The 98,898-nt window shown below is 59.2% G+C and carries 108 protein-coding genes (1 of these 108 running past the window's edge); 61 read left to right on the top strand and 47 right to left on the bottom strand.

The window, feature by feature from the left end:
- Positions 1–129: 129 nt before the first annotated feature.
- The 6 genes from GOX21_RS13745 to GOX21_RS13720 all read right to left on the bottom strand — a co-directional run bounded on the left by GOX21_RS13745 (position 130) and on the right by GOX21_RS13720 (position 4,998).
- Positions 130–600: an aminoacyl-tRNA deacylase gene (locus GOX21_RS13745; protein ID WP_170361221.1), complete on the bottom strand. Its 471-nt coding sequence runs from the start codon at positions 598–600 to the stop codon at positions 130–132.
- A 425-nt stretch (positions 601–1,025) separates the two neighbouring features.
- Positions 1,026–1,409 (bottom strand): carboxymuconolactone decarboxylase family protein, encoded by a 384-nt coding sequence (locus tag GOX21_RS13740; protein WP_170377889.1) that lies wholly within the window; start codon positions 1,407–1,409, stop codon positions 1,026–1,028.
- A 17-nt stretch (positions 1,410–1,426) separates the two neighbouring features.
- Complete coding sequence (locus GOX21_RS13735; protein ID WP_170377887.1) at positions 1,427–2,167, bottom strand: sulfotransferase family protein; 741 nt, start codon at positions 2,165–2,167, stop codon at positions 1,427–1,429.
- A gap of 20 nt (positions 2,168–2,187) precedes the next feature.
- Complete coding sequence (locus GOX21_RS13730; protein WP_170377885.1) at positions 2,188–3,006, bottom strand: hypothetical protein; 819 nt, start codon at positions 3,004–3,006, stop codon at positions 2,188–2,190.
- 19 nt (positions 3,007–3,025) lie between these two features.
- The gene (locus GOX21_RS13725; protein ID WP_170350756.1) at positions 3,026–4,114 is read right to left on the bottom strand and encodes an aromatic ring-hydroxylating oxygenase subunit alpha; all 1,089 of its coding nucleotides are present in this window, start codon (positions 4,112–4,114) and stop codon (positions 3,026–3,028) included.
- A complete protein-coding gene (locus tag GOX21_RS13720) occupies positions 4,111–4,998 on the bottom strand; it encodes a MurR/RpiR family transcriptional regulator (RefSeq protein WP_170350755.1) in 888 nt (295 codons plus the stop codon). The genes GOX21_RS13725 and GOX21_RS13720 overlap by 4 nt, the downstream gene beginning before the upstream one ends.
- 68 nt (positions 4,999–5,066) lie before the next feature.
- On the opposite strand from GOX21_RS13720, the gene GOX21_RS13715 reads away from it, so the two are divergent.
- Genes GOX21_RS13715 through GOX21_RS13680 form a run of 8 tightly spaced genes read left to right on the top strand, consistent with a single transcriptional unit; the run spans position 5,067 to position 14,043 of the window.
- Positions 5,067–7,523, top strand: coding sequence for an FAD-dependent oxidoreductase (locus tag GOX21_RS13715; protein ID WP_170377883.1), 2,457 nt, complete (start codon positions 5,067–5,069; stop codon positions 7,521–7,523).
- The gene (locus GOX21_RS13710; protein ID WP_254428551.1) at positions 7,520–8,602 is read left to right on the top strand and encodes an alcohol dehydrogenase family protein; all 1,083 of its coding nucleotides are present in this window, start codon (positions 7,520–7,522) and stop codon (positions 8,600–8,602) included. Before GOX21_RS13715 ends, GOX21_RS13710 begins: the two co-directional genes overlap by 4 nt.
- Positions 8,603–8,604: 2 nt before the next feature.
- Positions 8,605–9,177, top strand: coding sequence for a dimethylsulfonioproprionate lyase family protein (locus GOX21_RS13705; protein ID WP_174818897.1), 573 nt, complete (start codon positions 8,605–8,607; stop codon positions 9,175–9,177).
- On the top strand, positions 9,174–10,280 hold the full coding sequence (locus GOX21_RS13700; protein WP_170377879.1) for a mandelate racemase/muconate lactonizing enzyme family protein: 1,107 nt from the start codon (positions 9,174–9,176) through the stop codon (positions 10,278–10,280). The genes GOX21_RS13705 and GOX21_RS13700 overlap by 4 nt, the downstream gene beginning before the upstream one ends.
- A complete protein-coding gene (locus tag GOX21_RS13695; protein WP_254428550.1) occupies positions 10,277–10,561 on the top strand; it encodes a cupin domain-containing protein in 285 nt (94 codons plus the stop codon). Before GOX21_RS13700 ends, GOX21_RS13695 begins: the two co-directional genes overlap by 4 nt.
- Positions 10,558–11,664 carry a mandelate racemase/muconate lactonizing enzyme family protein gene (locus GOX21_RS13690; protein WP_170377877.1) on the top strand — a complete coding sequence of 369 codons (1,107 nt, stop codon included), beginning with the start codon at positions 10,558–10,560 and terminating at the stop codon, positions 11,662–11,664. Before GOX21_RS13695 ends, GOX21_RS13690 begins: the two co-directional genes overlap by 4 nt.
- On the top strand, positions 11,661–12,764 hold the full coding sequence (locus GOX21_RS13685; protein ID WP_170377875.1) for a mandelate racemase/muconate lactonizing enzyme family protein: 1,104 nt from the start codon (positions 11,661–11,663) through the stop codon (positions 12,762–12,764). The genes GOX21_RS13690 and GOX21_RS13685 overlap by 4 nt, the downstream gene beginning before the upstream one ends.
- A 1-nt stretch (position 12,765) precedes the next feature.
- Positions 12,766–14,043, top strand: a complete 1,278-nt coding sequence (locus GOX21_RS13680) for an aspartate aminotransferase family protein (protein ID WP_170377872.1) — start codon at positions 12,766–12,768, stop codon at positions 14,041–14,043.
- Between the two features lie 222 nt (positions 14,044–14,265).
- On the opposite strand, the gene hemC is transcribed toward GOX21_RS13680, so the two are convergent.
- Entirely contained in the window at positions 14,266–15,225 is a 960-nt protein-coding gene (gene hemC, locus GOX21_RS13675; protein WP_170361241.1) for a hydroxymethylbilane synthase, read from the bottom strand.
- Positions 15,226–15,332: 107 nt separating this feature from the next.
- Here hemC and hemE point away from each other — a divergent pair, with 107 nt between their 5' ends.
- Positions 15,333–16,367, top strand: coding sequence for a uroporphyrinogen decarboxylase (gene hemE / locus GOX21_RS13670; protein ID WP_170377870.1), 1,035 nt, complete (start codon positions 15,333–15,335; stop codon positions 16,365–16,367).
- Between the two features lie 57 nt (positions 16,368–16,424).
- Here hemE and GOX21_RS13665 read toward each other — a convergent pair whose 3' ends face one another.
- Positions 16,425–17,534 carry a CaiB/BaiF CoA transferase family protein gene (locus GOX21_RS13665; RefSeq protein ID WP_170377868.1) on the bottom strand — a complete coding sequence of 370 codons (1,110 nt, stop codon included), beginning with the start codon at positions 17,532–17,534 and terminating at the stop codon, positions 16,425–16,427.
- Positions 17,535–17,705: 171 nt separating this feature from the next.
- Here GOX21_RS13665 and GOX21_RS13660 point away from each other — a divergent pair, with 171 nt between their 5' ends.
- The 6 genes from GOX21_RS13660 (at position 17,706) to uvrC (ending at position 24,402) form a co-directional block, all read left to right on the top strand.
- Positions 17,706–18,635 (top strand): ABC transporter ATP-binding protein, encoded by a 930-nt coding sequence (locus tag GOX21_RS13660; protein WP_170350745.1) that lies wholly within the window; start codon positions 17,706–17,708, stop codon positions 18,633–18,635.
- Positions 18,632–19,393, top strand: a complete 762-nt coding sequence (locus GOX21_RS13655; RefSeq protein ID WP_170377866.1) for an ABC transporter permease — start codon at positions 18,632–18,634, stop codon at positions 19,391–19,393. The genes GOX21_RS13660 and GOX21_RS13655 overlap by 4 nt, the downstream gene beginning before the upstream one ends.
- Before the next feature lie 114 nt (positions 19,394–19,507).
- A complete protein-coding gene (locus GOX21_RS13650) occupies positions 19,508–20,305 on the top strand; it encodes a S49 family peptidase (protein WP_170350743.1) in 798 nt (265 codons plus the stop codon).
- 168 nt (positions 20,306–20,473) lie between these two features.
- Positions 20,474–21,436: a calcium/sodium antiporter gene (locus tag GOX21_RS13645; protein WP_170350742.1), complete on the top strand. Its 963-nt coding sequence runs from the start codon at positions 20,474–20,476 to the stop codon at positions 21,434–21,436.
- A 21-nt stretch (positions 21,437–21,457) separates the two neighbouring features.
- Positions 21,458–22,237 carry an SDR family oxidoreductase gene (locus GOX21_RS13640; RefSeq protein ID WP_170377864.1) on the top strand — a complete coding sequence of 260 codons (780 nt, stop codon included), beginning with the start codon at positions 21,458–21,460 and terminating at the stop codon, positions 22,235–22,237.
- Positions 22,238–22,527: 290 nt separating this feature from the next.
- Positions 22,528–24,402 carry an excinuclease ABC subunit UvrC gene (uvrC, locus tag GOX21_RS13635; protein ID WP_170377916.1) on the top strand — a complete coding sequence of 625 codons (1,875 nt, stop codon included), beginning with the start codon at positions 22,528–22,530 and terminating at the stop codon, positions 24,400–24,402.
- On the opposite strand, the gene GOX21_RS13630 is transcribed toward uvrC, so the two are convergent.
- Positions 24,399–25,283, bottom strand: a complete 885-nt coding sequence (locus tag GOX21_RS13630) for a DMT family transporter (protein WP_170361254.1) — start codon at positions 25,281–25,283, stop codon at positions 24,399–24,401. The two genes, uvrC and GOX21_RS13630, sit on opposite strands and share 4 nt — an antisense overlap.
- Before the next feature lie 181 nt (positions 25,284–25,464).
- Between GOX21_RS13630 and pgsA the strand changes: the two genes are divergently transcribed.
- From pgsA to GOX21_RS13615, 3 genes are read left to right on the top strand one after another with little or no spacing between them, the layout of a single operon-like run.
- Positions 25,465–26,133 (top strand): CDP-diacylglycerol--glycerol-3-phosphate 3-phosphatidyltransferase, encoded by a 669-nt coding sequence (pgsA, locus tag GOX21_RS13625; RefSeq protein ID WP_170350739.1) that lies wholly within the window; start codon positions 25,465–25,467, stop codon positions 26,131–26,133.
- 3 nt (positions 26,134–26,136) lie between these two features.
- A complete protein-coding gene (moaD, locus tag GOX21_RS13620; RefSeq protein WP_170350738.1) occupies positions 26,137–26,382 on the top strand; it encodes a molybdopterin converting factor subunit 1 in 246 nt (81 codons plus the stop codon).
- A gap of 1 nt (position 26,383) precedes the next feature.
- A complete protein-coding gene (locus GOX21_RS13615; protein ID WP_170377862.1) occupies positions 26,384–26,827 on the top strand; it encodes a molybdenum cofactor biosynthesis protein MoaE in 444 nt (147 codons plus the stop codon).
- A gap of 36 nt (positions 26,828–26,863) precedes the next feature.
- On the opposite strand, the gene GOX21_RS13610 is transcribed toward GOX21_RS13615, so the two are convergent.
- The 4 genes from GOX21_RS13610 to ubiA all read right to left on the bottom strand — a co-directional run bounded on the left by GOX21_RS13610 (position 26,864) and on the right by ubiA (position 31,016).
- The gene (locus tag GOX21_RS13610) at positions 26,864–27,682 is read right to left on the bottom strand and encodes an isocitrate lyase/PEP mutase family protein (RefSeq protein ID WP_170377860.1); all 819 of its coding nucleotides are present in this window, start codon (positions 27,680–27,682) and stop codon (positions 26,864–26,866) included.
- A gap of 68 nt (positions 27,683–27,750) precedes the next feature.
- Positions 27,751–28,071 carry a hypothetical protein gene (locus tag GOX21_RS13605; RefSeq protein ID WP_058281823.1) on the bottom strand — a complete coding sequence of 107 codons (321 nt, stop codon included), beginning with the start codon at positions 28,069–28,071 and terminating at the stop codon, positions 27,751–27,753.
- Position 28,072: 1 nt separating this feature from the next.
- The gene (locus GOX21_RS13600; RefSeq protein WP_170377859.1) at positions 28,073–29,989 is read right to left on the bottom strand and encodes an OmpA family protein; all 1,917 of its coding nucleotides are present in this window, start codon (positions 29,987–29,989) and stop codon (positions 28,073–28,075) included.
- Positions 29,990–30,053: 64 nt separating this feature from the next.
- Positions 30,054–31,016 carry a 4-hydroxybenzoate octaprenyltransferase gene (ubiA, locus tag GOX21_RS13595; RefSeq protein ID WP_170350734.1) on the bottom strand — a complete coding sequence of 321 codons (963 nt, stop codon included), beginning with the start codon at positions 31,014–31,016 and terminating at the stop codon, positions 30,054–30,056.
- A 12-nt stretch (positions 31,017–31,028) separates the two neighbouring features.
- On the opposite strand from ubiA, the gene GOX21_RS13590 reads away from it, so the two are divergent.
- From GOX21_RS13590 to GOX21_RS13545, 10 genes are all read left to right on the top strand, one after another.
- Complete coding sequence (locus tag GOX21_RS13590) at positions 31,029–31,754, top strand: 16S rRNA (uracil(1498)-N(3))-methyltransferase (RefSeq protein WP_170377858.1); 726 nt, start codon at positions 31,029–31,031, stop codon at positions 31,752–31,754.
- Positions 31,751–32,599, top strand: a complete 849-nt coding sequence (locus tag GOX21_RS13585; protein WP_170377857.1) for a GNAT family N-acetyltransferase — start codon at positions 31,751–31,753, stop codon at positions 32,597–32,599. The genes GOX21_RS13590 and GOX21_RS13585 overlap by 4 nt, the downstream gene beginning before the upstream one ends.
- Positions 32,596–33,123, top strand: a complete 528-nt coding sequence (locus tag GOX21_RS13580; protein ID WP_170377856.1) for a hypothetical protein — start codon at positions 32,596–32,598, stop codon at positions 33,121–33,123. The genes GOX21_RS13585 and GOX21_RS13580 overlap by 4 nt, the downstream gene beginning before the upstream one ends.
- Positions 33,124–33,187: 64 nt before the next feature.
- A complete protein-coding gene (locus GOX21_RS13575; RefSeq protein ID WP_170377854.1) occupies positions 33,188–34,558 on the top strand; it encodes a glutamate--cysteine ligase in 1,371 nt (456 codons plus the stop codon).
- Between the two features lie 82 nt (positions 34,559–34,640).
- The gene (pheS, locus tag GOX21_RS13570; protein WP_170327268.1) at positions 34,641–35,714 is read left to right on the top strand and encodes a phenylalanine--tRNA ligase subunit alpha; all 1,074 of its coding nucleotides are present in this window, start codon (positions 34,641–34,643) and stop codon (positions 35,712–35,714) included.
- Entirely contained in the window at positions 35,711–36,352 is a 642-nt protein-coding gene (locus tag GOX21_RS13565) for a hypothetical protein (protein ID WP_170377852.1), read from the top strand. The genes pheS and GOX21_RS13565 overlap by 4 nt, the downstream gene beginning before the upstream one ends.
- Before the next feature lie 208 nt (positions 36,353–36,560).
- The gene (locus GOX21_RS13560) at positions 36,561–37,355 is read left to right on the top strand and encodes an alpha/beta hydrolase family esterase (protein ID WP_170377850.1); all 795 of its coding nucleotides are present in this window, start codon (positions 36,561–36,563) and stop codon (positions 37,353–37,355) included.
- A 69-nt stretch (positions 37,356–37,424) separates the two neighbouring features.
- Positions 37,425–37,832 (top strand): cupin domain-containing protein, encoded by a 408-nt coding sequence (locus tag GOX21_RS13555; protein ID WP_170377848.1) that lies wholly within the window; start codon positions 37,425–37,427, stop codon positions 37,830–37,832.
- 88 nt (positions 37,833–37,920) lie between these two features.
- Positions 37,921–40,317: a phenylalanine--tRNA ligase subunit beta gene (pheT, locus tag GOX21_RS13550; RefSeq protein WP_170377846.1), complete on the top strand. Its 2,397-nt coding sequence runs from the start codon at positions 37,921–37,923 to the stop codon at positions 40,315–40,317.
- A gap of 162 nt (positions 40,318–40,479) precedes the next feature.
- Positions 40,480–40,929: a YtoQ family protein gene (locus GOX21_RS13545; protein ID WP_170377844.1), complete on the top strand. Its 450-nt coding sequence runs from the start codon at positions 40,480–40,482 to the stop codon at positions 40,927–40,929.
- Positions 40,930–41,000: 71 nt separating this feature from the next.
- On the opposite strand, the gene GOX21_RS13540 is transcribed toward GOX21_RS13545, so the two are convergent.
- Complete coding sequence (locus GOX21_RS13540) at positions 41,001–41,699, bottom strand: glutathione S-transferase family protein (protein ID WP_170377842.1); 699 nt, start codon at positions 41,697–41,699, stop codon at positions 41,001–41,003.
- A 215-nt stretch (positions 41,700–41,914) separates the two neighbouring features.
- Here GOX21_RS13540 and GOX21_RS13535 point away from each other — a divergent pair, with 215 nt between their 5' ends.
- Positions 41,915–42,721, top strand: a complete 807-nt coding sequence (locus GOX21_RS13535) for a mechanosensitive ion channel family protein (protein WP_170350724.1) — start codon at positions 41,915–41,917, stop codon at positions 42,719–42,721.
- Between the two features lie 167 nt (positions 42,722–42,888).
- Here GOX21_RS13535 and ald read toward each other — a convergent pair whose 3' ends face one another.
- Complete coding sequence (gene ald, locus GOX21_RS13530; RefSeq protein WP_170350723.1) at positions 42,889–44,007, bottom strand: alanine dehydrogenase; 1,119 nt, start codon at positions 44,005–44,007, stop codon at positions 42,889–42,891.
- A 138-nt stretch (positions 44,008–44,145) separates the two neighbouring features.
- On the opposite strand from ald, the gene GOX21_RS13525 reads away from it, so the two are divergent.
- Positions 44,146–44,604 carry an Lrp/AsnC family transcriptional regulator gene (locus GOX21_RS13525; RefSeq protein WP_170350721.1) on the top strand — a complete coding sequence of 153 codons (459 nt, stop codon included), beginning with the start codon at positions 44,146–44,148 and terminating at the stop codon, positions 44,602–44,604.
- Positions 44,605–44,607: 3 nt separating this feature from the next.
- Here GOX21_RS13525 and GOX21_RS21750 read toward each other — a convergent pair whose 3' ends face one another.
- On the bottom strand, positions 44,608–45,447 hold the full coding sequence (locus GOX21_RS21750; RefSeq protein ID WP_217353043.1) for a CPBP family intramembrane glutamic endopeptidase: 840 nt from the start codon (positions 45,445–45,447) through the stop codon (positions 44,608–44,610).
- 291 nt (positions 45,448–45,738) lie between these two features.
- On the opposite strand from GOX21_RS21750, the gene ppk2 reads away from it, so the two are divergent.
- A complete protein-coding gene (gene ppk2, locus GOX21_RS13515; RefSeq protein ID WP_170350719.1) occupies positions 45,739–46,656 on the top strand; it encodes a polyphosphate kinase 2 in 918 nt (305 codons plus the stop codon).
- A 56-nt stretch (positions 46,657–46,712) separates the two neighbouring features.
- On the opposite strand, the gene GOX21_RS13510 is transcribed toward ppk2, so the two are convergent.
- From GOX21_RS13510 to rpsU, 3 genes are all read right to left on the bottom strand, one after another.
- The gene (locus tag GOX21_RS13510) at positions 46,713–47,840 is read right to left on the bottom strand and encodes a CAP domain-containing protein (RefSeq protein WP_170377840.1); all 1,128 of its coding nucleotides are present in this window, start codon (positions 47,838–47,840) and stop codon (positions 46,713–46,715) included.
- 203 nt (positions 47,841–48,043) lie between these two features.
- Positions 48,044–49,141 carry a CAP domain-containing protein gene (locus GOX21_RS13505; RefSeq protein WP_170377838.1) on the bottom strand — a complete coding sequence of 366 codons (1,098 nt, stop codon included), beginning with the start codon at positions 49,139–49,141 and terminating at the stop codon, positions 48,044–48,046.
- Between the two features lie 296 nt (positions 49,142–49,437).
- Positions 49,438–49,644, bottom strand: coding sequence for a 30S ribosomal protein S21 (gene rpsU / locus GOX21_RS13500; protein ID WP_005614280.1), 207 nt, complete (start codon positions 49,642–49,644; stop codon positions 49,438–49,440).
- 111 nt (positions 49,645–49,755) lie between these two features.
- On the opposite strand from rpsU, the gene GOX21_RS13495 reads away from it, so the two are divergent.
- Together GOX21_RS13495 and GOX21_RS13490 are read left to right on the top strand one after the other, a co-directional pair.
- Positions 49,756–50,448, top strand: coding sequence for a COQ9 family protein (locus tag GOX21_RS13495; protein WP_170377836.1), 693 nt, complete (start codon positions 49,756–49,758; stop codon positions 50,446–50,448).
- A gap of 55 nt (positions 50,449–50,503) precedes the next feature.
- Positions 50,504–51,490 (top strand): NAD(P)H-quinone oxidoreductase, encoded by a 987-nt coding sequence (locus GOX21_RS13490; protein ID WP_170377834.1) that lies wholly within the window; start codon positions 50,504–50,506, stop codon positions 51,488–51,490.
- 29 nt (positions 51,491–51,519) lie between these two features.
- Here GOX21_RS13490 and GOX21_RS13485 read toward each other — a convergent pair whose 3' ends face one another.
- A complete protein-coding gene (locus GOX21_RS13485) occupies positions 51,520–52,377 on the bottom strand; it encodes a DUF2189 domain-containing protein (RefSeq protein WP_170377832.1) in 858 nt (285 codons plus the stop codon).
- 191 nt (positions 52,378–52,568) lie between these two features.
- Here GOX21_RS13485 and GOX21_RS13480 point away from each other — a divergent pair, with 191 nt between their 5' ends.
- Positions 52,569–53,552, top strand: a complete 984-nt coding sequence (locus tag GOX21_RS13480) for a quinone oxidoreductase family protein (protein ID WP_170350711.1) — start codon at positions 52,569–52,571, stop codon at positions 53,550–53,552.
- A 108-nt stretch (positions 53,553–53,660) separates the two neighbouring features.
- Here the strand turns inward: GOX21_RS13480 and GOX21_RS13475 are convergent, their stop codons facing one another.
- From GOX21_RS13475 to GOX21_RS13440, 8 genes are all read right to left on the bottom strand, one after another.
- Positions 53,661–54,134, bottom strand: a complete 474-nt coding sequence (locus tag GOX21_RS13475; protein ID WP_170350710.1) for a YHS domain-containing (seleno)protein — start codon at positions 54,132–54,134, stop codon at positions 53,661–53,663.
- Between the two features lie 179 nt (positions 54,135–54,313).
- On the bottom strand, positions 54,314–54,583 hold the full coding sequence (locus GOX21_RS13470) for a hypothetical protein (RefSeq protein ID WP_170377830.1): 270 nt from the start codon (positions 54,581–54,583) through the stop codon (positions 54,314–54,316).
- Positions 54,580–55,185, bottom strand: a complete 606-nt coding sequence (gene plsY / locus GOX21_RS13465; RefSeq protein ID WP_170377828.1) for a glycerol-3-phosphate 1-O-acyltransferase PlsY — start codon at positions 55,183–55,185, stop codon at positions 54,580–54,582. The genes GOX21_RS13470 and plsY overlap by 4 nt, the downstream gene beginning before the upstream one ends.
- The gene (gene pyrC, locus GOX21_RS13460) at positions 55,185–56,465 is read right to left on the bottom strand and encodes a dihydroorotase (RefSeq protein WP_170377826.1); all 1,281 of its coding nucleotides are present in this window, start codon (positions 56,463–56,465) and stop codon (positions 55,185–55,187) included. The genes plsY and pyrC overlap by 1 nt, the downstream gene beginning before the upstream one ends.
- The gene (locus GOX21_RS13455; RefSeq protein WP_367647939.1) at positions 56,462–56,848 is read right to left on the bottom strand and encodes a hypothetical protein; all 387 of its coding nucleotides are present in this window, start codon (positions 56,846–56,848) and stop codon (positions 56,462–56,464) included. Before GOX21_RS13455 ends, pyrC begins: the two co-directional genes overlap by 4 nt.
- Complete coding sequence (locus GOX21_RS13450; protein WP_170377824.1) at positions 56,833–57,351, bottom strand: hypothetical protein; 519 nt, start codon at positions 57,349–57,351, stop codon at positions 56,833–56,835. The genes GOX21_RS13455 and GOX21_RS13450 overlap by 16 nt, the downstream gene beginning before the upstream one ends.
- Positions 57,348–58,283: an aspartate carbamoyltransferase catalytic subunit gene (locus GOX21_RS13445; RefSeq protein WP_170377822.1), complete on the bottom strand. Its 936-nt coding sequence runs from the start codon at positions 58,281–58,283 to the stop codon at positions 57,348–57,350. Before GOX21_RS13445 ends, GOX21_RS13450 begins: the two co-directional genes overlap by 4 nt.
- A gap of 59 nt (positions 58,284–58,342) precedes the next feature.
- Entirely contained in the window at positions 58,343–58,972 is a 630-nt protein-coding gene (locus GOX21_RS13440) for a scavenger receptor class F, member 2 (protein ID WP_254428549.1), read from the bottom strand.
- Between the two features lie 85 nt (positions 58,973–59,057).
- On the opposite strand from GOX21_RS13440, the gene GOX21_RS13435 reads away from it, so the two are divergent.
- The 6 genes from GOX21_RS13435 to GOX21_RS13410 all read left to right on the top strand — a co-directional run bounded on the left by GOX21_RS13435 (position 59,058) and on the right by GOX21_RS13410 (position 66,555).
- A complete protein-coding gene (locus GOX21_RS13435; RefSeq protein WP_170350770.1) occupies positions 59,058–59,822 on the top strand; it encodes a uracil-DNA glycosylase in 765 nt (254 codons plus the stop codon).
- The gene (locus GOX21_RS13430) at positions 59,822–60,421 is read left to right on the top strand and encodes a metallophosphoesterase family protein (protein WP_170377820.1); all 600 of its coding nucleotides are present in this window, start codon (positions 59,822–59,824) and stop codon (positions 60,419–60,421) included. The genes GOX21_RS13435 and GOX21_RS13430 overlap by 1 nt, the downstream gene beginning before the upstream one ends.
- Positions 60,418–61,038: a LysE family translocator gene (locus tag GOX21_RS13425; protein WP_170377818.1), complete on the top strand. Its 621-nt coding sequence runs from the start codon at positions 60,418–60,420 to the stop codon at positions 61,036–61,038. Before GOX21_RS13430 ends, GOX21_RS13425 begins: the two co-directional genes overlap by 4 nt.
- A 6-nt stretch (positions 61,039–61,044) precedes the next feature.
- Positions 61,045–61,587 carry a molybdenum cofactor biosynthesis protein B gene (gene moaB, locus GOX21_RS13420; protein WP_170350700.1) on the top strand — a complete coding sequence of 181 codons (543 nt, stop codon included), beginning with the start codon at positions 61,045–61,047 and terminating at the stop codon, positions 61,585–61,587.
- Between the two features lie 106 nt (positions 61,588–61,693).
- The gene (locus GOX21_RS13415) at positions 61,694–63,148 is read left to right on the top strand and encodes an efflux RND transporter periplasmic adaptor subunit (protein ID WP_170361311.1); all 1,455 of its coding nucleotides are present in this window, start codon (positions 61,694–61,696) and stop codon (positions 63,146–63,148) included.
- A gap of 5 nt (positions 63,149–63,153) precedes the next feature.
- Positions 63,154–66,555, top strand: coding sequence for an efflux RND transporter permease subunit (locus GOX21_RS13410; RefSeq protein WP_170377816.1), 3,402 nt, complete (start codon positions 63,154–63,156; stop codon positions 66,553–66,555).
- Here GOX21_RS13410 and GOX21_RS13405 read toward each other — a convergent pair.
- Entirely contained in the window at positions 66,525–66,971 is a 447-nt protein-coding gene (locus GOX21_RS13405) for an NUDIX hydrolase (protein ID WP_170377814.1), read from the bottom strand. The genes GOX21_RS13410 and GOX21_RS13405 overlap by 31 nt on opposite strands.
- Before the next feature lie 3 nt (positions 66,972–66,974).
- On the bottom strand, positions 66,975–67,787 hold the full coding sequence (locus tag GOX21_RS13400) for a protein-disulfide reductase DsbD domain-containing protein (RefSeq protein ID WP_170377812.1): 813 nt from the start codon (positions 67,785–67,787) through the stop codon (positions 66,975–66,977).
- Between the two features lie 146 nt (positions 67,788–67,933).
- On the opposite strand from GOX21_RS13400, the gene GOX21_RS13395 reads away from it, so the two are divergent.
- A complete protein-coding gene (locus GOX21_RS13395) occupies positions 67,934–68,488 on the top strand; it encodes a YqgE/AlgH family protein (RefSeq protein WP_170350691.1) in 555 nt (184 codons plus the stop codon).
- Here the strand turns inward: GOX21_RS13395 and GOX21_RS13390 are convergent, their stop codons facing one another.
- On the bottom strand, positions 68,489–69,439 hold the full coding sequence (locus tag GOX21_RS13390) for an L-threonylcarbamoyladenylate synthase (protein WP_170377810.1): 951 nt from the start codon (positions 69,437–69,439) through the stop codon (positions 68,489–68,491).
- 137 nt (positions 69,440–69,576) lie between these two features.
- On the opposite strand from GOX21_RS13390, the gene GOX21_RS13385 reads away from it, so the two are divergent.
- From GOX21_RS13385 to GOX21_RS13355, 7 genes are all read left to right on the top strand, one after another.
- A complete protein-coding gene (locus tag GOX21_RS13385) occupies positions 69,577–71,280 on the top strand; it encodes an acyl-CoA dehydrogenase (protein WP_170377808.1) in 1,704 nt (567 codons plus the stop codon).
- On the top strand, positions 71,280–72,326 hold the full coding sequence (locus tag GOX21_RS13380; protein ID WP_170377806.1) for an MBL fold metallo-hydrolase: 1,047 nt from the start codon (positions 71,280–71,282) through the stop codon (positions 72,324–72,326). Before GOX21_RS13385 ends, GOX21_RS13380 begins: the two co-directional genes overlap by 1 nt.
- Positions 72,327–72,330: 4 nt before the next feature.
- Complete coding sequence (locus GOX21_RS13375; protein ID WP_170350687.1) at positions 72,331–72,783, top strand: DUF6173 family protein; 453 nt, start codon at positions 72,331–72,333, stop codon at positions 72,781–72,783.
- Between the two features lie 62 nt (positions 72,784–72,845).
- The gene (locus GOX21_RS21745; protein ID WP_170377804.1) at positions 72,846–74,684 is read left to right on the top strand and encodes a glycerophosphodiester phosphodiesterase; all 1,839 of its coding nucleotides are present in this window, start codon (positions 72,846–72,848) and stop codon (positions 74,682–74,684) included.
- Positions 74,671–75,231 (top strand): hypothetical protein, encoded by a 561-nt coding sequence (locus GOX21_RS13365; protein WP_170377802.1) that lies wholly within the window; start codon positions 74,671–74,673, stop codon positions 75,229–75,231. Before GOX21_RS21745 ends, GOX21_RS13365 begins: the two co-directional genes overlap by 14 nt.
- Positions 75,232–75,299: 68 nt before the next feature.
- Positions 75,300–75,434 carry an aa3-type cytochrome c oxidase subunit IV gene (locus GOX21_RS13360; RefSeq protein WP_058281864.1) on the top strand — a complete coding sequence of 45 codons (135 nt, stop codon included), beginning with the start codon at positions 75,300–75,302 and terminating at the stop codon, positions 75,432–75,434.
- A gap of 18 nt (positions 75,435–75,452) precedes the next feature.
- On the top strand, positions 75,453–76,085 hold the full coding sequence (locus GOX21_RS13355) for a hypothetical protein (RefSeq protein WP_170350684.1): 633 nt from the start codon (positions 75,453–75,455) through the stop codon (positions 76,083–76,085).
- On the opposite strand, the gene GOX21_RS13350 is transcribed toward GOX21_RS13355, so the two are convergent.
- Both GOX21_RS13350 and GOX21_RS13345 read right to left on the bottom strand, forming a co-directional pair.
- Complete coding sequence (locus GOX21_RS13350; RefSeq protein ID WP_170377897.1) at positions 76,074–76,406, bottom strand: AzlD domain-containing protein; 333 nt, start codon at positions 76,404–76,406, stop codon at positions 76,074–76,076. The two genes, GOX21_RS13355 and GOX21_RS13350, sit on opposite strands and share 12 nt — an antisense overlap.
- Complete coding sequence (locus tag GOX21_RS13345) at positions 76,403–77,119, bottom strand: AzlC family ABC transporter permease (RefSeq protein ID WP_170361335.1); 717 nt, start codon at positions 77,117–77,119, stop codon at positions 76,403–76,405. Before GOX21_RS13345 ends, GOX21_RS13350 begins: the two co-directional genes overlap by 4 nt.
- Positions 77,120–77,168: 49 nt before the next feature.
- On the opposite strand from GOX21_RS13345, the gene GOX21_RS13340 reads away from it, so the two are divergent.
- The 5 genes from GOX21_RS13340 to GOX21_RS13320 are packed head-to-tail and all read left to right on the top strand — an operon-like array spanning position 77,169 to position 81,790.
- Positions 77,169–78,056, top strand: coding sequence for a formate dehydrogenase accessory sulfurtransferase FdhD (locus tag GOX21_RS13340; RefSeq protein ID WP_170350768.1), 888 nt, complete (start codon positions 77,169–77,171; stop codon positions 78,054–78,056).
- Positions 78,053–78,589, top strand: a complete 537-nt coding sequence (locus GOX21_RS13335) for a hypothetical protein (RefSeq protein ID WP_170377800.1) — start codon at positions 78,053–78,055, stop codon at positions 78,587–78,589. Before GOX21_RS13340 ends, GOX21_RS13335 begins: the two co-directional genes overlap by 4 nt.
- Complete coding sequence (gene mobA / locus GOX21_RS13330; protein ID WP_170377798.1) at positions 78,586–79,230, top strand: molybdenum cofactor guanylyltransferase MobA; 645 nt, start codon at positions 78,586–78,588, stop codon at positions 79,228–79,230. The genes GOX21_RS13335 and mobA overlap by 4 nt, the downstream gene beginning before the upstream one ends.
- Positions 79,227–79,718 carry a molybdopterin-guanine dinucleotide biosynthesis protein B gene (gene mobB, locus GOX21_RS13325; RefSeq protein ID WP_170350679.1) on the top strand — a complete coding sequence of 164 codons (492 nt, stop codon included), beginning with the start codon at positions 79,227–79,229 and terminating at the stop codon, positions 79,716–79,718. Before mobA ends, mobB begins: the two co-directional genes overlap by 4 nt.
- Positions 79,715–81,790 (top strand): molybdopterin-binding protein, encoded by a 2,076-nt coding sequence (locus tag GOX21_RS13320; protein ID WP_368040024.1) that lies wholly within the window; start codon positions 79,715–79,717, stop codon positions 81,788–81,790. The genes mobB and GOX21_RS13320 overlap by 4 nt, the downstream gene beginning before the upstream one ends.
- On the opposite strand, the gene GOX21_RS13315 is transcribed toward GOX21_RS13320, so the two are convergent.
- From GOX21_RS13315 to GOX21_RS13305, 3 genes are all read right to left on the bottom strand, one after another.
- A complete protein-coding gene (locus GOX21_RS13315) occupies positions 81,787–82,779 on the bottom strand; it encodes a hypothetical protein (RefSeq protein WP_170350677.1) in 993 nt (330 codons plus the stop codon). The genes GOX21_RS13320 and GOX21_RS13315 overlap by 4 nt on opposite strands.
- Positions 82,780–82,793: 14 nt before the next feature.
- Complete coding sequence (gene greA / locus GOX21_RS13310; RefSeq protein WP_058282071.1) at positions 82,794–83,264, bottom strand: transcription elongation factor GreA; 471 nt, start codon at positions 83,262–83,264, stop codon at positions 82,794–82,796.
- Positions 83,265–83,505: 241 nt separating this feature from the next.
- On the bottom strand, positions 83,506–83,886 hold the full coding sequence (locus GOX21_RS13305) for a VOC family protein (RefSeq protein ID WP_170377796.1): 381 nt from the start codon (positions 83,884–83,886) through the stop codon (positions 83,506–83,508).
- A gap of 84 nt (positions 83,887–83,970) precedes the next feature.
- Between GOX21_RS13305 and soxR the strand changes: the two genes are divergently transcribed.
- The 4 genes from soxR (at position 83,971) to GOX21_RS13285 (ending at position 88,827) form a co-directional block, all read left to right on the top strand.
- Complete coding sequence (gene soxR / locus GOX21_RS13300; protein WP_170350673.1) at positions 83,971–84,426, top strand: redox-sensitive transcriptional activator SoxR; 456 nt, start codon at positions 83,971–83,973, stop codon at positions 84,424–84,426.
- 135 nt (positions 84,427–84,561) lie between these two features.
- On the top strand, positions 84,562–86,208 hold the full coding sequence (locus GOX21_RS13295; protein WP_170361346.1) for an electron transfer flavoprotein-ubiquinone oxidoreductase: 1,647 nt from the start codon (positions 84,562–84,564) through the stop codon (positions 86,206–86,208).
- 131 nt (positions 86,209–86,339) lie between these two features.
- Positions 86,340–88,016 (top strand): tetratricopeptide repeat protein, encoded by a 1,677-nt coding sequence (locus GOX21_RS13290; protein ID WP_170361618.1) that lies wholly within the window; start codon positions 86,340–86,342, stop codon positions 88,014–88,016.
- Positions 88,006–88,827, top strand: a complete 822-nt coding sequence (locus GOX21_RS13285) for a 4-(cytidine 5'-diphospho)-2-C-methyl-D-erythritol kinase (RefSeq protein WP_170377794.1) — start codon at positions 88,006–88,008, stop codon at positions 88,825–88,827. The genes GOX21_RS13290 and GOX21_RS13285 overlap by 11 nt, the downstream gene beginning before the upstream one ends.
- Here GOX21_RS13285 and GOX21_RS13280 read toward each other — a convergent pair.
- Positions 88,820–89,818: a polyprenyl synthetase family protein gene (locus GOX21_RS13280; protein WP_170377792.1), complete on the bottom strand. Its 999-nt coding sequence runs from the start codon at positions 89,816–89,818 to the stop codon at positions 88,820–88,822. The genes GOX21_RS13285 and GOX21_RS13280 overlap by 8 nt on opposite strands.
- A gap of 56 nt (positions 89,819–89,874) precedes the next feature.
- Between GOX21_RS13280 and GOX21_RS13275 the strand changes: the two genes are divergently transcribed.
- The 3 genes from GOX21_RS13275 (at position 89,875) to GOX21_RS13265 (ending at position 91,146) form a co-directional block, all read left to right on the top strand.
- Entirely contained in the window at positions 89,875–90,090 is a 216-nt protein-coding gene (locus GOX21_RS13275) for a putative signal transducing protein (protein ID WP_037316655.1), read from the top strand.
- Positions 90,087–90,860: a tRNA1(Val) (adenine(37)-N6)-methyltransferase gene (locus tag GOX21_RS13270; RefSeq protein ID WP_170377791.1), complete on the top strand. Its 774-nt coding sequence runs from the start codon at positions 90,087–90,089 to the stop codon at positions 90,858–90,860. Before GOX21_RS13275 ends, GOX21_RS13270 begins: the two co-directional genes overlap by 4 nt.
- Positions 90,861–90,981: 121 nt before the next feature.
- Entirely contained in the window at positions 90,982–91,146 is a 165-nt protein-coding gene (locus GOX21_RS13265; protein ID WP_170350663.1) for a YdcH family protein, read from the top strand.
- On the opposite strand, the gene yddG is transcribed toward GOX21_RS13265, so the two are convergent.
- From yddG to GOX21_RS13215, 10 genes are all read right to left on the bottom strand, one after another.
- Positions 91,143–92,009: an aromatic amino acid exporter YddG gene (yddG, locus tag GOX21_RS13260; RefSeq protein ID WP_170377789.1), complete on the bottom strand. Its 867-nt coding sequence runs from the start codon at positions 92,007–92,009 to the stop codon at positions 91,143–91,145. The genes GOX21_RS13265 and yddG overlap by 4 nt on opposite strands.
- A 137-nt stretch (positions 92,010–92,146) precedes the next feature.
- On the bottom strand, positions 92,147–92,869 hold the full coding sequence (phbB, locus tag GOX21_RS13255) for an acetoacetyl-CoA reductase (protein WP_170350661.1): 723 nt from the start codon (positions 92,867–92,869) through the stop codon (positions 92,147–92,149).
- Between the two features lie 187 nt (positions 92,870–93,056).
- Positions 93,057–94,232 (bottom strand): acetyl-CoA C-acetyltransferase, encoded by a 1,176-nt coding sequence (locus GOX21_RS13250; protein WP_170350658.1) that lies wholly within the window; start codon positions 94,230–94,232, stop codon positions 93,057–93,059.
- A 183-nt stretch (positions 94,233–94,415) separates the two neighbouring features.
- Positions 94,416–95,249, bottom strand: a complete 834-nt coding sequence (locus tag GOX21_RS13245) for an EAL domain-containing protein (RefSeq protein ID WP_170377787.1) — start codon at positions 95,247–95,249, stop codon at positions 94,416–94,418.
- A 92-nt stretch (positions 95,250–95,341) separates the two neighbouring features.
- Complete coding sequence (locus GOX21_RS13240; protein ID WP_170350656.1) at positions 95,342–95,530, bottom strand: hypothetical protein; 189 nt, start codon at positions 95,528–95,530, stop codon at positions 95,342–95,344.
- A gap of 92 nt (positions 95,531–95,622) precedes the next feature.
- On the bottom strand, positions 95,623–96,594 hold the full coding sequence (locus GOX21_RS13235) for a sterol desaturase family protein (protein ID WP_170377785.1): 972 nt from the start codon (positions 96,592–96,594) through the stop codon (positions 95,623–95,625).
- Complete coding sequence (locus GOX21_RS13230) at positions 96,591–96,977, bottom strand: hypothetical protein (protein WP_170350652.1); 387 nt, start codon at positions 96,975–96,977, stop codon at positions 96,591–96,593. The genes GOX21_RS13235 and GOX21_RS13230 overlap by 4 nt, the downstream gene beginning before the upstream one ends.
- 60 nt (positions 96,978–97,037) lie before the next feature.
- Positions 97,038–97,367, bottom strand: coding sequence for a hypothetical protein (locus GOX21_RS13225; RefSeq protein WP_170350651.1), 330 nt, complete (start codon positions 97,365–97,367; stop codon positions 97,038–97,040).
- Between the two features lie 89 nt (positions 97,368–97,456).
- Positions 97,457–97,819 (bottom strand): hypothetical protein, encoded by a 363-nt coding sequence (locus GOX21_RS13220; protein WP_170377783.1) that lies wholly within the window; start codon positions 97,817–97,819, stop codon positions 97,457–97,459.
- Positions 97,820–97,884: 65 nt separating this feature from the next.
- Positions 97,885–98,451 carry a TlpA disulfide reductase family protein gene (locus tag GOX21_RS13215; RefSeq protein WP_170361358.1) on the bottom strand — a complete coding sequence of 189 codons (567 nt, stop codon included), beginning with the start codon at positions 98,449–98,451 and terminating at the stop codon, positions 97,885–97,887.
- A gap of 21 nt (positions 98,452–98,472) precedes the next feature.
- On the opposite strand from GOX21_RS13215, the gene argH reads away from it, so the two are divergent.
- Positions 98,473–98,898, top strand: the 5' end (the start) of a protein-coding gene (gene argH / locus GOX21_RS13210; protein WP_170377780.1) for an argininosuccinate lyase. 963 nt of this gene lie beyond the right edge of the window; the window shows 426 of its 1,389 coding nt (coding positions 1–426); it begins with the start codon at positions 98,473–98,475; the stop codon falls past the right edge of the window.

The raw sequence follows: 98,898 nt of genomic DNA, 5'->3' as shown, positions 1-98,898 counted from the left end.
GATCAATCGCTTAACACACTCAACCCGTCAGAACCATAAAACATTGGGGTGAGAGCTGAAAATCCTGCTCCCGTAGCTGAGAAAAACCACGCCGGAGCGGGGTAAATCAGCGAAAAAGCACGCCAGAGCTTAATGCATGCAGCAGAAAGCGCCGTGCTTAACGTCTTTCATCATCGTGTCGAAATCCTTCCCGCGCATTTCGATCAAAGTTTGGTGGTCTCCGGCTTCGAACCAAACCCTGTCGAGGCCAGTGAGACTGTTGTCCACAACAGTCGGCAGATCATAGGCATCGCCTACAGGTGGTATCGCGCCAAGGGCGCAATCATCAAACAATTCGCGCATTTCGGATTCAGGAGCTAAACCAAGGCGCCGATCCATCATCGATTGCAGAGCAGTGAGGTCGACCTGATGGTTGCTGGGCAGCACTGCAAGTATGGGCCCCTCTTCCATGTGAATTAAGACGGATTTGGCAAGGTGGTCGCCGGGAACATGTGCCGCTTCTGCACATTCGCTTGCAGTAGCGGCATAGGGATGCGGGACAGTATCAAACGGAAGCCCCTGGGAGTCCAAATGGTGCTTCAGACGAGATGCAATAGTCATGGTGCCCTCCATTTCATAGAAGGCGTCCCGGACGCGAAGCGTGTCACGGTGCGCACCCAGGGCGCAATTTTGTGTATGAGCTCATATTGTGCGCCCAATCAGTCGATCCGGCAAGGGGGGGTGCAGTCGCAATGATCAACCCTGATGTAGGCTGTTCAAGTATTAAAGAAGGTTGGGAGGGCTCTGCTTGCCTTGTTTGTTGCGGTGATGAGGTTGCCATGAATATCTAACACATGGCTCTTGGCGTCCTAATCGTATGAGACGACAACGCGTGTCAAAAAATTCTTGCAGCCTGCCCCTCGCTCTGCCCGACACGCCTTAATCGGTACGAGGAGCGGCGAGATTGTCGATATACTTACAAACTTAGGGTCCGAAGCCTGATACTGAACCAGTCATGCCTGTTTAGATTTGACTAGTTTGAGCATTTATTTGGCTTCAAACACCTTTCGCGCCACACGGAAGCATTCCAGCGCCTGGGGTACACCGCAATAGATGCCGATCACGTGGATGATGGCCCTGATTTCCTCCTTCGAGACGCCATTGTTAATCGCGCCTTTGCAGTGGATTTCCCATTCGTGCATCTTCCCCAGCGCGCCGATCATCGACAGGTTCATCATCGATCGGGTCTTGGCGTCGATCACGCTGTCGCCCCAGCCAAAGCCCCAGCACCAGGCTGTCATGGCCTCCTGAAACGGGCGCGTAAAGTCATCCGCGGACGCCAGGTTCTTTTCTACATATTCGGCCCCGAGCGTGCCTTTGCGTTGTTCCAACCCTTTGAGGAACAGGTCTTCGTCGAAAATGTCTGCCATTTGGGGTCTCCGGTTCTTTAGCGCGTCAGACGATGTTTGTAGAGGTGATCATAATGCGGTTTCATCCGGCGATGCACCTGTTTGACCCGATCAGGCGCCTCTTCGATTGACACATATTTGCGAGGTTGCGGCGCCAACCCGGTCGAGTTCGCGAGATTGGCGTGAAACGACCCGCCATCCCACCAACTATGTGCCGAAGGATCGCCACCGGCTTCCCAGTTCAAGGCGTCTTCGATAAAAGGAATGCCCACTGCGTCACAGAACTTCTCTGTCATTGCACGGGGGTCTTCCAGCAGATCATCGCTGTCAATCACAGGCGGAGGGGTGCCGTTCAGGGCGGTTAGCAAGTCGAATAAGGCACGCTGTTCGGGGAAGCCAACCTCTCCTTCCGCGAAGTCTGGCCAGCGCTTGAACATCGAGGTGATCGTTTTGGCCGGGTCGCGGATCAAGAAGGCATGATTGAAGTGGGACAGGAACTCGGCATCCCACATATGGTTGATGTAGTGCGGAAAGTCCTTGATGAAGACCGGCGCATTTTCGGCTCGGGCCTTGATGTCCTGCCACACTTTCCCAAGCGTCAGGCCGGGCGTTGTGACATCCCCCGGTTTGAACCGGTGCCAAAGTGGGTCTTCTCCCTGATACCACGCCTCGCCGAAGGGTTCGTGCAGGCAATCCAGATCGCCGCGCTGGCGCATCATCCATTCAAAGGCCGTTGAAGTGGATCGGGGCACCGCCCAAAGCGCGAGTATTCTGTGCATGGGTTTCAGCCCTCTTTGATCTACAGGCTTTTCAGAAGCCGACCCAATGGTGTCGCGGGCCGCAAGTCAAGGGATCTGAAGATGCGCCAATAGAGCGCGATGTCGTGGCCGACTACAGGTTTACCCAAGGCGGCCTCCAGATCGTCTACCAAATGCAGGGGGCGTTGTGGCAGACCGTTCGGACCCGTGCGGAAATTGCACATACCGTTGATAAGGATCGCATCGGCATTCGGGGCTTGCTCGGCAACGTATTCGAAGCTTTTGAGCGCCAGATCGCCTTCAAAGACCCAGCGATAACTGTTCACATCATCTTGGCTGGCAAACCATCCCTGATCGTGGAAATTGCCGGCATACAAAACATCGAACCCGGCTTCTTGAAGGAACCCGACTGTGCCTTGCCACCATTCCGGCCAATGATAGGCAGCGTTCAACGCCACCTTCTCCACATTCATTTCGCGCAGCGCTTCGATCATGGCGTATCCTGCCATATGAAACTGCGAGCCGTATTTGTCGGACAGATCCGCGCAATGCTGTCGTACGCCTTCAACGCCCAGCCCGCAGGCATGCACCCAGTTCGACCCGACCTGACCGCACACATCGACGCCGTTTCGGGACATGCAGTGGACAAAATCCTCAAGCATCCCGAAATTCTGTTTTCGCTGATCCAGCCCATGCACATATTCTGGAACATGCAGCATCCAGCCATGTACCCCTACGGTGCCCGGGCTGATGCGCAGGAAATCGGATGGAGCCGCATCGAAGTCGAACGGAGGAGAGGTAAAGCCCACCTGATGCGGAAATAGCTTGTGCTCCGGTCGCCAGTCTTCGGGCATCAGCATGGGTGGATCACCTTGATCATCAGTCCACCGCCTCACGCATCCATTGTTGTAACCGGGCAATCGAGTGTTCCGACATCACACCGCATCTGGGGTCCAGCACCAGTGGACCAGGGCGATAGCCACGGGATTTCAGGCCCCGGTGAACGCTTTCGACCAGATGGATATCTTCTTCGACCGTGGTTTCGCGATCCTGCACGGCCAATTGACGGATCACCGCACTTTCCGACCCGCCTTCGGTATACCAGCCGCGCCAGACGGTGCAGTGATCGGCATCGACCGCGCGCCAGTGGTAAGTATTCAGCACATTGCCCGGGTAGCATTGGAATGAAAACATCGGCCACAGGAACCACGACTGATAATCACCTGCATGAGGCACCGACATGTCGATGGGATAGGTCATCTTGTCGAGGCTCTGGCATTCCGTCGTGTGGCGCAGCACGTAGCCGCCGCTTGGATCGGGTTGAATGTCATAGGTCTCGGGTTTGACCACGCCTTCGGCAAAGGTCGGGTGATTGGTTGGGCAGTGATAGCATTCCGAGTAATTCTCGATACTGACCTTCCAGTTGCAGTTCTCGGGTATCTCGACCCATTCCAGCGGTTCCAGATCGTCGATGTGAGGGACGAAGGCGCGGATTTCTTCGCGCACGCCGGGGTACCATTCATCCATTGGCGCGGCGTCATCGTCGAGATTGACGAAGATGAAGCCGTTGAACACTTCGGTCCGGACAGAGGTCAGGCAGATGGTGCTACGGTCAAAGCCGGGGACGGATTTGATGTTGGGCCCTGCGCGCAGCTGGCCGGACAATTCATATGTCCACGCGTGGTAGGGGCAGACGACGACGCGGGTGTTTCCGGCGCCGGTGACCATCTCGTGCGCTCGATGCTGACAAACGTTGTAAAAGGTGCGGATTTCTCCGTCGCGACCCCGAATGCAGAACAGGTTCTGCCCGGCAATCGTGAAGGCAAAGTAGTCCCCTGTTTCGCGGACTTGCGCCACGTGCCCGGCGAATTGCCATGTTCGGGCCAGAAGGCCCTGCATCTCTTGCGTGAAAATCGCGGGGTCGGTGTAGTATCGCGCATCAAGCGAACGTGTCAGCGGGGCGTTCATTCGGGCTCCTCCGCGTAGAGGCCAAGCTGGTGCCTGCGTTGATGAAACCGTTCCACCCGCTCGACAATCTCATCGCTGGAAACCGCGATCACGAAGGACAGCAGCGTTTCCAACAAAGCGATGGTAGATACGGAGGACGGGAAGAATTGCGGCGTGTCAGCAGCGACGACAAAGCCATGCTGCGCGTTCAGGATTACTGGGCTGGCGGGGCTGTCGGACAGGCCGATGACAGTCAGGCCCTGCTGCCGCGCCAGTTTAATTGCGTCGATCACTTCGGTCCGGTAAGGGTGGCAGGTGATGGCGATCAGCACATCCTGTTCGTCGGCCCAGGCCAGATCGTCGACCGGGGTCGAGCCGGGGCGAGGGATGGCGTGAAATTGCTTCATGCCCGTAGAGGCCAGATAGGTAAAGTTGCGCGCGTTCGCGTTATTGACGCCAACACCCAGCGTGAAGATCTGGCGACAATTCCAGATATCCTCGGCGGCGGCTTTCAGTCGGTCGGCGTCGATTCCGGCAAAGGTGTCTTCGATGTTGCGGATCGCGGCGCCGATCATATCGGCATAAAGGCCGCCCAGCTCACCCGACTTGCCAATGGTTTGCAACCAGCGCGCGCGATCGGGAAACGACACGGTGCCTTGGCGAATCGCGTCGCGAAATGGGGCGCGAAAATCCTCGTAGCCTTCGAAGCCCACCTGCCGAGCCATCCGCACGAAGGTGTTGGGTTTCACATTGGCAGCCTCGGCAATCTCGCGCACGGTCGAAACCCCAACATCCGTGGGGTTTTCCAGCACGTAACGCGCGGCTTTCTGTGCCTCGGGCGTCAGGGCGTCCCACTCTTCGGTGAGGCGGTCGAGAACGATTGATGATACATTTGTGTCATTCATGATTGACGATGGTACATTTGTGGAATTAGCCTGTCGAGCAGAAACGCGACTCGGGAAGAGGAAAAATCATGTCCGAGAAGAATCTGCCGTCACATGCCCGCGTGGTGATCGTGGGCGGAGGTGTCATGGGGGTCGGTCTGGCCTATCATCTGGCGCATGAAGGGTGGGGCGAGGATACTGTCCTGCTGGAAAAGGCTGAACTGACCAGCGGCAGCACCTGGCATGCGGCAGGGCAGATCACACATTCAACATCGAGCTTTGGGCTGGGCAAATGTGTGGACTACAACATCGGTTTGTATTCAGGTGCGCTTGAGGCAGAGACCGGCCAGCCGGTGACATGGCATGGCTGCGGATCGTTCCGACTGGCCTATACTGAGGATGAGATGGACTGGTTGCGCCACACCCTGTCCGTTGGTCGCTCGCTTGGGTTCAATATCGAATTAGTCGGCCCTGAGAAAGTGGCGGTACTGCACCCGTTTTACAATCTCGACGGTGTATTGGGAGCGCTATACACGCCCGACGATGGCCACGTGGACCCGACCAACGTCACCATGGCGATGGCAACTGGCGCGCGTCTAAAGGGTGTGCGCATCTTCCGCAACTGCCGCGCCACCAACATTACGCAGGCTGGGAATGGGGAGTGGGTGATAGAGACCGAACAGGGCACCATAACTTGTGAGCATGTGGTGAACGCTGGCGGCACCTATGCCCGTCAGATGGGCGAATGGTCGGGGCTACAACTGCCCATGACTTCGATGACCCACCATTACTTCGTGACCGAACCGGTGCCGGAGTTCCAGAACCTGGACACCGAACTGCCGGTGATCCGCGACGATCGCAAAGTCTCGGGCTATATCCGGATGGAGCAGCAGCGCGGGCTGATCGGGATTTACGAAAAAGAGAACCCGAACTCGGTCTGGCATGATCATTGCCCCTGGGAATACGAAAACTGGTTGTTCGATGCGGACTACGACCGGGTGATGCCGTGGCTTGAAGAAAGCCTGAACCGGATGCCGATCTTTGCTGAACTGGGCATTCAACGCGACGTACATGGCGCGATTTCGCATCCCCCCGATGGCAACCCGTTGATCGGCCCTGCGCCGGGTGTTCGGAACTATTGGTGTTGTTGCGGAACGCAGATCGGCATCGGCTGGGGGCCAGGTCTGACCCGTGAGCTGGCGCGCTGGATGGTGCATGGGGCGGCGGATATTTCGATGCGCGAATTCGACCCGCGCCGGTTTGGGGCGTATGCCAACAAGGACTGGCAGGTGATCAAGGCTGAGGAAGACTACTGCCTGCGCCATGAAATCCCTTTCCCGCATTTCAATCGCCTGGAAGGCCGCCCGATCAAGCCGTCGCCGCTGTATGAACTGCTGAACTCCAAAGGCGCGGTGCATGAGGAGGTGTATGGTTTTGAGCGCCCCCGCTGGTTCGCACGGGACGGGGTCGAACAGCGCGATCACTATTCCTTCCGCCGCACGCCGGCAGACGACATGGTCGCAGCTGAGGTCAAAGCGGTCCGCGAACGCGTCGGTATCATGGATGTCACCGCTTTCACCAAGGTCGAGGTCTCTGGCCCGGACGCCTATGCCTTGCTGGACCGGTTGACCGCCAACCGGATGCCGCAAAAGGTCGGTTCCATCACACTGACGCATATGCTGAACCGACGCGGGCGGATCGAATTGGAGACGACGATTGTCCGCATGGCAGAGGACCGCTTCTATCTGGTCTGTGCAGCTTTCTTTGAACAACGCCTACTGGATCATCTGGCACACCAGTGTGCTGATGAGGATGTGCAGATCACCGCTCTGTCTGCCGACTGGTCGGCCTTGTCACTGAACGGTCCCCGGTCACGCGACGTACTGTCCCGCTGCACTGATGCGGATTTGAGCAATGCCGGTTTCCGCTGGCTGTCGGCACAGGAGATCACCGTCGCGGGGCACAAGGTCTGGGCCTTCCGCATGTCCTATGCCGGGGAACTCGGCTGGGAGCTGCACATGCCCAACGCCGCCTGCCTCGACGTCTATACCGCGCTCTGGGCCGCTGGCGAACCTCATTGTATCGCCGACTATGGCAGCTTTGCCATGAACGTGATGCGGATGGAGAAGGGCTTCAAAGGTGCGGGTGAGTTGACCAACGAGGTCACTCTGGCCGAGGCTGATGTGCTGCGCTTTGCCCGTACGGACAAGGAGTATCTGGGCAAGGACAAGACCCTGAATTCTGATCTGCCCTGGATCTGCGCCTATCTTGAGATTGAACCCGACGGAGAGATCGACGGTCATGGCGGTGAAGCTGTCATGCTGGATGGCCACGTCGTGGGCTCGGCGGCTTCGGTGGCTTATGGCCATACGGTCAGTAAGATTCTGGCCTTTGCCTATATCAAGCCCGAGGCCGCAACCCCCGGCACAGCGTTGCAGGTCGTGATCCACGGCAAACCCCGCGCGACCCGCGTGTTGGGTGAACCTGCCTATGACCCCGACAGCCTGCTGCCCCGTACCGACGCCATGCTGGAGACTGCACAATGAGCCTGCCCGATACAATGAAAGCTATGGTCACGATGGGCCATGGTGGCCTTGAACAAATGGTGTTGCATGAGGACTGGCCGCGCCCGGAACCCGCCACGGGCGAGGTGCTGATCAAGGTCGCCGCCTGTGGTTTGAACAATACCGACGTGAACACACGCTCGGGTTGGTATTCCAAAACGGTGACGGATGCGACAACGGGTGGCGCGTTTGAAGAAGTGGGCGAAGATGACCCGACATGGGGCGGCGCGCCAATCACGTTCCCGCGCATTCAGGGCGCCGATATCTGCGGTCAGATCGTGGCCGTCGGCGATGGTGTCGACAGCGCCCGCATTGGTGAACGCGTGATCACCGATGGCTGGCTGCGCGATCCGAACGATCCAGGCAACAAGGACAAGACCGGATACTATGGGTCCGAGCGGGACGGCGGATTTGCCGAATACGCCACGACGCTTGCGGTGAATGCAGTGCCGATCAAATCAGACCTCACGGATGCGGAGCTGGCGACGTTTTCCTGCTCGTATTCGACCGCCGAAGGCATGCTGACCCGCGCCAACGTGACCGACAAGGACACCGTGTTGGTGCCCGGCGCCTCGGGTGGCGTTGGTGGGGCACTGGTGCAATTGGCCAAACGGCGCGGCGCGCGTGTGATCGCAATGGCGTCCGAGGCCAAGCATGCAGACGTCGCCGAATTAGGTCCCGACAGGATTTTGCCCCGTGCGCCGGAAAATCTTCGCGCGGCTTTGGGCGCAGAAAAGATTACCGTAGTTGCCGATGTGGTCGGTGGCCCCTATTGGCCGAACCTGATCGACAGTCTGGAACGCGGTGGGCGCTATACTTGTTCGGGTGCGATCGCAGGGCCGATGGTCGAGTTTGATCTGCGAACATTCTACCTGCGCGACTTGACCTTCACAGGTTCGACCGTGATCGACCCGCAAGTCATGCAAAACCTCGTGAAATACATCGAGGCCGGAGAGATCAAGCCTGCGTTGGCGGCTACCTATCCATTGGAAGAATTGCGTGAGGCACAGGCGGCCTTTATCGCCAAACAACACACAGGCAACATCGTGGTGATCCCGTGACAATGGACGACGTTCTAGAGGCCGCCCGGCAGCTGCATCAATCCCACCCTGATCTTTCGGGTTTTGGTGCCTGGCCTGACGATCTTGTGGCGGCAGAATTGGAGCCAAACCAAATCCCGGCAGTAGAGTTGGTTCAGCAAACTGAATTCCCGACCGGCGACGCCACGCAATCCCTGTCCGATGCGATCAGGGCAACCGCACATCTGGCGCAATGGAAGCACACCTATACCGAAGAAGAGGTCGGGGCCGATTTCCTAAACCGCTTCGGCTATTATGAATTGTTCGGGCCAACCGGGCATTTTCACTCGACCCAATTGCGCGGCTACGTCGCCTATTGGGGGGCAGGTTTGAATTATGATTGGCACAGCCATCAAGCAGAAGAGCTGTATTTGATCGTAGGGGGCGGGGCGAGTTTTCGCATCGAAGGGAACGAAACCTATATCGGTCCCAACCAGACACGCCATCACCTCAGTTGGCAAAGCCATGCGATGACCACAATAGATGAGCCGATCCTGACCTTCGTTCTTTGGCGCGGCGAGGGAATGGGCGATTTGCCACGAATGGATGCCGCATGAAGATTACCCGTGTGCGCGTGTTCCAGACCGGTCTGCCTTATGTGGGCGGTGCCTACGTTTGGGGGGCGGGCAACGCGATTGAAACCGCAACTGCGTCAGTCGTCGTCATCGACACAGATGCGGGTCTGCAGGGGTGCGGAGAATTCACGCCTTGTGGTGAGAACTATATGGTTGCGCATTCCGAAGGCGTCGCCGCGCTGGCCCGGTTGGTTGCTCCGTCGCTGTTGGGCGAGGACCCGCGACAGGTGGGGCGCATCGAACAGCTTATGGATCATTTGATTCAGGGACATGGGTACGCAAAGGCTCCGTTTGATGCCGCGTGCTGGGACATCCTGGGGCAGGCTTGTGATCAACCGGTTTGGATGCTGCTGGGCGGAAAGCTGACCGACGGCGCGCCGATGTATCGCGTCGCGCCTCAGAAAGCGGTTGATGAGACGGTCGCCGAAATGAACCGGTACCGCGAGCAGGGGTACCGGCAGTTTCAGATTAAGGTCGGCAGCGACTGGGTCACGGATATTGACCGTATCCGGACGACACTGCCTTTGCTTCAACCTGGTGAAAAGGCGATGGCCGATGCCAATCAGGGCTGGCGCGTTGACAACGCGATCCGGGTGGCGCGCGCAACGCGCAATCTGGATTACATTCTGGAACAGCCCTGCCGCACCTATGAAGAATGCCAGCAGGTACGCCGCGTGGCCGAGCAACCGATGAAGCTGGATGAATGCCTGACTGGTATGCACATGGCGCAGCGCATCGTCGCGGATCGCGGAGCCGAGATCTGCTGTCTCAAAATCTCGAACCTTGGTGGGCTAAGCAAGGCGCGGCGGGTGCGGGACTATCTGGTCGAAAACCGCATTCCGGTGGTCAGCGAAGACACCTGGGGTGGGGAAATAGCCACCTCGGCTGTCGCCCATTTTGCTGCCTCGACCCCGTCCGACTACCTGCAAAACACAACCGACCTGATGAACTACAACACGCGTTCTACCGGAATCGGCGGACCAATGTCGCGGAATGGCAAGCTCTACGCCTCGGATGTACCAGGAATGGGTGTAGTGCCCGATTTCGAAAGCCTCGGTGCGCCTGTTGAGGAGTTTAGATTATGAGACCGCAAGCTGTTGCAACCCAGATGATCGATGACGCGCGTGTGCGGGTGACGCGCTTTGACTTTGCCCCCGACGCTGAAACTGGCTGGCACCGTCACGCGATGGATTACGTCATCATGGCTGTAACCGATTGCCAGATGCGGTTGGAGTTGCCCGATGGAACGGCCAACGAAGTGACGGTTCTCGCTGGAACCGCCTATCGCCGCGACGAAGGGGTGGCACATAACGTTATCAACGCTGGGGATACCCCCATGTCCTTTGTCGAGGTGGAGTTGAAATGAAAATCACCCGCCTTTCGGTCTATCACGTCGATTTGCCGTTAGAGCATCCCTATTGGCTGTCTGGTGGGCGGCTGAAATTCGACGTGCTGGATGCGACGCTGGTTAAGGTGGAAACTGATGCCGGACTGATCGGCTGGGGCGAGGGCACTCCTTGGGGTCACACCTATGTGCCTGCGCATGGGCCGGGCATTCGCGCGGGCATTCAAACCATGGCGCCGTTCATTCTGGGCCTTGATCCGCGACGAGTGCTGGATGTGGAACGGGCAATGGATACCGCGCTGCCCGGACATCTCTATGCCAAAAGCCCGATCGACATGGCGTGCTGGGACATCGCAGGTCAGGCGGCCGGCCTGCCGATTGCTGATCTGATGGGTGGGGGGTCGCGGACGCCGCGTCCTATTGCATCCTCGGTCGGGGCCAAGACTGTGGAAGAAACCCGTAAGGTCATGGAGCGGTATCGCAACCGCGGCTACGTTGCCCATTCGGTAAAGATCGGCGGTGACGTCGAACGTGACATTACTCGTGTGCGCGACGTGGAGAGCATTCGGCGACCGGGTGAGATCGTCCTATATGACGTCAACCGAGGCTGGACCCGGCAACAGGCCCTGCAAGTAATGAGTGCCTGCGAGGATCTGAACGTCATTTTTGAACAGCCCGGTGAGACGCTGGATGATATTGCCGCGATCTCGGGCCGTCATGCCTCACCCGTGTCGGTAGATGAAAGCCTAGTCACCTTGCAGGACGCCGCGCGGATTGCCCGTGACGGGCTGGCCGAGGTGTTCGGGATCAAACTGAATCGCGTCGGCGGTCTGACCAAAGCAGCTCGGATGCGAGATATCGCGCTGGCGCACGGGATCGACATGTTCGTGATGGCCACTGGTGGCTCAGTTCTGGCCGATACCGAGGCACTGCATCTTGCCTCTACCATCCCGGACGACAATTGCCACGCGGTCTGGGCTTGTCAGGATATGATCACAGTTGATATCGCCGCCGGGCGCGGGCCGCGTAACATCGAAGGTCACCTGCACCTTCCGGAAACACCGGGGCTTGGTGTTCATCCCGACGAAGAGGCGCTTGGCGATCCGGTTGGAGTTTATCAATGAGGATCACCAAGATAACGCTCTGGTCCGTCGATCTGACCAGTCACGAGACCTACCACATGGCCGAGGGTAAGACCTGTGCCACAGTTAAAACCCATGTTCTGTGTCTGGAAACGGATACCGGCCTGAAAGGTTGGGGCGAGGTCTGCCCGATCCCCCATTACCTGCCAGCCTTTGCTGATGGCGTGCCGGGGGCAGTGGCGGAAATGGGACCGCAGATCATAGGGGTTTCCCCGTTTGGCGTCGACGCTCCGATGCGTAAACTGGACGGGTTCTTGCAAGGGCACCTTTATGCCAAATCCATTGTCGACATTGCCCTGTGGGACCTGTTTGGTCAGGCCACGGGCCAACCGATCTATGCTTTGCTGGGCGGGCGGACGCGGAAGGACATGCCGCTCTATCATTCGGTCACCTGTATCGCGCCAGACCATATGGCGCGGATCGCCAAAACCGCTTATCAAACCGGCATTCGCCAGTTTCAGGTCAAGCTGGGGGTTGAGGGCGACTGGCAGGCCGATGCGGAACGTCTGATCAAAGTGCGTGAGGCCGTGGGACCGGGCCCTCTGGTCTATGGCGATTGGAACTGTGGCGCGTCGCGGTTGCAAGCCACACGCACGGGGCGGGCCGTTGCGCATCTGGACGTGATGCTGGAGCAGCCGTGTAAAACGCTGGAAGACTGCGCCGCTGTGCGACAGGCCACCGGCTTGCCGATTAAGATTGACGAAAACGCCTTTGATCTGGCCTCGCTCATGCGGGCGCATGAACTGGGGTGCATGGATGCAGTGGCGTTGAAATTGTCCAAATTTGGTGGCATGTCGGCCATGCGCCGCGCGCGGGATCTGACCGTTCATCTGGGGGCAGAAATTTGCGCCGAATGCACCTGGGGGTCGGATATTGTTACGGCCGCATCGTTGCACTTTGCGGCGTCGACTCCGCATGGATCATTGCTGAATACCTGTGACCTGTCGTCCTATGTGGCCCCTCGACTTTGCCAGGATGCACCAAATCGTGAAAACGGCCGGATTGCTCCGCCCGAAGGTTCAGGATTAGGTGTTTCACCTGACCCGGAAGTTCTTGGTTCCCCGATATTGGAGATCGTTTGAGATGCTGAAGATAGGCACACAATCCGAATGGATCGACCGCGCCAATGCAGTTCTACCCGCCGGAGGGTTTGGCAATTTTGATCCTGGCATCATCATTGCCCGCGGCGAAGGCAGCCGTGTCTGGGATGAGGACGGCAATGAATATATCGACTATCTGATCGGGTCGGGGCCCATGCTGTTGGGTCATGGCCACCCCGAGGTGATGGAGGCCGTACTGGAGCAATTGCCCAAAGGCATGACCTTCTTTGCCAACAACGCCAAAGGCATTGAACTGGCCGAGGCGATCATCGATGCGGTGCCTTGTTGCGAACAGGTGCGGTTTGTCGCCTCGGGCGGAGAGGCGGACATGTATGCGATCCGTCTGGCCCGCGCCTATACGGGGCGCAGCAAGATTCTGAAATTCGAAGGCGGCTATCACGGCATGAGCGCCGAGGCGCAGATGAGTCTTGCGCCCAGCCGGCAGGTCAACTTTCCGCAAGCCGTGCCAGACAGTGCCGGTATCCCTGACAGCGTGGCCGAACAGGTGTTGGTTGCCCCTTTTAATGACCTTGAGGCGGTGGCCGCCCTGTTGGACGAAAACAATGACGTCGCTGCGATCATGGTTGAGCCGTTGCAACGGATCGTGCCGCCTGAACCCGGTTACCTGCAGGGCTTGCGCGATCTGTGCGACAAGCACCACGTTCTTCTGATCTTTGACGAGATCGTCACCGGGTTCCGCCTGGCCTATGGCGGCGCGCAAGAAAAATACGGCGTGACGCCCGATATCTGCACTTTGGGCAAAGCTACAGGCGGCGGCTTCCCTCTGGCCGCGCTGGGTGCCAGCGCCGAGATTATGAAGCATTTCAACAAGGCGCAGGTCGGCGAAGAAGGCTGGCTGATGCAGTTGGGCACCTTGTCTGGCAATCCGGTGGCTTCGGTTGCAGGTTTGAAAACCCTCGAGGTTTTGCGGCGCGACGGGGTTTATGACCAGCTGCGCGCAACTGGGGTGGCATTGCAGCAGATGCAGGTCGACGCGCTGACCAAGTCGGGTATTCCGCATCAGGTCGTCGGAGATGAAACGCTGTTCGATATCTATTTCACCGATAGGGCCTGTCGCGATTACCGCAGCGCCAGACATGACGATCCACAACGAAATACCCTCTACAACGATACGTTGCGCGCAAATGGGATCTTCAAATCTCCGGGCAAGCTGTATCCGTCATTGGCCGTGACCGAAGCCGATCTGGAACAGACCCGGGCGGCTGTTGAAAAAGCTGTACAGGCGATCAGTGCAGCCTGAACGATTGATCTGAAATGAAATGGGCCGCTGTCAAAATATGACAGCGGCCCTAACCGATTAGTGATTTGGTGCAGTCTCGCCCCCTCGAATACCACTTAAGCGAATATACTGAAAAAACTTTCGACTTTATCGAGATCGCCCCTTCACCACATCGGTATGACACCTTGATGCCAGATCGGAATGCAATCTACAGTGAAGTAATTCACATTACTCAAATTTTTCTCAACTTCTCCAATCGAAGAAGCCCGGACCTGCTTGTTTCAACAGTGTTTGTGCCATGACGCGGCCCATCTCGGGGCCGTCGGAAATCGTGCCCGTTTGGTCTTCGGCAATCGCCTCGGACCCATCGGGGCGCAGCACTTCGCCGCGCAGGCGCAGTTGTCCGCCTTGCACTTCGGCAAGACCCGCGATGGGGGTTTCGCAGGACCCGTCCAGGGCCGCCAGCAGGGCGCGTTCAGCGGCCAGGCGCTGACCCGTCTCGGTATGGTGGATCGCTTCGAGCATACCCGCTGCACGGGAATCGTCGCTACGACGCTCGATACCGATGGTGCCCTGTGCAATTGCGGGCAGCATGTCCTCGGGGGCGATGGCCGTGGCGGGAACCTCGGCCATGTTCAAGCGGCGGATGCCTGCCATGGCCAGAAAGGTGCAGTCCGCCACGCCGTCGGCCAGCTTCTTCAGGCGGGTCTGCACATTGCCGCGAAACTCGACCACATTCAGATCAGGCCGTCGGTTCAGCAATTGCGCCCTGCGGCGGAGCGATGAGGTGCCGACCACGGCACCCTGCGGCAGATCGTGGATCGAGGTCAGGCTGGGTGAGATGAAGGCGTCGCGCACATCTTCGCGCGGCAAGAACGTGTCCAGCACTAGACCTGTGGGCTGTTCCACCGGCATGTCCTTGGTGGAATGCACTGCGATGTCGATATCGCTGCGCAGCATCGCCTCTTCAATTTCTTTGGTGAACAGGCCCTTGTTGCCGATCTCTTTCAGCGGGCGGTCCGCGTCGATCATGGCGCGGTTGTCGCCGGTGGTCTTGATCACCACGATCTCGAACGCCTCGTCCGGCAAGTCAAATGCAGTGCCCAGCCGTTGCCGGGTTTCGTATGCTTGCGCCAGCGCCAGAGGCGAACCACGGGTGCCAATCTTCAGCGGTGAGTCGGGGGAAGGCAGGGTCAGTGTCATGCGCCAAGCTTTAGTCGCGTCACATTGCCCTGACAATGGGGGGACACCTTGACAAATTGCCGCCGAAGGATGACCCGTTGCGACAAACCAGACGATTGGGGGCAAAGATGGCCGAGACAAAGAAACTGCTGCGGGCACTGGCGGGTGAGGTGCAGGATGTGCCGCCGATCTGGATGATGCGTCAGGCCGGGCGGTATCTGCCCGAGTATCGCGCAACCCGCGCGCAGGCTGGGGATTTTCTGTCGCTATGCTATAACCCTGAACTGGCGGCCGAGGTGACGCTGCAGCCGATCCGCCGCTATGGGTTCGACGCAGCGATCCTGTTTGCCGATATCCTGCTGGTACCGCAGGCGCTGGGCGCGGATTTGTGGTTTGTCACCGGAGAAGGCCCGCGTCTGTCGACCATAACGCAAGCTTCGGAATTCGATGCGCTGAAACCGGTCGAGGATATCCATGAAACGCTGTCGCCGGTTTATGAGACGGTGCGCATCCTGTCGCGCGAATTGCCGTCCGAGACCACTCTGATTGGATTCGCGGGCGCGCCCTGGACCGTTGCGACATATATGATTGCCGGGCGCGGCACCCCGGATCAGGGGCCCGCGCATGCGCTGCGCGAGGAAAACACCGCTCTGTTCGAGGCACTGTTGGAGCGTATTACGCTGGCGACCATCGAATACCTCTCGGCGCAGATCGAGGCCGGGGCTGAAGTGGTCAAGATCTTTGACAGCTGGGCCGGGTCACTGAAAGGGGATGCGTTCCGGAAATATGCGCTTGAGCCTTGTCGTGTGATCACGCAGGCCATCAAGGAACGCCATCCCGGTATCCCGGTGATTGGTTTCCCGCGAGAGGCCGGGGATGGCTATATCGGATTTGCCAAGGCAACGGGTGTAGACTGTGTCGCGTTGGACAATTCGGTTTCGCCTGAATGGGGGGCCAAGCATGTGCAGGTGGATGGCTGTGTTCAGGGCAATCTGGCCTCGTCCCATATGGTGTCCGGAGGGCAGGCTTTGGTGGATGAGACGCGCCGGATTGTCGAAGCGTTCTCAAAAGGACCACATATTTTCAATCTGGGTCACGGGATCACGCCGGATGCTGACCCTGCGAATGTGCAGCTCATGATCGATACAGTTCGCGGGCGGTAACCGGGAAGGGGCCAGCCCCCTTCTTGGACTGTGGCCAATTCATCCCCCGAGGTATTTTTAGCCAGATGAAGAGGCGGATCGGCGAAGAGTTTCGAGCTCCGCCCGAATTTCCACACTGTGTTCGCCACGGGCCGGGCTTGGTTTCGGCGCCCACGCATGGTTGGAAAATCTCGGGGCGGCGGCGGCCTGAAGGTCACCGTCGATACGCAGCCATGTGTTTCGGGCGGAGTTCATTTCATTAGCCTGTGCCTCAGCCGGGCTGAGAACCGGGGCGACACAGGCATCTGTTCCTGCGAACAGGTTTGCCCAGTGGTCGCGCGGCTTTGCGACGAATATGGCGGCAAGACTACGGGTTTGCGCGGGCCAGAGTGACGGGTCGAACTGGGGCTCGAAAATCTTGTCGTCGGACAGGCCCATCTTTTGCACGAAAAGCGCATAGAATTTGGGTTCGAGGCATTGGACCGTCACGAACCCGCCGTCGGCACAGGCGTAGGTGCGGCTCCAATGGGGGCCGTCCAGCAGGCTTTGACCGCGTGCGTCAGACAGGTTGCCGGATTGGTTCAGACTCATAAGCAAGTTCATCATATGTGCCGAGCCATCATAAATGGCGGCGTCGACGATGGTGCCTTGGCCCGTGCTCTGCGCGTTCAGAAGCCCGGCCAGAAGGCCAGCGACCAGATACATCGCTCCTCCGCCTATATCACCGACCAGTGTGGCGGGGGTCTGCGGCGGTTGATCGGGGGGTGATCCGTACCAGAGCGCGCCGGACAGGGCGATATAGTTCAGGTCATGCCCGGCCGTGTCCGACAAGGGGCTGTCCTGACCCCAGCCTGTCATCCGGCCGTAGACCAGCTTGGGGTTCATTTCGTGACAGGGTTCGGGACCAAGGCCGAGTTTCTCCATCACTCCGGGGCGAAACCCTTCGATCAGCGCATCAGCCGAGGCGATCAGCCGTTTGGTAATTTCCAGATCGCTCTCGTCCTTCAGGTCCAGATCAATCGACCGTTTTCCGCGATCCAGAACCGAGCGTTCCGGCATGCCAGGTGTTGCCGCCCGTACCTTGCGGTGGATGGTGATGACGTCTGCGCCCATATCCGCCAGCAGCATGGCGGCAAAGGGGGCAGGGCCGAGCCCCTCGATCTCGATAATCCGAATACCGTTCAGCATTGCGCCCCTCCGTTTCGGCGCAGGGTTTCGACTTGTCCGGTGAATTGCAAGGCCGGAGTTACGTGCAATGGCGCCTTTCCCTACCGCAAAAAAGCGCAGGGCGGTGTGCGGAATTGACCTGTTCTGTGTCGGGCGGGCGAGGTAGGGTCGCCGCCAGAACGAGGAACCTGCATGACAACCATTCTTTCGATCAAGGATCTGCGCAAATCCTACGCCGGAGGGTTTGAGGCGCTGAAGGGCGTCTCGCTGGATATCGAGCAGGGGGAGATCCTGGCGCTGCTGGGCCCGAACGGGGCGGGTAAGACGACGCTGATTTCGACCATTTGCGGCATCACCACACCGACCTCGGGTTCGGTTGCGGTAGGCGGTCACGATATCCTGACCGATTTTCGTGCCGCACGCCGGATGATCGGGTTGGTGCCGCAAGAGATCGCGTTGGAGCCGTTCGAGAAGGTCTGGAACACGGTCCGCCTGTCGCGTGGTCTGTTCGGGTTAGGCCGCAATGATGCGCGGATCGAAGAGATTTTGCGCAAGCTGTCCCTGTGGGACAAACGCAAGAACGCGATCAAAGAACTGTCCGGCGGTATGAAGCGTCGCGTGCTGATCGCCAAGGCACTGTCGCATGAGCCGCGCGTGCTGTTTCTGGATGAACCCACCGCCGGCGTTGATGTCGAACTGCGCAAGGATATGTGGGAGATCGTGGCCGAACTGAAACAGGCCGGCGTCACCATCATCCTGACCACGCATTACATCGAAGAGGCCGAGGCCATTGCTGACCGTATCGGCGTCATCGACAAAGGCGAGCTGTTACTTGTGCAGGACAAACACACGTTGATGGCGCAGATGGGCAAGAAGCAGATCGAGGTGATGCTGACTGAGCCGATCCAGACCATTCCCGACAGTCTGGCGGTGCATAACCTGACGATGAATGGTAACGGTGATGCGCTGATCTATACCTATGACACGCATGCTGATCGTACCGGGATCACCACGTTGTTGAATGATGTGGCGCAGGCGGGGCTGGTGTTGCGTGATGTGCAGACGCGGCAGTCGAGCCTTGAGGAAATCTTTGTCAATCTGGTGTCGGGAGAGCCCGCATGAACTGGTCCGCCATTGCCGCCATCTACCGGTTCGAAATGGCCCGGTTCTTCCGCACCCTGGCACAGAGCTTTCTGTCGCCGGTCCTGTCGACTTCGCTGTATTTCGTGGTCTTTGGCACCGCCATCGGCAGCCGTATTCAAGAGATCGAAGGCGTGTCCTACGGTGCCTTTATCGTGCCGGGGCTGATCATGCTGTCGGTGGTGATGCTGGCGATATCCAATGCGTCTTTCGGCATCTATTTCCCCAAGTTTCTGGGCACGATATATGAACTTCTCTCGGCGCCGGTGAACTTTATCGAGATTGTGATCGGCTATGTCGGGGCAGCCGCGACCAAGGCACTTTTCGTTGGGTTGGTCATTCTGGTTACGGCCTCTTTCTTTGTGGATTTGCGCATCGAACACCCGATTGCGATGGCTGCATTTCTGATCCTGACCTGCCTCAGCTTTTCTCTGTTGGGGTTCATCATCGGTATCTGGGCCAGTAATTTCGAGCAGATGTCGCTGGTGCCGCAGCTTGTCGTGACGCCGCTGATCTTTCTGGGTGGCACGTTCTATTCCATTTCGATGCTGCCGCCGCTTTGGCAGACGGTCACCTTGTTCAACCCGGTGGTCTATCTGATTTCGGGGTTTCGCTGGTCGTTTTATGGGCTGGCGGATGTTCCGATCGGGCTTAGCCTGTTGGCCATTCTGGCCTTTACCGGCCTGTGCCTTGGCATCATCTGGTGGATCTTTAAAACCGGTTGGCGCATTCGTAGCTAAGCCACAGAGAGGCGTTGCATTTTTGCCCTCTGGCTTCAGGAAATGTGTTCACGTCACGTCTATCGGTAAATCGGTCCCTTGTTTACCGGTTGGGGGCACTCTACATCGGCACCCATGAAACTCAGCCTGCCGTTTATTAAAAAGCAACCCTGCGTGGCCGTTGTGCGCCTGTCCGGTGCAATCGGAATGGCCGGTCGTGGATCGATGTCCGACACTGCGCTGGCACCCGTACTTGAGAAAGCCTTTCGCAAGGGCAAACCTGCCGCCGTCGCGCTTGAGGTCAACTCGCCCGGTGGATCGCCGGTGCAAAGCTCTCTGATCGGCGCGCGTATTCGACGGTTATCTGAGGAATTGAATGTTCCTGTCATTGCTTTTGTCGAAGACGTGGCAGCCTCGGGCGGATATTGGCTGGCAGCAGCCGCGGATGAGATTTACGCCGATGACAGTTCGGTTCTGGGGTCGATTGGGGTGATCTCTTCGGGTTTCGGCGCGCATGTCCTTTTGCGAAAACAGGGTATCGAGCGCCGCGTGCATACTGCCGGCAAATCGAAGTCTATGCTGGACCCGTTTGCACCCGAGAAAAAAGAAGACGTCGCTCGGCTGGAAGTGCTGTTGGCTGACATTCACGAAAATTTCATCACCCATGTCAAAACCCGGCGCGGCGGCAAGCTGGATGAAAGTCAGGACCTGTTCACGGGCGAGGTCTGGCTGGCCCGGCGCGCGCAGGAACTGGGGCTGATTGATGGCATCGCGCATCTGAAGCCCAAGTTGCAGGAACGCTTTGGCGAAAAGGTCAAGTTCCGCCGCTATGGGCTGCGCAAACCTCTCTGGTCGCGCTTTGGGGCTTCGCTGGCACAGGATGCCGTTGCCGGCCTTGAGGAGCGTGCAGCCTACGCGCGTTTCGGTTTGTGACGTGATTATCAAGATTGTCACCCTGTTTCTGATCGCCATGGGTGTGCTGGCGATGTTCGGAAAGCTGCGCTTTCCGGGGCAAAAGAGGCTGCAATCGTCCAGGTGTCCGCGCTGCGGGCGGTTCAGGATCGGCAAAGGCCCCTGCGCCTGCGAAAAAGGAGGCCGGACATGACGGCATGGCTGTTATCCGGCCTTGGATTGCTGATCTTGTTGCTGGCGGGTGATGCGCTGGTACGCGGTGCGGTAAACCTGAGCCTGCGCATGGGCGTGCCTGCATTGATCGTTAGCCTGACCATCGTAGCCTTTGGCACATCAGCGCCCGAGCTTTTGATTGCGATCAGCGCGATCAAGGAGAACGCGCCGGGGATTGCGCTGGGCAACGTGGTCGGGTCGAACACGGCGAATATCTTGCTGGTTCTGGGCCTGCCTGCTTTGCTGGCCACGTTGCACACCAGCGAATGCGACAGTCGCAAGAACTATGTTTTCATGCTGCTCGCTTCGGTTCTGTTCATCGGGCTGGCATTCTGTGGCGTGTTCAACATGTTCAGCGGGGCCATTCTGCTGGCTGCGCTGGCTCTTGTTCTGTGGAATGCGTTCCGCGAGGCCTATGCGCATCGCAAGGCCTGTGGTGAGGCTTGTGCCGACGATGATGAGTTGGAAGGTCTGGAAGAGGCTGATCCCAACATGGCCTATTGGAAGGTTTCGGTCTACCTGGTGTTGGGCCTGATCGGTCTGCCCATGGGCGCGCATCTTCTTGTCGACAACGCGACCGTCATTGCGCGCACCTATGGGGTCAGCGAAACGGTGATCGGCCTCACACTGGTTGCCGTGGGAACATCCCTGCCGGAATTGGCCACCACGGTGATGGCGGCGCTGCGGCGTCAGGCGGATGTGGCGCTGGGCAATGTGATCGGGTCAAACATGTTCAACCTGCTGGCCATTGTCGGGATTGCCACGTTGGTTGGCCCTATTCCCGTCGACCCGGAATTCCTTGAATTTGACTTGTGGGTCATGTTGGGCGCGTCGCTGTTGCTGATCCCGTTCGTGTTTTTCAAGCGGGACATCACGCGCGCCTGGGGCATTGTGTTGACTCTGCTCTACGCGGTCTATGTCATCGTTTTGTTGGCGTAACGTGACGAAGAGGGATCATTCATGACCCGAGTCTTAGTGACCGGTGCCGGAATTCGCCTTGGCCGGGCCATGGCGCTGTATCTGGCGAGTCGCGGCTATGATGTAGCTGTACACTATGCCACCTCTGAACAACCCGCGCTGGAGACCGTGGCTGAGGTTCAGACGCTGGGGCGCAAGGCGGTCGCCTTGCAGGCCGATCTGCTGGATGAGGCACAAGTCAGCGCCCTGCTGCCCCGCGCGGCTAAGGCGCTGGGCGGACCGATCACCTGTCTGGTCAACAATGCCTCTATCTTTGAATACGACAATATCCACACGGCCACGCGACAAAGCTGGGACCGTCACATGGACAGCAACCTGCGCGCGCCTTTTGTGTTGACGCAGGCGATGTCTGATCAGGGCCTGACGCCCGACATGGACGACGCCGGTGAACCCGTTGCCACCGGGCTGATCATCAACATGGTCGACATGCGCGTGCGCAAGCTGACCCCCGAGTTCATGTCCTACACCATTGCCAAGATGGGCCTGTGGGCACTGACCCGTACCGCCGCGCAGGCGCTGACCCCTGCGATCCGCGTCAACGCCATCGGGCCGGGCCCCACCATGCAGGGCCATCGCCAGAGCGAAGACCACTTCAAGGCACAGCGCGCCAACACAGTTCTCGAGCGGGGCGCGAACCCGTCGGATATCACCGCCGCGCTGGGCTATTTTTTGGACGCGCATGCGGTGACTGGACAGCTGTTATGCGTGGATGGCGGGCAACATCTGGGCTGGCAGACACCGGATGTTCTGGGCGTAGAATAAGTAATTCTGCCGTAAGTTTTGCACCGCTCGCGTTCCTGTTACCTGCACGTTACAAAAATGTCTTTTTTTTCATACACTTGTCATGTGTAGGAAATAGTTTCATTTAAAAACAACAAGTTAAAATGCTGCCTAATTTTTGTGCAGATCAAGGAATCCTTAATGAAACAAGGGAAATTCGCGATGCCCGGAAACTTATCTCCACAGTTATCCACAGAAACCGTGGATTTGTTTTCTCTTGATCTGAAAGGCACAAGATTGCAGCCATGGTCAGAGAATCATATCTCAGGCCCATGACCATCCAAGACGACCCAACATCGAACGCTCAGCCCACCGGCTATGCCATCATTCAGCGCTATGTAAAAACGCTGGACAGCTCACCCGGTGTGTATCGGATGCTGGATGGTGACAGCCGGGTTTTGTATGTCGGAAAGGCGCGAAACCTGAAGGCGCGGGTGTCGAATTATGCGCGCCCCGGCCATTCTGGACGGATCGAACGGATGATCGCGGCAACCGCCTCGATGATGTTCCTGACCACTCGGACCGAAACCGAGGCACTGCTGCTGGAACAGAACCTGATCAAGCAGCTCAAGCCCAAGTACAACGTGCTGCTGCGGGACGACAAAAGTTTCCCGAATATTCTGGTGGCCAAAGACCACTCCTTTCCGCAGATCAAGAAACATCGTGGGGCAAAGAAAGAAAAGGGCGCCTATTTCGGACCCTTTGCAAATGCAGGGGCGGTGAACCGGACACTGAACCAGCTGCAAAAGGCATTCCTGCTGCGCAATTGTTCGGATTCCATGTTCGATAGCCGCACAAGGCCCTGCCTGTTGTATCAGATCAAGCGATGTTCAGGGCCTTGTGTCGGGTTAATCTCCGAGGAGGATTACCGCGAAAGCGTAAAGGATGCGGAACGCTTCCTGTCGGGCCGGTCGACCAAGGTGCAAGAGGAACTGGCCGAGCAGATGATGGCCGCCTCCGAGGCGATGGAGTTCGAGCGTGCCGCCAGCCTGCGCGACCGCATCCGGGCGCTGACACAGGTGCAGACGTCTCAAGGCATCAACCCGCGCGGTGTGGCCGAAGCGGATGTGATCGGCCTGTATATGGACAGCGGTCAAGCCTGCGTTCAGGTGTTTTTCATCCGGGCCAACCAGAACTGGGGCAACAAGGATTTCTATCCTCGTGTAGGGCCGGACGTGTCCCCGGCCGAGGTGATGGAGGCGTTCCTTGGTCAGTTCTACGACAACAAGGAACCACCCCGGCAGCTGATCCTGTCGGATGCCATCGAAAACGCCGATCTGATGCAAGAAGCGCTGACCGAGAAGGCCGGGCGCAAGGTGGAGATCCTGGTGCCGCAACGCGGCGAAAAGCAGGAACTGGTCGCCGGTGCCCTGCGCAATGCGCGTGAGTCGCTGGCCCGCCGCATGTCGGAAAGCGCTACACAGGCCAAGCTGCTGCGCGGTGTGGCCGAGGCGTTTGATCTTGATACCCCGCCGGGCCGGATCGAAGTGTATGACAACAGCCACATACAAGGCACCAATGCTGTGGGCGGCATGATTGTGGCCGGCCCCGAAGGGTTCATGAAAAACGCCTATCGCAAGTTCAACATTCGCGGCGATGATCTGACCCCCGGCGACGATTTTGGCATGATGAAAGAGGTTCTGAATCGCCGCTTCACCCGCCTGCAAAAAGAGGACCCGGATCGCGAAAAGGGGCTGTGGCCCGATCTGCTGCTGATAGACGGCGGTGCAGGGCAGGTCAGTGCCGTGCATGAGATTATGCAAACCCACGGCGTCGAGGATATCCCGATGGTGGGTGTCGCCAAAGGTGTCGATCGGGATCACGGCAAGGAAGAATTCCATCGCATCGGCCAACGCCCCTTTGCCCTGAAACGCAACGATCCGGTGCTGTACTTCATTCAGCGCTTGCGGGACGAGGCACACAGGTTCGCCATTGGCACCCACCGGGCAAAGCGCGCCAAAGCCGTGGGGGCGACCCCGTTGGACGAAATCCCCGGTGTGGGCGCGGCACGCAAACGCGCTTTGCTGGCCCATTTCGGCAGTGCCAAGGCGGTCAGCCGGGCCAACTTGGCCGATCTCAAGGCGGTGGACGGTATCTCAGCCGGGTTGGCGCAGAAGGTTTATGACTTCTTCCACGACAAGGGCTAGACCTGCCGTCCGCGCCACAGGATATAAAGACCCGAGGCCACGATCAGCCCGCTACCGATCCACATGGTCTGATCCAGCCTTTCGCCAAACATAACTACGCCCAGGCCGACGCCGAACAGCAGGCGGGAATAGCGGAACGGCGTGACGGCCGAAACCTCTCCTGTCCTCATGGCTTTCATCAGCGATGCGTAGGCGGCTGTTCCCATCAGGACGGCTCCGCCAACATGCAGGCTGGTGTGCAGGTCCACGGGTGCCAGTGGCGCACCTTCCCAGAACCGATAGGCCAGCCCGGCGACGATGATGCAGAGAAAGCCGTAAAACCCCAGCACCTCGGTTCCCAGTGTGGCCGGTGCGGCCCGGCTGGCCAGATCACGCCCAGCAAAACCCAGCATCCCCAGCACGGCCAGAATGGACAGGGCCGTGAAACTGTCTCCGGTTGGTTGGATGATCACCACCACGCCGATCAGGCCGATCAGGATGGCGCTCCACCGTCGCCAGCCGACCGTTTCGCCAAAGAACAAGGCCGCTCCGGCGACCACGACCAGCGGCGTGGCCTGTAGGATCACCGTGGCCGCCGACAGAGGTGTCAGTGTGATCGCCAGCACATAGAACAGCCGCCCGAAGATTTCGAATAGCACGCGCACTTTCATCGGTCGCGACAGCACATCCGGGTGAAACAATCGTGTTCCGCGGACGATCGCGACAATCGCAAAGACCACTGTTCCGCCCGCGCCGAACAACAACAGAATCTGCCATATAGGTAACGTGGCCGAGGCCCCCTTGAGCAGCGCGTCCTCTAACGCGAACAGCGCCATGGCCGAGATCATCCAGGCGCTGCCGATCAGATTTGATCGGGGATCGGTTTGAATATGTGTTGTCATTGCTCTGCCACGTAGAAACCGCGCCAATCTGACCGTAAAGGGATCGCGCGCCAAGGGGGTATCTGGCTGAGAGTTCCAGCTTGCGACCCTTTGACCAACCGTGCCGCAACTGCCTGTGATCGGGTCCGTTTTTTGCGGTGCCGTCTTTTATGTCTGCAACCAGCGATGTAATGTCCAAACCATGAAGTGGAACCTGCCCAATATCCTGACCGTGCTACGCCTTATTGCAGCCCCCGGTCTGGCCGTGATGTTTCTGTATTTTACCCGACCCTATGCGGACTGGTTCGCGCTGATCCTGTTTTTAACAGCGGCGATCACCGACTGGTTCGACGGCTATCTGGCCCGCGCGTGGAAACAAGAAACCAAGATCGGGGCCATGTTGGACCCGATTGCCGACAAGGCGATGGTGGTGATCGCGCTGATGATCCTTGTGGGCTATTCAGCCGAACATTGGACGCCGTGGCTGGTGCTGCCCGCCACCGTGATCTTGTTCCGCGAAGTGTTCGTGTCAGGCCTGCGCGAATATCTGGGCGACACGGCCGGAACGCTGAAGGTGACGAAGCTGGCGAAATGGAAAACCACGGCACAGATGGTGGCGATAGCGGTGCTGTTTTCGCAGGGTATCTTTGAGCATAATTTCGTGATGGGCTCTTTCGGGATGAACCCGGAATTGATTGATCAGGCTCTGACCGGGCAGATCGAGGATGTGAACCACCTGCGCTGGCATCTGGAAGGCATGTTCTGGTCGGGTCGCGTTGGGCTGTGGCTGTTGTGGATTGCCGCGACGCTGACATTGATCACCGGCTATGACTACCTACGTAAAGCCATGCCCCATCTGAAGGAGAGCTAAGCGATGGACGTGCTGTATTTCGCCTGGGTGCGCGAACGGATCGGTCTGCCGAAAGAGCGGGTCGAGACCGACGCCGCAACGGTTTCCGATCTGGTTGCCGAACTCAGCGCGCGCGAGGACCGCTATGCCGCAGCTTTCGCAGACCTGTCCGCGCTGCGGGTGGCGCTGGATCAGGAACTGTCGGACTTTGACGCTTCGCTGACCGGCGTGCGCGAAGTGGCGTTTTTCCCGCCCATGACAGGCGGTTAAGATGCGCATTGCGGTTCAGGAAGAAGAGTTCGATCTCGGGGTTGAGGCCAACGTCTTTGCCGCCGGTGACGACGCCAACGGGGCGATTGTGACCTTCACCGGTGTTGTGCGCGATCTGGCCTCGGGCGATCTGGATGTGATGGAGATCGAGCATTACCCCGGCATGACTGAACGGGCCCTTACCAAGATTGCCGAAGAAGCGCAGCAGCGCTGGTCTTTAGGCGATGTGCTGGTGATCCACCGTCACGGACGGCTGGCACCGGGGGACCGGATCATGATGGTCGCCACGGCCGCGCGGCACCGTAAGGATGCGTTTGAGGCGGCGGAGTACCTGATGGATTATCTGAAATCCCGCGCACCGTTCTGGAAGAAGGAAATCACCAATTCCGGCGCGCAATGGGTCGACGCCAAGGACGAAGACGAAGACGCGCTGAACCGCTGGTGACATTGCCAGCCGTGCACAGAATGTGACCGTCCAATCTCAACTCAAAAGCCTGTTAAGTTCTTCGCCGGGGATCGCATCCGCCGAATAGCTGAAGGTGCCTTTTGATTTCACTTCGTCAGCCGCCCGCTTCAATGCGCCAAACGCAGCGCGCGCAAATGACCCGCCGACGCTGATCCGTCGAACGCCTGCGTCGGAAAGTTCGGATACGGAATAGACAGGTCCGCTGAGTCCCATCACCACATTCACCGGTTTGTCGACTTCGCGGCACACGGTTCTGATTGCGTCCAAATCCGGCAGACCGGGGGCGTACAACACGGCAGCGCCTGCTTCGGAAAACAGCTGCAAGCGTTTGATCGTGTCACCCAGGTCCGCGCGGCCCCAAAGGTAATTCTCTGCCCTTGCGGTCAACAGGAAAGGCAAGCCTGCCGCGACTTCTGCAGCAGCCTGAATGCGCTCAACCGATTGGTGCAGATCATAGATCGGGGCATCTGGATTGCCTGTCGCGTCTTCGATCGATCCGCCAACCAAACCGATTTCCGCCGCCATGCGAATGGTCTGGGCGCAGGCCTCAGGCTCATGCCCAAAGCCCGCCTCAAGGTCGGCGGAAACGGGCAGGGGAACCGCTTTGACGATGTCTGAGGCATTGTCCAGCAACTCATCCCTGCTTAGGTCAGCAAAAGAGTCGCGTTTGCCTTTTGTGAACGCATAGCCGGCACTGGTTGTCGCTAAGGCTTCAAAGCCCAAATTGGACAGCAACCGGGCCGAGCCCGCGTCCCAGGGGTTGGGCATGACAAAAGCCTTGGACCCAAAGTGCAGGTCTCTGAACTGTTCGAATTTGACTCTTTGATTTGACATGGATCGCCCTCACGTTTGGGACGACCCTACAGCAATGTAACCGGAATCAGAGCGAAAAATCCGGTTCCTCAATCTGCGTTGTTGATACGTCCACGCAGTTCTTCGGCCTCTTGTCGAGCGGCCCGCAGACCGTCCATGGCGGCGGCCAGTTCAGCCTCGGCCTGGGTCAGTTGATTGGTCAGTTCGGCCTCGCGCTGTTGCAGGTAGGTGATCGCCTGATCGCGGGTTTCCTCGGCCTCGTGCAGCTCTTGGCTCATGCGGTCCAGATCGGCCACGTCACTTTGGCGCACGCGAGACAGGCGATGGGCCAGCCAGTTGGCGAACCAGCCCATGCAAAAGGCCGAGAACAGGATAATGGCGGTGGCGATGATGAATTCGATTCTGTTCAACTTACTGGTCCCCTGCATCCGCGTCTGAGGCGGTATTGTCCGTCTGTTCGCCCTCGATCATTTCCGCCTCGATCGCGTCCAGCCCGGTTTCCGGGTTCTCAATCGGTTCGGGCCGGATAAGGCGGAACTCGATCCGGCGGTTTTCTTCGCGGCCTTCTTCGGTGTCGTTATCGGCAATGGGCTGCGTTTCCCCGTATCCCATGGCAGTGAAACTGGCGGTGGGCACCCGGCGCGCGCGCAGCTCGTTCAGGATCGATTGCGCCCTCGATTGGCTCAGCTGTTGGTTCATCTCTTCCCGGCCCTGACTGTCGGTGTGGCCCTGAATCTCAAGCCTGATGGGGCCGCATTCGCGCAAGATGTCAGCAATCTGGTTCACCGTATCACGCGAGTCGGTGGCAACAGTGGCCGAGCCAGGTTCAAAGGCGATCTTGGTGCCCGCCTGAACCTCGGCGATGCGTTCCTCGCAAACTTCGGGATCAGGCAGTTTGTCGGCGGGTTCGGGGGGTTCCTGATGGGTGATCGACAGGGTGAATTCCTGTGCGTCGCCCAGCTTCTCGGACAACAGACCCGCGATCTGCGCCTTTGTGTCGGGGTCATGGCTGACACCGGACAACTCAAGATCATCCGGCGTCACCGTCAAAGCACCGTTATGCAGTTGGGCCAGCGCCTCAAGCCCGGTCAGAATGCGCACGGGCCAGCCCGTCGGCAACCCTTCGGGCGCAATGCGGGTTGCGGTGTGGACCTGTTCCGACCCAAAGGCGGCGCGGGCATAGCTGTCGACCATGTCGCGCTGGGTTTCGTCGCCCAGCCGTCCGCGTATCTGCACCAACCCCTCGGGGCTGCGTGTGGCGGTGAATTCGGGGGGGCCGGAAACGGCATCGGTTTCCGGGGGCGGTAGGATCGCGTGCAGGGCAAAGACCGGAGGCAGCGCATTTTCAAGCTCGCCCACCACGCGATCAAAGGTCCCGGCATCGGTGCCCTGCGCCGCTGCCAGCGTGATATCCGCATCCGACATCGTAACCGATCCGCCACCCAGATCCGCCAGCGCCTGAATGCTCAGCGTGGCGGCGTCAGACCAACGTGGCGAGGGTACGCCCAATCCGATGGTGCAGGAGTAGGTGGCGCTCAGACCGGCCTCTTTCGCTGCGGCAATAATGGCATCGCGGGCTTTTTCGTCTTGCGCCGAACAGGCGTCGAACTGGCCGCCATTTTCGTCGATCAAAAACCGCAACGTAAAAGGCGTGATCACCGGGCGCGGGGCCGAGATCGCCAGGCCGATCCGCAGGCTGGGCGGCGCGGCACGGGTAAGGCTTTGTTCCAGCCGTTCCTTTTCCTGCTGGCTGTCCGCAATTGCGGTGATCTTGACCAGACCCGGGCTGGCCGAGATCTTGGCGCGGGGTAGGCTGGTCAGCGACTCGACGGCATAGGTGATCGCGGCGTCCCAGCCTTTTGGCTTGGGGTAATCGGCGGTTTCCATCAGGTCTGACACTTGGCTGCCATCGCTCAGATCACGCAGCCGCTCCACCAGTGCCTCGCGGTCCTGACTGGCTGGGATCAGGCCGATCACGGAAATCCCGCTGTCGTTGCGCAAAATCTCAGCGGAAAACCGGGGGGCGGCCAGTTGTGAGGTCGGCGCCACATTCATCTCGTCGATCACACGCGAGGTATCGACCTCGGTCCCGGCTGCGGTCAGGGCGTTAAATCGAGTGGCCTCATCCGTGGCAGTACCCGTTAGCACTACGCGCAACCCGTCGGAATACACCTCGGCCCAATCGTGCCCCTTCAGGTCCAGCGCACGGCGCACGGCAAATTCAGAGGACTCTTCGACCTTGGTCACCGCAAAGCTGGCCGCCAACAGGCAAAGGCCAGCCGACACGAGGAAGATAAAGGCTACGGCAAAGATATAGGGCAAACGCATGTGCGGGTTAACGACTCCTCAGGCGAATGTGCGAACTCTTACCTAGCCCCGCGCCAAGGTGCAATCAGAGCAACAGTGCGACGCAGAGGAAGATCAGCGGAATAAGGCCGGTGTCCCGATTGGCGCGGAACAATTGCAGCAGCTTCGCGTTATCCTCAAGATCCAGCCCGCGCAATTGCCAAGCCATGTGCCAGCCCATCGCCCATGGCCCGGCCAAGGCCACGGCCAAAGACATGATTGAGGCTTGTGCCAGCGCCCCGTCGATAATGGCCAGACCCATCAGGAAAACCGTCGCCACCAGAAAGTACTTCAGCCAGCGCCCTGTATCGGTGCCAAATAGCCGGGCGGTGGATTTGATGCCAATCAACTCATCATCTTCTGCGTCCTGATGGGCATAGATCGTGTCATAGAACAGCGTCCAGGCGATACCTGCCAAGTACAATATGATTGCAGGCGCACTGACCGTGCCCGTATGCGCGGCCCAGGCCAACAGGATGCCCCAGTTGAAGGCAAGCCCCAGAAACACCTGCGGCCACCATGTGAACCGTTTGGCAAAGGGATAGATCGTCACCGGCAGTAGCGACAGCACGCCCATGGCGATGGCGGCCTGGTTGAAGGTCAGCAGAATCCCCAGCGCCATCAGGCATTGTAGGCCCATCCAGATCACCGCCTGCCGCACACTGACTTGACCGGATGGAATCGGGCGCGAGCGTGTGCGCTCCACCTGCCCGTCAAATTCGCGATCGGTGATGTCGTTCCACGTACAGCCTGCTCCGCGCATCAGGAATGCGCCGAGGGCGCAGCCGATGGCGATCCACAGATCCTCCCACCTGGGATTGCCGTCGCTAAGGATCGCCAGCGCCAGACCCCACCAGCACGGAATCAGCAGCAACCACGTACCGATGGGCCGGTCCGCGCGGCTGAGGCGCAGATAGGGGCGGGTGAATTCAGGCGCGTGGGTGTCGACCCAGTTGCCGGATACGGCATCGGCGACCTGGCCGTCTGGTGTTGGGGCGTTGCCTTGCATATGTAAGGCCTCATGAGTGCAAAGATCAGACTGTATGTAGAGCACCCTCTGGGTCAGGGGCAATCCGTTGATTTGACGCGCGAGCAGGCTCATTACCTGTTCGGTGTCATGCGCATGGCTGCGGGCGGCCACGTGGCCCTGTTCAATGGCCGGGACGGAGAGTGGTTGGCCGAGGTTGCCGAAGCGGGAAAGCGCAGTGGCGTTCTGACCTGTGTGGAACAGACCAAGCCGCTGCAAATGCCGCCCGATCTGTGGTTCCTGTTCGCGCCGATCAAAAAGGCGCGCACTGATTTCATCGTTGAAAAGGCGGCGGAAATGGGTGCGGCTCGGATCCTGCCCGTGCAGACCGAGTTCACCAATTCCGAACGTATCCGACAGGACCGCCTGCAAGCCCACGCGGTTGAGGCCGCCGAGCAATGCGGAGGCACCTTCGTGCCCGAGGTCGCCGATCTACAACGGCTTGACCGTGTTCTGGATGCATGGCCCGATGGCCGTCAGCTGATGTTTTGTAACGAGGCCGAAGTTGGGTCGGCGCTGCGCTTGGCGGCACAGGAGAAGGGGCAGCCCTGGGCCATACTGATCGGCCCCGAGGGCGGCTTTTCGGATCGTGAACGCACGCGTCTTGTTGGCTTGCCCTTTGCCCATGTGGTCAGTCTGGGCCCGCGTATCCTGCGCGCCGATACGGCGGCCGTTGCGGCGCTGACCATGTGGCAGCAGGCGCTGGGGGATTGGTCGTGACATGGCAATTAGCGCAAGCCGCTGATGCGCCAAAGATCGACGCATTTCTTTCGCAGCATATTCAGACCTCGATGTTCCCGTTGGCCAATCTGCGGGATCATGGTTTGTGTGGGTCTCACCCGCGTGCGGTGAATTTCTGGGTTCTGGGGAATGAACCACGGGCCGTGTTTGGCATCACCAACGAAGGCATGGTCCTGCCACAATGTCCCGACTGTTCCGGTCAGGAGCTTGCAGACGCGATTGCTCTGATCCGTGGCCGCAAGCTGTTTGGGCTGGCTGCCGAGGCGGTGCAGGCACGCAGGATCATGCGGCTGGCCGGGTGGGAAGGTCGCCCCGCGACGCTGAACAGTGATGAGCCGGGTTTCTCGCTGGATTTGGACCAGCTTGTGCTGCCTAATGCCGAGGGCGCCGAAATTGTGCCCTTGGGCGAAGTCGACAAGGCGGTCACTGAAGGGTGGCGTGAACGTTATCTGATCGAGGCAATGGATTTCGATCCAGAACGCTCGCAGAAACAGGCGGGCGAGGATTATCTGGCGTATACAGCCCGCGATTCTCACCGGGTTCTGCTGATCGACGGACAGCCGGTTGCCATGACCGGATTCAACGCCCGCCTGCCCGAGATTGTACAAATCGGCGGCGTCTATACACCGCCCAACCTTCGCGGCCATGGCTACGCCCGCTTAGCGGTTGCGCTGCATCTGCTTGAGGCGTGCCGAGCCGGAGTGACCCGTGCAGTTCTGTTCGCGGCTTCCGATTCCGCCGCGCGTGCCTATATCGGAATCGGATTTCAACCGGCGGGGCAGTATTCACTGATCCTGTTCACAAACCCCGAGGACACGGCATGAGTTTCATCCGACCCGAAGCCAAACTGACCCTGTGGCGCTGGCGCGAAGTGCTGGTGGCGGGGGCTGTCCTGCTGGTGGGGCTCAGCTGGATCAGCGGCCCCGGTGGGTTGCTGGGATGGCTCGGCTGGGTGCTGGTTCTGGTCTCAGTCGCGCTTGCGGTCATCGGCATTCAGCGTGCCCGCTTCCGCACCGGGGCCGGTGGACCGGGCGTAGTAACCATTGACGAAGGCCAGATCACTTATCTGGGCCCGTTGGACGGCGGCATAGTCGCTGCGCGTGAAATTGAGCGTCTGGCGCTGGACCCGACGTCGTCGCCTGCGCATTGGGTGCTGGAACAACCGGGTCAGCCGGTGCTTCACATTCCTGTGAATGCCGAAGGGGCCGAGGCGCTGTTCGATGTCTTCTCGGCGCTGCCGGGGCTAAAAACCGAACAAATGCTGGCGGAACTAAACAGCGGCGCGCCACATCAGGTGGTGATCTGGGAACGCACGCCCACGCGCCCGGCGCATCTCAGGCTGCATTGACACTGGCGCGGTTTGCCCCCACGACTGACCAAACGACAGACACATCAGGATCGGAGCGCGACTCATGTCCATCCCCCAGTCCGGCGGCGGACCGATCGAACGCCATGAGCAACTGGCTGAATATTTGGAATCGGGCTGCAAGCCCAAACAGGATTGGCGCATCGGGACCGAACATGAAAAGTTCGGCTATTGCAAAGACACGCTGAAGCCGCTGCCCTATGAGGGCGAGCGCTCGATTCTGGCCGTGCTCAAAGGTCTGCGCGACCTGCACGATTGGGAGCCGCTGGAAGAAAACGGCAAGCTGATCGGCCTGCAAAAAGACGGCGCCAATGTCTCGCTCGAACCCGGTGGACAGTTGGAACTGTCGGGTGCGCCTTTGGAAACCATCCATGAGACCTGTGACGAGGTGAACGCGCATCTGCGCGACGTGAAGGATATTGCTGACAAGATCGGCGTCGGCTTCATCGGTCTTGGTGCCGCGCCAACGTGGTCGCACGACGATATGCCGCTGATGCCCAAGGGCCGTTACAAGCTGATGAATGACTACATGGAGAAAGTCGGCACCATGGGTCGGTCGATGATGCGCCGGACTTGCACGGTGCAGGTCAATATCGACTTTGGGTCCGAGGCCGACATGGTGCAGAAACTGCGGGTCGCGCTGGCCTTGCAACCGGTGGCAACGGCGCTGTTCGCCAACTCTCCGTTCTTCGATGGCAAACCCAACGGCCAGAAAAGCTGGCGCAGCTATATCTGGCAGCATCTCGACGATGCGCGTACCGGGATGCTGCCCTTTGTGTTCGAGGACGGGTTCGGGTTCGAACGCTGGGTCCAATACGCGTTGGATGTGCCGATGTATTTCGTCTATCGCGACGGTCAGTATATCGACGCGTTGGGACAGTCCTTCCGCGACTTCCTGCAGGGCAAACTGCCCGCGCTGCCGGGTGAAACGCCGACCCTGTCGGATTGGGCCGATCACTTAACCACGGCCTTCCCCGAGGCGCGGATCAAGAAGTTCATGGAGATGCGCGGCGCTGATGGGGGCCCTTGGCGACGCCTGTGTGCGCTGCCTGCGTTCTGGGTTGGCCTGACCTATGATCAGGGTGCATTGGATGCAGCCTGGGATCTGGTCAAAGGCTGGGACGCGGAAACTCGCGAGGCATTGCGTGTCGAGGCCGCGAAGGACGGGCTGCAGGCACAGGTCGGCAACATCAACATGCACGATCTGGCACGCGAGGTGGTCTCGATTTCCGAGGCCGGTCTGAAATCCCGTGCCTTCCCTGGTGCAGGTGGCCTGGTCCCGGATGAGACGCATTTCCTCAACGCGCTGAAGGACAGCATCGAAACCGGCAAGGTTCCGGCGGATGAGTTGCTGGATCACTACAATGGCGATTGGAATGGCGATCTGACGCGGGTGTTCCCGGAATACAGCTATTGATCCGCGCCGTGCGGCTTGCATTCACCGGGATTGGCCGATAGCAGGTTCTGGACCAAATTCAGGGGCCAGTTCGGAAAGCGTGATGGACGATCTTAAGGCAAAATATCTGGGGCAGATCGCCGAAGCAGGCGACGAAAACGCGCTTGAGGCGATCCGCGTCGCCGCCGTGGGCAAAAAGGGCGAGGTCGCGCTGAAGATGCGCGAGCTGGGTAAAATGACGCCCGAGGAGCGGCAGGTCGCAGGCCCGGCGCTGAACGCCCTGAAGGACGAAATCAACTCGGCCCTGTCCGCCAAGAAATCCGCGCTGGCCGATGCCGCACTGGATGAGCGTCTGCGCACCGAATGGCTGGACGTCACCCTGCCGACCCGCGCGCGCCGTCAGGGCTCGATTCACCCGATCAGCCAGGCGACCGAGGAACTGACCGCGATCTTTGCCGAACTGGGCTTTTCGGTGGCCGAAGGGCCGCGGATCGAAGACGATTGGTACAACTTTGACGCCCTGAACATCCCCGGCCACCACCCCGCGCGGGCCGAGATGGACACGTTCTATATGCACCGCGCCGAGGGCGATAACCGCCCGCCGCACGTGCTGCGCACCCATACCTCGCCAGTGCAGATTCGGTCGATGGAGAAACAGGGCGCGCCGATCCGTGTCATCTGTCCGGGCGGCGTCTACCGCGCCGACTATGACCAGACCCACACGCCGATGTTCCATCAGGTCGAGGGGCTGGCTATCGACAAGGACATCTCGATGGCGAACCTGAAATGGGTTCTGGAAGAATTTGTGAAGGCGTTCTTTGAGGTCGACGATGTCGAACTGCGCTTCCGGGCCTCACACTTCCCCTTCACCGAGCCGTCGGCCGAGGTCGATATCCGCTGTTCCTGGGATAACGGTCAGCTGAAGATCGGCGAGGGCGACGACTGGATGGAGATCCTGGGCTCGGGCATGGTCCACCCCAAGGTGATTGCGGCTGGTGGCATCGACCCCGAAGTTTATCAGGGCTTTGCCTTTGGCATCGGCATCGACCGTCTGGCGATGCTGAAATACGGCATTCCTGACCTGCGCGCGTTCTTTGACAGCGACCTGCGCTGGCTGAGACACTACGGATTTGCGGCGCTGGATATGCCGAACCTGCATGGTGGTTTGTCTCGGTGAGCGAAGTCGAAGTGATTACGGCATGCGAGAATGTGTGCCGTGACTTCTATTGGGTTGGTCCAGTAACTGAATGGCTTAGAAATCTGGCAATCGTGATCGGTGTTGGGGTTGCTTACGTGCAGCTCAATGCATGGAGACGGGAACATGTTTCAAAACGAACGGCAGAGACTGCTGAGCAACTGTTGAGTGTCGCGTTGAACGTCAAACTTGCGATTGCCAGTGTCCGAAGCGTTATGGAGCAAGTACGCGCTGACGCGGATGATACTCGGCAAGAAATAATTGATATGAAGCTCAATCGCCTAGCAAGCTACAAAGAGGATTTTGAACGCTTGCGAGAACTACAAGTTCTTCATGAAGCATATGTCGGTTCCAATGACGTCAAATCGGCTGTCGACGAATTGTTTGACGTACGACAAGAAGTCTACGCTGCGTTGGCTACGCTAAGCGGCTGGAATTTGGCGGCAAACCCTAGGCCTGAGCACGTTGAGCTTTACCAGCAGCTTAATAAAGCGATGTACTCTACGGGAGGGCAGTACGATGAGCTGACTCCTCGCGTGGATGCCGCAATTGAAACACTTAGTCAGATGCTTTTGCCGGAAATCAGGATGGAGAGAAAGCAGTGGAGCAAAGGCCGATAGGCCGCCGCGCCATCGCCAGACCGCCCGCACGGGCTGGCGATTTGTCTCCGCAAGCACTCCGATTGAACGATACACGGACTTGGTAAGTATAAATCGCCCACCACAAACCGAGGATCGCCATCCCGCGGTCTGGCGACAACGCGGCTTGTTACATGCGCCCACGGGGTTGTGACGTGACAGCGGGCGCAGGCTCGCTAGGGTTCGACGGATGATTTACCGACTGCTCTGCTTCTTCCTGCTGACCGCCACTCAAACCTCTGCAATCGAATCCTGTCACGGCGATACCGCCTGCCAGGTCGGTGACCGCTCGTATCATGTGCTGGAACCTGACGGGTGGGATGGCGAAACGCCTCTGCCGGTGTTGCTGCATTTCCACGGCTGGGCGCGGCAGGGGAATGTGGTGGTGAACCATGAGCGCATCGCGGGGGCCACGAAATTGCGCGGCGTGTTGCTGGTGGCGCCGAACGGGTTGGGCAAAAGCTGGGATTTCTGGACCTCGGATACCGGCGACGTGCCTTTTGCCGACCGGGTGCTTGAGGACGTGGCCAAACGCTATCCCATTGACCCGGAGCGCATCTATGTCTCGGGTTATTCCTTTGGTGGTGCGATGGCGTGGCGCTATGTCTGCCAGTCGGGCAATGACACGGCGGCGCTATTAGCCGTTGCGGGCAGCATCCGCCAGACTGAGGAGTGCCCGCAGGCCCCGCGTGAGGTGCGCCATGTGCATGGCCTCAGCGATACGGTGATGGATTTCCCCTATGGCTCGGATGGCGACACCACCTATCCGGTGGCGCTGTGGCGGCAGAAATACGGCTGCCACGACGCGACCCCGCGTGGAGATTGGAGCGTGGTGCCGATCCTGACGCTCAGCCGCATGGAGTGGACCGATTGCGCGCAGGGGCAGGTGGTGTTGGACACGCATCCGGGCGGGCATTTCATCCCCCACGGCTGGATCGGACGGCAGTTGGATGAATTGTTGGGCCGCACCCCAAGCTATCCCTGAACCGTTTGACATCGCCGTGCGTCCCCCTTCCAGTTAGGCGAAACGATCTGACACGGGATTCCTTGCCGCATGAAACTGCTTTTGCCCTTCGCCCTGATCCTTGCCGCCGCACCGGTCTTTGCACGTGACACCTATCCACCGGTTGACTTGCTGCTGCAGACCGAAACTTCGGTCATCGGCGAGGCGCTGGAATATCCCGACGGCACCCCGCAGATCACCATGGCCATCGTCACCATGCAGCCCGGTCAGAAAACCGGCCTGCACCGTCATGACGCTCCGCTGGCGGCCTATATCCTTGAAGGTGAGATCACCGTCGATTACGGCGACGCGGGCAGCCGGACCTATAAGGAAGGTGATGCGCTGGTTGAGGCGTTCCGGTCGCCCCATGCCGGTGAGAATACCGGCGACGGGATCGCGCGGATTTTGGCGGTGTTTGCTGGATCGGACAGCGTTGCCAACACAGTGACCGCGGAGTAGGCGCGGCGGTTCTACGCGCCCTCTTTCCCCTCTGCGCATTATCCGGTAAACGCGGTCTGACCCGAGATTTACTGGCGGAAACCGACCGATGAAATTCACTCTTTCCTGGTTGAAAGACCACCTCGACACCAACGCTTCGGTGGATGAGATTGCTGAGGCGCTGACTGATCTGGGCCTTGAGGTCGAAGAGATCGTGAACCCGGCGGACCGGCTGAAGGACTTTACCCTTGGGTATGTGAAACACGCCGAGAAACACCCCGACGCTGACAAGCTGCGCGTCTGTAAGGTGGACACCGATGAGGGTGAATTGCAGATCATCTGCGGTGCCCCCAACGCGCGTGAAGGGATCACCGTCGTGGTTTGCAAACCAGGTATGTATATCCCCGGTCTGGACCTGACCATCAACGTCGGCAAGATCCGCGGCGTCGAAAGCTTTGGCATGATGGCGTCCGAGCGTGAGCTGGAGTTGTCGGATGAGCATGACGGCATCATCGAGCTGCCTTCGGGCAAGGTCGGTGACAAATTCATCGACTGGCTGGCTGAGAATGAGCCGTCGAAGGTTGATCCGATGATCGAGATCGCGATCACCCCGAACCGCCCCGATGCGCTTGGCGTCGAAGGGATTGCCCGCGATCTGGCCGCGCGTGGCATTGGTAAGTTGAAACAGCGTGACTACACTCCGGTGCCGGGTGATTTCGAAAGCCCAATCAAGGTGACGATTGATGAGGATACGCTGGACGGCGCGCCCCATTTCACCGGACGTCTGATCAAGGGCGTTAAGAACGGACCCAGCCCGCAATGGCTGCAGGATCAGTTGAAGGCCATCGGTCTGCGTCCGATTTCGGCTTTGGTGGACATCACCAACTATATGACCTTTGACCACAATCGCCCGCTGCACGTCTTCGATGCGGACAAGGTGCATGGCAATCTGCGGGTACATCGCGCCAAGGGTGGTGAGAAGCTGGTTGCGCTGGACGAGAAAGAATACACTCTGCAGCCCGGCATGATGGTGATTTCCGACGACAAAGGCCCGGAATCCATTGCCGGTATCATGGGCGGTGAGGAAACCGGCTGTACCGAAGAAACAGTGAATGTCTTCCTGGAAAGCGCGTTCTGGGATCACGTGCAGATCGCCCTGACGGGGCGGGCTTTGAAAATCAATTCGGATGCGCGCTATCGGTTCGAACGTGGGGTAGACCCGGAATACACGCTGGAAGGGTTGGAGCAGGCAACGCAGATGATTTTGGATATCTGCGGTGGCGAAGTGTCCAAGGTCGTGGAAGCGGGCAAAGCGCCGGATCATTCGCGCGCCTTTAAACTGGATGCCGAGCGGGTGCAGTCTCTGGTCGGAATGGAAATCCCCGAAAGCGAACAACGCCAGACCCTGACTCGTCTGGGATTCCGCCTTGAGGGCGAGATGGCGCATGTTCCCAGCTGGCGCCCAGATATCATGGGTGAGGCCGATCTGGTGGAAGAGGTCGCGCGGATTGCATCCCTGACCAAGCTGCAGGGCAAACCGCTGCCACGTATCACCGATGGCATTCCGAAACCGGTGATGACCCCGACACAACGCCGTCAGTCGATGGCGCGCCGCACCTGTGCAGCGCTGGGGTACAATGAGTGTGTTTCCTACACTTTCATCGATCAGGCCTCGGCGGCCTTGTTTGGTGGCGGGGACGAAGCGACGCAGTTGGAAAACCCGATCTCGACCGAGATGAGCCACATGCGCCCCGATCTGCTGCCCGGTCTGCTGCAGGCCGCCGCCCGCAATCAGGCGCGTGGCTACGCGGATGTGGCGTTGTTCGAGGTCGGTCCGGTGTTCCATGATGGCGAACCGGGAGATCAAAAAACGCAGATCACCGGTCTGCTGGTTGGTCGTAATGGTCCCAAGGACGTCCATGGGGCCTCGCGCCCGGTCGACGTATTCGATGCCAAAGCGGATGCCGAGGCGGTGCTGGCCGCCATTGGCGCACCCGCCAAGGTGCAGATCCTGCGTGACGGCGATGCCTGGTGGCATCCGGGGCGTCACGGCAAAATCTGTCTGGGTCCGAAAAAGGTGCTGGGCGTCTTTGGCGAGTTGCACCCTCGTGTGTTGCAAGCGCTGGATATCAAAGGCCCGGCGATGGCCTTTACGATCTGGCCGGACGAGGTGCCTCTGCCCCGTAAATCCGGCGCCACCCGTGCTGCGCTGGAACTGCGTGACCTGCAAGCGGTTGAACGTGACTTTGCCTTTGTAGTTGACGAGGGGGTCGAGGCGCTGACGCTGGTCAACGCCGCGGCCGGTGCTGACAAGACGCTGATCGAGGATGTGCGTGTCTTTGATGAATTCATCGGTGGCAGTCTGGGCGAAGGTAAAAAATCGCTGGCAATCACCGTGCGCCTGCAGCCAACCGACGCGACGCTGAAGGAAAAAGACATCGAAGCGGTGGCCGAGAAGATCATCGCCAAGGTCTCCAAGGCGACGGGCGGTGTGTTGCGCGGATAGGGGCCCTGCCATAAGACTTCAAAAAAAACGCGCTTCCGGGCGCGTTTTTCGTTTCACCTACGGGAATTAGGGCGTGTTTGGGATAAGTGTTTCTGGATTTTCTTGATTGGGCTTCCCGCAAATGCGCCTTAAGTAGGTTCCAAATCAATACCGGAGGTCGACATGGGCTTGAACGTATACCTATCAGGGGAAATTCACACCGATTGGCGTGAGCAAATTATCGACGGCGCACAGGGATTGGACATCACCTTCAACAGCCCCGTCACCGATCACGACGCCAGCGACGATTGCGGTGTGGCTATTTTGGGCGAAGAGCCGAACAAATACTGGCACGACCACAAGGGCGCGATGGTCAACGCGATCCGGACGCGCAAAGGGATCGCGGATGCAGATGTGGTGGTCGTCCGGTTTGGTGAGAAATACAAACAGTGGAACGCTGCCTTTGATGCAGGTTATGCGGCAGCGCTGGGCAAGTCGCTGATCGTCCTACACGGCCCCGATCATCAGCATGCGCTGAAAGAGGTGGACGCCGCAGCCCTAGCCGTGGCCGAACAACCCTCGCAAGTGGTTGAGGTCCTGCGCTATGTGCTGACCGACACGCTGCCAGGCTGAATTGACCCATTGAAATTGGGCTTGCAGCATAGTGTGGCTGCAAGCCCGATCAGGCCCGAGGGTGCGGGCGGTCAGTCCCGTGGCGGTGTCACAAGACCTTTCTGAACGGCAGGGCGTTCCAAAAAACGGTCCAAATAAGCTGTTACATTTGTGTGGTCGTCCCATCCGACCAGTTCTCTGGCACCATAGAAATCTAGTCCGCGCAGCCAGGGCGCGATGGCTATGTCGGCAATCGAATAATCTCCGGCGACCCAGTCCTGCCCTTCAAGCTGCTGGTTCAACACGTTCAGCAGCCGTTTGGCCTCGTTCACATATCGCTCGCGGGGGCGGGGGTCTTCGATCTCGCTACCAGCGAATTTGTGGAAAAAGCCAAGCTGGCCGAACATTGGACCAATGCCGCCCATCTGAAACATCAGCCATTGAGTGACCTGGTGCTTGTCTGCCTGGGTCTGACCAATAAACTTGCCCGATTTTTCGGCCAGATACAGCAGGATGGCACCGCTTTCGAACAAACCAATGGGCTTTCCGTCCGGGCCGTCCGGGTCGATGATTGCGGGGATCTTGTTGTTGGGGTTCAGCGACAGGAACTCGGGGCTTTTGACATCCGCGTCCGACAGGGTGACCTTGTGTGCCTCATACGGCAGGCCGGTTTCTTCCAGCATGATCGAGGCTTTGACCCCATTGGGCGTAGGGAAGGAATACAGCTGAATCCGGTCCGGGAACTGTGCGGGCCAGCGATTCATGATCGGGTGTGGTTTGGTGTCCAGCATTGGGGGGCTCCTGAGTGGATACCCCCAGAACGTAGGGCGCGAGGGGCCATCTTGTAAGCCCCCGAAGCTGTGCGCGACCGGTCAGCCCGTGTTTGCTGGCGAACAACGGGGAAATCCGGTGGAACTAGCACCTAGACCAAAGCGTGTTTTTGCCTCAGACTTTGGCAATTCCCGCGCGAAAGCCGCGGGTTTCTTGTTGTTGAAAGGAGATGGCCGTGGATGAGGTCGTAACACAGGTGGGCGCGTTTGCGCCGCTGATCATGAACGCGGTCAAGGCGCTGATCGTTCTGATCCTTGGCTGGATCGTGGCTGGGGCCGTGGGCGGCCTGGTGCGCCGCCGGATCAACTCGACTCCGCAGATTGATCCGACGTTGGGCAACTTCTCAGCCAGCCTGGTGAAATGGGTCATCCTCGCGATGGTTCTGGTGGCCGTTCTGGGGATTTTCGGGATCGAAGCCACAAGTATCGTTGCCATTCTGGGTGCCGCGTCGCTGGCCATTGGTCTGGCGCTGCAAGGGACGCTCAGCGATCTGGCGGCCGGCGTCATGCTGGTGGTGTTCCGCCCTTACAAGCTGGGTCAATATGTGGATATTGGCGGCACGGCCGGGACAGTGAAAGACCTGAACCTGTTCACCACCGAACTGGTGACGCCGGACAATGTGCAGATCATTGTCCCCAACGGGCAATCCTGGGGGTCGATCATCACCAACTATTCGGCGCATGACACAAGGCGTGTCGATCTGGTGTTTGGTATCGACTATGGCGACAACGCGGACGAAGCGATGAAGATCATTCTGGATGTCGCCAAAGCGGACGAGCGTATTCACAGCGATCCCGAACCTTGGGTGCGCGTGACAAACCTGGGCGACAGCTCGGTCGATCTGACGGCCCGCCTGTGGTGCGCAGCGGCGGATTATTGGGACGTGAAGTTCGAAATCACCAAAGCGGTGAAAGAGGCGTTCGACGCAAAAGGCGTGTCGATCCCGTATCCGCATTCGGTTGAGATTCACAAAGAGGGGTGAACGCTCCCGTCCGGTGATCGGGCCTTGAAATGCCCTCCTCCGGTTGGGCCCGGCGCCGCGCTGATCGCGCGGCGTTTTTTGTACCGCGCGCGGGTCGTTGTCCTTAGCGCGGCAGCAAAAAAAGGCGCCCTCATCCGAGGGCGCCTTTCGATTTCTGTATATCAGCCTTAGGCGTTGACGATGTCCTTGGGCGATACAACGTCCAGACCCAGTGCAACACCAACCGCGTCATAGGTCAGTTTTCCGGCATGCACGTTCAGACCAGCCAACAGGTGCGGGTCATCCTGGCAAGCCTTTTTCCAGCCTTTGTCGGCCAGCGACAGCATGAACGGCATGGTCGCGTTGCCCAATGCGATGGTCGACGTGCGCGCAACGGCACCCGGCATGTTGGCAACGCAATAGTGCATGATGCCGTCGACTTCGTAGATCGGGTCAGCATGGGTTGTTGCTTTGGAGGTTTCAAAGCAGCCACCCTGGTCGATCGCAACGTCAACCAGAACCGCGCCGGGCTTCATTGTCGAAAGCTGTTCGCGTGTCACCAGTTTAGGAGCAGCCGCGCCGGGGATCAGAACGGCACCGATAACCATGTCGGCATCCTGGATCAGTTCGGCGGTGGCACCAGCGGTCGAGTACTGGTTCTTGAAGGTTCCGCCATACACGTCATCGAGGTAACGCAGACGCGGAAGCGAGCGGTCCAGGATGGTAACATCTGCGCCCATGCCAGCCGCAATCTTCGCGGCATGCGTACCAACAACGCCGCCACCGATCACAACGACCTTGGCCGGTCCAACGCCGGGAACGCCGCCCATCAGAACGCCACGACCGCCATTTGCCTTTTGCAGGGTCCATGAGCCAACCTGCGGCGCCAGACGACCGGCAACTTCGGACATCGGGGCCAGCAGCGGCAAACCACCGCCAGGTGCGGTGACGGTTTCGTATGCAATCGCGGTGCAGCCCGATGCCAGCAGGTCGTGGGTCTGATCTGGATCGGGTGCCAGGTGCAGGTAAGTGAACAGCAACTGGCCTTCACGCAGCATCTTGCGCTCGACCGCCTGGGGTTCCTTGACCTTGACGATCATGTCGGCAGTGGCGAATACCTCTTCTGCGGTGTCCAGGATCTGGGCGCCCGCAGCGATGTAGGATTCGTTGTCAAAGCCCGAACCGATCCCGGCACCGGTTTCGATTACAACTTCGTGGCCGCGCGCGACGGCTTCCTGTGCCGCGTTGGGCGTCATGCCGACGCGGAATTCCTGTGGTTTGATTTCCTTGGGGCAACCGATCTTCATTTTTCGCTCCTCCATTCATAAACTGCCTAAATAATGGGCGATCCAGGGCGCAATTTCTGTGAAACTCTGCCTGCAAAATTGCTTTTTTTCAGGAGAATCTTCGTTATATAGTCGGAAACTCGCAAAGGATTTGCGCAAATGAGCTTGGATGCGACGGATAAAAAGATTCTGGCAGCCCTTCAGCGGGATGGCCGTATGTCAAATGCGGAACTGTCTGAGCAGGTGAATCTGTCGCCTTCGGCCTGTCACCGGCGCGTTCAGCGGCTAGAGGCTGAAGGCTATATCCGCAAATACGTGGCGCTGCTGGATGCGCGCAAGATGAATGTGCCCACGACGGTGTTTGTCGAGATCACGCTGCAAGGGCAAGCCGAAGAGCTTCTGAATGCGTTCGAAAAATCCGTGGCGCGCATTCCTGATGTGCTTGAATGCCACCTCATGGCCGGTACGGCGGACTATATTTTGAAGGTTGTCGCCGAGAACACCGAGGATTTTGCCCGTATTCACCGCCAGTATTTGTCACGGCTGCCGGGGGTGGCGCAGATGCAAAGTTCCTTTGCGCTGCGCACGGTGTTCAAGACCACTGCGCTGCCGGTGTGACGTTCAGCCCGGGCCGGGATAGGTGAACAGGGCCAGGTGCAGGGCGTTAAAGCCAAAATGCATCAGAACCGGCACCCAAAGCCGCCCGGTTGCGTAATACCCCAATCCGCAGGCGGCCCCGAGGATCGAGGCGAAGACGACCAGTGCCGGGCCACCGCCCGCATGGGCCAGACCGAATAGCAGGCTGGCAGCTGCGATCCCGAGCGCCACGCCGATTTTCGACGTCAGGACCGATTGCAGATAGCCACGGAAAAAAGCCTCTTCAGTCAGGCAGGTCAGGAACAGGTTTGAAAGCGCAAAAATCAGCCACCATGCGGGCAGGCCGATCTCGGGCCGCACTGCACCCAGGGAAAGACCCAACGCAAACAGGGCGGGCAGTGCCGCCAACCCGATCAACAAAGGCCCGGTTCTGACCAGCCGCGCGCCATGGATCATGCCTGGCCAAGCCAGCAGAACGGCAAACAAGACCATTGGTTTGTCCAGGTTGAGATACATAGTGAACGCAGCGCTGCCCGGGCCTGCCTGTACCTGATTCAGAACCAATAGATTGTGAAACCCGGGGATCAGATGCGCCCCCAGAGCCAGACACCACAGGATCAACACCAGATGCCCGAAAACGGCGGGCACACCGGTCAGACGGCGCAACCCTACAGCACCCAGCAAGCCCGCTGCCGTGATTGCCAAGGCCAGCGGGGTTAGCAGGCCAAGCACTGTTGCTGAACCTAGGAACGCTGCCAACAGGGCCAGACCCAGCCCTTGTCGGCCTGATACCATGCCTATTTGTGCGGCAATCAATATGAACCAGGGCCAGATCGCAGGCAGTAGGGAAATGAAATGCGCCACATTCACCTCAGGGGGGTTGAAGGGTACTTGTGCCGACGGAATGAACCCTCTGGCAAGTAGGTTTGGGGCAGATTTATGCCAACCTGTTGGTAATGCGGCAAATCTGCCGCTTGTATCCCTGGGCGTGTAGGTTCAGATTTAGAAAAGGACCAAACCTCTTTTCGCATCGCCTTGACCTTGCTGCCATAAGCGGTTTCGCTTGGGGAAGGGCTTTATTAATTATTCTGATGACATCAGGCGGTTACACGCGCGTTGTATGGTCCGGACCCGATAGACGATAAGGATAAGACCTTGGCTTACGAACATAACGATGCCCCAAAAGATTGGCTGGAAGCCGAGTTGGAAGACACGCTGGACGAAGATTTCGAGATCGAGTTCAGCGAACCCATGCTCTCGATGGAAGTCCGCAAGATCTATAAGGACCAGCATCCCGACATGCTGGATCGCAAAGTCTATTTCCGCAATCTGCTGCGCTTGCAGGCCGAATTGATCAAGGTTCAGGACTGGGTGCAGCATACCGGGGCCAAAGTGTGCATCCTGTTCGAAGGGCGAGACAGCGCCGGCAAGGGCGGCGTGATCAAGCGGATCACCCAGCGGCTGAACCCGCGGGTCGCCCGCGTGGTCGCCTTGCCAGCGCCCAGCCGCCGGGAGCAAAGCCAGTGGTATTTCCAGCGCTATGTACCGCATCTGCCCGCGGCCGGCGAAATCGTGTTGTTCGACCGATCCTGGTACAACCGCGCTGGGGTGGAACGGGTGATGGGGTTTGCGTCCGAGGATCAGGTCGAACAGTTCTTTCAGGACGTTCCCGAATTCGAACGGATGCTGGTGCGGTCGGGGATCATTTTGCTTAAATATTGGTTCTCAATCACTGATGAAGAACAGCAGTTGCGGTTCCTCATGCGCATTCACGACCCGATGAAACAGTGGAAACTGTCGCCGATGGATCTGGAATCCCGCATCCGCTGGGAGGCCTATACCAAGGCCAAAGAAGACATGTTGTTCCGCACCAACATTCCCGAGGCGCCCTGGTATATCGTCGAAGGCAATGACAAGAAACGCGAGCGCCTGAACTGTATCGAGCATCTCCTGACCAAGATCCCCTATACGGATGTTCCACAGGAAAAGGTCGAATTACCGGATCGAAGATACAACCCGGAATATGAACGGCGCGTCCTGCCGGATGAGCTGCACGTTCCTAAAATCTATTGATCAAAAGAAAACGCCCCCAAAACCGGGGGCGTCATTAATTTGGAAAACCTGGGGTCTCAGAACACGAAATGTTCGTTTGCCAGGTCTGCGATCTGAGTGTTTTGCAAAGTCAGAGTATTCCCTGCGTTGTCGTCGATGATCACATCATTGCCGGATTGCGAGATGTGGTTGTTCATCAGGTCGTTATACCCGGTGATCGCACCATTCAGGCTGAGGTCGATGAAGTCTTCAGAGGTGAAATCTGTGACGGTGTCCGGCCCGATGGTGAATACGAACGTGTCCGCCCCGTTGCCGCCGGTCATTGTGTCAATGCCGCGGGCACCGATCAGAGTATCGTCGTCGTCGCCTCCGATCAGGGTGTCGCGGCCACGGCCACCCCTAAGCACGTCGTTGCCAGAGCCGCCCTGCAACCTGTCGGCACCCATGCCCGATTGCAGCCAGTCATTGCCGGTCGCACCCATCAACAAATCGACGCCTTGGCCACCCAGAAGGACGTCATTGCCGCCATGACCGCTCAGCGTGTCATCGCCGGTGCCGCCGGTCAGCGTGTCGCGGCCGAAGCCGCCGTCAAGAATGTCATCTCCTTCGCCGCCGTTCAGCGCGCCGGCCTGACCGGCTTTCAGAATGAACCAATTGTCTGAGGCGTCGCCCACAGTGCCTGCGTCCACGGCCTGTTGGCCGGGTTGGGTAGGTGTGCCGCCGCCAGAGCCGCCACCCGACCCGCCGGTGTCCAACTGCACCGGCGCCGAGGTCGTGGCAAAGTTCTGGGTCACGATCACGGCATCCCAACCGTTGAAATTGCCTTCTTCAATCCCGATCCCGATATATTCGAAATCGGGGTTCAGTATGTTGGCCCGGTGACCGGGGCTGTTCATCAGGCTTTGGTGAAGCTGTACCACATCATCGCTGGCACCATTGGGCCCGCGTTCGGATTGCCAGGCGATGTTTTCACCCGATCTCCAGCTGCCGGTGAAATCGAAACCGGCATCTCTCATCCGCTGGGTCGCGCTCGAGCCGCCCTGACCGGTGTGGCTGAAGATATCTGTCTGCAGCATCCATTCGCTGTGATCTTCGGCCGAGTCGTTTAGCTGAAGCTCAAGCTTGAGGGGTTGCAGCCCCCGACTTGTGCGTTCCTCATTAATCAATGCAAGCATCTGCCGTTCTAGATTGCTGGCCGTTGACATGATTCTGCCTCCAATTGAATTGAGTTATTTTGGCGAGACATTAATGGCGAGAATTTGACGGGATACAGACACAATCTGGACACCCCGACCCGTTCGGCGATTTGCCACCGCCTGATTCGCGTTGTTTGTGCGAAAAACTGCGCAAGTGCGCTGTGAAAGCGGTGTAAGGCACCGTTTCAGTGCCTCACACGCTGCATCGGACCTTAGACAAAGTCCATCATGCATCCACTGTCGGCCGGTATCAGGATAAAGAAGTCATCCGGTGCGTCCGCCTCCATGACCGGGGCATCGTCATTCGCCGCCGGAGTGTCGTCGCACATATCCAGGGTCAGCATGAAATCGTCCTCGGTGGTGTCCGCATCGGTCACCATCGGGTCGTCATTCATTCTGAAATCGTCGACCAGCGCCAACAGGTCGTTCACGAAATCCTCGATTACCGCCAGGAATTCTTCCACGTCGAAGCAAACGCCTGCAGTCGTATCGGTGACATCCGGTTCAGGTGTTTCCGGGTCTTCGGTCTCGGTGACGTCAGTGTCTGGTGTTTCTTCGCCCGGTTCGTCGGTCTCGGTGACATCGGTGTCAGGCGTTTCCTCAACCGGGTCGTCGGTCTCGGTGACATCGGTGTCAGGCGTTTCCTCAACCGGGTCCTCGGTCTCGGTGACGTCGGTGTCAGGCGTTTCTTCGACCGGGTCGTCGGTCTCGGTGACATCGGTGTCCGGTGTTTCTTCGACCGGGTCATCGGTTTCGGTGACGTCGGTGTCCGGTGTATCTTCGACCGGGTCTTCGGTGACAGGGTTGTCCGGCATTGCCACGTCGTCCGTGGGCGGCGTTGGTGCCGCACCGTTGTCCAGCACCACTGCAGCGTCGGTGGTGGCAAAGTTCTGGGTCACCATTACGGCATCCCACCCATTGTAGTCGCCTTCTTCAATCCCAATTCCGATAAATTCGTAGTCAGGGTTCAGGATGTTGGCGCGGTGGCCGGGGCTGTTCATCAAGCTCTGGTGCAGTTGCTCGACATCGTCGCTGATGCCTTCGGCACCGCGTTCCGATTGCCAGGCGATGTTTTCACCTGACCGCCAGCTGCCGGTAAAGTCGAACCCGGCATCTTCCATGCGCTCGGTCGCGCTAGAACCGCCCGAACCGGTGTGGCTGAATATATCGGCGTTCAGCATCCAGGTGCTGTGATCTTCAGCCGATGCGTTCAGGCGGGTTTCCAGTTGCAGCGGGGATAGCCCGCGGGATGTGCGCTCATCATTGATTAACGCCAGCATTTCTTGCTCGAATGTACTTGCAGTCGACATAGTAGCCTCCGTTTTGAATGGTCGTCTGAGTAGACGAGGCCAGTTACAGGGGGCGTCGAACGGACGGACAGAGCGGTTTAGATTTCAGGCGAATTTCAGCAGGGGCGTGCTACCGATACGGGATTCGCTGCGCTGCAAAATGCCGGGCAAAATGTTGCTTGGCCCGATTTAGCAGCTTGTCGCCTAAGGCTGAGGTGGACTCGGCGGAATGCAACCGGTGATAGAAACGACAAACCCCCGGGCGATGCCTCGGGGGTCGTCAAATAGTGTCATCCAAAGCTGGACGAGCGAGGTGCTTAGAGCAAACCTTCGCGCTGTGCTTTCTTACGTGCCAGTTTACGGGCACGACGGATCGCTTCAGCCTTCTCGCGCGCTTTTTTCTCGGACGGTTTCTCGAAATGTTGCTTCAGCTTCATTTCACGGAACACGCCTTCGCGCTGCAGCTTTTTCTTCAGGGCACGAAGCGCCTGATCGACGTTATTGTCGCGAACACTAACCTGCATGTGGTTGTCACCACCTTTCTAGATAGAGTTGCAAGGAAATTGCAGGAGTTGGCCGTATAGCAAAGCCGGTCTATCTTGTCTAGTACTGGCCCCGAGAACCGGAGACCCGCCATGACCGTTACCTATGAAGATGCAAAACAACAGCTTTTGGATGCGATGCTGACCCACGTGCCCTTTGACGGTTGGTCTGAAACTAGCTTTCGCGCCGCGATCATTGATTGCGATCTGGATGACGGTTTGGCGCGCGCGATCTGCCCCCGAGGCGCGGTTGATCTGGCGCTGGCTTTTCATGCGCGCGGGGATGCGGTCATGGTAGAGCGTCTGAAATCCACCGACCTGAGCGAGTTGAAATTCCGCGAGCGCGTGGCCGCTGCCGTTCGGTTCCGGTTCGAGGCTGTGCCTGACAAGGAATTGGTGCGCCGGGGCATGACGCTGTTTTCGCTGCCGACCCATGCGGCGGATGGGGCCAAGGCGCTGTGGCAGACCTGCGATCTGATCTGGGACACGCTGGGCGATACCTCGGACGACGTGAACTGGTACACCAAGCGCGCGACCTTGTCTGGGGTCTATTCCTCGACCCTGTTGTTCTGGTTGGGGGATGATTCGCCGGACCACCAGAAAACGTGGGAGTTTCTGGACCGTCGCATCGACAATGTCATGCAATTCGAAAAGCTCAAGGCGCAGGTGAATGGTAATCCGCTGTTCAAACCGTTTCTGGCGGTGCCGAACTGGTTTGCCAGTCAGGTGAAACCGCCCGTGAAAATGCGGGTCGACCTGCCCGGGATGCTGAATCCGCGCAAGTAAGCATCTGGGCCTTCCAGAAATTGCCTGCTAGGCATTGGGCAAAGGAGATTTGCCCATGACCGAGACAATGCGCGCCGTTGAGATCACCAAACCCGGCGGACCGGAGGTTTTGCAACTGACCGACCGTCCCGTACCGGAACCCCAAGCCGGTCAGGTGATCCTCAAAGTGGCATATGCCGGGGTAAACCGCCCGGACGCGTTGCAGCGCGCTGGGGCTTATGATCCCCCGCCGGGTGCCAGCGATCTGCCAGGCCTGGAGGCGTCGGGCGAGGTCGTGGCGATCGGTGCGGGTGTCGATGGCCTGTCGGTTGGTGACAAGGTCTGTGCGTTGTTGCCCGGCGGTGGCTATGCCGAATATGTCGCCACGCCCGCTGCACATTGCCTACCGGTTCCCACAGGTATGGAAATGAAAGAGGCCGCCTGCCTGCCCGAGACCTTCTTTACCGTCTGGTCCAACGTCTTCATGCGCGGTGGGTTGAAAGCGGGTGAGCGTTTTCTGGTCCATGGCGGGTCCAGCGGTATTGGCACGACGGCCATCCAACTGGCCAATGCGTTTGGCGCACGGGTCTTTGCAACCGCCGGTTCGGCCGATAAATGCGAGGCTTGCGTCAAACTGGGGGCCGAAAAGGCGATCAATTACCGCGATGAGGATTTCGTGGGTGTCCTGCGCGCCGAAGGTGGGGCGAACCTGATCCTCGACATGGTTGGGGGCGATTATATCCCGCGCAACGTCAAGACCCTGGCTGAAGACGGGCGCTTGGTGCAGATCGCCTTTTTGCAGGGCCCGAAGGTCGAACTGAACTTCGCCTTGATGATGGTCAAACGGTTGACCCTGACCGGCAGCACCCTGCGCCCACAAAGTGATCTGGCCAAGGCAAAGATTGCGCAGGATCTGCGCGAGGCGGTCTGGCCATTGCTGGACGCCGGAAGGGTGGCGCCCGTGATGGACAGCGAGTTCGCGCTGGCCGACGCCGCCGCAGCGCATGCGCGTATGGAAAGTTCAAATCACATCGGCAAGATCGTTTTGAACGTCGCCGGATAAGCTGACCAGCGCGGTTCAGGCCGCGCGCTTTAGGCGACGGCCCGGCGGTACAGGTGCCATGTGGCGTGGCCCAGCACGGGCATCACCACAATCAACCCCAGCAGCATCGGGATTGCGCCAATCACCAGCAAGGCGGCGACAATGAAGCCCCATGTCAGGATCACTCCGGGGTTTTGCCGCAGCACTCGGACCGAGGTCACAACCGCCACTGGTAGACCCACTTTGCGGTCCAGCAATAACGGAAAGCTGACCACGCTGATGGCTAGTGCGACCAGAGCAAACAAGAATCCTACCACGTTGCCAAAGATGATCATTGTCCAGCCCGCACCGGTGGTGAACACCTGCGTGACAAAGGCGCCTAAGGATGTGGGCAGATCAGGGCCCAGCGTGTGGACATAGATGCTCTGCGCTACCATCAGCCAGACAAGCAACAGCATGACCAGATAGAAACCCAACATCAAAATGGCACCGAAAGATGGCGATCGGAACACGCCGAGCGCATCCAGCCAATGCACTTCTCCCCCTTGTTCGCGTTTGCGGCTGATCTCGTACAGACCCACTGCGGCTATTGGGCCGATCAGAGCAAACCCCATGATCAGCGGCGCCAGCAGCGGCACCATGTTGCGGTTCAGCCCGAACCCGAACATCAACAATCCTGCGATCGGGTAGATCAGCACGATGAATATGGCATCTGCTCTGGTTTCCAGAAAGTCATTGTACCCTGCCTGTAGACAAGCCCGCAGGTCTTGCATTGTTAAATTTTGCACCACCGGCAGATGCCGCGTATCCGCGCTGCCGATATGGTTGACGCTTTCAGCTATGTGATCACCGGTCGCACCGATATTCTGAGCGGCCCAGCTAATCGGATTTCCAATCGTTTTAGCCATTGATATCCCCTCCCTTTGCGTATCGCGCAGCAGGGTGGATCCGGCATCGATTGCCTGAGGCCGGACCAGCCGGCAACGCCCAGATAGCAGTATAGCACATTTTTTCACGTTACGGTTGCGTGACGCGGAAATGTGCCGATTGCCCTGATTTTCAGGCGTGTTAGCTTGGTCGCAGGCAACAGGAGGTCAGCATGCAGCAAACGGCAAGAACCGTCGTCATTCACGAACACGGCGGCCCCGAAGTTCTGAGGATCGAAGACTGCCCCGTCGGGGACCCGGGCCCTGGGGAGGTGCGCATCCGCCATCATGCCTGCGGATTGAATTTTATCGACATCTACCAGCGGATCGGACTGTATCCGATGGACCTGCCGCACGCTTTGGGGATGGAGGCCGCAGGCGTGATCGAAGCCGTAGGCGAAGGTGTGACCCATCTTGAGCCTGGCCAACGTGCAGCTTATGCGGCGGCACCGGCAGGCGCCTATTCCGAAGCCCGGGTCATGCCCGCAGCGCAGGTTTGTCCACTACCTGACGGGATTCCGTATGATGCGGCGGCGGCGATGATGCTAAAGGGATTGACGGTCGAATATTTGTTTCACCGAACGACGCCGTTGAAACGTGGCGATACTGTTTTGTTTCACGCGGCCGCTGGTGGCGTAGGGCTGATCGCATGCCAATGGGCTAAATCCGAGGGGATTACACTGATCGGAACCGCCGGGACCGACGAAAAATGCAGCCTTGCCCAATTCAACGGCGCTGCGCATTGCATCAATTATCGCACCGAAAACTTTGTCGAGCGCGTAGCCGAAATCACCGGCGGCAAGGGAGTGGATGTGGTGATGGATTCCATCGGGGCGGATACGTTCACCGGATCGCTGGACTGTCTCAAGCCGTTGGGGATGATGATTTCCTTCGGCAATGCGTCAGGGTCAGTGCCGCTGATAGATATTGGGATGCTGGCCAAGAAGGGCTCGCTCAAGATCACCCGCCCGACTTTGTTTACCCATATTGCCGATCACGCGGTCTGTCAGGCGATGGCCCGGCGTCTGTTCGGCAAGGTTGAGGGCGGTGAGGTCAAGATCCATATCGACCAGCGCTTTCCGTTGGATCAGGTGGACGATGCGCATCGTGCGCTTGAGGCACGACAGACCACCGGCAGCACGGTGCTGGAATTGTAAAACTCATCAAGTCCTGGGCAAATGTCACAGGGCCTGTCGCCAGCGGGAACAAACAAAAAAACGGCGGCGAGTGACCTCGCCGCCGAAAGACAGTCAGATGTCAGCAAATTATTGCTGCAGCTCAGCCGGATCTTTGTCAGCAATGTTTTCCCAGTTCACACCGGCTTTTTCGATAAAGCCCGGAACGTCGCCTTCCCAGCGCTCCTGAATGTCTTTCGACAGGTTCAGGTACAGTTTGTTGTCAACGATTTTCCAGTAGTTCGGGTCGCCGTCGAACTTGAAGCCCATCGCGGTGCCGAATGCGCAGTAACCGCCATATGCGGGCAGGTACGCTTCTGGGTTTTCTTCAAAGGCAGCTTTGTTTTCTTCCGAAGCAAAACGGTACAGAGCGTCGTTGTGCAGGGTCGAGATGCGGTAATCGCCTTTGGTCGGCTCGCCTACGGTGAAGTATGCAACCGGGTCATAGCCCTGCATTGCCAGACCGGTCGAGCTTGCGTTGATCTCAACACCAGCGGCCAGCGCCGAGCTTGCGATTGCAACGGACAGCGCAACGCCGCCCAGAATGGATTTGAACTTGTTCATGGTTTCACCTTTCGTGAATAGGCTCGCTCTAGAGCACCTGAATTTTGCCCGGGCAAACCGGATTTTGTTTTTGCGACGCCGGTAATTGGCCGTCACAGAACCTCAATTGGGCAGCGCTCTGATCACGTTCAAGACAATCAATTGTGAAGGTCCGGTAACACAAATTTTGGTGATGCAGACTACGTATCCGGGATCAGAGCGGTGACGAATGAAACGACCTTATCGGCAGGCATTTCACAGGGGCGCAGCAGGGCACCACTTTGTCGCGTCAAATACAGGTTCATGCTGATATAGCCTGGGCCGCCAAGCTGATGGGCCACCAGTTTGAGAGATCTTCCAGCGCCATAAACCGAACGGCTGACCACATAGCGCCGCCCATTGGCGTAACCGGTAAACGTACCCTCGGGCAGCGCGAAAAAGGCGTTCAGAAAACCGGTTGGCGCAATCACGATTTGCCGATTTTCGGCTCGGTCCCCGCCTTGATCCGCGCCAGATTGGCGCTGTGGCGCCAGTAGACCAGCAGGGTTAGGATGATGCTCAGCGCAAAGGCTGAACTGTCCGTCAGCACAATCACCCAGACAACCGACATGGCCGCCGCCACCAGCGCGCCCAGTGATGAAATCCGCCAGATCGCTGCAGCCACCAGCCATGTCAGACAGCAGGCCACACCTACGCGCCAATCCAGCGCCAGCCACAGGCCCAGAAAGGTGGCCACGCCCTTGCCGCCGTTAAAGCCCAGCCAGACAGGAAAGCAGTGGCCCAAAAATGCGGCCAGAGCCGCGATCTGGGCGGCGTCTTCCCCAGCCAGTGCCCGCGCCAACAGAACAGCCACCGCGCCCTTGGCGGCGTCAAAGATCAGCGTCAGCGCCGCGGCTGCCTTGTTGCCGGTGCGCAGCACATTGGTTGCCCCGATATTGCCTGACCCGATATTGCGCAGGTTGCCCAGCCCCATGACCTTGGCGACGATCATGCCAAAGGGAACAGAACCCATCAGATAACCAAGCACAGCCCAGAGGATCAGCTGGGTTATCGAACTGTCAAATGGCGGCATCAGGGTCTCCGGTAAACTTCTTGTCCAGCCACGTAAGTTGCGGTGACCTTACCTTGCATCCGCTGGTCGTCAAACGGTGTGTTTTGGGATTTTGATTTCAGCGAGAACCGGTCCAGCACAAAGGGCACATCCGGGTCAAACAGCACCAGATCGGCGGGCGCGCCCTCGGACAGGCGACCGCTGTCCAGCCCCAACCGTTTTGCCGGGTTCAGTGCCATGGCCCGGAACAGCGTCGGCAGGTCCAACTGTTCCGAATGATACAGGCGCAGGGCTGCGGGCAGCAGCGTTTCCAGCGCAACAGCGCCCGAGGCGGCTTCTTCAAACGGCAGTCGTTTGCTTTCCTCGTCCTGCGGTGTGTGCATCGAGCTGATGATGTCGATCAAGCCGCTGCGCACGGCCTCGATAACCGCCTGACGGTCATCTTCGGACCGCAGCGGCGGCTTGACCTTGAAGAAAGTCCGATAGTCGGCCACGTCCAGCTCGTTCAGCGTCAGATGGTGGATCGAAGTGCCCGCGGTGATGTCCAGCCCGTTGCGCTTGGCGCGCTCTAGCGCGGGCAGGGCGCGGGCGGTGGTGATCTGATCGGCGTGATAGGCAGCGCCGGTCATTTCCAGCAGGGCGATATCGCGGTCCAGTCCCATGCGCTCGGCCATGGGCGTGACGGCGGGCAATCCGCGCAAGGTTGCAAACTTGCCGCTGGTCGCGGCGGCCCCGGCGCTCAGGACAGGTTCCTGTGGGTGCGCGATAACCAGTGCGTCGCAAGACCGCGCATAGGTCAGAGCGCGCGAGAATACCTTGGTGTTGGTGACAACGTGATCGCAATCGGTGAACGCCACCGCGCCTGCATCTTGCAGAAAACCGATCTCGGTCATCTCACGCCCGTCGCGTCCTTTGGTCAGGGCGGCCATGGGCAAGACGTTGACCGGCGTATCCGCCTGCGCGCGGCGGGTGACGAATTCAAGGCTTTCGGGCGTATCGATGGCCGGGCTGGTATCGGGGCGGGTAACGATGGTGGTCACACCGCCGGCCGCTGCTGCCAGACCGGCGGATTTATAGCTTTCCTTGTGCCGCTCGCCCGGCTCGCAGACTTTGACGCCGATATCGACGATGCCAGGGGCAAGGCAGTGCCCGCTGCAATCGATGATTGGCGTATCCGTGGACGGTGCGTCGCCGTCACCGCGCGCGGTAATCTGGCCGTTGCCCACCTGCAGCCAGCCAAGGCTGTCCGTGCCGGTTTCAGGGTCGATCAGGCGGGCGTTGGTTAAGGTCAGGTTGCTCATGCCAGTGCCCTTTCGATTGCGGCTTTGGTGGCGGCGGAATCCGCCTGATATTTGATCAGGTGCTTGTCGCCGCCCTTGGTGACGATCTGGACAAAACTGCCCATGGTGTTGACCGCCTTGATTTGGTTCAGGGCCACCTTGCGCGGGCCGGGGCCGGTGAGGGTGGTGTCCGTCATCGTCCAGGTGGCGACCAGTTCTTCCGAGGCCATGTACCATGCCCGGATGCCGACGGCGGCCAGACCGGCAGGCGCGCCGGTCCAGGGATAGGGGTTTCCGATCAGCCAAAGCACAATCATCGCACCCGCCATGGCCACGGCGGCCAGCCATGCGTTGGTGCGAATATAAGTGCCTCTGTCGGGCGAGAAGGTCACAGGATCAGCCACAGGATGCCTCCGACGGCCAAAAGGATCACTAATGCCAGAACGGCAGAACCGATGCGGCGGGGCTGGTCGTTTTGGGACGCAGGTTGAGGGGCCGAGAACGGTTTTGCGCTTTCGGTTTCGATCGGACCGCCGGTCCAGTTGGTGGCCTCTTCGGTGAACAGCCCGATCAGGCGCAGCCGTTTGTCGGGGATCAGAGTGGCTGCGCGACCGCCAAAGGCAGCGCTGCGGACCACCATGACCCAACCCGTTATGGCTTCAAGCGCTGTGCGATCCAACTGATCGGCGGACACGCCGCAGCCCTCGTTCAGATAGCCATAGAGCCCCAGGTCCTCGAGGTCTGAGACCGCAAAGACGTCGATCTGTTCAGGGTCCAGCCCCGCGACGCCCAGAATTTGATCGGCGGCACCGGGTTCACGCAGAAATTTGGCCTCTTCCGGGCGCATGTTCAGCGTGAACAGGCGGATCACGCCGCGTTCATGGGGGGCAACGGTCAGATCGCTCATGCCACCTCGCGCAGGTTGCGGGCCAAAAGTTCCATCGCAGCCATGCGGACGGCGACCCCCATTTCAACCTGTTCCTGAATGACCGAGCGGTTGATGTCGTCGGCCAGGGTCCCGTCAATCTCGACCCCACGGTTCATCGGACCGGGATGCATGACGATGGCGTCGGATTTGGCCAGCGCCAGCTTGGCGGCGTCCAGCCCATAGCGGTGGTAATACTCACGCTCGGACGGAATAAAGCCGCCATCCATCCGTTCCTTTTGAAGGCGCAGCATCATGACAACATCAACGTCCCTAAGGCCCTCATTCATGTCGTCATAGATCTCGGCACCAAATTCGGCAAAGTGGTCGGGCACCAAAGTGGGCGGGCCGATCAGACGGATGCGGTTTTCCATCTTGCCCAGCAGGATCAGGTTCGACCGTGCCACGCGGGAATGGGCGACATCGCCGCAAATGGCGATGTTCAGCCGGTGCAGACGGCCCTTGGCGCGACGGATCGTCAACGCGTCCAGCAAGGCCTGTGTCGGGTGTTCATGCTTGCCATCGCCCGCATTCAACACCGCACAGTTGACCTTTTGCGCCAGCAGATCGACGGCGCCGGAATGCGGATGCCGCACCACCAGCAGATCGGGATGCATCGCGTTCAGCGTCATGGCGGTGTCGATCAGGGTCTCGCCCTTTTTGATCGAACTGGCCTGCATCGCCATGTTCATCACATCCGCGCCCAGCCGCTTGCCCGCCAGTTCAAAGCTGGCCTGCGTGCGGGTCGAGTTTTCGAAGAACATGTTGATCTGCGTCAGCCCCGACAAAACGTCGGAATGCTTAGTCGATTGCCGGTTCAGGTCGACATATGTCTCGGCCAGATCAAGAATAGCGGTGATATCGGATTGCGACAGATGCTCGATGCCAAGAAGGTGACGATGGGCGAAACGCATGGGCGGGCTCCTGTCTGACAATCGGGCCGCTTATAGGAAGGTCCGCGCGCCTAGGCAACCTAAGGATCGGTTCCTTCGGGCAGTTTCTCGCATCCACCCTCGGGCAGGCATTGTTCGCCGGGTTTACACCATTTGCCATAGCCGCAGTCGATGGCCTTTATCGGCACGCATCCCTGATGTTCGGAACACTTGAACCCAGGGCGGCATTGCGAGCCGGTTTCCTCGCACAAAAACCATCCGGGGCGCGAGCATCCGCCGCCCGGCAGACAGGACGATCCCGCACCGCAAGTCAGGCCATCATCGCACACGGTTGGCAGGCCTTCGATTGCTGTGTTGGGGTCAAAATCGGGCGTGATGCGTTCACATTCGCGGCGCGCATTGCAGATCGAGCCGCCCGGGCAATCCGCGCGCGAAGTACAACTGTTCGCCCCCGCAGGCGCGCATCGCGTGCCCCCCGCAACGCAGCGCTCAAACGGGCCGCAGGTGCGCCCGCCCCCGCAATAGGTGCCACCCAGAGGAATGCAATGGCCATCAAAGCTGCATCTCTGTCCGCCCGAACAGCACCTTGTGCCGCATTGGAACTGGCCGGGGCGGCATTGGCCGTTGCGGTCGAAAAGCTGCGCAAAAGCAGGGCCGCTGAGGGTGGTCAGCAGCAAAGTAATCATAAGGAATCGCAATAGAACCAACATGAATACTCTCATGGTCGGTGCGACCGACCGCCCGATCAAGGCCTATTCGCTTTCCCTCGTTCAAAAGCTGGTTAGATTGAAGGGTATGGAATCGGCTTTGGACTATCATACGGCCCGGGCTCTGCTGGAGTGGCAGATCGAACTGGGTGCAACGGACGCAATCGGCGATGCGCCGGTTGACCGTTTTGCGTTGCCTGACACTGCGCCCAAAGCCAAAAAGCCCGCCGTGGCCCAGACTGCCCCGGGAAAACCCAAGAAGGTAGATCCAGTTGCCGTGGCGAAAGCGGCAGCCCAAGGTGCTGGGTCGCTGGAACAATTGCGTTCGGCGATGGATACGTTTGAGCATTGCGAGCTGAAACGTGGGGCGCGGCAGTTGGTCTTTGCAGATGGCACGCCGGGCGCACGGGTCATGATCATCGGCGAAGCGCCGGGCCGTGAAGAGGACCGTGAAGGCAAGCCCTTTGTCGGCCGCGCGGGGCAATTACTGGACCGGATGCTGGCGGCGATTGATCTGGATCGCACCCAGAATGCCTATATCACCAACGTCCTGCCCTGGCGCCCGCCGCAGAATCGCGACCCGAAACCCGAAGAGATCGGGATGATGAAACCGTTTCTGGAACGGCATGTGGCGCTGGCCAAGCCCGAGGTTCTGGTGATTATGGGCAATATCAGCTGTCAGGCGGTGCTGGGCAAGCGCGGTATCACCCGGTTGCGCGGGCAATGGGCACAGGCGCTGAACCTGCCGGTCATCCCGATGTTCCACCCCGCCTACCTGCTGCGCCAACCACAGATGAAGCGGCAGGCCTGGGCTGATCTGCTAGAGCTGAAAGCCCGGCTGGAGGGCAAGTGATGCGCATTCTTGCCTTTTCCGACCTGCATATGGCACGCAACCGCGCGGCCGAGGTCGTCGCGGCCAGCGCCGAGGCCGATCTGGTGATCGGGGCTGGGGATTTCTGCAATGCGCGACAGGGGTTGGACCAGGCGATGGCGATGCTGTCCGGCATCACCGCACCGTTCGTGATGGTGCCCGGCAATGCCGAAAGCGCGCAGGAACTGGTCGAGGCCGCGCCGGAAGGTGACCATGTGCTGCACGGCACCGGCATGACATTGGATGGCCTGCGGCTTTTCGGGCTGGGGTATGGCGTGCCGGTTACACCTTTTGGCGACTGGTCCTGTGACCTGACCGATGCCGAGGCCGCTGAATTGCTGGACCGTTGTGACGCGGCGGATATCCTGATCGCGCATTCCCCGCCGAAAGGGTACGGCGATGTCACGTCGCAGGGTGATGCGGTGGGGTCCGTGGCCGTGCGCGACGCAGTGGAACGCTTGCAGCCGCAACTTGCGCTGTGTGGACACATCCATGACAGCTGGGGCTATCGCGGCAACCTAGGCCGCACGCAGATCGCCAACCTGGGCCCCACAGTAAACTGGTTTGAGGTCACCTTATGATAGAAATGGTCACGCTGCTGGCGTTTATTCCGGCAGCTTTGGCACTGAACTTCACCCCCGGCGCAGACATGTTGTTTTGCTTTGGGCAAGGTTTGCGGTCAGGTGCCAAACCGGCTTTCGCTGCAAGTGCGGGAATTTCCCTCGGATCGATGGTTCATGTTTTTGTAGCGGGGCTTGGGTTGGGGGCCGCTGTAGCGACGATGCCATGGCTGTTCGATGTAATCCGCTGGATGGGGGTGGCTTATCTGCTGTATTTGGCATGGGGCGCGATCCGGAACGGGGCGGTGTCCGCCGATGCGCCTGCAAAGCCCACAAGCCACGCCTTTCGCGACGGGTTGGTGGTGAACCTGACCAATCCCAAGGTCATCCTGTTCGTTTTGGCCTTTATCCCGCAATTCGTGAATCCCGCCATAGGGCCGATCCTGCCCCAATTCCTGATTTTGGGCGTCATCATCGCGCTGGGCGGGTTTGTGGTAAATGGGCTGGTGGGCGTATTTGCCGGGGGCGTGGGGAAGGTTCTGATCTCCAATCCACGCGCCTCACGTATTATGGGCTGGGTGACCGGGGGAATTTTCGCTGCCCTCGCCATCCGGCTTGCCATCATGGAAAGGGCCTGACACCACATGTCACGCATCGACGAAAGCATGGAATTCATTCCGGTTCGGATCGCCGTTCTGACCGTCTCGGATACGCGATCGCTAGACGATGACCGCTCAGGTCAGACATTGGTCGACCGGATCGAACGCGCGGGTCATTCGGTGGCCGACCGCAAGATCATCCGCGATGAGCGCGGTGAGATCGCGGCGCAGTTGCGGCTGTGGGCCGGTGACCCGGACATTGACGTGGTGATCTCGACCGGTGGCACCGGTTTGACTGGCCGCGATGTGACAGTTGAGGCGCACCGGGACGTCTATGAAAAGGAAATTGAGGCATTCGGCACTGTTTTCACCCTCATTTCGATGGAAAAGATCGGCACTTCAGCGGTGCAATCCCGCGCCACGGGTGGTGTGGCCGAGGGCACTTATCTGTTTGCACTGCCCGGCAGCCCCGGTGCCTGCAAGGACGCCTGGGACGGTATTTTAGAAAAACAGTTCGATTACCGGCATCGTCCCTGCAATTTCGTGGAAATAATGCCAAGATTGGACGAACATCTCCGACGGAAGTAGACTGGTTGCACGTATAACTGATTGTAACCGCTTTGTGGCTTGGCATTTTTCCGTGCCCGGCTACGTTTTGCATATGGTAGCCTGATGCGACCGGGGTAAGTGATAGATGCGATTTTTGAGGCAAAGCCTTGTTGGTGTCTTTCTGGCGTTTCTAACGCTGGCCTTGGTATTTGTCGCGGTACAGCTGATTGTCAGCGCGGTGCAAGAGGCCCTGAACCGCGACAGTGAGCCACCCGAGGGCCGCGAACGCATTTTTGCCGTCAGCGTGCAACCGGCCGAGTTAGAGACGGTAACCCCCTATCTCGAAGCCTTTGGCGAGGTGCAAAGCCGCCGCCGCCTGGAGCTGCGCGCCGCATTGGGCGGGCGCGTGATCTCGTTGGCTGAGGATTTTGAGGATGGCGGCGTCGTCACCACCGGCGAGGTTCTGGTCGAACTGGACCCGGCTGACGCACAATCGGCCCTGGACCGCGCCAAGTCCGACCTGCTGGACGCTCAGTTCGAGGAACGCGATGCCGAACGCTCACTGCTTTTGGCGCAGGATGAGTTGAACTCGGCCGAGGCGCAGGCGGCCTTGCGTGGACGTGCCATGCAGCGTCAGAAGGATTTGCAAAGCCGCGGGGTGGGCACGCCTGCCGCCGCAGAAGAGGCCGAACTGGCCGAAGCGGCCGCACAGCAGGCGGTTCTGGCGCGTCGTATCGCACTGGCGCAGGCGGAATCGCGCGTCGATCAGGCAACCACGTTGTTGGCCCGTGCCCGTATCGCGCTTGAGGCCGCTGAACGCGATCTGGACGACATGACCGTCCGCGCGCGGTTTGCCGGGACGCTGACGGATGTGACCCTGGTCGAGGGCCGGTTGGTTGCGGCGAATGAAAAACTGGCGGAATTAGTGGATCCCAACGCGCTTGAGGTCGCGTTCCGTGTCTCGACTGCGCAGTTTGTGCGCCTATTGGATGCCCAGGGTAATCTGATCGAGGCGCCGGTGACCGTATCGCTTGAGGTAACAGGAACCGATCTGATCGCCACGGGGCGCATCAGCCGCGACAGCGGATCAGCGGGTGAAGGGCAGACTGGCCGTCTGATCTATGCCCGTCTGGACGACGCGCCCGGTTTCAAGCCCGGCGATTTCGTTACGGTCACAGTACAGGAACAACAGCTGGACAATGTGGTGCGTTTGCCATCATCGGTTCTTGATGCGGCGGGCACGGTGCTGGTGCTGGGCCCCGATGACAGGCTCGAGGCGCTGCCTGTGCAACTGATCCGTCGCCAGGGCGATGAGGTGTTGTTGCGCGGTGATGGTCTGGTCGGGCGCGAGGTTGTTGTTGGCCGGACGCCGCTGTTGGGTGGCGGGGTTCGGGTGCGGCCACTGCGGATCGAGGCCAATGCCGGGGCGGAACCGGACATGGTTGAATTGTCGGATGAACAGCGCGCCCAACTGGTGGCGCGGGTCGAGGCAAGCGATCAGATTCCGAACGACGTCAAGGCTCGTGTTCTGGGACAATTAAGCGAGAGCCGTGTCCCGGCCTCATTGGTGCGCAGCATCGAGACCCGGGCAGGAGGGTAAGCGCCATGATGCGCGACATCCCCGGCGCGGCGGGCGGTATCCTCAGCTACTTCACCCGCCACCGGACGGTGGCCAACCTGCTGTTGCTGGTGATGCTGGTGCTGGGCGCGGCGGCGATCCCGTCGATGCGGGCGCAATTCTTCCCGGACGTCATCCTTGAACGTGTCGATGTCAAAGTCGAATGGGAAGGTGCGGGCCCCGAGGATGTGGACAATGGCATCGTCCAGCTGCTGGAACCCGCTCTGCTGGCGGTCGAAGGGGTTGCCAGCGCGATTTCGACCTCGCGCGAGGGACGCGCCAATATCCGGCTGGAGTTTGAGCCGAACTGGGACATGTCGCGCGCCGTAGATGAGGTCAGAACTGCCGTCGACAGTGTGACCAACCTGCCTGATGACGCCGAAGAACCCTCGATCCGGCGTGGTGCATGGCGGGATCGTGTGACGGATGTGGTCGTGACCGGCCCCGTTGACCCGGATCAACTGGCCAAGTTCACCGACGAGATGATCAACCGCCTGTTTGCCGCTGGCGTGACCCGCACCACGATTCGCGGCCTTGCCGCGCCGCGCGTGGTGGTCGAAGTGCCAACGGCGCAATTGATCGCCAATGACATCACCCTGTCCGAGATTGCGCAGGCTATAGCCGCTGAAGCGATGGCCAGCCCCGCAGGTGATGTCACGGGCGCCAATGCGCGCATCCGTACCGGCACCGAAAAGCGCACCCCCGAAGAGATTGAGGGCATTGCGCTGCGCAATTTTGCCGATGGCTCAAAACTTTTTATCGGGGATGTTGCGGATATTCGGGTGGAAGGCGTCAATCGCAATCGCAGTTACTTTGTTGGCGAAAACCCCGCCATGTCGGTGCGCATCGACCGTTCGAACCTGGGGGATGCGATCCAGATTCAGCGCTCGGTCGAGGATGTGGTGGCCGAACTGCAGGCCAGCCTGCCCGAAGGAGTGACGATCGAGCTGATCCGCACACGTGCCCAGGCGATCACCGACCGCCTGGATATTCTGGTGGACAACGGTCTGATGGGGTTGGGCCTTGTGGTGTGCCTGCTGTTTTTGTTCCTGAATGCGCGTATCGCCTTTTGGGTTGCGGCGGGTATCCCGGTGGCAATGTCAGCGGCGATTGCGTTTATGTATATCGGCGGGCTGTCGATCAACATGATTTCGCTGTTCGGGCTGATCATCACGCTGGGCATCGTGGTGGATGACGCCATTGTTGTTGGTGAACACGCCGATTTCCGTGCGCGCCGGCTGGGCGAGGCTCCGATTGTGGCCGCCGAACGTGCTGCGCGGCGCATGGCGATGCCGGTATTCGCCGCCACCCTGACCACCGTGATCGCCTTTTTTGGTCTGACTGCCATCGGCGGCCGGTTTGGGGAACTGATCTATGACATCCCGTTCACTGTGATTGCGGTGCTGATCGCCTCGTTGATCGAATGTTTCCTGATTCTGCCAAACCACATGGCCCACGCTATCGCGCATTCGGCGAAAGAGCATTGGTATGACTTGCCCAACCGCGTTGTCAATCGCGGGTTTCGCTGGGTGCGCGATCACCTGTTCCGCCCGCTGATCGCCTGGGTGGTTTGGGCCCGCTATGTGGTTGTGGCCGTGATGGTGGTGATTCTGGCCAGCCAGATTGCGCTATTTATCAAAGGTGACGTGAACTGGCGCTTTTTCAACGCGCCCGAACGCGGCTCGGTCACTGGCAACTTTATCATGGCCGAAGGTGCGACCCGCGAAGATACGCTGGCGATGATGCGCGAGATCCAGCGCGCTGCCGAAGAACTGGGACAGATTTACGAAGAACGCTATGGCCGCAATCCTATCGATTATGTGTTGGCCGAGGTGGGCGGAAATGCCGGATGGTTCAACCCGCCCGCCGCAGAAGGCAAGGATCAGGACTTGCTGGGCGGGATTTCAATCGAGCTGATCGACGCCGACCTGCGCCCCTATTCCAGCTTTGAGTTCGTGGGCGAGTTACAGGATTTTGTACCGCGTCATCCCAAGGTCGAGATGCTGACCTTCCGCGGCTGGCGATCCGGGCCCGGCGGTGATTCAATCGAGGTGCAGTTCTATGGCGCCGACGTGAACACGCTCAAAGCAGCTTCCGAAGATCTGCGGGCCGAATTGGCGAAATACCCCGAGGTTTCGGCGCTGCAGGACGACCTGGCCTATGACAAGGAAGACTTCATTCTGGATCTGACACCCATAGGGCAGGCGCTTGGTTTTCGTATGGAAACACTGAGCCGCGTGTTGCGGGATCGTCTGAACGGGATCGAGGCCGCGACTTTCCCCGACGGTCCGCGCAGCGCCGAAATCCGTGTCGAATTGCCCGAAGGTGAACTGACCGCCGATTTTCTGGAACGCACCCTTATGCGCACGCCGGATGGCGTTTATGTGCCGCTGGCCGATATCGTCTCGGTCGAGCGCAAGTCGGGCTTTTCGACGGTGCGGCGCAATAACGGCCTGCGGGTGATTACGGTGGGGGGTGACATCTCCGAGGATGATCCGGCCCGTGCGGCAGAAATTGCCCGGGCGCTGAATGACGAGATCCTGCCCAATATCGCCGCCGAACGGCAGGTCGAATGGCGGTTGACGGGCCTGAGCGAGCAAGAAGATGAATTCCTGACCGAGGCGCGCACTGGCCTTATCCTGTGTCTGACCGGGATCTACCTTGTGCTGGCCTGGGTTTTTGCCAGCTGGACGCGACCTTTGGTGGTGATGGCGATCATTCCGTTTGGATTGGTGGGCGCGATCTGGGGGCACTATATATGGGATGTGCCGCTGAGCATGTTTACCGTGATCGGCCTGCTGGGGATGACTGGGATCATCATCAACGACTCGATCGTTCTGGTCACGACCATCGACGCCTATCAGCAAGAGCGGGGGTTGGTGCCGTCGATTGTCGAAGGCACGGCGGATCGACTCAGACCCGTGATGCTGACGACGCTGACGACGGTTTTGGGGCTGACACCGTTGCTGTATGAAGGTTCGCAACAGGCGCAGTTCCTCAAACCTTCGGTGATCACGCTGGTGTACGGGCTGGGTTTCGGAATGTTTCTGGTGTTGTTACTGGTGCCGGCGCTGCTGGCTATTCTAAACGACCTGTCACGCCCGATGACTGCGTTGCGCCGGGCGATGCGGGCACCGGATCGAGTGGTGCAGGGCACGGTGATGGCCACCGGGCTTGTGTTGCTGTTGTGGTTTGGCATGACGATGATTTGGCCCGCGATTACTGGCGCGCCAGTTGGTTTGTTGTCAGGGCTCTACCCGGGGGATGAGGGCATCGCGGCGCTGCATATGGGGCTGGGAGCGTTCCTTGCCGGTGCGCTACCAATTCTGATGCTAAGCGTCGTGTTGTCCGGCTTGCTTTACGTGCGGCTCAAGGGACGGGCGGCCTGACGCGCCTGCAGCGCGGTTTCCAGCATATCGACGACTCGATCACTCATGGACAGGTCACCTTGTCTGATCTGATCTATCGAAAACCAGCGGGCGTCCAGCGCATCGTCCCCGGCTGTCGGAGAACCTGAGAGGTAGTCACAGGCCACCCCGACCAGCAGGTAATGCGATTGCACAGCGCCCTGTTCGTCGCGGCGCAGAAGGTCCAGATTGTCAAGATAACACTGCGGTTCCGCGATGACCGAGGTTTCCTCGCGCAACTCCCTTTGCGCGGCTTGCATCACCGTTTCGCCCCATTCCACATGCCCACCGGGAAACCCCCAGAGTCCCGCATCTGGCTGTTTGCTGCGCTGCACCAGCAGCACGCGGGTTTCATGCACCACAACGGCCAGCGCGCCGATCTTAGGAGTATTCCCCATCTCTCAGCCCGCGCTGCATCCCTGAATGTCGACGGCATGATTGGCGCCCAGCACCGTGATCCGTATGTCGGACCGGTCCAGCGCGAATGGTCCGCCCGAGGCGCTGATCACCTCGGATGTAGCCACCAGGGTCCCGCTCTGCCGTGTCGTTTCGGGTTCCGAGGCCCAAAGCGTGGGGTTTCCCGGTTCGATCACCGCAACCTCGCGCCCTCCGGCCGAGGGCATGGTTACGCGGACTTCGATCCGCATACCGTCTGATGTGGGGGTCAGATGGCAGCTGGCGGCAGTCACCTGAGCCTCTTTCGCGGAATAGGGGCGTTGGGCCAGTGCTGCGGCAATGGCTGGGTTGCGCCCGGCTTCAGCGTCCAGCGTATGGTCGAAATCCAACGTCTCGGGGATGCAGACATCCTTGCAGACGCCCAAATCCATTTCCCCACGCAACCGCACGGGTTTGGCGGGGTCGCTTGGAGTAATTTCAACAGGCAGCACCAGTTGATCGGCATAGCCCAGCGATTGCAGGCCATTTTGTACAAATACGTGGGGCGCAGGCCAGGTGATCGCCACATCACCCACATTTTGCGAGCGGTTCCAATCAAACTGCGGCGGGATACCAGCGTCACCGGGTGCGCGCCAATAGGTTTTCCAGCCGTCCTTCAGCGTCAGCCGCAGCGCCCCCAGATAGGTGCCATTGGCCGTACGCCCACCATCAAGCACATCCAGTTGCACAACATCGCCCTCAACCTGCGCATGGGCGGGGGCGGTCAGGGCGAAACAAGCGGTCAGAGCGGCCGCGGTTGATTTAAGATAACGCGTCATACCCCATAGATGCGTGGTCTTGCCGGTGATTCCAAGTCACGTTCGGGTCACTGTGATGAAATCTAGCGAAATGTGACCTGATCCCTTGCCAACCCCCACGTGCCGGGGCCATTGTTGAAGGAAGACGAAGCAAGAGTTTTAAATCCATGGATCTGACCGGAAAACTGTTGATCGCGATGCCTGGAATGGGTGATCCACGTTTCGATCACTCGGTGGTGTATATCTGCAGCCATGGCGAGGACGGGGCCATGGGCCTGATTGTCAACAAACCGTCGGATTTGCGGATCAAAACCCTGCTCAGCCAGTTGAACATCGCCTGCAGCATCCCTGTCGTGGGCGAACGTCTGGTTCATTTTGGCGGCCCGGTTGAGATGTCGCGCGGATTTGTCCTGCACAGCGCGGATTACGATGCCAACCTGCATTCCATGCAAATCTCGGATGATTTCAGCATGACCGCGACATTGGATGTGCTCGAGGATCTGGCCTCGGGGCGGGGGCCTTTGAACTCGATGCTGGCGCTGGGATATTCCGGTTGGGGTCCCGACCAACTTGAAGATGAGATCGCCATGAACGGCTGGCTGACCACCGAGGCGACCTCGAAACTGGTGTTCGATGTGCCCGATGATGAAAAGTGGGAGGCTGCGCTGGCGACGCTGGGTGTTGACCCGCTGACCCTGTCGGCCAGCGCCGGGCGCGCCTGATCAGCTGTCACGCGGCGCAGCGGCGCGGCGCAGGCGGTCATTGATAGCCGCGCCCAACCCATGATCGGGGATCGTTGACACCGCAATCGGGCGGCCTGTGGTGTTCAACCTGTGCAGGGCCGAGAACAGGTTTGCGGCGGCTTCGGTCAAATCACCGCTATCTGACAGGTTCAGATCACACGGAACAGCGCCAAACCCCAGCAAAACCTCGTCACCCTGCGGGCCGGCCGCATTCAGGCGTACGGGTGCGTCGGGGGCGTAGTGCGATTGCAACTGGCCCGGCGCTGTCAGTACATCCGAGGCCTGATGCAGGTGCAGTTGTGTATTCAAAACGGTTTCGATCTGTTCCAGCGCCACACCGCCGGGGCGCAGCAATGCGGGCTCTCCGGCCAGTCCAACGATGGTGGATTCCAGACCAACACCGCAGGGGCCGTCATCCAGTATGGCCGCGATACGCCCATTCAGACCCGCGCGCACGTGATCGGCAGTCGTAGGGCTGATCTGACCGGAGGGGTTGGCCGATGGCGCTGCCACCGGCCCGTCAAAGGCTGACAGCAACGCCCGGGCCGTACCATGTGCTGGGACCCGAACCGCCAGCGTCTCTAGCCCGGCTGTGACCAGCGGTGAAATCCCGTGCCCCTGACGCAGAGGAAGAACCATTGTCAGGGGACCGGGCCAGAATGCGGCAGCCAGTGTCTCGGCCCGCTCGGACCATTCGACATATCGCTGCGCTGCCTCGGCAGAGGCCACATGCGCAATCAAAGGGTTAAAGCTGGGTCGTCCCTTGGCGGCATAAATGCTGGCCACGGCTTCGGTATTGCGGGCGTCACCGCCCAGTCCATAGACAGTTTCAGTGGCAAAGGCGACCAGCAGGCCCTGCCGCAGCAGGTCAGCTGCCTGTGCGATTCCGCCCGGATCGGCGGCTAAATCCAAAGTGCCGTTAGGGTTCATTTCATGTGACGCCGCGTTTTGATTGCTTGCAGAACAAGGCCAGTTACGTTTCCGACCAATCAAGGATGCATAAAGGTGGGCATTGCAATTTCCAACCCCACCCGCCAAAAACCGACCAAACAAATCCGGGGGAAGACATGCCATACCGCGCGCCCATTTCCGACTATGAATTGTTGTTCCGCCACGTCGTCGGATTCGATCAAATCGCGGCGACCGAGAAGTTTTCGGAGGCCAGCGAAGATGTGGTTGGTGCGATCCTGTCTGAGGCCGGCAAGATGTGCGAAGAGGTAATGGCCCCGCTGCAACGCCCCGGTGATCTGGAGCCATCGCGGTTGGAAAATGGCGTGTTGCGTACATCGCCCGGTTACGTAGATGGGTGGAAAGCGATTGCCGAAGGCGGTTGGATCGGGATGAGCGGCGATCCAGAATTCGGTGGTATGGGCCTGCCGATGGCCCTGACCACCGCTGTGAATGAGATGATGTCGGCCGCGTGCTTGTCGCTGCAACTGGCACCGTTGATGACGCAAGGCCAGATCGAAGCGCTGGAACATCACGCCAGTGACGAGCTGAAATCGCTGTACCTGCCAAAGATGATGACGGGCGAATGGTCGGGCACCATGAACCTGACCGAAGCGCAGGCCGGATCGGATGTGGGGGCTTTGTCTTCCAAGGCAGTGCCCAACGGTGACGGGACCTATTCGGTTTCGGGTCAGAAGATCTTTATCTCTTGGGGTGACAACGACTTTACTGAGAATGTCTGCCATCTGGTGCTGGCGCGCCTGCCGGATGGTGTGCCTGGAACCAAGGGGATTTCTCTGTTTTTGGTGCCCAAGTACCTGCCCGATGAAAACGGCAATCCCGGTGTGGCCAACGATCTGAAAGTGGTGTCGCTGGAACATAAGATGGGCCTGCATGGATCACCAACCTGTGTCATGCAATATGACGGGGCCAAGGGCTGGCTTGTGGGTAAGGAACATGGCGGCATGGCTGCGATGTTCACCATGATGAACAACGCACGTCTGGGTGTTGGTGGTCAGGGTGTGGGGGCCGCTGAAGGGGCCTACCAGCACGCGCTGGCCTATGCGCTGGACCGCAAGCAGGGCAAGACGCCCTCGGGCACCATCATCGACCATGCGGACGTGCGCCGGATGCTGATGAGCATGCGCGCCGATACCTTTGCCGCGCGCGCCATCATGCTGGCCAATGCGGCTGCTATCGATATGGCCACGGCCACCGGTGACGCCGAATGGTCCGCACGCGCCGCGCTGCTGACCCCGATCTGCAAGGCCTTCGGAACTGAAACAGGCATGCGCGTCTCGGAAACCGGTGTGCAGGTTCATGGCGGTATGGGGTTCATCGAGGAAACGGGCGCAGCCCAATATTACCGCGACGTCCGCGTCACCGCGATTTATGAGGGCACCAACGGCATTCAGGCCATGGACCTTGTGGCGCGCAAGATGATGGATGGGGGCGAAGCAGCCTCGCGCTTGTTGGACGAGATCGAGGATCACGCCGAACAGGCCCGCGCCAGCCTGCCGGGTCTGGCGGGTCCCGTATGGGAGGCGACCGAAAGCCTGCGCGAAGCCACCGAGTGGATTGTGGCGCAATCGGACATGAACGCTCGGTTTGCCGGTGCTGTGCCTTATCTGCACGCCTTCGCCCGCGTTTTGGGCGCGCATTACCACCTGAAGGCGGCGCTGGCTGACCCCGAAGGTCCGCGCCTGAAACTGGCGCGGTACTACATCAACGCATTGCTGCCGGAATATGCCGGTCTGCTGACGCAGGCGCAGAACGGGGCCGAGGACATCTATGCGTTCACCCCTGAGGAGTTGGCGGTGTAATGGACGGGGATTCACCTTTGGCAATCCGCTATCCTTGGCCTGAGCCTCCGGCGCAGGGCGAGGCGATCGAGGTTGCTGAAGGGGTGCTGTGGATGCGCCTGCCGCTGCCCATGGCGCTGGATCACGTCAACATCTATGCGCTGGACGATGGCGATGGATGGACAGTGATCGACACGGGCATGTCTTCGAACAAGACCCGTCGCATCTGGGAAACCCTAATGGGGGGTCCGCTGGGCGGCAAGCCGATCAACCGTGTGGTCGTGACCCATCACCATCCCGACCACGTGGGCAATGCAGGCTGGTTTCAATCGGAACACGGCGTGGAACTAGTGGCCTCGCGTACCGCATGGCTTTTCTCGCGCATGCTGCAGTTGGATGTGCAGGAAAGCTGGCCGCAGGAAACGCTGGATTATTACCGCAGCGCAGGCATGGACGCGGGTGTTCTGGCCAAACGGATGACCGAGCGTCCGTTCAACTATTGCGACACGGTCTATCCAATGCCTCTGGGCTTTACCCGGATCAAGCAGGGCAGCGTCATCCGCATGGGTGGCCGTGACTGGGACGTGCATATGGGCAACGGGCACGCCCCTGAACACGCCACGTTCTGGAGCCGCGATGACAATCTGGTGATCACCGGGGATCAGATACTCAGCTCGATCAGCCCCAATCTGGGCGTCTATGTCACCGAACCTTTGGCTGATCCCGTGGCCGAGTGGCTGGAGGCATGTGAGCGTCTGCAAGGCTTGGCGCGGCCTGATCATCTGGCGCTGGGTGGGCACAAGCTGCCTTTTACCGGCTTGCCGCTGCGCATGAAGCAATTGATCGACAATCACCACGGCGCGCTGGACCGGTTGCAGGACTATCTGGACCAACCCAAAACCGCGGCCGATTGTTTCATGCCTCTATTCAAGCGCCAGATCAAAGAAGGCGAGTACGGGCTGGCTTTGGTCGAAGCGGTTGCACATCTGAACCATCTTTACCACATTGGAACTGTCACCCGGACGCGCCGCGCGGACGGGGCGTGGGAGTTTCAGCGCAAAGGGTAAAGCCATGCAGGACCAGATCGAAACATCGGCCGAGGCAGCAGAAGCGGCGGCTTTGCCCCGTTGCTATGAGGTCCACGCCAACCCGGACGCGAAATCCGGTGCCAAGGATCTGCCCGGACAGCTGCAAAAACCGGTCGAGACCAAAAGCCCGGCGCAATGGGCGTATGAGCGGCTGATCCTGTATATCCAGAATTTCGAACAAACGCTGACCGGTGATCAAGAGGTCGCCATGGGCTTTACCGGTGGCGATGCGGGCGTGATGCGGATCGAGGGCATGGGTTATTTTGATCCCGATATCATCACTTTTTACGGCTCGGACGCGACCGGTGCGCGAACCCAGCTGGTGCAGCATGTCAGCCAACTGAATGTGATGCTGCGGGCTCTGCCCAAGTCGGTCGAGGACAAGCCCGCCAATCGCATTGGATTCCGGTTGGCCAAGGATCTGGAAGAAAGCTGATCGCCTGACTTGCAATTCACGTCTGCGCAGCCTTGAATGAGTGCAACTTTCAAGGGGGCCACGTGACCAGTTTCTCAGACGTTACAACTGCCTACAGGCGCGCCTGGGCGCGCCGTCGCGTGTTCGTGCCGATCTACATCGCCGTGCGCCTGCTGCTGGTGGCATTGATTGCACCGGGCGTGGCGATCACCGTAAACCTTGCCGTATCGCTGTCGAATCAAACCGCGCTGACGGATCAGGCCATCGCCGCCTTTATCCTGTCACCCGCCGGTTTCATCGCTGCTGTTGCTGTGCTGAGCCTGTTTCTTCTGGCCGAAGTGTTTGTTTTCTCGGTCATGGCCGCATCGTTGCGGATGGGCGAAGCCGATCCATGGCGCGCGGGCAGTTCCGCCATCGGCCTGATCCTGTCGCGCCTTCCGGCACTATTTGGATTTGCCGTGCGGTTCGTGCTGCGCGTTCTGCTGCTGGTGCTGCCTTTTGCTGTGGTTGCAGCACTGATCGCGTGGTGGACGCTGACCGAATATGACATCAACTATTACCTGACCTTCCATCCGCCCTCGTTCTGGGTCGCGGTAGTGCTGATCGGGGCCGTGGTTCTGGTCATGGCTTGGGTGCTGATACGCAGGCTCTCGGCTTGGGCGCTGTCGCTGCATCTGGTCCTGTTTGAAAATGTCCACCCTGGGCATGCATTTAACATCAGCGCCAATCGGATGGAGGGCAAACGCGGGCGCCTCAAGATCGAACTGGCGATATGGCTGATCCTGCGCCTGATCATCGCCGCGCTGATTGCCTGGGTCGCGGGTATCCTGTTCGCCATCGTTCCCCTGCAGGGCGCCAGCCATCTGCGTCTGGCCTTGCTTTACAGCCTGTTGGTGGCAGGAGTTTGGTCATTGGCCGGATTGGTACTGGCGGCGACTGCGTTGGGCGCGTTGGCAGTGTTGCTGGATGGTTTTTTTGAGATCAAGACAGACGAACCATTGCATCCCGAACCCGGCAGTCTGCGTATTCCGCTGTTGGCAACCGTCGGCGCAGCCGTGGTGGCTGTGTTGATCGGGTTGTGGTTTGGTCAGCATTTGCTGGAACGTGTGCAAGCTCCCGACCGTGCCGAGGTCATCGGTCATCGCGGCGCGGCGGCGGTGCGCCCGGAAAACACCATGGCCGCAGTGCTCAAGGCCATCGAAGACGGTGCGGACTGGGTTGAAATCGATGTGCAGGAAACGGCGGATGACGTGGTGATCGTCGCCCATGATAGCGATTTCATGAAACTTGCGGGCGTGAACCTTAAGGTCTGGGATGCGACGATGGAGGATGTTGCCCAGATCGACATCGGCAGCTGGTTTGGTCCCGAATACGCCGATGAACGCACCCCGACTCTGCGTGAGGTGCTTGAGGCCGCAAAAGGTAAAGCCAAGGTCATTATCGAGCTGAAATATTACGGCCATGATGTCGATCTGGAAAACCGCGTGGTGGCCCTTGTCGAAGAGTTGGGGATGCAGGACGACATTGCCACCATGTCGCTGAAATACCCCGCCGTGCAAAAGATGAAGTCCATCCGCCCCGATTGGCGAGCTGGCGTTCTGGCGGCAACGGCGGTGGGTGACCTGACAGGGCTTGAGGGCGATTTCCTTGCCGTCAACGCCGCGATGGCGACGCCAGGTCTGGTGCGCTCGGTCCATGAGGCGGGCAAGGATATTTATGTCTGGACAGTGAATGATCCGTTGCAGATGTCGGCAATGGCCTCGATGGGGGTGGATGGGCTGATCACCGACCGTCCTGCAATGGCCAACGAGGTGCTGAGGGTGCGAGCCGAAATGGGCCCGGCCGAGCGGTTGCTTTTATGGATGGCGACCACTTTTGGCATGTCCATCGACACAGAGGCGATGCGTGATGAAAGCCCCTAAACTGGCGGCCTTGCTGGCATTGTTGGCCGCCCCGGCAACGGCACAGGAATTCATGCGCAACATTGAGTTGCCAGCCCACCGCGCGCTGTTCGCGCAACGTGGGGATGCCGAGCCCATTCCCTTTGAAACAGATGGCTGTTCCGGCGGTTTGTCGGCCAGTTGGCGCTTTGTGGCTGAAACCTTCCCCAATTTCAGCGCGCTATACGAGGCGCACCCGCCGTGGGAATACTGCTGCGTGAGCCATGACCGCGCCTATCACAACGCAGGCGGCGCATTGCAAGCCGAGGAAAGCTTTGACGCACGCCTGTCGGCGGATGACACGCTGCGCATCTGCGTCAAACAACACGGCGATGACCATGCCGAGGATTATGCCCAACGCTATGAAATGACCCCCGACCAGATTCGTACGGCACACTTCTTTACGGCCGAGGCGATGTATACCGCCGTGCGTTTGGGCGGCGGGCCCTGTTCCGGCCTGCCCTGGCGGTGGGGGTTTGGTTATCCGGGATGTTCCGTGTTTCAATCCGTGACCCCTGTGCGCGAATGACGTGGTGACAGGCCTCGATTTTTCGATTATCCAACATCTCAAACACGCGAATTAGGAATCTCTGAGTCATGGCTGAATACAAGCACGGCGAAATGGACATCACCGTCCAAACCAAAACCTTCAACGGTTTCATCAAGGCCACCACATGGTGCGTGGTTGCGATTGCCTTCCTTTGCTTGTTCCTGGCGGTCTTCGCCGCGTAATCCAAACCGGGGTCGACCGTGATCAGGATTTTGTTTGCCTGCCTTCTGGCGGCAACTGTTGCAGGCTGCACCGGGTCGCAGCGCCCTCAGGCAGATCAGTCAGAAGTCGTGGCACGGTCTTACCGTGATCCGGGTCCTTCGACGCTGACGCTTTATACAATGATCAGCACCCGAACCGGTTCGGGGGCGCATACCTCGTTGATGATCAGTGGTAGTGAGCGGGTGATTTTTGACCCCGCAGGTTCATTCCGCGCGGATGTTGTGCCGATCAAGAACGACGTGCTGTACGGCATCACGCCGAATGTCGAGCGCGCCTATCGCAGCAGCCACGCGCGCGAAACGCATTTTGCGCGTATCCAAACCATCGAGGTCACCCCACAACAGGCGGAAATCGCCCTGCAGCTGGCCAAGCAGATGGGGCCGGTATCCAGTGCATACTGCGCCAACTCTACCTCTCGATTGTTGCAGCAGGTGCCAGGGTTCGAACAGATCGGAACCACGTTTTATCCGGTCAAACTGTCCGAGCAATTCGGCCAGATACCGGGGGTGTCCACCACCGAGTATCGCGAAAATGACGATGCCGATCTGCAAAAGGGTCTGGCGGCGAACAATGCCCTGCTGAACCAGCAGAGTGGTGCGCTAGCCCAATAGGTACAGCAGCGCGTAAAGGGTCGCGGCCCCGGAAAAGATCGCGGCAAGCACGTTTTTCGTAATCAACCCGGCCATCAGCGCGACAGCGGCTGCCGCCATGCGCGGGATGTCCGGCTGGCCGCCAGTTGCGGTCGGCCATACCACCAGCGGCGCGATCAGGGCAGGCAGGATCGCCACGGCGGTATAGCGTAAATGGCGCAGCAGCCAGTGGGGCATCGGGCGATCGCCGACCAGTCCGAGGAACACGAACCGCAGGACGTAGCTGCCCAAAGCCAGTCCGACGATGATGATCCACATAGTGACCGGATCGACCGCGTTCATGACGTGACCTTTCTGCGTTCCAGCCACAATTCCGCCTGCGCCCCGGCCATCATACCGGTGCATCCGGCCACCAGCAGACCCAGATTATAGGGCACAGCAACCGTCAGCAGCGAAACCGTTATGGCAACTAAAGCCGCTACAACATGCGGCAGTGTGCGCATCATCGGTCCGATCATGGCCAGAAACGTGATCGGCAGCGCAAAATCCAGCGCCCAGCTTTCGGGTATTCGCGTGCCCAACACTGCCCCCAGATAAGTGGACAGTATCCACAAAGGTGTGATCGGTGAGACCGAGCCAAAGAAATAGGCCATGCGTTGAGGTACGGTCATGTTGGGCTCTTTTTCGAACCGGACCATGCAGCTGGCGTAGGACTGGTCCACAACCAGATATGCGCCAATGGCGCGTTGCCATAGTGGCGCGGCCCCCAGATACGGCGTCAGCGAGGCTGAATACATCGCCATCCGCAGGTTCACAGCCAGCGCCGAAGCCAGGATAATCAGGGTTGGCGCATTGTCTTGCAGCAGTTGCAAGGCCGCAAATTGCGCGGCCCCGGCGAAAACCGTTGCCGTGAACGCCATCGTCTGAATGATGGTCAGCCCGGTTTCGGTGGCGAATACCCCGAACAAGGTGCCGAAAGGGATGGCGACGAAAATGAACGGGGTCCCGTCGCGAAAACCCTTCCAATAGTATGACTTGGATGTGGTGTCTGCCATGGCTAAATCCTATGGTGATAGCCGCAGCAGTAGCGGTCTTGGGAAAGGGTTGCAATTGGCCAAGGAACTGGATGTCTCGGACTACATCATCGCCCCCGATCCCGGCGCGGCCCGCCTGACCCGTGCGGTCGAGGGCGTGGACCAGAATGGAGAGGTCAGCCAGATCTCGGTTGTCGAAGAGCGCCCTTTGACGATTTTCCTGAATTCCCAGGAAATCGTGACCGCGATGACCATAGGCGACTATCCGGAATATCTGGCGCTGGGGTTCCTGCGCAATCAGGGCATGTTGCTGGATGATGATCAGATCACGCGGGTCGATTATGACGACGATCTGGAAACCGTGATCGTCCGCACCGCGCGCGAGACGTCCTATGAAGACAAGTTGAAGAAAAAGACCCGCACCAGCGGTTGCGCAGTCGGCACCGTGTTCGGCGACATGATGGAGGGGCTCGAGGATGTGCGCCTGCCGCAAGTTCAAGTGCGGACATCATGGCTGTATGAGCTGGCGGCCAAGATCAACCGAACCCCGTCGCTGTATCTTGAGGCCGGGGCGATCCACGGAACGGTTCTGTGCCTTGAAAACCGCCCTCTGGTCTACATGGAGGATGTCGGCCGCCACAACGCTGTCGACAAGATCGCGGGCTGGATGCTGTCCGAGGGTGAGGCGGCGGACGACAAGATCCTCTACACCACTGGCCGTCTGACATCCGAAATGGTGATCAAGACGGCGATGATGGGCATACCGGTGCTGGCGTCCCGATCCGGTTTCACCGCCTGGGGTGTCGAGATCGCCCGCGAGGTCGGCCTGACCCTGATCGGCCGCATGCGAGGTCAGCGGTTTGTGTGTCTGTCGGGCGAGGACCGGTTGCTGCGTGATGTGGATCCGGCAAGCGTGGCGGTTGAGGATAAGAAGCATCGTAGGAAGAGTGCGGGATGATATCAGAGACACTTTGGATTTTCGTCACTTTTGTTTTAGCAGTCAGTATTCTGCCACTCTATGTTTTGGTGCTGGTAACCTACTTCCGCAGCAAACGAGCCGTCGTTGAAGGCATTTGTGCGCATAGTAAAAATGTGCTGGGTAAGTTGGGCTGGAGCGCCCGGAAATATGTTGGGGTGCTGGATTTGGTGGTTTTCTGGGGACCTGGATGGCAGCAAAACAGCCTTGACTACCGACTTCAGAACACATCGCTTCAGCGTATTGCGATGCATGGGCTTCCGCAGTCGCTTGAATTGATGCCATCGGTACAAAAAGCTGCGCGGCGCTATCGCTTGTTGTTTTGGTGTGGCGTGCTTCCTACCTTGATTCTCGGTTATTTTCTGGGCGCGGTAAATCTTGGTGTTCGGTTGGGTGAAACCACGTCAACATCTTCGCGCATTTGGATACTGCTTCTTTTGGCTGGCATCTGCCTTGCGTCGGCGCAGCCGTTCACGAAATTCAAGAAGTGGCCAGAGATCGAGGGCACCGCATGATCCGCCCTCTCGGCATCATCCTCGCAGGTGGTCTCGCCACCCGAATGGGTGGCGGCGACAAGGGCTTATTGCAGATCGGCGGGCAAAGCCTGCTGTCCCATGTGATCGATCGGCTGGCCCCGCAGGTGGATGGCCTTGCGCTGAATGCCAATGGTGATCCGGAACGGTTCGCTGATCTGAACCTGCCCATTCTACCCGACACGATCGAAGGGTTCGCGGGGCCATTGGCGGGCGTTCTGGCCGGTCTCGACTGGGCAGCCACGCAGGGGGCTGACAGCATCGTGACCGCGGCTGCCGACACGCCGTTCTTCCCGCGCGATCTGGTGGTGCGACTGACCGACGCTGCCCAAGGCCAAACCTATCCGCTGGTATTGGCCACCACGCCACGCACCGGGGATGAGGCGTTGAAATCCGGTGGTGGAAAACGGGTCAATCGGCACCCGACCTTTGGTCTCTGGCCCGTGGCATTACGCGACGATCTGCGGGATGCGCTGAATGACGGCCTGCGCAAGGTCGTGCTGTGGACCGACAAACATGACGGGCGCGAGGCGCTGTTCCCGGCCGATCCCTTTGATCCGTTCTTCAACGTCAACACACCCGACGATCTGGCGCGGGCGGAACAACTGCTGGAGCAGGCATGAAGGTTTACGGCGTCACCGGCTGGAAAAACGCGGGCAAGACTGGGTTGATGGAGCGGCTGGTGACTGAGATCACCGGGCGCGGCTTTACCGTCTCGACCCTGAAACACGCCCATCACAATGTCGATGTCGATCAGCCGGGCACTGACAGCTATCGTCACCGCGTTGCGGGCGCGTCCGAGGTTCTGCTGGCCTCGGGTCAACGCGTCGCGATCATGCAAGAGCTGCGCGGCGTGCCCGAGCCTCCATTGAATGAGTTACTAGAGCGACTGTCGCCAGTCGATCTGGTGTTGATCGAGGGGTTTAAAAGCGAGGCCCACCCCAAGGTCGAAGCCTATCGGGCCGAGGCCGCGAACCCGTTGATGGCGCCTGAGAACGCGACGATCCGCGCCGTCGCAAGTGACACGCCGCTCGATGTGGCTGTGCCGGTCTTTGACCTGAATGACACCGCAGCCATCGCCGATTTCATTCTGCAAGAGGTTGGTTTGTGACCGGTTTCGATAGTTTTGCCATGGTCGATTGGTCCGGTGGCAATGACACCGGCCTTTCCGAACGCAAGGATGCCATCTGGGCCTGTGTGGTGCGACAGGGTAGGGCGGAAGAACCGACATACCTTAGAAACCGCATGATTGCCGAGCAATGGCTGCACAACCTGATTGCGGATGAGATTGCCTCAGGACGGCGGCTGTGTCTGGGGTTCGATTTCCCCTTTGGCTATCCCAAAGGGTTCGCCCGTGCGCTGACCGGATCGGATGATCCGTTGCGGTTGTGGGACTGGTTCGAGGCTCGGATCGAGGATTCACCAAAAGCCAACAACCGGTTTGATCTGGCCGGAGAGATTAACCGCCGTTTTGGCGGCAAGGGTCCGTTCTGGTTCAATGGCCTGCGACATGGCATCGACGGTCTGCCCAAAAACAAGGCGGACTATCACAACCCATTTCCCGAACGCCGTTGCGTCGAACTGAACCCCGAAACCAAGGGCAGCTTTACGTGTTGGCAAATGGGCGGGGCCGGTGCTGTGGGTGGTCAGGTCATGACTGGCCTGCCGGTTCTGGCCCGTCTGCGCCGCGCATTTACCGGACAAATCTCGGTCTGGCCGTTCGAGCCACTGGACACCCCGGTCGCCTTTGTGGAAATCTGGCCCTCGCTTACCCTGGGGGCCGGGCCGAAAGACCGGATCAAGGACGCCTGGCAGGTGGAACAGGTCGCGCTGTCACTGGCCGGGATGCGACCCGAGGAATTGGCGAACCATCTGAACGTCAACGCAGCAGAGGAAGGCTGGATTTTGGGAGTGTCACAACGCAAGCCGGATATTGCCCCACCGCCCCTGCGCAACGATTGCTTTGCTTTGCCTGCCGGGGTGAGTTGGACGCCGGTGGATGACGCGCTGGCCCTGCTGCGCCAGCGGCTGACGGTAGTTGTGCCTGTTGAAACAATTGCGCTCCCGCAGGCTATGGGGCGTATTCTGGCAGAGGATATCATCGCTAAACGCTCGAACCCGCCGCAACCGAATACGGCCGTTGACGGCTACGGATTTGCGGGTGCGATGCCCGAGGGTGCGCAGGTGATGCCATTGCATCCGGGCCGCGCGGCTGCAGGTATCCCGTTTGATGGCACGGTGCCGCATGGCCATGCGCTGCGGGTGTTGACCGGCGCGGCGTTGCCTGAGGGTGTGGATACGGTCATTCTAGAAGAGGACGTGACCGTACAAGATGGCCACATCGCTTTTCACGGCCCCCTGAAACAGGGTGCAAACACCCGCCGTGCAGGTGAGGACGTGACCGCGGGCGATCTGGTTCTGTCTGCCGGGCGAAGGTTGACGCCCGCCGATCTGGCGTTGTTGTCGGCTGCCGGAATTGCAAAAGTTCCAGTGCGCAATACGCTGCGTGTGGCGGTGCTGTCGACCGGTGATGAACTGATCGAACCCGGAGACAAGGCCGGGCCAGGCCAGATATTCGATGCCAACCGCCCGATGCTGTTGTCACTGATCGACCGCATGGGGTTTCAGCCGGTGGATATGGGGCGGGTTTCTGATGACCGGGAAGATTTGCGCGATCGCCTGAATGCGGCGGCGGAACAGGCGGATGTAATCCTGACCAGCGGTGGCGCGTCAGCCGGGGATGAGGATCACGTCTCGGCCCTGTTGCGAGAGGCGGGGGCGATGCAGGAATGGAGGATTGCGCTCAAACCGGGGCGGCCGCTGGCTCTGGGATTGTGGGAAGGCACACCGGTCTTTGGCCTGCCGGGTAATCCGGTTGCGGCTAAGGTCTGCACCCTGATCTTTGCGCGCCCGGCTTTGGGTCTGATGGCGGGTGAGGGCTGGCAGGACCCACAGGGGTTCGATCTGCCCGCCGCCTTTGAAAAACGCAAGAAACCGGGCCGCCGCGAATATCTGCGCGCCCGAGTGCGCGATGGCCGGGTCGAGGTGTTTGCCTCTGAAGGATCGGGCCGGATCAGCGGGCTCAGCTGGGCCGAAGGGCTGGTCGAAATCGAAGACGGCGCGCGCCATATCAAACCGGGCGATCTAGTCCGGTTTATCCCCTACGGCAGCTTCGGCCTTTAGTCGAAGGTTCCAGCCACACGCCCCAGTAACATGAAGGCTCGCGCCGTTCGGGTCTCACCCAATGCGGTCAGGTCGGCATCGCTGGCCTCAGGTTCAAAAGCCACGATCATGTGGTCAAAGCGGCGCAGAAAATGATGTGCGGCGTCGCGAAAGATCGGGTCCTGCTTCATCCGCGCCGCCGTCAGCGCAAGCGACGACCGATCCCGAATGCCGCCCAAAGCCGCCACCGAGCGACCACGGGCACCCTGCGCGAATTGCCGCCAGATCTCGGGGCGGGACATGTCGGGGCGCAGGTCATCCATATAGATGCCTTCCTGGCTGAGCAGCGTCAAAACGTCCTGCGAAGCCTGCACCAGTTGGGCGGTCTTGCGGTCCTTCAACGCCAGACGCAAGGCGTCGAACCCTTCGGCGTCATCCTGCGTTTCGGGGAAATTCAGCGCTCGGATGAAAATATCGGTGCTGAGTGGCGGCGCGATGTCCTCGGCCTGCGTACCCAACTCCAACGAGGTTTGGTCGCCGGTTCCGTTTGACGCTGCCGCCCGCGCAGGTTCGCTACGTTTGGTCGAAAACGTGGCCAGTGTACTTTCGGTCTTTTTCGCGGATTCAGCGATTTCGTCCAACTTCTTGCTGACGGCCGGTTCGTGGGAAATGGCGGCCCGCTGTTGCTGGAGGACATAAGTCTGCCGGATCGCATCAATCGCAGTCTGTAGACGCTCGCTTTCTTCGCGCATGACGCGGCTGGCGCGCATCGCCGTGGCCGCGACCCAGATCATTGCTACCGGCATGAACACCGCCAGCAAGGTCACCACGAACCCACCTCCCTCGACGTCGTCGGGCAGCACCAGAAACACCACCGAAACCACCAGCCAGATCACGCTAAGCACGATGGCCGCAATCTCGATCTCGGTCACGGACGGCCGCGAGGGCTTGTCGTAAATACCCAACGACGTTGGCCGCTCGGCTTCCTGCTCTGGCGTGGGCTCGGACATGAAGGACGCTCCGGTCAGGCGTACTCGATACTCAGGACTTCGTAAGACCGCACACCACCGGGGGTGCGGACTTCGACACTGTCACCTTCGTCCTTGCCGATCAGGGCGCGGGCGATGGGGGATTTGATGTTGAGCAGACCGTTTTCGATATTGGCCTCATACTCACCCACGATCTGCCAGGTCTTTTCCTCGTCAGTGTCCTCATCGACCAGCGTGACCTTGGCGCCGAATTTGATCGCACCCGACAGCTTGGCGGGGTCGATCACATCGGCCAGCGATAGGATGCCTTCCAGCTCTTTGATACGGCCTTCGATAAAGCCCTGTTTTTCGCGGGCCGAATGATATTCGGCGTTTTCCTTCAGGTCACCCAATTCACGGGCCGTAGCAATGGCCTCGATGATAGCTGGGCGCTCAACGGATTTCAGGTTTTTCAGCTCTGCCGCAAGCGCGGCATTGCCCGTAGGCGTCATCGGAATTTTTTCCATGGTCTTGTCGTCCACGCATAAATTGATGCGCCCCGCCGCATGGAACCAGCGTCGGGGCGAATTGATGGGTTGGCAAATACCTGACCTAAATGAGGCGTGAATTGCAAGAGGTCTTGGCCCCGCAGCGGGCGGATTACGGCCTATGTTGTTCGGGAAAAGTTTGAATCGCCAATACCCTGCCGCATTTCGTGCTCTCGGGGTATTGGCGATAACGAGTTTGTAAGATGTTTCCCGGAACGCCCTAGTTGTAACTAATCACTTCGAATTCGATGCCATTGTCGTCGTCAAAGTAGAACCGTTTTCCGGGCTCATAATCCGCATGTGACTTGGGCGTGAAGCCGGCTTTGATCACTTGCTGCTCGGTGGCGTCGATATCTTCGACCAAAACACCCACATGATTCAGCCCTCCAATGATGTCGTAACTGCTTTCGCCGGATTGCTGCGGATCGCTGGGCGCATAAAGCGCCAGATAGGTATGCGCGCTGCCTACATGCACGGTATAGCCGCCCGCAATGGCCGGGCCTTCCCAGCGGGTTTTCCAACCAAACACCTTGTGCATCCACGCGGCCGAAGCCTGCGGGTCGCGAACGGTGAAGTTGGTGTGTTCAAGCGTCGCCATCATGGGGTCTCCTTTGCGAATTGAGGCTTGTCACGACTCACTGTAATTTCTAAACCTAACTTTAGGTCAAGGAATTAAATGAGGATAATGGCAGTTTCCGAAGGGCTGGCAATTGGCGCATTGGCCCGGCGCACGGGGTTGGCTGTGTCGGCCATCCGGTACTACGAGGCGCAGGGGCTGATCGCGCCCTGGCGCAATGCGGGTGGGCAGCGGCGATATCAGCGCGCTGATATTCGGCGGTTGAGTTTCATCATGATCGCCCAGCAGTTTGGCCTGACGTTGCCCGAGATCAAGGATGTTTTGTCCGACTTGCCTGGCAACCGCACACCAACGCCAAAGGATTGGCAGAAAATCAGTGTCGGGCTGCGTGACCGTCTGGATCAGCGAATCGCTACCTTGACGCGGTTGCGCGACAATCTGGATGGGTGCATCGGCTGTGGCTGCCTCAGCCTTCCGAAATGCGCCCTTTACAACCCGGACGACCGCGCCAAATGCCATGGTAGCGGTCCCAGGTACCTTATGGGGGACTCTCCCGATACATAACTGCCGCATTGCAGCAATGTTACGCCGTGTTTTGATTGACCAAGGTCTTAGCAACCATGTAATCAGCCGTGAAACAATATTGCGCCGACAGCATGTAGAAAGCGCCAATTCGGAAAGTTAGCTAAGGAGCCCGCGATGGCCGAGATTGAACGCGAAGCGATGGAATACGATGTGGTTATCGTGGGTGCAGGCCCGGCGGGCCTTTCGGCAGCCATCCGTCTGAAACAGCTGGACGCGGACCTGAACGTGGTTGTTCTGGAAAAAGGCTCGGAAGTGGGCGCGCATATCCTGTCGGGCGCGGTTTTGGACCCCTGTGGTCTGGATGCGCTGATCCCCGACTGGAAGGAAAAAGGCGCGCCGTTGAACACGCCGGTGACCGAAGACAATTTCTACATGCTGGGCGAGGCGGGTAAGATCCGTATTCCCAACTTCCCGATGCCGCCGCTGATGAACAACCACGGCAACTACATCGTCTCGATGGGGAATGTTTGCCGCTGGATGGCGGAACAGGCCGAAGAGCTGGGCGTGGAAATATTCCCCGGCATGGCGTGTTCAGAGCTGGTTTACGGCGACAACGGCGAGGTTAAAGGCGTCGTGGCCGGGGTGTTTGGCCTGGAACCCGACGGCTCATACGGCCCCAACACCGAACCTGGTATGGAGCTGCACGGCAAATATGTCTTCCTGTCCGAAGGCGTGCGCGGCTCGCTGTCCAAAGAGGTCATCGCCAAATACGACCTGCAGGCTGGCAAAGAGGTGCAAAAATACGGCGTCGGCATGAAAGAGATCTGGGAGATCGACCCCGCCAAGCACAAGGAAGGCACCGTCACGCATACGATGGGCTGGCCTCTGGGCAGCAACGCGGGCGGCGGATCCTTTATCTATCACCTTGAAAACAATCAGGTCTATGTCGGGTTTGTGGTCCACCTGAACTATAAAAACCCGCACCTGTACCCGTATATGGAGTTTCAGCGCTTCAAGCATCATCCGATGGTGGCCGAGCTGCTGAAGGGCGGCAAGCGCGTGGCCTACGGTGCCCGTGCGATCACCGAAGGCGGCTATCAGTCGATGCCGAAACTGGTAGCGCCGGGCGTGGCGCTGTTGGGCTGTTCGGCGGGCATGGTCAACGTGCCGCGCATCAAGGGCAATCACAACGCGATGCTGTCGGGCAAAGCCGCGGCTGAAGCCGCCTTTGACGCCATCAAGGCAGAACGCTCGGGCGATGAGCTGACCGATTACGAGACCGATGTGCGCAATGGCCCGATCGGCAGCGATCTGAAAAAGGTGCGAAACGTCAAGCCGATCTGGTCGAAATGGGGTCTGACCGCCAGCCTGATGCTGGGCGGTCTGGATATGTGGACCAACACGCTGGGCTTTTCGCTGTTGGGCACAGTGGGCCATGGCAAGAACGACGCGGATTCGACCGAAGAGGCCAGCAAACACAAGCCTATCGATTATCCCAAACCCGATGGCACGCTGTCGTTTGACCGCCTAACCAACGTCTCGTTTGCGATGACCAATCACGAGGAAAGCCAGCCCTGCCACCTGAAACTGGCGGACCCGGACATCCCGGTCAAAGTCAACCTGCCCAAATACGACGAACCGGCGCAGCGCTATTGCCCGGCGGGTGTGTATGAGATGGTCGAGGATGAAGGCAGTCCGCGCTTCGTGATCAACTTCCAGAACTGCGTCCACTGCAAGACCTGCGACATCAAGGACCCCAGCAAGAACATCACTTGGACCACGCCGCAGGGTGGCGACGGGCCAAACTATCCAAATATGTAAGCAAAAAACCGGGCACTGGCAGGGTCGTGAAGGCTCTGCCATTGCCTCTTGCCAGCCAAAGCCCTAGCTTATTGCGCAGACAAGAATAGCAAGGCAGGATTTTGGTGATTTCTCTGGTTCGTCGCGCCGCAATGGCTGCGCTCTTCACCTCGTCGATTGTGCTTCCAGCTGTAGCGGATTCGGGGTCCGGTGCGTATTTGGCTGGCCGTCAGGCCATCTATCAGAACGACTATTCAGCCGCTGAAAAATACTATGCGCAGGCCCTGAAAGCCGATCCTGAAAATGCAGCATTGTTGGAAAGCGTGGTTGTCGCACGGCTGGCGCTGGGCGATGTGGCACGCGCGCTGCCTGTTGCGCAGATGATTGAGGATGCCGGTCTGCCCAGTCAGGCAGCAAGGATGGTGATCACCGCCAATCTGGTGGCCGACGGCAAACTGGATGAATTGCTGGCCCGTGATCCCGAAACGCAAGGCGTGGGGCCTTTGGTCGACGGTTTGGTACAGGGATGGGCATACATTGGCCAAGGGGCCATGACCCGCGCGATGGAGCAGTTTGACGAGGTCGCAACGCAGGATGGCTTGCGCGACTTTGCACTGTACCACAAGGCGCTGGCGCTGGCCTCGGTTGGCGATTTTGAAGGGGCCGAAGAAGTATTCACGGCCCATAACGGTGCGGTTGCCCGCTTTTCGCGACGGGCCGCTTTGGCCCGGGCCGAGGTTTTGTCGCAACTGGACCGCAATGAAGAGGCACAGCAATTTCTGGGTGAGGTATTTGCGGCCGGCAGCGACCCGTCGATCGAAGGTTATGTGGCGCGCCTGTCCGATGGTGACACCCTGCCGTTCACCCATGTTCAATCCGCGCAAGATGGCATGGCCGAGGTTTTCTTTTCCGTCGGCGCAGCGCTGAGCAATGAGGCGGCGCAGAACTATGTCCTGCTTTATGTGCGCACGGCTGCGTTCCTGCGTCCCGGACATGTGGATGCGATCTTGCTGAGTGCCGAATTGCTGGACGTGCTGGAGCAATATGATCTGGCCGTGGAAGCCTATCGTCAGGTACCCGCCAGCAGCAGTGATTATCACGCGGCTGAACTTGGCCGGGCCGAGGTGCTTAGCCGGTCGGACAAAAAGGATGCTGCTGCCGAGGTGTTGCAGACCCTGGCCAGCCAGAACCCAAACCTGCCCAGCGTTCATGTAGCTCTGGCCGATCTGCAACGCCAGCAAGAAGAATACACCAGCGCTGTCGCGTCTTATGATCGTGCCATCGAACTGACCGAGGGTGGGAACTGGTTTTTGCACTATGCCCGTGGCATCTCGCACGAACGGCTCAAGCAATGGGATCAGGCCGAGGCCGATTTCCGCCGCGCGCTAGAGTTGAACCCAGATCAGCCGCAGGTGCTGAACTATTTGGGATATTCCCTGGTCGAACGGCGCGAAAAACTGGACGAGGCGCTGAACATGATCGAACGCGCCGTCGCGGCGCGCCCCGACAGCGGTTATATCGTCGACAGTCTGGGCTGGGTTCTGTTCCGTCTGGGCCGCTATGATGAGGCGGTCGAACATATGGAGCGCGCGGTCGAGCTGATGGCGGTTGATCCAGTGGTGAATGATCATCTGGGTGATGTCTATTGGGCTGTGGGCCGCGCGCGCGAGGCTGAGTTCCAGTGGAAACGCGCCCTGTCCTTCATTGATCCCGAAGACACGGATGCCGAGGCTGATCCCGACCGTATCCGTCGCAAGCTAGAGATTGGCCTCGACGAGGTTCTGGCCGAAGAAGGGGCGGAACCGTTGAAGGTCGCCAATGGCAACTAAGGCCTTCGCGCCCGCCAAGATCAACCTGACTCTGCATGTGACCGGCCAGCGGGTTGATGGATATCACCTGTTGGATTCGCTGGTCGTATTTGCTGATGTGGGCGACAGGTTGCAGTTTACACCAGACCCTGAATTGTCGATCTCAGTCACCGGAGAACACGCGGCAGGCGTGCCTGCGGACAGTCGCAATCTGGTCTGGAAAGCGGCCCAAGCCGCCGGGTGGACGGGCCATATCGATCTGAACAAGGTGCTGCCGCATGGTGGCGGGATTGGCGGCGGTTCGTCTGACGCCGCCGCGACCCTTTGGGCGTTGTCTGGTCAGGGAGTCGACATACCAGAGGACCTGCCTGTTTCTCTGGGTGCTGATGTATCTGTTTGCATGGCCGCCCAAGCGACACGAATGCAGGGAATTGGCGATAGGCTAACGTCCGTGTCCCTTCCGAATTTGCCCGCAGTTCTGGTCAACCCGGGTATTCCGGTGCCCACATCTTCGGTGTTCCAGGCGTTGGCCCGGCGGGACAACCTGCCCATGCCGACTGATATCCCGGAATTCGAGAATGCCGGGGCCTGCGCCGAATGGTTGCATGACCAGCGGAATGATCTGGAAATCCCCGCAATGGGCATCGCCCGCGAAATTGAGTTTGTGCTGGATTCACTGCGATTGACTACGCGGGCGCTGTTGGCCCGCATGTCGGGGTCAGGTTCGACCTGTTTCGCGCTCTATCCCACAATGAAGGACGCGCATTTCGCAGCGTACGAGATCGGCGCGGCCCATCCCGATTGGTGGTGCCGTGCGGTGCAGCTTAATTGAGGCGCGAAACCACGTAATCGGCCAGATCACGCAGCAGCGTGCGAATCTCATGATCGGGCAGGGGCGCCAGCGCATCCTTGGCCTTGGCGGCCCAGTCGAACGCATCTGACCGGGTGGCGTCAAGCGTGCCGTATTTTCCCATCAGGCTCAGCGCGTGGTCCAGGTCACCCTCTTCCTGACGACCCCGGCCAATCGTGCGCTCCCAAAAGGCATGTTCATCAGGGGTGGATTGCGCCACGGCCTTGATCACCGGCAGGGTCAACTTGCGTTCGCGGAAATCGTCGCCGACATTTTTACCGGTGGCCTTGCTATCACCTTGATAATCCAGCAGATCATCAGCGATTTGGAAGGCAATGCCCAAAGCATCGCCATAGTCATACAGCGCCTTGACCTGTTCCTCGGACGCTCCGGCGATTACACCGCCAACCTCGGTCGCGGCCGAGAACAGGGCGGCAGTCTTGCCGCGTACAACCTGCAGGTAAATCGCCTCATCCGTGCCCAGATCGGTGGCCGCGGTCATCTGTAGCACTTCACCTTCGGCAATGGTGGCCGAGGCATTGGCCAGAATATCCAGGACACGCAGTGACCCGGTCTCAACCATCAACTGGAAACTGCGGGAGAACAGGTAATCGCCCACCAGAACGCTGGATTTGTTGTCCCACAGCAGGTTCGCCGTTGGGCGGCCACGCCGCTGGGCGCTTTCGTCCACCACATCGTCATGCAGTAGGGTCGCCGTGTGGATGAACTCAACCGTCGCGGCCAGCCGCACATGGTGGTCGCCCGCGTAACCGAACAGACGTGCGGCCGCCAGGGTCAGCATCGGACGCAGACGTTTGCCACCGGCTTCAACCAGATGTGCTGTCACTTCGGGGATGCGCGGCGCGTGATCAGAGGCCATGCGCGTGCGGATCAGCTCATTCACCGCAGCCATTTCGCTGGTCAGAAGGTCGGCCAGCCGCTCATGCGGTTTTGTGATCGCGTCGATTTCCATCACACTCCTGATACAAGGCTCGACTTTCGACTTACCTTGCCCTTACATCCATCCCTATGAAAGAACTTTTGCGCAGCACCGATCCGACGATCCTGGCCTTTGCTTCGGCCCTTCTTGAGGGTGAGGATATAGACTGCTTTCAGATGGACGTAAATATGAGCATCCTCGAAGGCGGCATCGGAATCTTCCCCCGTCGTCTGATGGTGCGGGCTGATGACCTGACGCGGGCTGAACGGGTGATGCGCGATAATGAGATTCCGCTGGGTCGATGAGCCATTTGCCGGATAATGATCTGACCTGTAACGATTTTTTGAACGGCCGTGTGCGCCTGTGGCAACCGCGTTCGGGATATCGTGCCGGCGTGGACCCGGTCTTACTGGCTGCCTCGGTTCCGGCGACACGTGGTCACACCGTTCTGGAACTGGGCTGCGGGGCAGGCGCAGCGATCCTGTGCCTTCTGGCGCGTGTGCCGGGATTGCAAGGGGTCGGGGTGGAATTGCAGGCCAGCTATGCCGCGCTGGCCCGTCGCAACGCCGCCGAGAACGCCGCGTCGTTCGAGGTGGTCGAGGCCGATCTTGCCGCCCTGCCTGCCGATCTGAAACAGCGCCAGTTTGACCATGTCATCGCCAACCCGCCCTATTACCGCGCCGGAGCGCACAGTGCCGCTGCGGATGACGGACGGGCAATCGCGCTAGGTGAGGGCACACCACTGGGTGTTTGGTTCGACACTGCGGCCAAACGTCTCGCACCGCGCGGCTATTTGCACATGATCCAAAAGGCCGACCGTTTGCCAGATATGCTTGCGTGCTGTACGGGGCGCCTGGGCTCAGTCGAGGTGTTGCCTTTGGCGGCACGCGCGGGTCGGGCTGCCGAATTAGTGATTTTACGCGCCAAAAAGGGCGGAAAGGCCGCGTTTCGGTTGCATGCGCCGTTGATTTTGCATGCAGGCGCGCGCCACGAAAAAGACGGTGAAAGCTACACACCGCAGGTTTCGGCGGTGCTGCGCGATGCTGCCGCCCTGCCGGGATTGTCCGGCCAATAGGCAGTAACCAGCCGAATTTGTCGGATTTATTACAGAATCTGTGCGTATGCAGCGTGACAGGGTGGAAACGATGTGATCAACTTCTTACGTGAAACTCAGACACCAACAGAGGAGTATCGCCATGAGCGTGAGCGCACACCTGACCGAACTGAAGAAAAAGCACGAAACACTCGGTCTTGAAGTTGAACAAGCCCAACGCTCGCCTGGCATCGACGATCTCCATATTGCACAACTCAAAAAGCAGAAGCTTAAGCTAAAAGAAGAGATCGAGCGCCTGTCAGCCTAGCGACGCAAGCTCGCCCGCGCGGCAATGGCCGCGCCGCCAGTGATCAACACGGCCGCGATCGCCAGACCCCAGGACGGGGCGGCGATCCCGACCCCAACCAAAGCCAGCGTAGACAGCAGCGGTGCCGCGTAAGAAGCAGTACCGAGGATTTGTATGTCACCCTGCTTTACCCCGATATCCCACACATAAAACGCTAGACCCACCGGCCCCAGACCCAGTGCCACGACCGAAGCCCAGCCAAAGGCGTTGTCGGGCCAGACGGTTTCTTCAACGGCCAGATGCAGCGCGCCCGAGGCAATCGCCGCCGCGATGCAGAACACGGCGACCGAACTGGTCGGAGTGTCCCCCAAACGGCGCGACAGGACAGAATATCCCGACCATGTCAGCGCGCACAGCAGCGCCAGCCCATACCCCGGTAGATGAGCGGTCTGAACCCCTGCGCTACCGCCTCCTGCGATGATGATCGCAGCTCCGGCAAAGCCCAGACAGGCCCCAAACAGATGACCGATACGCAGATGCTCGCCCGGCAATAGCCCGGAAAACAGCACGATCAGCAGGGGCCAGAGATAGGCGATCAACCCAGCCTCAGCTGCTGGAGCCATGCGCAGGGCCGAAAAATAAAGCGCGTGATAGCCGAACAGGCCCGTGGCACCGAACAGATATGTTGTCCAGGGCACCGCCCGAAATTGGGGCAAACCGCCGTTGGCCCATGTCCAGATCAGGCCCAGCGTGCCGCCGATAGAAAAACAGATGGCGTTCAGCAAAAGCGGTGGGGTTGGGGTCGAGCCGACTGTGAACAGCGCCAGTAAAGACCACAGCAGCACAGCCACAAACCCAATCGCTGTTGCCTGAGCTTTTGTCATAGGGCCGTGACCTTTTTCACCGATCTGCTTTGAAAGAATACAGCCACCGGGAAGACGTGCAATTCTTTAACTGTCGGTTTCAGAACGAAAAAGGCCGATCCAAAAGGACCGGCCTGAATTGTTCGTGGGTCTGCAGATCAGACGAAGAACTGCGCACCGTTGGCCGAAATTGTCGAGCCATTGATGAACTGAGAATCGTCCGACGCCAGAAATGCCACGCAGCGCGCGATTTCCTCGGGCTCGCCCAGTCGACCAGCCGGGATTTGACCGATGATGGATTCACGAACCTTCTCGGGAACCGCCATCACCATCTCGGTTGCGATGTAGCCGGGGCAGATGGCGTTCGCGGTGATACCAGCACGAGCCCCTTCTTGCGCGAGGGATTTCACAATACCGAGATCACCCGCTTTGGTCGCGGCATAGTTCACCTGCGCGAACTGGCCTTTCTGACCATTGATCGAGCTGATGACGATCACACGGCCAAACTTGCGCTCGCGCATGCCGGACCATACCGGGTGGACGGTGTTGAAAACGCCGGTCAGGTTGGTGTCGATCACCTGATGCCACTGCTCAGGGGTCATTTTGTGGAACGGGGCATCGCGGGTGATGCCTGCATTGGCGACCACGATGTCGATCGGGCCAACTTCGGCTTCGACCTTTTCGATGCCCGCTTTCGATTCGTCATAGTCGGCCACGTTCCACTTGTAGGTGGCGATGCCGGTTTCCTCGGTGAATTTTGCGGCGGCTTCGTCATTGCCGGCATAGGTGGCTGCAACATTGTAGCCTTCAGCCTTGAGCGCCTTGGAAATTGATGCGCCGATGCCGCGGGAACCGCCGGTGACGAGTGCTGTACGTGCCATTGAGGAATCCTCCAATTAAGTCTGACTTGGTAATTCTGTTACTCTGAGAGAGATTGCTGCGCAATATCGTTTCGTCTTCGTTTTGATCTTTCTGTTCGGCGATATTGTCGCATCTAAGGGATAAGGCCGGAATGTAACAAAAAAGGGCGCCCAGTAGACGCCCTTTTTCATTTAGTTGTCAAAGCACTTAGTCGCGCTCCACACACAGGGCGACACCCATACCGCCGCCGATGCAAAGGGTCGCCAGACCCTTTTTCGCGTCGCGGCGCTTCATTTCGAACAGCAGGGTGTTCAGAACGCGGCAGCCCGATGCGCCGATCGGGTGGCCGATGGCGATTGCGCCACCGTTGACGTTCACGATGGATGGGTCCCAACCCATGTCCTTGTTCACGGCACAAGCCTGCGCAGCAAAGGCTTCGTTGGCTTCAACCAGATCCAGGTCGTCAACCGACCAGCCCGCTTTTTCCAGCGCTTTGCGCGAGGCATAGATCGGACCAACGCCCATGATCGCCGGGTCCAGACCCGCCGTGGCGTAAGAGGCGATGCGGGCCAGAGGCTCGATCCCGCGCTTTTCGGCGTTTTCGGCTGACATCAGCAGGGTTGCAGCGGCACCGTCGTTCAGGCCCGAGGCATTGGCTGCGGTGACCGAGCCATCCTTGGTGAAGGCCGGGCGCAGCTTGCCCATGGCTTCCATGGTTGCGCCGTGGCGGATGTATTCATCCTTGTCCATCACGATGTCGCCCTTGCGGGTCTTGATGGTAAAGGGTGTGATTTCGTCGGCGAATTTACCAGCCTTTTGCGCCGCTTCGGCCTTGTTCTGCGAGGCAACGGCGAATTCGTCCTGCATGTCACGGCTGATCTGCCATTTTTCAGCAACGTTTTCAGCGGTTTGGCCCATGTGATAGCCGTTGAAGGCATCCCACAGACCATCGCGGATCATCGTGTCGATATATTTCATGTCGCCCATCTTGTGACCGGCGCGCAGCGCGGCGGCATGGGGCGAAAGGGTCATATTTTCCTGACCACCGGCGGCCACGATTTCGGCATCGCCCAGCTGGATGTGCTGTGCGCCCAACGCAACCGCGCGCAGACCCGAGCCACACACCTGGTTGATGCCCCAAGCCGCGCTTTCTTGCGGCAGACCGGCATTGATATGGGCCTGACGCGCCGGGTTCTGGCCCTGTGCAGCCGTCAGTACCTGACCCATGATGGTTTCGCTGACTTCACCCTTGTCAACTCCGGCACGTTCTACAACTGCTTCGAGTACGGCAGTGCCAAGGTCATGTGCGGGTGTGTTTGCAAACGAGCCGCCAAAACTGCCGACACCGGTACGGGCTGCAGATGCGATTACTACGTTAGTCATATAGACAATCCTTTACCATCAAGGTCCAGTGGGAACCGTGATGACGCAGATCGCAGAGGTCCGGCCTCTAAGATCCAGAGCGCCTCATGATCCCCCGCTCCAACTGCCCATGGAATAGCGTAACGCTGCAATTGCAGCAACGGTCAGCTTGTCTCAGGTAAATTGGAAATGGATTCTAAAACTTTAACTACCGGTTTTCTTAAGTTTTTTGTCTTTCCAAGGGCCCGACACAGTGGGTGCGCCGAACAAAAACCCCTGCAAGCAGTCCACGCCATTGGCCACAAGGAATTCGGCATCGCCCCTGGTTTCGACCGATTCGGCGGTTACTAGAATTTCAAATTCCCGGGCCACAGCGACCAGTGCCCGGACCAACGCTTGATTGTCCGGGTTTTCGGAAATTCCGCGGACGAACTGACCGTCGATCTTGGCGGCATCAAACAAAAACTCGCGAAAGTGGCGGAAACTGAAATTGCTGGCACCGAAATCGTCCAGCGCAAACGCAACGCCGCGGGGTTGCAGCCGGTCCATGAAATCGATCACCAACTCGGGCACAGTCATGGCCGAACTTTCCGAAATTTCCAGGATCAGCCGTTCGCCCAAATTGGCGTCTTTCTTGAGAAACCGATCTAACACCCGAGAATACCGCGCATAGCCGATCGAACGTGCGGACATGTTGATGGACAGGCGGATTTCGGGGTTATTGATCAGTGTCCTCAACCCCATTTCCAATGCGACACAATCCAGATCCCGCCCGATCGGGGTGTTTTCCAATTGCGGCATGAAATCCCGTGCAGGAATAACCCGCCCGGTTTCGTCCAGCACCCGAATGAACCCTTCGTAGAACGCTACACCGAATGGTTGATGCGCCTGCACGACCGGCTGAAAGGCCAGTTTGCATTGTTTGTGCTTTACCGCCTCGGTCGCCATCTGAACTGAGGATTCGTCACGGGATGCGACGGCCGCGTTCAGCGGGCTTTCGGCACCCTCGGGCGCATCTGCCTGTTTCCTGTCCCGCATGTCCTTGCCAAGCCCCTTAACGTCACCGGTCAGGGCCTTATTTCAAGGCAAAGGTATGAATCTGCGGTTAAGAGGGGCGAATTTGCCAGGTGTCAGCGCGCGGATTCCCAAACCCGCCCAAGTACAGCGGCGGCGCCGACCACGGCTCCCATGAAGCCCAGTGCAAGCATGACAAAGCCCAATGCAACGATGGTTGAGGGGCCACCCGTCAGTGCCGTCAACATGGCCAAAGCTAGACCGATCAAACCAAGTGTGGTCGATACTGTCATCAAACGGGTCATGGCGGCCTCCGGTTACTGGCTACGGGTCACATCCGCTGAATATGGAATGTGAAATCCCGTTTTCAAGAAAGCAGAGAGTCGAACAGGCGGATTTAAGCCTGTTTTGCCTGTGTATTGGGCGTCTGGGCCTCAAGTTGTTCAAAACCGGGCGTTCCGTGATCTTCGGGATGGCGCGCCAGATGCCGGGCTTTGATCTGTTCCGAGCTTTCGCGGCTGCCATCATGGCTGTAACCCGGTGGAGCAAAGCAATAGGCCAGACGTTCGCGCAACGTCAGCCCCGGCTGGGTTGCGTCGCGCCAGATACTGACCCATTCGTGAAAGGCCACGCGCAGCGGGTTGAACGTGCCAATATTGTGGACCAGCCCGTAATCGACGCGGTCGTCCTTTTGTTCGGGCACAAACGTGCCAAACAGTTTGTCCCAGATGATGAAAACCCCGGCATAGTTGCAATCCAGATAACGCGCGTTCCGTCCATGATGGGCGCGGTGGTGGCTAGGGGTGTTCATCACCGCCTCGAACCAGCGGGGCATTTTCCCAATCGCCTCGGTGTGAATCCAGAACTGATAGATCAGGTTCAAACCGCCGCAGAACAGCACCATCGCCGGGTGGAAGCCCAGCAGGATCAGCGGCGCACGTACCACCATCATGAAGGTAAACGTATAGGTCCATGTCTGACGCAGCGCCGTGGTCAGATTGTAGTGTTGAGAACTGTGGTGGTTCACGTGACTGGCCCAGACCCAGCGGATGCGGTGACCGAACCGATGCACCCAGTAATAGCGTAAATCATCCAGCACAAAGCACAGGATGATCACCGGAATCGAGGTGCCCAGGTTCAGCGGCGTGATCTGCCACAGCCACATGAAAAAGCCATATGCGATGAACCCAAGCAGCAACCCCGAGGCGATGTTTCCCGCCCCCATGATCAGCGAGGTGACGGCATCGCGCGTCTCATACCGTCCGCTCCTGCCTTTGAAAGCGATCCACAGGAACTCGGCCAGAATGGCGGCGATGAAGAACGGCACCGCCCATTGCACGGCGTCGGGAAAGCTCACTTGGTCGGTCATGCGGGGTCCATCAGGTTTTGCCAGTGGGGGCGTTCGAAATCGTCAAGGCGGATCAGGGCTTTGGGCGTGCCGAAGTCATGAAATTGAATTTCGAAACCCTCGGGGTGGTCGATCCAGTCGAAATCCAGAAGGTGGCGCGCCACCGTATCGGCACCAAAGGACCACAACAGCCCATTACCGGTCTCGGTTCGGATCAGGGCGGACCGCTTGTCATGTGCGATTGTTATATCAATAATTACGTCGTCCGGCGCATGGCGCAGCCATTCCGAACGCGCGGTCTGGGGGGTCAGTTCGCGCACGCGTGACCGCCCTGACAGGTGCAGCAGAACGGTGATGCCGACGATGCCTCCGACCACCAGAACCAGAAGTATTTCAAGCGGCATTCTTTCCTCCCGCCCGACAGATTGCAGAGCGGCAATGACGCTGTCAAAGGTAGCGTTGCGTCAGCCAGCTTCGAACGTGTCCAGGACTTCGTGCTGCACCACGCGTTCGACAAAGGGCACCAGCCCATCAGGCCCCGAGGCCCTGTCTTTCAGGTGTATGCAGATGTCTGGCCTGCGTGCTGCGATGATGCCGACCATCTCGCCGCGGATCTTGTCATCCAAGCCCGCGCCCATGACCGCACAGACGATCCGGGGTTCGGCATCCAGTTGCCGCCGGACCTCATCCTGATCATGCGCGCCCAGCCATTGGATAGGCATGTGATCCAGACGCCGCGCCACGTCGCCGATGACATTCGGCAAGCGACCGATCAACAGAACCACTGGTTTCATTGTTGCCTCCTTTCCACTGGTAGCAATTAGAAAATCCGGCCCAAAAAGACCATTTCTATTCTAGCACATATGAATGCAGTGTTTTCTGCCTAGTCGGAAATGGTCATAGGCACGGCCTTACCTTTTCCCTTCTTACGTGTAAAAACTACTTGGTCTCCGTCGATTGTGACTTTCTGACAATCCACAGGAAGTTGCGTGGTCCCGATATAGAGATTTCGGCAGTAGTACCTTTTGTTCCAGACCCAGGCACCTTTGATTTTACCTTTTTGGGCGGTATCCCCGTAAATCGTGCCGTCTGCCGCGACGATAAACCAGTACCTATTGCGCACAAGTTTCTTGCCGATGACAGCATCCATGAATTGCTGCTTCTTTTTGATGTCTTTGGCGTCTGCGGCAGCCGCCGAAATGCACAGGACACTGGCTGCCGCGGCCAAGATGGCAATAGAATTCACAGCTATTCCCCCCAAACTAATAGTTGGGAGAATAACACGATTCGCAATTTTCTTATGTGTTTTGCTTAGCTTTCAGCGCCGACAAGCGTCGCGATAATCGCCTTGGCACTTTCTGAATTCCATTCCGCATCGCCGATTAACCGGGCAATTTCCTGACCCTCAGGATCCAGAATAACGGTGATTGGCAACGCAACAACGCCAAACTCGCGCGCGGCGGCCGAACCGGGGTCCTGATGGCGCGGCAGGTTATTGATGCCGTTTTCCTCGAAGAACTTCTTGATCCCGGCGGGTGAGTTGCGCCCGGTGGCAAGGGTCAGAACCTCAAACTTGTCACCGCCGAACTCTTCTTGCAGCTCGGCAATCTGCGGCATCTCTTTGCGGCAAGGCGCACACCACGTGGCCCAGAAGTTCACCAGAACATACTTGCCGGCATAGTCCTCAAGCGTTCCAACTCCGCCCTCATCTTCCAGCTGGAATTCGATTGTTTTTGCGGGCTTGGGTTCTTTGTGCAGGATCAGGCGTTTCAGTGTTCCATCACGCAGCGGGCCAAGCGTTTCGGCATCTGTCGCCAAAGCGGCGTTTGCACCCAGCGCAAGGGCCATATAAAGGGGGATCAGACGAAATAGGCGCATATCAACTCCGGGTTTTCTTACATGACCGATCAATCTTCGAACCAGATGTGGGGCGGCCGCTTTGCCGCCGGTCCAGACGCGATCATGGAGGCAATCAATGCCTCGATCGGGTTCGATCAGCGGATGGCAGCCCAGGACATCGCAGGCTCGCGCGCCCATGCCGCCATGTTGGCTGCCACAGGCGTAATAACTGATAGTGATGCGCAGGCAATTCGGGAAGGGCTGCTCACCGTTTTGTCAGAAATTCAGAACGGGGAATTTCAGTTCTCGACCGCGCTGGAAGACATCCACATGAATGTCGAAGCGCGTCTGAAAGAGGTTATTGGCGAGCCTGCAGGTCGTTTGCACACGGGCCGCAGCCGGAATGACCAGGTTGCGACCGATTTCAAACTGTGGGTGCGTGATCAACTGGACGCGGCAGAGAGCGGCCTGCTGGCCCTGATCCGC

This window comes from Ruegeria atlantica (assembly GCF_013032005.1).
Classification (GTDB): Bacteria; Pseudomonadota; Alphaproteobacteria; order Rhodobacterales; family Rhodobacteraceae; genus Ruegeria; species Ruegeria atlantica_A.
Note: the sequence above shows the minus strand (reverse complement) of the source record. Positions and strands in the feature narration are given on the sequence as shown.

Coding starts and splice junctions, on each gene's coding strand:
- GOX21_RS13745 (WP_170361221.1), bottom strand. CDS start 600: ATGACTATTGCATCTCGTCTGAAGCACCATTTGGACTCCCAGGGGCTT.
- GOX21_RS13740 (WP_170377889.1), bottom strand. CDS start 1,409: ATGGCAGACATTTTCGACGAAGACCTGTTCCTCAAAGGGTTGGAACAA.
- GOX21_RS13735 (WP_170377887.1), bottom strand. CDS start 2,167: ATGCACAGAATACTCGCGCTTTGGGCGGTGCCCCGATCCACTTCAACG.
- GOX21_RS13730 (WP_170377885.1), bottom strand. CDS start 3,006: ATGCTGATGCCCGAAGACTGGCGACCGGAGCACAAGCTATTTCCGCAT.
- GOX21_RS13725 (WP_170350756.1), bottom strand. CDS start 4,114: ATGAACGCCCCGCTGACACGTTCGCTTGATGCGCGATACTACACCGAC.
- GOX21_RS13720 (WP_170350755.1), bottom strand. CDS start 4,998: ATGAATGACACAAATGTATCATCAATCGTTCTCGACCGCCTCACCGAA.
- GOX21_RS13715 (WP_170377883.1), top strand. CDS start 5,067: ATGTCCGAGAAGAATCTGCCGTCACATGCCCGCGTGGTGATCGTGGGC.
- GOX21_RS13710 (WP_254428551.1), top strand. CDS start 7,520: ATGAGCCTGCCCGATACAATGAAAGCTATGGTCACGATGGGCCATGGT.
- GOX21_RS13705 (WP_174818897.1), top strand. CDS start 8,605: ATGGACGACGTTCTAGAGGCCGCCCGGCAGCTGCATCAATCCCACCCT.
- GOX21_RS13700 (WP_170377879.1), top strand. CDS start 9,174: ATGAAGATTACCCGTGTGCGCGTGTTCCAGACCGGTCTGCCTTATGTG.
- GOX21_RS13695 (WP_254428550.1), top strand. CDS start 10,277: ATGAGACCGCAAGCTGTTGCAACCCAGATGATCGATGACGCGCGTGTG.
- GOX21_RS13690 (WP_170377877.1), top strand. CDS start 10,558: ATGAAAATCACCCGCCTTTCGGTCTATCACGTCGATTTGCCGTTAGAG.
- GOX21_RS13685 (WP_170377875.1), top strand. CDS start 11,661: ATGAGGATCACCAAGATAACGCTCTGGTCCGTCGATCTGACCAGTCAC.
- GOX21_RS13680 (WP_170377872.1), top strand. CDS start 12,766: ATGCTGAAGATAGGCACACAATCCGAATGGATCGACCGCGCCAATGCA.
- hemC (WP_170361241.1), bottom strand. CDS start 15,225: ATGACACTGACCCTGCCTTCCCCCGACTCACCGCTGAAGATTGGCACC.
- hemE (WP_170377870.1), top strand. CDS start 15,333: ATGGCCGAGACAAAGAAACTGCTGCGGGCACTGGCGGGTGAGGTGCAG.
- GOX21_RS13665 (WP_170377868.1), bottom strand. CDS start 17,534: ATGCTGAACGGTATTCGGATTATCGAGATCGAGGGGCTCGGCCCTGCC.
- GOX21_RS13660 (WP_170350745.1), top strand. CDS start 17,706: ATGACAACCATTCTTTCGATCAAGGATCTGCGCAAATCCTACGCCGGA.
- GOX21_RS13655 (WP_170377866.1), top strand. CDS start 18,632: ATGAACTGGTCCGCCATTGCCGCCATCTACCGGTTCGAAATGGCCCGG.
- GOX21_RS13650 (WP_170350743.1), top strand. CDS start 19,508: ATGAAACTCAGCCTGCCGTTTATTAAAAAGCAACCCTGCGTGGCCGTT.
- GOX21_RS13645 (WP_170350742.1), top strand. CDS start 20,474: ATGACGGCATGGCTGTTATCCGGCCTTGGATTGCTGATCTTGTTGCTG.
- GOX21_RS13640 (WP_170377864.1), top strand. CDS start 21,458: ATGACCCGAGTCTTAGTGACCGGTGCCGGAATTCGCCTTGGCCGGGCC.
- uvrC (WP_170377916.1), top strand. CDS start 22,528: ATGACCATCCAAGACGACCCAACATCGAACGCTCAGCCCACCGGCTAT.
- GOX21_RS13630 (WP_170361254.1), bottom strand. CDS start 25,283: ATGACAACACATATTCAAACCGATCCCCGATCAAATCTGATCGGCAGC.
- pgsA (WP_170350739.1), top strand. CDS start 25,465: ATGAAGTGGAACCTGCCCAATATCCTGACCGTGCTACGCCTTATTGCA.
- moaD (WP_170350738.1), top strand. CDS start 26,137: ATGGACGTGCTGTATTTCGCCTGGGTGCGCGAACGGATCGGTCTGCCG.
- GOX21_RS13615 (WP_170377862.1), top strand. CDS start 26,384: ATGCGCATTGCGGTTCAGGAAGAAGAGTTCGATCTCGGGGTTGAGGCC.
- GOX21_RS13610 (WP_170377860.1), bottom strand. CDS start 27,682: ATGTCAAATCAAAGAGTCAAATTCGAACAGTTCAGAGACCTGCACTTT.
- GOX21_RS13600 (WP_170377859.1), bottom strand. CDS start 29,989: ATGCGTTTGCCCTATATCTTTGCCGTAGCCTTTATCTTCCTCGTGTCG.
- ubiA (WP_170350734.1), bottom strand. CDS start 31,016: ATGCAAGGCAACGCCCCAACACCAGACGGCCAGGTCGCCGATGCCGTA.
- GOX21_RS13590 (WP_170377858.1), top strand. CDS start 31,029: ATGAGTGCAAAGATCAGACTGTATGTAGAGCACCCTCTGGGTCAGGGG.
- GOX21_RS13580 (WP_170377856.1), top strand. CDS start 32,596: ATGAGTTTCATCCGACCCGAAGCCAAACTGACCCTGTGGCGCTGGCGC.
- GOX21_RS13575 (WP_170377854.1), top strand. CDS start 33,188: ATGTCCATCCCCCAGTCCGGCGGCGGACCGATCGAACGCCATGAGCAA.
- pheS (WP_170327268.1), top strand. CDS start 34,641: ATGGACGATCTTAAGGCAAAATATCTGGGGCAGATCGCCGAAGCAGGC.
- GOX21_RS13560 (WP_170377850.1), top strand. CDS start 36,561: ATGATTTACCGACTGCTCTGCTTCTTCCTGCTGACCGCCACTCAAACC.
- GOX21_RS13555 (WP_170377848.1), top strand. CDS start 37,425: ATGAAACTGCTTTTGCCCTTCGCCCTGATCCTTGCCGCCGCACCGGTC.
- pheT (WP_170377846.1), top strand. CDS start 37,921: ATGAAATTCACTCTTTCCTGGTTGAAAGACCACCTCGACACCAACGCT.
- GOX21_RS13545 (WP_170377844.1), top strand. CDS start 40,480: ATGGGCTTGAACGTATACCTATCAGGGGAAATTCACACCGATTGGCGT.
- GOX21_RS13540 (WP_170377842.1), bottom strand. CDS start 41,699: ATGCTGGACACCAAACCACACCCGATCATGAATCGCTGGCCCGCACAG.
- ald (WP_170350723.1), bottom strand. CDS start 44,007: ATGAAGATCGGTTGCCCCAAGGAAATCAAACCACAGGAATTCCGCGTC.
- GOX21_RS13525 (WP_170350721.1), top strand. CDS start 44,146: ATGAGCTTGGATGCGACGGATAAAAAGATTCTGGCAGCCCTTCAGCGG.
- GOX21_RS13510 (WP_170377840.1), bottom strand. CDS start 47,840: ATGTCAACGGCCAGCAATCTAGAACGGCAGATGCTTGCATTGATTAAT.
- GOX21_RS13505 (WP_170377838.1), bottom strand. CDS start 49,141: ATGTCGACTGCAAGTACATTCGAGCAAGAAATGCTGGCGTTAATCAAT.
- rpsU (WP_005614280.1), bottom strand. CDS start 49,644: ATGCAGGTTAGTGTTCGCGACAATAACGTCGATCAGGCGCTTCGTGCC.
- GOX21_RS13495 (WP_170377836.1), top strand. CDS start 49,756: ATGACCGTTACCTATGAAGATGCAAAACAACAGCTTTTGGATGCGATG.
- GOX21_RS13490 (WP_170377834.1), top strand. CDS start 50,504: ATGACCGAGACAATGCGCGCCGTTGAGATCACCAAACCCGGCGGACCG.
- GOX21_RS13485 (WP_170377832.1), bottom strand. CDS start 52,377: ATGGCTAAAACGATTGGAAATCCGATTAGCTGGGCCGCTCAGAATATC.
- GOX21_RS13480 (WP_170350711.1), top strand. CDS start 52,569: ATGCAGCAAACGGCAAGAACCGTCGTCATTCACGAACACGGCGGCCCC.
- GOX21_RS13475 (WP_170350710.1), bottom strand. CDS start 54,134: ATGAACAAGTTCAAATCCATTCTGGGCGGCGTTGCGCTGTCCGTTGCA.
- plsY (WP_170377828.1), bottom strand. CDS start 55,185: ATGCCGCCATTTGACAGTTCGATAACCCAGCTGATCCTCTGGGCTGTG.
- pyrC (WP_170377826.1), bottom strand. CDS start 56,465: ATGAGCAACCTGACCTTAACCAACGCCCGCCTGATCGACCCTGAAACC.
- GOX21_RS13450 (WP_170377824.1), bottom strand. CDS start 57,351: ATGAGCGATCTGACCGTTGCCCCCCATGAACGCGGCGTGATCCGCCTG.
- GOX21_RS13445 (WP_170377822.1), bottom strand. CDS start 58,283: ATGCGTTTCGCCCATCGTCACCTTCTTGGCATCGAGCATCTGTCGCAA.
- GOX21_RS13440 (WP_254428549.1), bottom strand. CDS start 58,972: ATGTTGGTTCTATTGCGATTCCTTATGATTACTTTGCTGCTGACCACC.
- GOX21_RS13435 (WP_170350770.1), top strand. CDS start 59,058: ATGGAATCGGCTTTGGACTATCATACGGCCCGGGCTCTGCTGGAGTGG.
- GOX21_RS13430 (WP_170377820.1), top strand. CDS start 59,822: ATGCGCATTCTTGCCTTTTCCGACCTGCATATGGCACGCAACCGCGCG.
- GOX21_RS13425 (WP_170377818.1), top strand. CDS start 60,418: ATGATAGAAATGGTCACGCTGCTGGCGTTTATTCCGGCAGCTTTGGCA.
- moaB (WP_170350700.1), top strand. CDS start 61,045: ATGTCACGCATCGACGAAAGCATGGAATTCATTCCGGTTCGGATCGCC.
- GOX21_RS13415 (WP_170361311.1), top strand. CDS start 61,694: ATGCGATTTTTGAGGCAAAGCCTTGTTGGTGTCTTTCTGGCGTTTCTA.
- GOX21_RS13410 (WP_170377816.1), top strand. CDS start 63,154: ATGATGCGCGACATCCCCGGCGCGGCGGGCGGTATCCTCAGCTACTTC.
- GOX21_RS13405 (WP_170377814.1), bottom strand. CDS start 66,971: ATGGGGAATACTCCTAAGATCGGCGCGCTGGCCGTTGTGGTGCATGAA.
- GOX21_RS13400 (WP_170377812.1), bottom strand. CDS start 67,787: ATGACGCGTTATCTTAAATCAACCGCGGCCGCTCTGACCGCTTGTTTC.
- GOX21_RS13395 (WP_170350691.1), top strand. CDS start 67,934: ATGGATCTGACCGGAAAACTGTTGATCGCGATGCCTGGAATGGGTGAT.
- GOX21_RS13390 (WP_170377810.1), bottom strand. CDS start 69,439: ATGAACCCTAACGGCACTTTGGATTTAGCCGCCGATCCGGGCGGAATC.
- GOX21_RS13385 (WP_170377808.1), top strand. CDS start 69,577: ATGCCATACCGCGCGCCCATTTCCGACTATGAATTGTTGTTCCGCCAC.
- GOX21_RS13380 (WP_170377806.1), top strand. CDS start 71,280: ATGGACGGGGATTCACCTTTGGCAATCCGCTATCCTTGGCCTGAGCCT.
- GOX21_RS13375 (WP_170350687.1), top strand. CDS start 72,331: ATGCAGGACCAGATCGAAACATCGGCCGAGGCAGCAGAAGCGGCGGCT.
- GOX21_RS13365 (WP_170377802.1), top strand. CDS start 74,671: ATGAAAGCCCCTAAACTGGCGGCCTTGCTGGCATTGTTGGCCGCCCCG.
- GOX21_RS13360 (WP_058281864.1), top strand. CDS start 75,300: ATGGCTGAATACAAGCACGGCGAAATGGACATCACCGTCCAAACCAAA.
- GOX21_RS13350 (WP_170377897.1), bottom strand. CDS start 76,406: ATGAACGCGGTCGATCCGGTCACTATGTGGATCATCATCGTCGGACTG.
- GOX21_RS13345 (WP_170361335.1), bottom strand. CDS start 77,119: ATGGCAGACACCACATCCAAGTCATACTATTGGAAGGGTTTTCGCGAC.
- GOX21_RS13335 (WP_170377800.1), top strand. CDS start 78,053: ATGATATCAGAGACACTTTGGATTTTCGTCACTTTTGTTTTAGCAGTC.
- mobA (WP_170377798.1), top strand. CDS start 78,586: ATGATCCGCCCTCTCGGCATCATCCTCGCAGGTGGTCTCGCCACCCGA.
- mobB (WP_170350679.1), top strand. CDS start 79,227: ATGAAGGTTTACGGCGTCACCGGCTGGAAAAACGCGGGCAAGACTGGG.
- GOX21_RS13315 (WP_170350677.1), bottom strand. CDS start 82,779: ATGTCCGAGCCCACGCCAGAGCAGGAAGCCGAGCGGCCAACGTCGTTG.
- greA (WP_058282071.1), bottom strand. CDS start 83,264: ATGGAAAAAATTCCGATGACGCCTACGGGCAATGCCGCGCTTGCGGCA.
- GOX21_RS13305 (WP_170377796.1), bottom strand. CDS start 83,886: ATGATGGCGACGCTTGAACACACCAACTTCACCGTTCGCGACCCGCAG.
- soxR (WP_170350673.1), top strand. CDS start 83,971: ATGGCAGTTTCCGAAGGGCTGGCAATTGGCGCATTGGCCCGGCGCACG.
- GOX21_RS13295 (WP_170361346.1), top strand. CDS start 84,562: ATGGCCGAGATTGAACGCGAAGCGATGGAATACGATGTGGTTATCGTG.
- GOX21_RS13290 (WP_170361618.1), top strand. CDS start 86,340: ATGGCTGCGCTCTTCACCTCGTCGATTGTGCTTCCAGCTGTAGCGGAT.
- GOX21_RS13285 (WP_170377794.1), top strand. CDS start 88,006: ATGGCAACTAAGGCCTTCGCGCCCGCCAAGATCAACCTGACTCTGCAT.
- GOX21_RS13280 (WP_170377792.1), bottom strand. CDS start 89,818: ATGGAAATCGACGCGATCACAAAACCGCATGAGCGGCTGGCCGACCTT.
- GOX21_RS13275 (WP_037316655.1), top strand. CDS start 89,875: ATGAAAGAACTTTTGCGCAGCACCGATCCGACGATCCTGGCCTTTGCT.
- GOX21_RS13270 (WP_170377791.1), top strand. CDS start 90,087: ATGAGCCATTTGCCGGATAATGATCTGACCTGTAACGATTTTTTGAAC.
- GOX21_RS13265 (WP_170350663.1), top strand. CDS start 90,982: ATGAGCGTGAGCGCACACCTGACCGAACTGAAGAAAAAGCACGAAACA.
- yddG (WP_170377789.1), bottom strand. CDS start 92,009: ATGACAAAAGCTCAGGCAACAGCGATTGGGTTTGTGGCTGTGCTGCTG.
- phbB (WP_170350661.1), bottom strand. CDS start 92,869: ATGGCACGTACAGCACTCGTCACCGGCGGTTCCCGCGGCATCGGCGCA.
- GOX21_RS13250 (WP_170350658.1), bottom strand. CDS start 94,232: ATGACTAACGTAGTAATCGCATCTGCAGCCCGTACCGGTGTCGGCAGT.
- GOX21_RS13245 (WP_170377787.1), bottom strand. CDS start 95,249: ATGCGGGACAGGAAACAGGCAGATGCGCCCGAGGGTGCCGAAAGCCCG.
- GOX21_RS13240 (WP_170350656.1), bottom strand. CDS start 95,530: ATGACCCGTTTGATGACAGTATCGACCACACTTGGTTTGATCGGTCTA.
- GOX21_RS13235 (WP_170377785.1), bottom strand. CDS start 96,594: ATGACCGACCAAGTGAGCTTTCCCGACGCCGTGCAATGGGCGGTGCCG.
- GOX21_RS13230 (WP_170350652.1), bottom strand. CDS start 96,977: ATGCCGCTTGAAATACTTCTGGTTCTGGTGGTCGGAGGCATCGTCGGC.
- GOX21_RS13225 (WP_170350651.1), bottom strand. CDS start 97,367: ATGAAACCAGTGGTTCTGTTGATCGGTCGCTTGCCGAATGTCATCGGC.
- GOX21_RS13215 (WP_170361358.1), bottom strand. CDS start 98,451: ATGCGCCTATTTCGTCTGATCCCCCTTTATATGGCCCTTGCGCTGGGT.